Source organism: Pseudomonas sp. C321, from assembly GCF_055407105.1.
On the sequence record NZ_JBUZRB010000008.1, the window covers coordinates 57,672 to 156,936 of the forward strand.

The following is a 99,265-nucleotide window of genomic DNA, read 5'->3' on the forward strand; positions in this document are numbered from 1 at the left end:
ATCGTCGCGACCGAACCGCTACCGGTCAGCACCTGGGATGAAATTGGCCTGAACCGTGGCCAGGCCTTTGGCGAAAGCAGCCGCCAGGTGACCTACGGCCAGCGCACCGCCGACAACCGCCTGGTATTCGGCGCCCGCGGCGGTTATCAGTTTGCCGGCAAGTTGCGGCACAACTTCGACCTTACCGACAGTGAAGTGGAGCTGCGCCGCTACTTGTTCGGCGAACTCTTTCCCCAGCTCAAGAAGGTGCGCATCAGCCACGCCTGGGGCGGCAACCTGGGCATGTCGCGGCGTTTCAAGCCGCACATGCTCTGCGATCAGCAGACCGGCATCGCCTTGTCCGGCGGTTACGGCGGTGAAGGGGTAGGGGCCAGCAACCTCGGCGGCCGCACCCTGGCGGACCTGATCCTGGGCCACGATACGCCGCTGGTCCATCAGCCCTGGGTCCTCAAACAAGGCGGCCTCAATGCCCTCAAGGCCTGGGAGCCCGAACCCTGCCGCTGGCTGGGCTACAACGCGATCATTCGCAGCTTTGTCCACGAAGACCAGACCTTGGCCAACCGCAATACCGCGCCCTGGCGGCGCAAGCTGGCCAGCAGCGTCGCCGGGTTCATGGAAGGGTTCATGCACTAAGCCGTTTCAATCACCACAGGTATGACCATGAGCAAAACCTACGTGCTGATTCTGTAACCCTTTGATCTTTGATCTTTGATCGCCTGCCATAAAAACAGCCCTATAACCGCCAGGAAATCGAACCATGAGACCCATTGTCCTGTTGCCCTTGTTGTTGGTGGCCTCCCTCAGTCACGCCGCCGAGACAGTAAAGATCTACAACTGGTCCAGCTATATCGCGCCGGACACCACCAAGAACTTCCAGAAAGAAACCGGGATCGGCTTCAGTTACGACGTGTATGACAGCAACGAGACCCTCGATGGCAAGTTGATGACCGGTAACTCCGGCTACGACGTGGTGTTCCCGTCCAACCACTTCATGGCCCGTCAGATTCAGGGCAAGGCGTTGAAGAAACTCGACAAAAGCCTGTTGCCCAACTGGAAGAACCTCAACCCGGTGCTGCTCAAGGCCCTGGAAACCAACGATCCGGGCAACGAGTACGGCTTCCCGTACCTGTGGGGCAGCACCGGCATTGGCTACAACATCGACAAGGTCAAGGCGATCCTGGGGGACGACGCGCCAGTGAATTCCTGGGATCTGATTTTCAAGCCTCAATACATGGAAAAACTCAGCAAATGCGGGGTGGCGATCCTGGACAACGGTCCGGAACTGCTGCCCATTGCCCTCAACTACCTGGGCTTGCCCCATCACAGCAAGAACCCCGAGGACTACAAGAAAGCCGAAGCGCTGCTGATGAAAGTGCGGCCCTACATCGCCTACTTCCACTCCTCGAAATACACCGGCGACCTGGCCAACGGTGACATCTGCGTGGTGGTCGGTTTCTCCGGCGACGTCCTGCAGGCCGAAAGCCGCGCCAAGGAAGCCAAGAACGGCGTGAACATCGGCTACAACATTCCCAAGGAAGGCGCCGCCATCTGGTTCGACATGGTCGCCATGCCTGCCGACGCCCCGAACGAGAAGGCCGGCTACGCGTTCATGAACTATCTGCTGCGTCCGCCAGTGATGGCCGACATTACCAACTTCGTGCATTACGCCAACGGCAACGCGGCGTCCGACAGCCTGGTGGACCCGGCGATCAAGAGTGATACCAAGGTGTATCCGAGCGAGGAGATGATGGGCAAATTGTTTGCGCTGGAAGCGATGCCGCTGAACATCGACCGGATACGCACGCGCACCTGGAACAAGATTCGTACCGGGAGTTGATTGGCAATATTTCGTAGTTCATCGATGCCTCTGTTTAAGCGTCGAAACCTGTAGCTTCCTTGCCTCCCCGATTTTCAGCGATTGGCGATTGGGACGGCTGGTTGTCAGGCAAATCCGCCTGGCGCACGAAGATGGCTGGGCAAGCTCATTGGCCTATGTGGTCATGCCTGATCATCTTCACTGGCTGGTCCAGCTTCACGACCGGACATTGGCTGAACTGATGTGCCGAATAAAATCGCGCAGCAGTTTGACGGTCAATCGTGTTCTGGGCCGCAAAGGCGCGCTTTGGCAGAAGGGGTATCACGACCGCGGTATGCGTGGGGAGGAAGATCTAAAGGACTTTGCTCGCTATGTTGTTTGCAATCCGGTTCGGGCGGGGTTGGTGAGCCGTGTTCACGATTATCCGCTTTGGGATGTGTGGTGGCTTTGAGACTTTACGACCGCTGCGCGGCCGGACGTAGCCTCGCTTAAGCTCGACAACTGCTACGAGCGTGGAGGTCCGTCTACCGTAGCAGTTGTCGAGCCCCAGCGAGGCTACGTTTGTGGCAACACGGTCGTCGCAGTAACCCCGGCCAGTTCGGTGTTCGTCATCCGCGAGCATCCTTATCGCATGCCGCTGTGGCCGGTGCCGGCGATCCTGGCGCTATTGGGTGCCGGTTATCTATTGTTCAACCTGATCCTTGGGGCATCGACTCGGGACATCATGGTCATCATCGGCCTGCTGGCGGTGTCGGTGATTTTGTATTGTGTCAGTGGCCGGTCGAGTCCGGCTTTTCAGAAACTGTAAGGAGTGGTTATGCGCGCACGTCAATTGGGTATCAAGCTGGGGTTGGGCACGCCCGGTGAGTTGAATGCCATTACCGACGTTCCCGGTGTCCGGGTCGGCCACAGCACAGTCAAGACCCAGGCCAATGGCAAACAGGTCCGCACTGGCGTCACGGTGATCCAGCCCAGAGCCGGTGCGGCCCGGCAACAGCCATGCTTTGCCGGCTACCACGTGCTCAACGGCAATGGCGACGCCACCGGGCTGGAGTGGATTGGCGAGTCGGGATTGCTGACCACGCCGTTGGCGATCACCAATACCCATAGCATCGGCATTGTGCGGGATACGCTGATTGCCCTGGAGCGAGAGACACTTGCCGACCCCGCGGTGTACTGGTGCATGCCAGTGGTGATGGAAACCTACGACGGCCTGCTCAACGGTATCTGGGGCCAGCACATCGGCCCGCAGCACGTGCGCGAGGCCTTGGCCAATGCCGAGTCGGGCCCGGTACCGGAGGGCGCGGTAGGTGGTGGCACCGGGATGATTTGTCATGAGTTCAAGGGAGGGATCGGCACGGCATCGCGCAAGTTGTCGACGGAGCAGGGCGGCTGGACTGTCGGCGCGCTGGTGCAGGCCAACCATGGCAAACGCCAGGAATTACGCGTCGACGGCTACCCGGTGGGCCGGTATTTGCTGGAGATCCCGTCGCCGTTTGCCGACCGTGGAACACCGGGAATGGGGTCGATCGTGGTCATCCTGGCCACCGATGCGCCGTTGCTGCCGCACCAGTGCCAGCGCCTGGCACAGCGAGCGTCTATCGGCATCGCCCGTACCGGGGGCGGCACCGAGGATTCCAGTGGCGATCTGTTCCTGGCCTTTGCTACCGGCAACCAGGATTTACCGCCGGCGGATTATGGGCGCAAGGATTTGCCGTTAAGTACGCCGTTGGCCATGGTCAATAACGATCACATTTCGCCCTTGTTCAGCGCGGCGGCAGAGGCGGTAGAAGAGGCGATCATCAATGCGATGCTGGCCGGGGAAGACATGACCACCGAGGATGGTGTGCGGGTGCCGGGGCTGAATGCGCAAACGCTGCTTGAGGCGTTGCGCACTACCGGCTGGCATGCTCGGTAAAAAGGGTTTTGTGCTGTCCCTGTCATTGGGGACGCACTGTCAATATTGTTAAAGGTAGTGGCTCTTTAATGTTGCCAATGACACGGTGACACTTTCCTAGTGCACCCCTGGCAATATATTTGATCCATTAAAAATAGTCAGAAGTGTGAGCTACTCAACAAATAACGCTTTAGTAGTATTTAATATTTAAATATCGGGCTTGGCCTCTCACGGCCAATCAAAATAAATATTAAGACACCTTGACCATTGTTTGCAGGAGTTATTCGCCAATTGTACTTTTGTCACAAAAAAAGTGCTGGACGACCGATTTCCAATTGTGTCAGTTTTCTTTCGCCTTCATAAGAGGCGAGTGATAGGACAATCTCGCCAGAGAGGGTCCTGTCGGACAAAAACTGTTCCAGTTGCAAACAAGGAAGTACGTTTATGTCGAAAGTTAAAGACAAAGCTATTGTATCGGCGGCCCAAGCAAGTACTGCCTATACGCAAATCGATAGCTTCAGCCATTTGTATGACCGCGGCGGTAATCTCACGGTCAATGGCAAACCCTCCTACACCGTCGACCAGGCAGCCACCCAGCTGTTGCGAGACGGCGCCGCGTACCGGGATTTTGACGGTAACAGCAAGATTGACCTGACCTACACCTTCCTCACCTCGGCCTCTTCGAGCACCATGAACAAGCATGGTATTTCCGGGTTCAGCCAGTTCAGCACCCTGCAAAAAGGCCAGGCGGTATTGGCCATGCAGTCCTGGGCGGACGTGGCCAACGTCAACTTCACCGAGAAGGCCAGCGGCGGCGACGGGCACATGACCTTCGGCAATTACAGCGGCGGCCAGGACGGCGCGGCAGCCTTTGCCTATCTGCCGGGTACCGGCACCGGTTATGACGGTACCTCGTGGTACCTGATCAACAACAGCTACACGCCGAACAAGACCCCAGGCCTGAACAACTATGGCCGCCAGACGCTGACCCACGAGATCGGCCACACCCTGGGTCTGGCCCACCCTGGCGACTACAACGCCGGGAATGGCAACCCAACCTACAACGATGCCACCTACGGCCAGGACACTCGCGGCTACAGCCTCATGAGTTACTGGAGCGAGAGCAACACCAATCAGAACTTCAGCAAAGGCGGTGTGGAAGCCTACGCGTCCGGCCCGCTGATCGACGACATCGCCGCGATCCAGAAGCTCTACGGCGCCAACTTCAATACCCGCGCCAGCGACACCACCTACGGCTTCAACTCCAACACTGGGCGTGATTTCCTCAGTGCTTCCTCGAATGCCGACAAGCTGGTGTTCTCGGTGTGGGACGGTGGCGGCAACGACACGCTGGACTTCTCCGGCTTTACCCAGAACCAGAAAATCAACCTCAATGAGACCTCGTTCTCCGACGTTGGCGGCCTGGTGGGTAACGTGTCCATTGCCAAGGGCGTGACCGTGGAAAACGCCCTGGGCGGTTCCGGCAATGACCTGCTGATCGGCAACGCAGCGGCCAACACCCTCAAGGGTGGGGCCGGCAACGACCTGATCTACGGCGGCGCAGGTGCCGACAAGCTGTGGGGCGGCGCAGGTTCGGACACCTTTGTGTTCGGTGCCAGCTCTGATTCCAGGCCGGGCGCAGCCGATCAGATCCTCGACTTCACCTCGGGGTCGGACAAGATCGACTTGACCGGCATCACCAACGGCGCGGGCCTGCACTTTGTTAACGCGTTCACTGGTGCAGCCGGCGACGCGGTGCTCAGCTATACCTCGGGTACCAACCTGGGCACGCTGGCCGTGGACTTTTCCGGGCACGGTGTGGCGGACTTCCTCGTCACCACCGTAGGCCAGGCAGCGTTCAGCGACGTCGTGGCTTGATTCAGGCGTAAGGATACATGTGTAAAGGGGAGCGGCGCTCAGGCGCTGCTCTCTCCTTGCAACAGCCCCGCAAACGGGTAATGGTGATGAACATATATCGCAATGCAGTCGCCTGGTTCATACAGGCAGTGCTCGTGTCGGCAGGAGCCAACGCAATGGCAAGCAGTCTTGTTTTACCCACCACCGCGCAGTTGGCCGGCCACTGGGAGTTACACCAGCAGGAGCAGGTTTGCGCGCTGGACTTGATTGAAAACGCCAGCGCCCTGGGCGGGGACGTAGCCTGCGCCGAACAATGGCTGGGGGATAACCTGCGGAGTTGGTCGCCGACACCCGATGGCATTTGGCTGATGAATGCCGAGGGCACAGGTATTACCCATTTGAATCGCCAGAAAGAGGGCGAATATCAAGGCCGTTCCAAGTCAGGAGCCGTACTCGTATTGAAGCGGGCACCTTATTAGCGCAAGTTATCGGTTATATCCTTATAACTATAAGTCCATAGCCTGGGTTGATAAAGCGTTGTGATTTAACGCAAGTGCATTCGCTCGCCTGTCACTTTTAACGATGTTCATGTTTTTGAAATTTTGCCCGTCCGTTAGTTGGGCGCCCGGCAAACTATTGTGCGTATTTCAGCTCAGGGAAGATCAAGCAACATGGCGAAGACCACTCCCGTTGCACCACTGTTCAAAGCGCTTGGCGATTATAAAAGCATCCTGATCAGCGTCGGCTGCTTCACGGCACTGATCAATGTGCTGATGTTGGTGCCGTCTATCTACATGCTGCAAGTCTACGACCGTGTCCTGTCGTCGCAGAACGAAACCACCCTGGTGATGTTGACGCTGATGGTGGTGGGCTTCTTTGCCTTTATCGGCGTGCTGGAAGTGGTGCGCAGCTTTATCGTGATCCGCATCGGCAGCCAGTTGGAACGGCGCTTCAACTTGCAGGTGTACAAGGCCGCCTTCGAGCGCAACCTGCAGCGGGGCGAGGGCCATGCCGGGCAATCCCTGGGGGATTTGACCCACATTCGCCAGTTCATTACGGGGCCGGCGCTGTTCGCCTTTTTTGATGCGCCGTGGTTTCCGATCTACCTGCTGGTGATCTTCCTGTTCAACGTCTGGCTCGGCGTGCTGGCCAGTGCCGGCGCGGTGTTACTGATCGCCCTGGCGTGCCTTAACGAATACCTGACCAAAAAACCACTGAGTGAGGCCAGCGGCTACTCCCAGCAGTCCACCCAACTGGCCACCAGTCACCTGCACAACGCCGAAACCATACAGGCCATGGGCATGCTCAGCGCGCTGCGCAAGCGTTGGTTTCAGGTGCATTCGCGGTTTCTTGGCTTGCAGAACAAAGCCAGCGACACCGGTTCGGTGATCAGTTCCCTGAGCAAGTCTTTGCGCCTGTGCCTGCAATCGTTGGTGCTGGGTTTGGGCGCGCTGCTGGTGATCAAGGGCGATATGACGCCGGGGATGATGATTGCCGGCACCATCCTGATGGGCCGGGTGCTGAGCCCCATTGACCAGTTGATTGCGGTGTGGAAGCAGTGGAGCTCGGCCAAGCTGGCCTATCAGCGCCTGGACGGCCTGCTGCGAGAGTTTCCCCCGCAGGCCGAACACATGGCGCTGCCGGCACCCAAGGGCCAGGTGAGTTTCGAACAGGTCAGCGCAGGCCCGCCGGGGCGGCGGGTGGCGACCTTGCAACAGGTCAACTTCAGCCTGGCGGCTGGCGAAGTGCTCGGCGTGCTGGGCGCCTCCGGCTCCGGCAAATCCACTCTGGCGCGGGTGCTGGTCGGGGTGTGGCCAACCCTGGCCGGTACCGTGCGCCTGGACGGTGCCGATATCCATCGCTGGGACCGCGACGACCTCGGCCCGCACATCGGTTATCTGCCCCAGGACATCGAACTGTTCAGCGGCAGCATCGCCGACAACATCGCGCGCTTTCGTGAAGCCGATCCCGATCTGGTGGTGCGGGCCGCCCAACAAGCTGGCGTACACGAACTGATTCTGCGTTTGCCCCAAGGCTACGACACCGTACTGGGCGACGACGGCAGCGGCCTCTCTGGTGGCCAGAAACAACGGGTGGCCCTGGCTCGCGCGCTGTACGGCGGGCCGCGATTGATCGTCCTCGACGAGCCCAATTCCAACCTCGACACCGTCGGTGAAGCGGCGCTGGCCAGCGCCATCATGCAGATGAAAACCCAGGGCAGCAGCGTGATCCTGGTGACCCATCGCTCCTCGGCCCTGGCCCAGGCCGACAAGCTGCTGGTGCTTAACGAAGGTCGCTTGCAAGCCTTCGGCCCCAGCCAGGAAGTGCTCAGGGCGTTGTCAGGTCAGCAGGACCCGCCACGGGAAAAGGCCGGCATCAGTCTTAGCCGTCAATACCAAGCTGGAAGGAATCCAGGCGCATGAGCATCGATAACAGCACCCAAATCAACCATGACTACGAACAGACCCACCCCGAGCGCGGCGCAGGGTTCTTCTCCCGCCTGGGCTGGCTGTTGACAGTGGTCGGCGCCGGCGGATTTTTTCTCTGGGCCAGCCTTGCGCCCCTGGATCAGGGCATTCCAGTGCAGGGCACGGTGGTGGTCTCGGGTAAACGCAAGGCCGTACAAACCCTCAGCCCCGGCGTGGTCAGCCGGATACTGGTGCGCGAGGGCGAAGTGGTGAAACAAGGCCAACCGCTGTTTCGCCTCGACCAGACGCAAAACCAGGCCGACGTCCATTCCTTGCAAGCCCAGTACCGCATGGCCTGGGCCAGCGTCGCCCGTTGGCAGAGCGAGCGCGACAGCCTGCCTGGCATCAGCTTTCCGGCCGAGCTGAGCGCCAGTCCCGATCCGGCCCTGGCCCTGGTGCTTGAAGGCCAGCGCCAACTGTTCAGTAGCCGCCGCGAAGCCTTAGCCCGTGAGCAGGCCGGCATTCGCGCCAACATCGAAGGCGCCACCGCGCAATTGAATGGCATGCGCCGCGCGCGCAGTGACCTGAGCACCCAGGCGCAATCCCTGCGCGATCAACTGAGCAACTTGCAACCCTTGGCCGACAACGGCTACATCCCACGCAACCGGCTGATGGAATACCAGCGCCAACTGTCCCAGGTGCAACAGGACCTGGCGCAGAACACCGGGGAAAGCGGTCGCGTTGAACAAGGCATTCTTGAATCGCGCCTGAAATTGCAACAGCACAGCGAGGAATACCAAAAGGAAGTCCGCAGCCAACTGGCTGACGCACAGCTGCGCAGCCTGACCCTGGAGCAACAGCTGACCTCTGCCGGTTTTGACTTGCAGCACAGCGAAATCAACGCCCCGGCCGATGGCATCGCGGTCAACCTTGGCGTGCACACCGAAGGCGCGGTGGTGCGCGCCGGTGAAACCCTGTTGGAAATCGTGCCCCAGGGCACGCGTCTGGAAGTGGAGGGGCATCTGCCGGTCAATCTGGTGGACAAGGTCGGCATGCACCTGCCGGTGGACATTCTCTTCACCGCTTTCAACCAGAGTCGCACGCCCCGAGTGCCGGGAGAGGTGAGCCTGATTTCCGCCGACCAGATGCTCGATGAAAAAACCGGTGCGCCGTATTACGTACTGCGCACCACGGTCAGCGACGATGCCCTGGAAAAACTCCACGGCTTGGTGATCAAGCCGGGCATGCCAGCCGAGATGTTTGTGCGTACTGGTGAGCGCTCGTTGCTCAACTACCTGTTCAAGCCGCTGCTGGATCGCGCCGGCTCAGCGTTGACCGAGCAATGAGCATGAAACCAGTGTGCCTCGTCCTTTTGCTCGCGTGCAGCAGCGCCCAGGCGGCGATGGGGCCGTTTGATGTTTATGAACAGGCGCTGCGCAACGATCCAATATTCCTCGGCGCCCTCAAGGAGCGCGACGCGGGCCTGGAAAACCGCACCATCGGCCGCGCCGGGCTGTTGCCCAAGCTGTCCTACAACTACAACAAGGGCCGCAATAACTCCCAGGCCACCTTGCCCGATGGGCGTGGCGGCAATTATCACGACGATCGTAACTACAACAGCTTCGGCTCCACCTTCACCCTGCAACAACCGTTGTTCGACTACGAAGCCTATGCCAACTACCGCAAGGGCGTGGCCCAGGCGCTGTTTGCCGATGAGAGCTTTCGCGACAAGAGCCAGGCGTTGCTGGTACGGGTGCTCAGTTATTACACCCAGGCACTGTTTGCCCAGGACCAGATCGACATCGCCCGGGCGAAGAAGAAAGCGTTTGAGCAACAGTTCCAGCAAAACCAGCACCTGTTCAAGCAGGGCGAGGGCACTCGCACCGACATTCTGGAGGCCGAATCGCGTTACGAGCTGGCCACCGCCGAAGAGATCGAAGCCCTCGATGAGCAAGACGCTTCGCTGCGTGAGCTTGGTGCGCTGATCGGCGTGCAGAGCGTCAACATCACCGACCTTGCACCGCTGAGCGAAGGCTTTGCCGCGTTTACCCTGGCCCCGGCCAATTACGACACCTGGCATGAGCTGGCGATAACCAACAACCCGACCCTGGCCTCCCAGCGCCAATCCCTGGAAGTGGCCCGTTATGAAGTGGAGCGCAACCGCGCCGGGCACTTACCTCGCGTCACCGCCTATGCCAGTTCCCGGCAGCAGGAATCCGACAGCGGCAACACCTACAACCAGCGCTACGACACCAACACCATTGGCGTCGAAATCAGCATGCCGCTGTATGCCGGTGGCGGCGTTTCAGCGTCCACCCGCCAGGCCAGCCGTGCCATGGAGCAGGCCGAGTACGAACTGGAAGGCAAGACCCGGGAAACCCTGATCGAACTGCGCCGCCAGTTCAGCGCCTGCCTGTCGGGGGTGAGCAAGCTGCGTGCCTACCAGAAGGCGCTGGTATCGGCCGAGGCGTTGGTGGTCTCGACCAAGCAAAGCATCCTCGGCGGCGAGCGGGTCAATCTCGATGCCCTTAATGCCGAGCAACAGCTCTACAGCACCCGCCGCGACCTGGCCCAGGCCCGTTACGACTACCTGATGGCCTGGACCAAATTGCATTACTACGCCGGCAACCTGCGCGATACCGACCTGGCCAAGGTGGATGAGGCATTCGGCCGTTAGTTTTTTTGTAGGGGCGAATAACAATAAAAGGAAGTTTTGCATGAGCACTAATCCACGATTCACCACCGGTTCCTTGCTGCTGTTGACCGCGGTACTGCCGGCCACGGCCCACGCGCTGTACAGCGAAACCGGCCAACGTGGCGACCCCGCCAGCTGGCGCTCTGGCGAATACCAGAGCGACTGGGGCCTGGACCGCATGAAAGCCAATGAGGCCTACGCCACTGGCATCAGCGGCAGCGGCGTAAAGATCGGCGCGCTGGACTCGGGCTTCGATCCCAACCACCCCGAAGCGTCGAAGGATCGTTTTCACCCGGTCACCGCCAGTGGCGTCACTGGCGCGCTCAACCCCAACAACGACTCCCATGGCACCCACGTCACCGGCACCATGGGCGCTGCCCGTGATGGCGTGGGCATGCACGGCGTGGCATACAACGCGCAAATCTACGTCGGCAATACCAACGCCAACGACAGTTTCCTGTTTGGCCCGACCCCAGACCCGAAATACTTCAAGGCGGTCTACAGCGCGATGGTGGATGCCGGCGTGCGGGCGATCAACAACAGCTGGGGCAGCCAACCCAAGGACGTCAGTTACAAGACCCTTGGCGACCTGCATGCGGCCTACGCCCAGCACTACAACCAGAACACCTGGCTGGATGCCGCCGCCGATGTGGCCAAGGCTGGAGTGATCAACGTGTTCAGCGCCGGCAACAGCGGCTATGCCAACGCCAGCGTGCGTTCGGCCTTGCCGTACTTTCAGCCTGAACTGGAAGGTCACTGGCTGGCAGTGTCGGGCCTGGACAAGGCCAATAACCAGAAATACAACCAGTGCGGCATCGCCAAATACTGGTGTATTGCCACGCCGGGCGCGCTGATCAACAGCACCATTCCCGACGGCGGCTACGGGGTGAAGTCCGGCACGTCGATGTCGGCGCCCCATGCCACCGGCGCCCTGGCGTTGGTGATGGAGCGTTACCCGTACATGAACAACGAGCAGGCCTTGCAGGTGCTGCTGACCACCGCCACGCAACTGGATGGCTCGATCACCGATGCACCCACCAGCAAGGTTGGCTGGGGCGTGCCGGACCTGGGCAGGGCGATGCATGGGCCGGGGCAATTGCTCGGGCTGATGGACGTGAGCCTGGCCGCCGGGCAGGGCGATGTGTGGAGCAATGCCATCTCCGACAAGGCGCTGATCCAGCGCCAAACCGAAGACAGCGTCGAGCACGCGGCCTGGCAGCAAACCTTGCAGGACAAGGGCTGGGAAAACGGCCTAAGTGCCACGGCCAGCCAGCAGGACCAGACCGACTACGCCGTCGGCACGGCCCGTGATGCTGCGGCGGCCCAGCGCGTGTATGAAGGCAGCCTGATCAAGTCCGGTGCTGGCAGCCTGGTCTTGACGGGGGATAACACCTATCGCGGTGCGACCACCGTCAACGGCGGCTTGCTGGCGGTCAACGGTTCGCTGACGTCCGCCGTCACGGTCAATGACAGCGGTACCCTCGGTGGTTCTGGCCGTATTGCTGCGTTGCTGGTGAAAAACGGCGGCACCGTCGCACCGGGCAATTCGGTGGGCACCTTGCAGGTGGCGGGCGATGTTGTGCTGCAAGCCGGCTCCACCTATGCGGTGGAACTGACCCCCAACCACAGTGACCAGATTGTTGCGGGCGGCAAAGCTGTGTTGGGCGGCGGCACCGTCACCCTCGCCCTGGAAAACAGCCCGACGCTGCTTAGCCAGAGTGAGGCCCAAAGCCTGATTGGTCGGCAGTACAACATCCTCCAGGCTGCTGGCGGGATTGAGGGGCAGTTCGGGGCGGTCTTGCCCAACTACCTGTTCCTTGGAGGCACCCTCGACTACGCCGCCAATGCCGTGCAACTGGATATCGCCCGCAGCGACGCCAGCTTTGCCAGCGTCGGCGCCACCCGTAACCAGCGCTCTGTCGCGGCCGCTGCCGAACAACTGGGTGCGGGTAATCCCGTGTATGAAAGCGTACTGCGTTCGGACTCCCTGGCCTCGGCGCAACAGGCGTTCCAGCAGTTGTCCGGGGAAATCTACCCGGCGATTGGCGCGACGCTGATCAATGACAGCCGTCACCTGCGCGATGCTGTCGGCGAGCGCCTGCGCCATACCCCGGTCGCCGGCGAAAGCAACGTCTGGGTCAAGGCCCTCGGCGCGTGGGGCAAGGCTGACAGCCGCCGCGAAACCGCCGGCTACACCCGTTCCATCGGCGGGATGTTGGCGGGTGTGGACGGTGCGCTGGATGAGGAAACCCGCCTGGGGCTGGTGGCCGGCTACAGCGACAGCTCGCTGAGCATGGGCAGCGGCACTCACTCTTCGGCATCCATCGACAGTTACCACTTTGGTGCCTATGCCGGGCATGAACTGGGTGACTGGCGCCTGAGTGCCGGCGCGGCCTACAGCTGGCATCGCGGCGACGTCAAGCGTGACTTGCAATACGGCGAAGTCAGCGCCAAGCAAAAAGCCAAGGTCGATGCCCGTAGCGTTCAGGTCTTCACTGAGGCCGCGTACCGCTTGAACCTGCAAGCCCTGGCCTTGGAGCCTTTTGCCAATCTGGCCTATGTGCATCTGGACAGTGATCGCCTCCACGAAAAAGGCGATGCCGCGGCGCTGGAGCGTGGCAGTGATCGTCGTGATGCAGTGCTGAGCACCTTGGGTCTGCGTGCCTTGAAAACCATCAACCTTAATGACCAGCAGCAACTGGACCTTTCCGGCTCGTTGGGCTGGCAGCACAGCCTGAGCGCCATTGAATCCGAAGAGCATCTGGCGTTTGTCGCCGGTGGACCGTCGTTTGCGGTGCAGAGTTCGCCGCTGCTGCGCGATGCCGCACTGGTGGGCGTACAGGCCAGCCTGGCGTTGAGCAAAACCACGCGGATCAACCTGGACTACAACGGCCAATTGGGTGGCCGGGAGAAAATTCAGGGCGTTGGTTTAAGCCTGAACTGGCAGCTCTGAACTTGAGTACGCAGCCTCGCTACGGGGGACTCGAAACAGAAGTGATTCAACACGTGCAATAAAAACTAAGGAAGGTCACCGTGAAACTAAAAAACCGTGGGTTACACACCGCCATTCCAACAGGCCCGGGCTATCCGCTCAAGGCCCTGAGTTGCGTGCCATACGGCGCGCTGCTGTGTTGCCTGGCCAGCCTGGGTACCGCCCAGGCCGCACCCTACGTGGAAACCGGCAAACTGGGGGATGCTGCCAGTTGGCGCAGCAATGAGTTCAAGGCCGACTGGGGCCTGGGCGCCGTGCATGCCGATGCGGCCTACGCCGCTGGCTACACCGGCAAGGGCGTGAAGCTGGGGATCTTTGATCAGCCGGTCTACGCCCTGCATCCGGAGTTCGCCAGCCCCGGCAAGGTGGTGACGATTGTCACCGAGGGTATTCGCCAATACACCGACCCGTATATTCCGGTGAAGGCCGGCGATGCCTTTCGCTACGACGGCACGCCGTCCCTGGGCTCCAACGGCAAGCTGGGCAATCACGGCACCCACGTCGGCGGCATTGCAGCAGGTAACCGTGATGGCGGGCCAATGCACGGCGTGGCGTTTGACGCGCAAATCATTACCGCCGAAAACGGCGACCCCGGCCCCGAAGACGGCATTATCCTCGGCAACGACGGCGCGGTGTACAAGGCCGGCTGGGACGCCCTGGTGGCCAGTGGCGCGCGGATTATCAATAACAGCTGGGGCATCGGTATCGGTGACCAGTATGCCAAGGGCGGTCGCGATCCAGGGTTTCCCAATTTCACCGTCAACGAAGCCCAGGCGCAGTTCGATAACATCCGGCCGATCCTCGGAACTGTCGCTGGCGGCGCCTATCAAGGCGCCATCGACGCTGCCCGCAGCGGTGTGCTGACCATATTCGCCGCCGGCAACGACTACAACCGCAATAACCCGGATGCCATCTCGGGCCTGGCGTACTTCGTGCCAGAGATCGCCCCCAATTGGCTGTCGGTGGCGGCCTTGCAGCAGAACCCCAACACTGCCAGCCCTGATCCGTACGTGATCAGTACCTTTTCCTCACGGTGCGGTTACGCCGCCAGCTTCTGTGTCTCGGCGCCCGGCACCAAGATCTACAGCTCGGTGATCAACGGCACCACCCTGGAAAACCTGACCACCGACTACGCCAACTTCAACGGCACGTCCATGGCCGCGCCCCATGTGGCGGGCAGTGCGGCGGTGTTGATGGAGCGTTTCCCGTACATGAGCGGCGATCAGATCTCCACGCTGCTGAAAACCACCGCCACCGACCTGGGCGCCCCCGGCATCGACTCGCTGTACGGCTGGGGCATGATCAACCTGGGCAAGGCGGTGAACGGGCCAGGGATGTTTATCACCGCCGAGGATATCCCGGCTGAATTTCGTATCGATGGCGCTTATGGCAGCGGCCAGTTTGTCGCGGACTTGCCAGGGATTGGTGCCGTGGTGGACGCCGGCAAACCGACCCAACGGCTGTGCACGGATGTGCATTGCGGGCTGGATGTCTGGAGCAACAACATCTCGGGTCACGGCGGGTTGACCAAACAAGGCATCGGCGCGCTGGTGCTCACCGGCAGCAACACCTACAGCGGCCCGACCCTGGTCAATCAAAACCTGCTGGCGATCAATGGCTCGGTCACCTCCGATGTCACCGTCAGCAACAGCGGCGTGCTGGGTGGTTCCGGGCGCGTCGGCTCACTGACGGCGAAAAGCGGCGGCACCGTGGCACCGGGCAACTCCATCGGCACTTTAAACGTGGCGGGTGATGTCAGCTTCGACGCCGGTTCCACCTACGCGGTAGAACTGTCGAACACCAGCAGCGACCAGATCGTGGCAGGCGGCAAGGCCACCCTCAACGGCGGCACGGTGACCCTGGCCCTGGAAAACAGCCCGACCTTGCTCAGCCAGACCGAGGCCCAAAGCCTGATCGGTCGCCAGTACAACATCCTCCAGGCAGCGGGTGGCATCACCGGCAGCTTCGGTGCCGTGTTGCCGAACTACCTGTTTGTCGGCGGCAACTTGAACTACGCCGCCAATGGCGTGCAACTGGATGTCGCGCGCAACGCCAACAGCTTTGCCAGTGTTGCCGCCACCGACAACCAGCGCTCAGTGGCCGCAGCCGCCGAGCAATTGGGCGCAGGGAATGGTGTCTATGAAAGCCTGCTGTTGGCGCCCAATGCCGCGTCGGCCCAAGGGGCGCTCCAGCAGTTGTCCGGGGAAATCTACCCGGCGCTGCAAACCGCGCTGATCAATGACAGCCGCTACCTGCGCGAAGCGGTTGGCGAGCGTTTGCAGCAAGGGGAAATGGGCGCTGCCAGCCAGACCGTCGACAGCCGTGGCAACGTCTGGGTCAAGGCCCTCGGCGCCTGGGGCAAGACCGATAGCCGCAGCGACACGGCGGGCTACACCACCTCCATCGGCGGCATGCTCGCGGGTGTCGACGGTGCGCTGGATGAGGACACACGCCTGGGCCTGGTAGCCGGTTACAGCGACACGTCGCTGAACATGGGCAGCGACACCCACTCCCGGGCGTCGGTGGACAGCTACCACCTCGGTGCCTATGCCGGTAAGGAAATCGGCGCCTGGCGCCTGAGTGGCGGGGCGACCTACAGCTGGCATCGCGCCGATGTGAAACGTGAGCTGCAATACGGCGAAGTGGCTGGCAAACAGAAAGCCAAGGTCGATGCCCGCAGCACCCAGCTGTTTACCGAAGCGGCCTATCGCTTGAACCTGCAACCACTGGCTCTGGAGCCGTTCGCCAACCTGGCTTACGTGCACCTGGATACCGACGGTTTTACCGAGAAGGGTGACGCTGCGGCGCTGAAAAGTGGTGATGACAATCGCGACCTGGTGCTGAGCACCCTGGGTGTGCGGGCGTTGAAGACATTCAACGTGACCGATCACCAGCAACTGGACGTGTCCGGCACCTTGGGCTGGCAGCACAACCTCAGTGGCACCGAGTCCGAGCAACACCTGGCGTTTGCTTCAGGCAGCACGCCGTTCTCGGTGGAGAGTTCTCCGATGGTGCGGGATGCGGCGCTGGTGGGCGCGCGGGTCAGCCTGGCGCTGAGCAAGGATGCGCGGGTCAATCTTGACTACAACGGCCTGCTGGCCAGCAAGGAGAAAGTCCACGGGGTGGGGTTGAGCCTGGATTGGGCGTTCTGAATCGTTGACCGATCGTTCTCACGCCCTGCGTGGGAACGATCATCTGCGTGTGTTTCAGCTTTCTCGACAATTCCAACAAAAGAGAGGCAATACCATGGGTGTCTTTGACTATAAAAACCTCGAAACCGTGGACTCCAAGGCGCTGTTCGCTGATGCCATGGCGATCACGCTGTATTCCTACCACAACCTGGATAACGGCTTTGCCATGGGCTACCAGCACAATGGCTTGGGTCTGGGATTGCCGGCGACCCTGGTGGGTGCTTTGCTCGGCAGTACCAACTCCCAGGGTGTAATCCCCGGCATTCCCTGGAACCCTGATTCGGAAAAAGCCGCCCTGGACGCTGTACAAAAAGCCGGCTGGACGCCCATCAGCGCTAGTGCTCTGGGCTATGGCGGCAAGGTCGACGCCCGAGGCACGTTCTTTGGCGAAAAAGCTGGCTACACCACTGCCCAAGTGGAAGTGCTGGGCAAGTACGATGACGCCGGCAAATTGCTGGAAGTCGGCATTGCTTTTCGCGGCACTTCAGGGCCGCGGGAAAGCCTGGTCAGCGACTCTATCGGCGACCTGATCAGCGATTTGCTGGCGGCCCTGGGGCCCAAGGACTACGCAAAAAACTACGCCGGCGAAGCGTTCGGCACCTTGCTCAAGGACGTCGCCAGCTACGCCAGCACCCAAGGCCTGACGGGCAAGGACGTGCTGGTCAGCGGCCATAGCCTGGGCGGCCTGGCGGTCAACAGCATGGCTGACTTGAGCACTAATAAATGGGCGGGTTTCTACAAGGAGGCCAACTACCTGGCGTTTGCTTCACCGACCCAGGGTGGCGGCGATAAAGTACTGAACATCGGCTATGAAAACGACCCGGTGTTCCGCGCCCTCGACGGTTCATCGACCAACCTGTCATCCCTGGGTGTGCACGACAAACCCCATGACTCGACCACCGACAACATCGTCAGCTTCAACGATCATTACGCCTCGACGCTGTGGAATGTCTTGCCGTTTTCCATCGTCAACCTGCCGACCTGGATTTCTCATTTGCCAACCGGCTACGGCGACGGCATGACCCGTATCCTCGACTCGACGTTCTATGACCTGATGACCCGCGACTCGACGATTATTGTCGCCAATCTGTCGGACCCGGCCCGGGCCAATACCTGGGTGCAAGACCTCAACCGCAATGCCAACCCCCATAAGGGCGATACCTTTATCATCGGCAGCGACGGCGACGATCTAATTCGGGGCGGGGCTGGCAGAGACTTCCTGGAAGGTGGCGCGGGCAACGATACCCTGCGCGACAGCAGCGGCCACAACACTTTTGCTTTCAGCGGGCACTTTGGCCAGGATCGGATTATCGGTTATCAGGCGACTGACACGTTGGTGTTCAGCGGGGTGGAGGGGCCATCGGATTATCGTGAACATGCCAAGGTAGTGGGCAGCGATACGGTGCTCAGCTTTGGGGCGGATTCGGTGACGTTGGTGGGAGTGGGGCTCAATAGCTTGTCGGCGGACGGAATCGTCATCACCTGAGTAAAGGCAGTAATCGGCTCCCCTCGTAGCCTCGTTCTACTCGAACGCGGCTACGAAAGGGGGGAGGCACGCCACAACTGAATCAGTCTTCCTTGCGCACCGTCGCTACATCATCAGCCTTGACCCGCACATGTTTGCCGGAAATGTCGACGAACTCGTAGAAACCATCGGCGGTCTTGGTTTTTGGTATGTCCTTGGTCAAGTACTGGGTACCGTTCTGCAAGGTCACGACGGTCTGCGTCGAGCAACCGGCCAATACCAGAAAAGTGAGTACAACCAGCGGCAGACCCAAGTTTTTCATGTTCATAACCCTTACCTTCATCCTTCAAAAGTCCCGTGCCAAGGCGCTACGGGCAACAAATGTTACGCGCAACCACCCCCATCTGATCACTTTTGTGCAAAAAGTTGCGTGCGCCACTGATCTATTACTGATTGCAACGGCTGGCGGGGGACGGCACTCTGTATGCATAACCAGTGTTTGCTCAAGTGCCCGTGATGTCCAACCCCCTGGAAGACCCGTTCTACTACCTGCATAACTTCCGCCAAGTCCTCGACTGGCTTGGGCAGCGTTATGCCGATTTGCTGGACCACGACGAACAGCATTTCATTGCGCAATTCGACAGCTTGCCGCAAGCCTCCCAGGCGCTGCTGGTGCGCATGATCATGCGTAAAGGTGTGCACTTTCGGGCGAGCAAGCTCAACTATGCCGAGATCGGCCCGGTGCATGCGGCAGTCTTGCCCCTGATAGAGCGGGGTTGGGTAGATGAGCAATGTCTCTTGCCGTTTGAACAGGTGTTCGCGCTGTTGCAAAAAGGCGAGATCCTGGGGGCCTTCAAACCCTGGATCGATCAACCGAAGGGGAAAAAATCTGACTGGCTGCCGGTGTTGTCGGCGCAGTTTGCCGAAACCCGCAGCTTCCAGCACTGGTGCCCGGAAGTGGACGACCGGCTCTACAGCCTCACCGTCATGGACCTGTGCGACCGGCTGCGGCTGATGTTCTTCGGCAACCTGTACCAGGACTGGTCGGAGTTTGTGCTGGCGGACCTGGGAATCTACACCTACGAAAAAGTCCCGTTCTGCGCCGAATCCCGCGGGCTGCGCAGCCGGGACGATGTTCACGGGTTTGTGTTTCTGCACCAATGCCAGCAGGCCTTTGAAGCCGGCGAGGCCTTGGGGGCTGTGCTGGAACAGATCGCCACCTTGAGCACCGACAACCCCTGGCTGGAAAAACGTCGGGCCAAGCTGTTGTTTCAAGTGGGCCAGCACTGTGAGCGAGTCGCCGAGCTGGCGCTGGCCGAAACGATCTACCGCAGCTGTGCCTATTCCGGTGCGCGGGCACGGCTGATCCGGGTGCTGGAGCGGCAGGAAGATTTTGCCCAGGCCATGAGCCTGGCTCAGCTCGCACAGCAGTTACCGCAAAGCGCCGCCGAACAACAGCACCTGCTGCGAGTGTTGCCACGGCTGCGGCGCAAGCTCGGCGAGCCGGCCTTGCCCAAGCCAAGGCCACGGGAAGTCCTGCGCCTGGACCTTGAACTGCCTGCGGACCCGATGATGTCGGTGGAGTACTGCGTTCAGGCGCATTTGAGCGACGTCGCCGCACCGGTGCATTACGTCGAGAACAGCCTGATCAATTCACTGTTTGGCCTGCTGTGTTGGCCGGCGATTTTCGCGCCGCTGCCAGGGTCGTTTTTCCACCCGTTCCAGCGTGGCCCGGTGGATTTGCACAGCGAGGACTTTCACCAGCGCCGTGCCGAATTGTTTGCCGGGTGCCTGGATGAGCTGAGCGACGGGCGCTACAAAACTACCCTGCGCCAACGCTACACCGAAAAGTGGGGCATACAGTCACCGTTCGTGTTCTGGAACGTGCTCAGCGAAGAGTTGCTTGAACAGGCCCTCGACTGCCTGCCCGCCGAGCATCTGCGTCACTGGTTCGAGCGCCTGCTGCTGGACATCCGCGCCAACCGCGCCGGCATGCCGGACCTGATCCAGTTTTGGCCCGCACAGAAAACCTACCGCATGATCGAAGTCAAAGGCCCCGGCGACCGCTTGCAGGACAACCAATTGCGCTGGCTGGAGTTCTGCGGCGAGCATCAGATGCCGGTGACGGTCTGCTACGTGCGCTGGGCGGAGCAGGGCGCTTGAGCTACACGGTTGCCGTGCGGGCACTGTGCGAGTTCACCGCCAAGGTCGGTGACCTCGACCTGCGCTTTACCCCGTCCCCGAGTGCCCAGGAAGGCATCGTCGGCCACCGCACCGTCGCTTCGCGGCGCAGCGCCCACTACCAGAACGAGGTGGCGCTGGAAGGTGAGTACCAACAGTTGAAAGTCAGGGGCAGGGCAGACGGCTACGACCCGGACCACAACCGGTTGGAGGAAGTGAAGACCTACCGTGGCGACCTCGACGCCCAGCCGGCCAACCACCGGCAATTGCACTGGGCGCAGGTCAAGATTTACGGCTGGCTGATGTGCCAGAAGCTGGGGCTTGCGGAGATTATCCTGGCCCTGGTGTATTTCGATATTGTCGGTGAACAGGAAACGGTGTTGAGCCACAGTTTTCAGGCGGCTGACCTGGAACAGTTCTTCAATCAGCAGTGCGCGCTGTTTCTTGGCTGGGCCGAGCAGGAGATGCACCAGCGCGAAGCCCGTAACACTGCCGCCCAGTCCATGGCCTTTCCCCATGCCGACTTTCGTCCCGGCCAGCGCTCCCTGGCCGAATCGGTGTACAAGGCTGTCAGCACCGGCCGCTGCCTGATGGCCCAGGCACCGACCGGCATCGGCAAGACCGTTGGCACGATCTTCCCGATGCTCAAGGCCCTGGCGCCCCAGCAGTTGGACAAGGTGTTTTTCCTCACGGCGAAAACCCCCGGCCGCAAACTGGCCCTGGATGCAGCGCAGGTGCTGTATGACGCAAGCCCGAACCTGGTGCTGCGAGTGCTGGAGCTGGTGGCTAGGGACAAGGCCTGTGAACACCCGGACAAGGCCTGCCACGGCGATTCCTGTCCACTGGCCAAGGGTTTTTATGATCGCCTGCCTGGCGCCCGCAAAGCCGCCGCCAAGGTCCGTTTGCTGGACCAGCGCAACCTGCGGGATGTGGCCCTGGCCCATGAGGTATGCCCCTACTACTTGAGCCAGGAAATGGCCCGCTGGACCGATGTCGTGGTCGCCGACTACAACTACTATTTTGACTTTGGCGCGATGCTGTTCGGCCTGGCCCAACTCAACCAGTGGCGCGTCGCCGTGCTGGTGGACGAAGCCCATAACCTGGTGGAGCGGGGCCGCTCGATGTACAGCGCCGACCTTGATCAGTACGCCCTCAAGACCCTGCGCGATACAGCCCCCGAACCACTGAAGAAACCCTTGCAGCGCTTGAACCGCGAATGGAACGTCCTGCACAAGGAACAGATCGCCCCGTACCAGGCCTATGGGCAAAAGCCGGACAAACTCCTGCAAGCCTTATCCCTGTGCACCAGCGCCATGGGGCAGTATTTCAACGACCACCCGCAAGCGCTCAGTGGTGAACTGCAAACCTTCTACTTCGACGCCCTGCAATTTTCCAGGGTGGCGGAGCTATTCAACGAGCATTTTATCTTCGACATCAGCAAGCGCGAACTGGCTGGCAAGCGCAGTTCATCAAGGCTGTGCCTGCGCAACGTGGTGCCTGCCGAGTTTATCCGCCCACGGCTGACTGCCGCCCGCAGCAGCGTGCTGTTTTCCGCGACCCTGAGCCCTCGACATTACTACACCGACTTGCTTGGGTTGCCAGCCGATACGGCGTGGATCGACGTCGAGTCACCGTTCAAGGCCGAGCAGTTGCAGGTGCGCATTGTTGATCGGATCTCCACCCGTTTTGTCCATCGCCAGGCATCGCTGGAGCCGATCGTGGCGTTGCTCGCCGAGCAGTTCGCGCTGCAGCCTGGCAACTACCTGGCGTTTTTCAGTAGCTTTGATTACCTGCAACAGGTGGCGCAATTGCTGGCCGAGCGGCACCCGCATATCCCGTTGTGGCATCAATCGCGGGGCATGGCGGAGGCCGAGCGCCAGGCTTTTCTCGACCAGTTCACCCAGCACAGCCAAGGCATCGGGTTTGCCGTATTGGGGGGCGCCTTTGGTGAAGGTATCGACCTGCCGGGCACTCGCTTGATCGGGGCCTTTATCGCCACCCTTGGCCTGGCGCAATTGAACCCGGTCAACGAGCAAATGAAGCTGCGCATGGGGGCCATTTTTGGCTCTGGCTATGACTACACCTACCTGTACCCTGGTATCCAGAAGGTGGTGCAGGCGGCGGGCAGGGTGATCCGCAGCCAGCAGGACCAGGGCGTGGTGATGTTGATCGATGATCGCTTTGCCGAATCGCGGATCAGGCAGTTGTTGCCCCGTTGGTGGTCGGTGGCCTGAGCATCACTGCGGCGGGTAAACCGCATCGCGCAACTGCCGGGTAAACAGGCCGGACATGCCTTCATAGGCGGTGTTGGTCAGTGCTACGACAGTGAGTTTTTGCTGCGGGTCGACAAACCAGCTGTGGCCATAGGCGCCGCCCCATTGCAGCGTGCCTTTGGACTGGGGCGTACCGCTCAAGGCGGGGTCATCCAGTACCGCCCAGCCATAACCAAAACCCCAGCCAGGGCCCTGGGTTTGTGCGTGTGGGCCGACTGAGTCGGCCATCATCAACTGCACGCTACGGCTTGTCAGAATAGGCGCGCCGCCCTGGCGGATAACTTCCAGAAAATGCGCAATATCTCCGGCTGTCCCGGCCATGCCGGCACCACCGGACGGGTAGGCGCGGGGATCGAGGATACGCCGCACATCAAACAGCGCGGTGCTGTTGCCACTGGTGATGGTGGCTTGATCAACCATGCGCAGCGGCTGCGGCGAGCCGTCCTGATAGGCGGCGGACAGACGTGACAGATCAGTGACGGCAAATCCGGTATCGCGCAAGCCCAACGGATCGGTGACCGACACCTTGAGCAGGACCTGCAGGCTGCTGCCGGAAGCTTTTTCCAGCACGGCGCCCAGCACGTCAGTGGCCATCGAATACTGCCAGCCGGTGCCTGGCGTATAGCTCAAGGGCACGCTGGCGATGCGCGTAAGGTTCTCCGCCAGGCTCATCTGCGGCTCGTCCAGCCCATCTGAAACGCCAGCGGTGCGATACGGGCCGTGAGGGTTTTCCAGAAAACCGTAACTAAGGCCAGCCGTATGATTGAGTAGTTGGCTGACGGTGATCACCGGGGCGGTGCCATCTGCAAGCCTTGGGCTAAAGGTGGGAAGCCAGCGGGTGACCGGGTCGTCCAGACGCAACTTGCCTTGCTCTACCAGGCGCAACGCAGCGGCCGATACCAGCGGTTTGGTGACAGAGGCCAGGCGGAAAATGGTCTCTTCGGTCATTGGCCGACCGGCTTCTCGATCCGCCAACCCCGCTGCCCGGTGATACACCAACTGCCCGTCGCGTAGCACCAGCACCACCGTGCCCACCAGGCGTTTATCGGTGATAGCGCTGTCGATCACTGCGTCCATTCGCTGTGTCAACAGCGGGTCCGGGCTGTCGGCGTTGGCGAAGGTGGCACACAGGGAGGCGGTCAGGGCGACCAGGCTTTTGGCGCGTAGTTGCATGGTTCAGGCTCGCTCAATGGCAATGACTGTCAGCCAATATGACCGGCTCGGCGTTGCAAGACCACCACCCTGGGCATTGATGACGTCAATGATGCTGGTGCAAACCCGGTCGTTGCAGCAGTCTTCCTTGAGCCCTGTCCATACAAGGAACCCAGTGATGAGCGCCATTGAGCAGCAGACCGTCAAGGTCAACGGCATTGATTTGAGCCTGCACATCGCAGGCCCCGAGAGCGGTCCGCCAGTGTGGTTGCTCCATGGTTTTCCCGAGTGCTGGCACTCCTGGCGCCTGCAAATTGCGGTGCTGGCGGCGGCGGGGTTTCGAGTGTTTGTGCCCGAGATGCGCGGGTATGGAAAGAGCAGTGCACCCTCTGATATCGCTGACTATGACGTGCTGACGTTGTGCGCCGACATACAGGGCGCCATGGACCTGTTTGGTCACCAGCAGGTCTGCATGGTCGGCCACGACTGGGGGGCTGTGGTGGCCTGGCACCTGGCGTTGCTGGAGCCTGCGCGCGTTACCTCCCTGGTGACGATGTCGGTACCGTTCGCCGGGCGCGCGAGGCGACCGGTGATCGAGATCATGCGCGAGCTGTACGCCGACCGTTTCAACTACATCCTGTACTTCCAGGACCCCGGCTTGGCAGAGCGCGAGCTGGATGCCGATATCGAGCGCACCTTGCGGTTGTTCATGCAGGACCAGGATGTGTTTTTGCAGAAAAAACCGGCCACGGCCAAACTGCTGGAAGGTGTCGCGCTGCCTGGCGCGTTACCGGACTGGTGCAGCCAGCACGACCTGGATATTTACGTGCAGACCTTCGCCGATGGCTTTCGCGGCCCGTTGAACTGGTACCGCAACTTTGAGCGCAATTGGCAACGCAGTGAGTTTCTCGCCGGTAAACAGGTGCGGCAGCCGACGTTATTCCTGATTGGCGACCGCGACCCGGTGGGCGTATTTGAAGCCCATACCCTCAAGCGCATGCCCGAGGTGGTACCGAACCTGCAGCAGCATGTACTGCCCAATTGCGGGCACTGGATTCAGAACGAGCAGGGACAAAGGGTCAACGAACTGCTGCTCGATTTTCTAAGACAAACAAACTCTCTCGGCTGATCAGCCCTTGGCCTTGGCCAGATACGGCGCCAGGCGCCGTCCCATCTCGTCACCCAAGGCCTGCAAACCACTCAACGGGCGAATCATTACTTCAAATTCGATGATCTGCCCTTGTTCGTTGAAGCGAATCAGGTCGATGCCCTTGAGTTGTTTGTCGCCGACCCGGGCGCTGAACTCCAGGACTACGCTGTTGCCATCTGCTGTCGCCAGCTCGCGATGGTAGACAAAATCTTCAAAGACCTTGAATACAGTATTGAGAATCATCGACACCACCGGCGCGCCGGGGTAGGGCGTATGGGCCATGGGTGAGCGGAACACGGCGTCCGGGGCCAGCAGTTCGGGCAGGGCCTTCAAGTCGGCGGCAGCCAGCATGGCGTGCCAGCGTTGCAGCGTGTGGGCGGCCTCGGCGGACAATTTCAGATCGTCGGACATGTTCTGCACCTGTTCTTATGATTGGAAGGGCGTTGCACCCGACCAACCTTAAGAGCAGCACCGCGGCGGAATCAATGATCCAAATTGACAGTTATATGCCTTGAATAAACAGCGCTGTGTGACCATATCGGCTGAATAAAACCACTTGTTGGCCCGATTTCGGCTGCATCGGGCCAGTCTTGCCCAAGGCAGGTGTGGGTTTGTATCGCTGATGCGCCAAGACGGTGCATTGAACTCACTTGAACTTTGTACAACAGCGCCTCTTCTAAATGGATTAAGCCCCATGAGATTGCTGCTTGTGCCCAGAATAATTTTTCCGCAAACCCCTGAATCAACCCTTACCGAGCACACGGCCAAGATCTTTGGCTCGCCCAAGGACCGCCTGGATTTTTACCGACGAGAGATCCAGTACGAAACCACCATTCTCGCCAACCGCACTGACGCCTATCTAACGGCGCAGTCGTTCCTGGTGATCGCCTTTGTGTCTTGCATGAGCAACCTCAACCCGGAGTGGGGCAAGCTGTTCACTCTGGTGGTGCCGGCATTCCTGGCGTTGCTGGGGGTACTCAGTTCATTGAATGCCTGGCCCGGCATTCGTGCGGCCTACGACATCATTGACCACTGGCACTTCAAGCAAAGCGAGCTGCTGCGCAGCGAACCGGTGATGGGGCTGTCCTATGACGAATCGCCGCTGTTTTGCGAGACGGAGTCGTCCCACAAGGGCTATCGCAAGGCCTTGCTGTTTTCGGTGCGCACGCCCTGGCTGTTCATGGTGTTCTGGATGCTGCTGGGGGCTTTTGCGTTCTACATCCAGGTGGACAATCCCGGCTCCTGACCACTGATCAGTCGTGGTCAACTTGAATGAACTTCATTGCCCCTTGCGGACCCTTAACGTTAAGCACATGTGTTTGTGAGTGATCTGTAAGAGGTAGCGATGAACGATCAGTCCGAAACCCCGCTCTACGGTGAAGACCCGCAAGTGAGTGGCAGAAACGATCCTGCCATTGACGGTGGCTTGAACGAAGCGCCGGCTTCTGAATCGACGACCAAAGCGCCCAAGGACCCGCAACCCGCCAGTGATCCTGTGGCCAAGGACAATGAGTTCAGCCCGGACTTCAAGTCCGAGCAGGAGCCCAAGCCCGAGACCGACGGTGATATTGACACCCCGGGCGGCTAGAGGAGAAAACCATGTCATATGAAACCGAAGAACCCATCAACGACCCTGGCAACGAAGATCCAGGCTCCCTGATGGATGATGCCCAAGTACCCCTCATTGACCCGGCTGACCCGGCGGATGCAGGTAATGCCGAGCGTCAAGACTGACGATGGAGTCGCCTCACCACAACGACCTGTTTTAGCTGTAAACGACACCTGTGAAATTTACCGTTGAACGAGTGTTCAGTTTCAATTATGTTGGCTGCACCCCCCGGCTGGCGACAGCCGGGCTTGCGCTTTTTCTGATTGAACGAGAGGCACTGGCATGCGGTTTTCACCCTTTGTTGAGCGAATTGCAGGGCAGGGCGTGGCAGCCTGGGACATCCACCATGCAGCCTTCCAGGCAAGCAGCAAATGCGAAGACATCATTATCCTGAGCGTCGGCGACCCGGATTTTTCCACGCCGGCCTTTATCACCGACACCGCTATTAACGCCTTGCGCCAGGGTGATACCCACTACACCGAAATCCCCGGCCGCCCGGCACTGCGGGACGCCATAGCCGCCCGCTACAGCCAATCCCTCGCACGGCCTTTGAGCGCTGAAAACGTCATCACCGTTGCCGGGGCGCAAAACGCCTTGTTTGTTACCTCCCTGTGCCTGCTGCAGCCTGGTGATGAAGTGATCGTCCTTGACCCGATGTACGTCACCTACGAGGCCACCCTCAAGGCCAGCGGCGCGACACTGGTGCGGGTGCCATGCTCGGCCGAGTCAGGCTTTCGTCTCGATGCCCAATTGCTGGCCGCCGCAATAACCCCGCGTACTCGGGCGATCTTTTTCTCCAACCCCAATAACCCCACCGGCGTGGTCCTCAACCGCGACGAACTGCAATCCATTGCCGATCTGGCGATCAAACATGACCTGTGGGTGGTGGTGGACGAGGTTTACGAAAGCCTGGTGTTCGACGGCGAGTACCACAGCCTCGCCGCAGTAAAGGGCATGGCTGAGCGTTGCATTGTGATTGGCAGCCTGTCCAAGTCCCACGCCATGACCGGCTGGCGCATCGGCTGGATCATCGCCGAACCGACCATGGTCGCCCACGCCGAAACCCTGGTGTTGAGCATGTTCTACGGCTTGCCGGGCTTTGTCATGGAAGCGGCCACTGCGGCGGTGTTGGCCCACGACGAAGTGACCCGTGGCATGCGCGAAATCTACCTTAGTCGTCGTGACCTGGTGGTGGCCGGGCTCAGCGGTTGCCCAGGCATCAAGGTGCAGACACCACAGGCCGGGATGTTTGTGCTGGTAGATGTGCGTGACACCGGGCTCAGTTCCCTGGACTTTGCCTGGCGGCTGTTCCGTGAAGCGGGGGTATCGGTGCTGGATGCCGCCGCGTTCGGCGAACCGGCCCAGGGCTTTGTGCGGCTGTCGTTCACCCTGGGTGAAGTGCGCTTGGCCGAGGCCTGCGTGCGCATCTCTGGCTTTGTTGCCAAGCTTGTGCAAGAGCCGCGCGTGGTCCCGGTTGCCAGGATCATCACCGTGCAGCCCGCCGAAGCTAAAAAGATGATCGAGGTGCTCAACCTGCACAAACGCTTCGGCAATATCGAGGTGCTCAAGGGCATTTCCCTGACCGCCCACGAAGGCGAGGTGATCTCGCTGATCGGCGCCAGCGGTTCGGGTAAAAGCACCTTGCTGCGCTGCATCAACATGCTCGAAGTGCCGGACCAGGGCGGCATCCACGTCGATGGCGAAAGCATCAAGCTCAACTACGGGCGTCCCGGCGCGCCGCTGGTGGCCGACGCCAAGCAACTGGTGCGGATTCGCTCGACCCTGGGCATGGTGTTCCAGAACTTCAACCTGTGGCCCCATCGTACGGTGCTGGAAAACCTCATCGAAGCACCGACCCAGGTCCTGCGCGAAAGCCGCGCCGAGGCTATCGAACGCGCCGAAGCCTTGCTCGACCGCGTGGGCCTGGCGGCCAAACGCAATGAATACCCGGCCTTTCTCTCCGGCGGTCAGCAGCAGCGGGTAGCCATCGCCCGCGCCCTGGCCATGCGCCCCAAAGTCATGCTGTTCGATGAGCCCACCTCGGCCCTCGACCCGGAACTGGTGGGTGAAGTGCTGCGGGTGATTCGGTCGCTCGCAGAGGAGGGCCGCACCATGATCCTGGTCACCCATGAAATGGCCTTCGCCCGGGATGTTTCCAGCAAAGTCGCTTTTCTGCACCAAGGCTTGATCGAGGAAACCGGCACGCCGGACTCGGTGTTTATCGACCCACGCAGTGAGCGTTGCCGGCAGTTCGTCAACGCGCATCAAACTCGCTAACTCCATAATAAGACGGGGCAAGATCATGCAATCCAATCGACTGGCAAAGTGGTTGAGCAGTGCGGTGTTGATGCTGGCGGCAGGTACGCTGCTGGCGGCGGAAAAACCCATCGTGTTTGCAGTGGCAGCGGAACCCTATCCACCGTTCACCGTCAAGGGCGGCAACGGACAATGGTCAGGCTTTGAGGTGGACCTGATCCATAAACTCTGCGCAGGCATGAACGCGCAATGCCAGATCAAGGAAGTGGCCTGGGATGGCATTATTCCGTCGCTGCTGGCCAAGAAGATCGACGTGATTTTCTCCTCGATGTCCGTCACCGATGAGCGTGAAAAACAGATTGCTTTCAGTCGCGCCTATTACGACTCGCTGCTGGGCGTCGCCGGGCCGAAGGGCTCAGAAGTGGAAATCTCCCCGGCGGGCTTCAAGGGCAAGCTGATCGGTGTGCAGATATCCACGGTCAGCGCCAACTACCTGAAGAAGTACTACGAAAACATCGCCGAGCTTAAGTACTACGACACTCAGGAGTCCGCCAACGCCGACCTGATTGCCGGGCGCATCGACTACATGATGGCCGACGACACTGCCATCGCCATGATGGTTAAAACCCCTGAAGCCAAGGACCTGGCCCATATCGCCAGCGTGCCCTATGACCCGATTATCGGCCGTGGCGTTGGCGCCGGCCTGCGCAAGGAGGACACCGAACTCAAAGCCAGGCTGGACCTGGCCATCGGCGAATTGCTGGTGAGCAAGGACTACGCCGACCTGTCCCAACAGTATTTCGGCCTGTCCGTCAGCCCGTGCAAAAGGGCCGACACCGAGGCGTTCGAGAGCAAAGTCTGCGACAGCCCCTACGCCAAGTAAGGAGGCCTGAAATGCCGGCGACGTTCGATCTACTCGGCTTTAGCGAACAGGGTTGGGGCCATGCGCTGCTGAAAGGGTTATGGATGACCCTGCAGATCTCGGCCGGGTCCTTTGTGGTCGGGCTGCTGATCGGCCTGGTGGTGGCTTGCGCCAAGCTCAGTGCGCCTCGACCGATTGCCCTGCTGATGCGCGGCTACACCACCGTATTTCGCGCGGTGCCCGAGTTGTTGCTGATTCTGCTGCTGTATTACGCCGGCTCCATGGGCCTCAACGCGCTGATGCTGTGGATGGGCTTTGAGCAGGTCAATATCAGCGGGCCGCTGGTGGCGATCCTGGTGCTGGGGTTGGTGCAGGGCGCGTACGCCTCTGAGATCTTTCGGGCGGCGATCCTGGCCATTCCCCACGGCCAGATTGAAGCGGCGCGAGCCTTTGGCTTGAGCGGCTTTGGCCTGTTCCGCCGGGTGACGTTGCCGATCATGGCGCCTTACGCCTTGGCGGGCATGTCCAACCTGTGGATCAACCTGATCAAGGACAGCGCGCTGATCAGCGTGGTCGGCACCAACGAGTTGCTGTACACCGCCAAGCAGGCGGCGGGTTCGACCCGGCACTACCTGTTGTTCTACCTCACGGCCGCTGCCTTGTATTACCTGGTGACACTGGCCTCCAACTACCTGTGCGGGCGCCTGGAGCGACGTATTCGTCGCTGGATGCCTGTGGTCGAGTGAACAGCTTATGCCTGAGTGGATATTTTATTACGCAGGACTGATTGGCAAAGGCTTGCAAACGACCCTGTCGCTGCTGGCGATCTCGGCCGTGCTGGGATTTACCCTGGCGGTGCTGGTGGCGTTGGCGCGGTTGTCGCGGCGTAAGTGGCTGGCCCGTTGCGCCATGGCCTACACCAGTGTGCTGCGGGGCACGCCGCTACTGATCCAGATCTACATTTTCTACTACGGCCTGGGCAGCCTGTTTGCCCAGTTTCCGATGGTGCGCGGCAGTTTTCTGTGGCCGTTCCTGCGCGACGGTTACTGGTACATCGTCTTTGCCCTGGTGCTGTCGGTGGGTGCCTATGTCGGCGAAGTGATTCGTGGCGGTCTGCTGGCGGTGCCCAAGGGTGAAATGGAAGCGGCCTCGGCGTTTGGCATGACCCCACGCCAGGCGCTGCTACGGGTGCGTTTGCCACGGGCCATGCGCCTGCTGTTGCCGACCTTGGCGGGGGAGACGGTGATGTTGCTCAAGTCCACCGCCCTGGCCTCGACCATTGCCGTGGTCGACCTGCTGGGTGCGGCCAACGTGGTGCGTGCGCAGACCTTGCAGATCTACCAGCCGCTGCTGTTGGTGGCCGGTGTCTACCTGTGTCTGACCTTTTTGATCGAAGGGGTGTATGCCATTGCTGAGCGGCGTGGCACGCCGTTGCGCAGGTCCGTCGGATGAAAAACAATCGTTCTCTGCAAGGCATTGTCCTGTGCTCGTTGGCTTACGCTTTTCTGGCCTTGCAGGACGCGGTGATCAAATGGCTGGTGGCCGATTATTCGGTGTTCACCATTCTGTTCTGGCGCAGCCTGGTGGTGGTCGCCGCGTGCGTGATCGCCGGACGTCTGGGCCTGCTGCGCCGGGCCTGGCACTCGGTCAGCCGCAAGCTGCTGATCATTCGTGGGTTGCTGTCGTTGTTGGCCTGGTTGCTGTACTACACCGCCGCCAAGGACCTGACCCTGGCAGAAATGACCACCCTGTATTTTTCCGCGCCAATCATGGTTACGTTGCTGGCGGCGTTGATCCTCAAGGAGCGCGCGAGTCGCGGCCAGTGGATCGCACTGATCATCGGGTTTGTCGGCGTGGTAATCGCCTGTCGGCCCAGCAGCATGGTCGATCCGGTGCCGATTGCCCTGACCTTGGCGGCGGCGTTGTGTTGGGCCTTTACCTACATCCAGTTGCGGCAGGTAGACGACAGTACCTCGGTGTTGGAGCAGATGCTGATCACCAACGTGGTGTTTGTGATGTGCATGGCGGTGACTTTGCCCTGGACCCATACGCCCTCACCGACGCCAGCGTGGCTGGGCATGTTGGTGGCGGGCCTGGTGGGCGGCATCGGCCAGTTCCTGCTGTTTGCCAGCTTTCGCCGGGCCACGGCGACGTTGTTGGCGCCGTTCGAGTACACCGGGCTGATCTGGGCGTTCCTGTTGTCCAGCCTGATCTGGGGCACGTTGATGGACGTGTCGCTGATCATCGGCGCCGCACTTATCGCCGTCAGCGGCACGCTGGCCATGCTCAGCGCCCGGCCTCCGGTGTCACAGGATGTGGTCGGCGCCGAATGCTCCGTGACGCAGCCCCTGTACCCGGCAGAGACCGATGTGCAACCCGTTGGCGAGGAAGCCCAGAGATGACAACAGACCTTTCATGGCGCATACCCGGCGACTCAGGAAACACGCTGCACATCGGCGCCTGGCGCATTGAAGGCGACGGCAGCGGCCCCAGGGTGCACCTGCAAGCCGGCGTGCATGCCGATGAAATCGCCGGGATGCTGGTACTGCATCAACTGCTGCCCAGGTTGCAGGCGTGTGCGGATCAGGGCCGGCTCAAGGGCAGCGTTACCGTGGTGCCCCAGGCCAATCCGTTCGGCATCGGCCAGTTTCGCCAAGGGCGGCAGCTGGGGCGGTTTCATGAGGCCACCGGGCAGAATTTCAACCGTGGGTTCGATCACTCCCTGGCCCAGGATCGACCCGCCAGCAACCTGGCCCAATGGCAAAAAAGCCTGGTGCAACTGGCCGCCGAGGCTGAGTTGGTGCTAGACCTGCACACCGATGATGAGGCCGTGCCGTACCTCTACATCCACCGCAGTTTCTGGCCTCAAGGCCAGGTATTGGCGGCTGCGCTGAAAGTGGATCTGGCCATTCTCTGGGATGACGGCGGCGATGGTTCATTTGAAGAAACCATCATTGCCCATGCAGGCCCACGACTGGCAGCGACCATCGAGCTGCGAGGGCAGGCGGACGTTAGTGATCAACTGGCTCAACAGGATGGCGACGGGATTTGGGCCTGGCTCTGTGCAAGCGGCGTGATCGACGAGCCTGCGGTAATCGGCGATTGGCAGGGCCAGGCGGTAGATATGGGCTGCATGGAAACGATCCTTGCGCCGTGTCCCGGAGTATTGGTATTTGAAAAAGGCCTGGGCGATGAGGTCGAGGAAGGCCAGCGCTTTGCCAGGATTATCGGGCGACCGGGGCAGCCCGACTCCGAGGTGGTGCTGCGAGCCGCACAAACCGGGCGCATGGTGACCCGGCACCGGGAGCGGTTGGTGGCCCAGGGCTCGGTGGTGGCCAAGTTTACCGGCAGCAGGGTTTCAGAGAACTGGAGTGGCGGGGTGTTGGACCCCTAGGGCGACGCAGTGAAACCCCTGGGAACCGGCCAATTCATGCATCGGTAAATGGCTCATTGCGCGTGCGTTTAACTTGAAATAAACCTCAACTGTTTGATGCAAATCAAGTGCGCGCTCTTTTGAGCGCTCACCATCAAAGCCACAAAATTGCTTTCTTGTAAAAGCCGGACACAGCCCCGCCCTGGCTGATTGTGGAGGTTTGCCATGTCCCTTAATCAACGAGTGTTGCTGATAGCGCCATCAGCCATGACGCGTGGCCCAGCCTTCGAGCGTGCTGGCGCGTTGGCTGCCGCCCTGCAACTGCCGTTGCATATCGTCGCGTTCGATTATGTGGCAGCGCTTGCGGTGGCGGGCCTGTTTGCCCCCGATGAGGTGGACCACGCCCGTGAGGGGTATTTGCACAAACATCGGCAATGGCTGGGTGAGCAGGCTCGCCACCTGGCCAAGTGGGGCATCGTGGTAACCAGTGAGGTGGCTTGGGTAAAAGAGCCCTATGTCGAAATACTGCGCTACGTTTGCGAGATGGACGTGGCCTTGATTATCAAGAATGCCGAGGAAGAGCCCTACCTCAAGCGGCTGTTTTTCACCCCCCTGGATTGGCGGCTGCTACGTGATTGCCCGGCACCGGTGCATCTGGTCACTGACTCACGTCATCCGCAGCCCCAGAAAATCCTCGCGATTGTCGATGTGCTGCGCAGTGAAATAGAGGACCTGCGGCTCAACGATCAAATCGTCAGGGCCGCAGTGAAGCTGGCCGGGCAATGCGATGCCCAGGTACAACTGCTGCACGTCTTTGACTGGACGGCGATCTACGCATTGGACACGGGCCTTGGCGCGCTGCCCCTGGCGACCGGCATGGGGGAGCTATTGGGCCAGGCCCAGCGCGAGGCTTTTTCGGCCCTGGCCGAGCGCCATGGCGTTGCGCCGGACTGTCGACACTTCATTGAAGGCATCCCTCTGGAAACCATTTGTGGGTTTGCCAGTGAGTCGGGGACGGATGTCATTGTCATGGGCACCGTTCAACATGGCGGGCTAGACAAGTTAATGGGCTCGACCGCCGAACACCTGCTGCACCGTGCGCCCTGCAGTGTATTGGCGATCAAGCCCCCAATGAGAGAGTGACTACATCAAGCAGCACCTCGCCCGGGCAGCGTCATGGTGCCCGGGCTTTTGTCGTCGGCCTGGCAGGTCAGTCGATTGCTTCGGGTGAGACCACCCATACGCTGCAAGGCATCTTGTACAACAGCGCCTCAGCAGTGCTGCCCAGCAGACGGGATATGCCGCGGTGGCTGACACGGCCCATGACAATCACATCGACGTTATAGGCATCGGCATAGCTGGCCAGGACTTTGGCCGGGTTGCCCAGGATCATGTGACGTTGCTCGGGCGCGATGCCGTTGCGCTCTGCCAGGGCATTGAAGGCATCTGCCTGAGCATCGAACAGAGTCTTGGCCGTGGCGCTGGAGAAGAACCCCGACCCACTGTCGAACCCATACTCCTGTGCTCCCAAGGACGACAAATCATGGGCATAGAGTACTTCGACCTCCGCGTCACAGGCGCTCGCCAGCTTTACCGCTTCATGGAGGATGTGATCGTTCAACCCCAGGTATTGATCATCGCGGTGAAACGGATCTACCGCAGCGATCACCTTACGCGGCAAGGCATGGCGCACCTGGCTGACAAAATGCAAGGGCACTGGGCATTCGTGCAGCAAGTGCACATCCAGCGGGGTGAACATCAACCGCGAGAGCAGCGATTCGTGTTCCAGCGCCTTGATCAGCAGATCCATAGGCTGCTCCTTGAGGTGAATCAGTATTTCCTTGAGCGGGTGTTCGACCCAGGCCACCTCAGTGGTGACGGTCAGCCCGATCTTGCGCAAGGGCCTGGCCTGCTCCTCCAGCCACTGGTGATGGCGCTCGACGTAACCCAGGCGCATTTGCTCCAGTGCCTGTTCGTTGACCAGACCGGCAGTCGCCAGGCCTTCCAGGTAATCGAAGGCCACGATGTGCAACGCGGCACCTGCGGCCTTGGCCAATGCGGCGGCGCGGTCGAAGGCTGGGCTGTGCTCCATCAGGGGCGAAACCAGCAGCATGAAACGTGGTTGAGCGGTCATGAGTAATCTCCCGTGGATACGCATTTATTAGTGGCGAGTCCGCCGTGGCAGCGGTCCGTCGTCAGACTAAAAGCCTTGGACAGATCATCGCGCCGGCCGGAGGCGTCGGTTTGATCTGTATCAAGTCCCGCTCGCGGGCAGAAACCCCGTCCGACGCTCGGTCATCGACGGCGCTACTCAATCCTCCCATTGTTGACCATGATCAACCTGTCCCAGGCCCTCGGCGCGCACTCTGGGCCCGGTATCGGATTCAAATACGCGAATTGGAGTGCTCACCATGGCAAACATGAAAGCAGCAATCTTCGTTGAAAAGAACCGAATTGTGCTGGATGACAAACGAATTCCAGAGATCGGCCCGATGGACGCACTGGTGCGCATTACCACCACCACGATCTGCGGTACCGACGTGCATATTCTGCGGGGTGAATACCCGGTGGCCAAGGGCCTGACGGTGGGTCATGAGCCCGTGGGCATCATTGAGCGTCTGGGCTCCCAAGTGCGTGGTTTTGTCGAAGGCCAGCGAGTGATTGCCGGGGCCATTACCCCCAGCGGGCAGAGCTACGCCTGCCTGTGCGGCTGCGGCTCCCAGGACGGCCCCGATACACGCCATGGCTTTCGCGCCAGCGGCGGCTGGAAGTTCGGCAACACAATTGATGGCTGCCAGGCCGAATACGTGCTGGTGCCGGATGCACTGGCCAACCTGTGCCCGATCCCCGATGGCTTGAGTGACGAACAGGTGCTGATGTGCCCGGATATTATGTCTACCGGGTTCTCCGGGGCGGAGCGGGGCGAGGTCAGTATTGGCGACACCGTGGCGGTATTTGCCCTGGGGCCAATAGGGTTGTGTGCGGTGGCCGGAGCCCGGTTGAAAGGCGCGTCCGTGATCATCGGGGTCGATGCGGTGAGCGAGCGCATGAGCGTTGCCCGCCGACTGGGGGCCTCCCATGTGGTCAGTTTCAAGGACGGTGATGTGGTGGAGCAGATCATGGCCATCACAGACGGTCGCGGTGTGGACGTTGCTATTGAAGCACTGGGTACCCAGGGCACCTTTGAGTCGGCGTTGCGGGTGTTGCGTCCCGGTGGACGGTTGTCCAGCCTGGGGGTTTACTCCAGTGATTTGCGCATTCCCTATGATTCCTTTGCCGCCGGGCTTGGGGATTACAGCATCGTCTCGACCCTGTGTCCCGGCGGCAAGGAGCGGATGCGCCGACTGATGGCGGTGGTTGCTAGTGGCAGCGTGGATCTGGCGCCCCTTGTGACTCATCGATTCAAGCTCGATGACATTGAGGCCGCTTATGAGCTGTTTGCCCATCAGCGTGACGGTGTGATGAAAGTGGCAATTACACCGTAGCTCATTGCTCTGCACAGCGAGGCTGACGATGTTCATTACCATCATCGACGCTTCCCTCTGCGGGCCAACAGGCGCTGTACCATGCGGTGTGAAAAGAATGCTGGCCGCCACAATCGCTTAGGGGCGGGTATTTTCGCCTTGGCAGGTTTTAATGACAGACACTTTCGGTATCACCAATGCGGCGGCGGCCCTGGGGATCGGCATGCTGGTCGGGCTTGAGCGCGAGCGGCGCAAGGGGCGTGGCGACAGCCGTGCTTTTGCAGGCTTGCGTACGTTTGCGATCACCGCATTGCTGGGCTACGTTTCCCTGCAAGTCGGCGGCGCGAGCCTGCTGGGGCTGATGGCCGTGTGTCTGGCGCTGCTGATGGCAATCGCCTATTGGAAGAGCCAGGACAAGGACCCCGGCCTTACCAGTGAAGTGGCATTGCTCACGGTGCTGGTGCTGGGGGCTCTTTGTGGCAACGCGCCCGAACTGGCGATTGCCATTGGGGTGGTCATGGCGGGATTGCTGACCTACCGCCAAAAACTGCATGACTTCGCCCGTAGCCAATTGACTGACACGCAAATGCGCGATGGTCTGTTGCTGCTAATTGCGGCCCTGGTGTTCTTACCCTTGGCGCCAGATCGATTCATCGGACCCTACGGCGCCATCAACCTGCGCACCATTTGCACCTTGACGGTGTTGCTGATGGCGGTGGGCGCGGTGGGCCATATTGCGGTGCGTACCCTGGGTTCACGGTATGGCTATGCGATCGGCGCCATCGCTTCCGGGTTTGCCTCCAGTACCGTGACCATCGCGACCATGGGACATCTCGTTGCCAGGGAACCGACGAACATTCAAACGCTCAGTGCTGCGGCCATCCTGTCCAATCTGGCTACGATCGCCCAGGTTAGCCTGATCCTGGGCACGGTAGAGCCTGAACTGTTGTCTCGGATGGGATGGCTGCTTCTGGCCGGTTTTGTCACCACCTTGATATATGGCGCCTGTCTGATGCTTCCAAGGCCGAATGCGCGCGCCAGTGAGAGCATTGAGGTCGGCAGTGCCTTCAGCCTCAAACTGGCCCTGATCATGGTGCTGACCATGACCGGCATTACCTTTTTGTCAGCAGTGATGCTCAGCCATTTCGGTCAATTCGGTGTAATGCTGACAGCGACCTTCAGTGGGTTCGTCGACGCTCACGCCTCGACCGCGTCCATTGCCGCCCTGGCCAAGTCCGGCCAGTTGCCCTTGGGCGCGGTTGTCGTCCCTGTGTTGATCACCATCAGTTGCAACTCCCTGAGCAAATGTCTGGTGGCCTGGATCAGTGGCGGACGCCGTTTCGCCGCTTATGTCATTCCCGGGCAAATCCTGCTGACAGGTGCAATGTGGGCGGGCACCTTGTTGAGCTGAAGGATATCTGCGCGAAGCGAGAGATTCTTCGCCCACCGCGGATGCGATGCTGCGAACTGCGACTCTCAATCGGTGTTCATCAACGATTGACCTGCAGCGTTGCGCACAGTCCTCCCGCTGCTTGGTTTTCCAGGCGTACCTGGCCGCCGAAGCGGCGTGCAATGGTCTGTACGATGGTGAGCCCCAGGCCGGCGCCGTGGGCATTGCCGCGGCTGTAGAAACGCTCGAACAGCCGGTCACGCTCAGTCTCGCTGATACCTGGCCCCTGGTCCGTCACTGACAGCTCGAAGCAGTCGGGTTTTTTCTCCAGTTTTACGGTGATCACCCCGTGCTCCGGGGAGAAGTTCGCCGCATTGGTCACCAGATTATTCAGGGCGATATCGATGGACGCGGCGTCGACATTGGCGCGGTAGGGGATATCGTCTACCTCGAACGCCAGCTCAAGCCCTTTGCTCAGCAGCCAGGGCGTCAGTTGAACCAGGCTTTCGCGAACCGTTGCAGCCAGGTCGATGTCGTGAGCCGCTGGCAGCACTGAGGTGGGTTCCAGGCGAGCCATGGTCAGTAATTGGTTGACCAGCCGCGTGGTACGGTCCACTCCGGCGATCAAAAACTCCAGGGATTCACGACGCTGGGCCTGCGTACCGGCTTCCAGCAAATTTTGCGCATGCACTCGCAGCACGGCCAGGGGGGTGCGCATTTCGTGGGCGGCGTCGGCAATAAAACGCCGTTCACGGCCGAGTACTTCCTGGATCTGCGCGAGCATACGGTTCAGCGCGGCCTGCATCGGTTCCAGTTCGGTGGGCAGAGGCGTCAATTGCATCGGTTCCAGGGAGCCGGAGTTGCGGGCGCGCAGGGTCGCGGCCATATCGGCCAACGGTTTGAGACCCCAGCCGATGGCCAGCCAGACCATCGCCGCAAGTATCAGGCTGCCCAGAACATTGGGCCAAAGGGTATGGCGTACGATCCGGTCTACCAGGTCGGAGCGCACATCGTCACGTTCCCCGACCCAGATCCGCAGGCCGTTGTCTTTATCCAGCAGCACGAAGCCGCGCCATTGGCGGCCTTTGAGGTCCGTCACATCACTGAATCCCGGTAGGGCGGGTGACGTGGCAAAGGTGGGGGCGCTGGAGGTGAACACCACTACCTGGTCTTGATGGTTCCAGACCTGAAAAGCAATCTTGCTTTCATAGGGATGCCCATCGACCTTGGGCACCGCTTCCTTCAGGGCCTTGTTGAAGGCGCGATACAGATCCGCCTGGTCCTTGCTCGCCAGGGGCATGCTCATTACCCCCTGGAGCAGGCGGGCGTTCTGGGCCAGTTGCGCATCATAGACCTCGGCGATTTCATGATTGCTATCGTGAAGGTTCAATACGCTGATTACCAACAGCCCCGTGAGCATCAGGCCGATGATCAGCGTCAGCGTGCGACGCCGGATCGACGTCATCGGCGCTCCTCCACCAGGTAGCCAACACCGCGGATGGTACGGATAAGGTCGGTGGAAAATTTCTTGCGCAGGTGATGGATGTGTACTTCCAGCGTGTTGCTTTCGGCCTCTTCGTTCCAGCCATAGAGCAGTTGCATCAGGTGATCGCGGGTCATGACCCGGCCTGGCGGCGAGAGCAGTTCGTGAAGCAACTGGTATTCCTTGGGTGTCAGTGGCACCGAATCGCCGTGATAGGTGACTTGCTGAGTACCGGGGTCAAGGCAAATACCGGCATGCTCGATCAGCGACCGGGCGCGGCCGGCGCTGCGTCGCAGCAAGGCACGCAGGCGCGCCTTGAGTTCAGCCAGGTCGAAGGGCTTGATCAGGTAGTCGTCGCCACCAGCGTCCAGCCCAGCAATACGGTCTTCGGTGGCATCGCGCGCGGTGAGGATCAGTACCGGCAGGTTGGAGCCGCTGTCACGCAAACGACGCAACACCTCCAGGCCGCCCATACGCGGCAGACCTAGATCAAGCACCACCAGATCGAAGGTTTCGCTGAGCAGCGCATGCAAGGCGCTGCTGCCATCCTGCAACCAGTCGACGGTGTATCCCTCACGGTCCAGGGCCTGATAGATACCTTCGCCGAGGGCCACGTCATCCTCGATCAGTAATAGGCGCACACGGACTCCAGTCAGTTGAGTTGCTTGTTGACGTCTGCCAGTAAGGCTTCGATTTCTTGGCGGCGCCCGGCGTCGGCAGTTTCACGGCCTGGGCGGGGGGGGGCTTGCAAGGCTTTTTGCAAGACGCTCCTGGCGTCATCGTAGCGCTTTTGGCGGTAGAGGTGATCACCCCAGAAGTACAGACTATCCATGCCGGCCGGGTTGAGTTGCAAGGCTTGTTTAAGCAATTGTTCGGCCTTGTCGGCGTCACCGAAGCCGATGGGCCAGCCCGGTACACGGTCATACAGCGCGCCAAGGCTGGTGTAGGCCGAGCCTTGCAAGGCGTTGGGGTTCAGCGCCAGGGCTTTTTCCAGATCCATTTTTGCCGCTTTGACTTTACTCAGGGCGCCGAGACCGCCCTGGGCACCCGCCCAACTGCTGGTGATGATGCCCGACCAGATCCAGGCTTCGGCCGCCAAGGGCCGCTCTTGGGTGAACGCCGAGGCCTGGGTGGCGAGTTGCGCGAAGGCGTCGGTGCGTTGCTCGACGGGTAGGTTGTATTGGATGTGCGCCCAGCGCTTTTGAAGGGCGTCGAGGCGTTGTCCGTCAGCGAGGTCCAGTGCCCAGGCTCCCTGGCTCAGGGCCGCCAGCAGCAGGGCGATGATGATTTTGTTCATGGGTTGAGGTCCTCATTGTCGGATTTGTGACTCAGGCGCCGAATCAGCGGCAGTTGCTTGCGCAGCCCTCGGTCCACCAGATTGGGCAGCAGGCTGTTGAGGCGCATGAAGAAACGCTCCGGCCAGCCCAGGTAGAGATCGCGACGGTCGGCGGCAATCGCCCCAATGACTGCCGATGCGACGGTATGCGGGTCATCAACATTGGCGTTGAGTGCATCGTTCAAGGCTTGTGCCGCCTGGCTGTTCATCGAGGTGCGGGTAGCGCGTGGGGCGACGTACAGCACGCTGACCCGGGTATCCGCCAGCTCCCGGCGCAAGGCTTCGGAAAACCCCCTGAGGGCAAACTTGGTGGCGCAGTAGCTGGCGTATCCCGGATAGCCGATGGAGCCGTAGGTTGACCCGACATTCACCACCATTGCGCTTTCGGCTTGCTTGAGCAGGGGCAGCAGGGTTTTGGTCAGGCAGATTGGTGCACTGATGTTCAAGGCCAGCATGGAATTGATTTCACTGTCATCCAGCTGTTCGAGCATGGCGAAGTGATTCACCCCGGCGGCATTGATCAGCAGGTTGACCCCGCCAATGGCCACGGCGGCCGACAACACTTTACGTCGGTCGGCCAGAAAGGTCAGGTCGGCGCCCACCCAGTACAGGTGTTGCGGGTAACGCTCAATCAAGGCGGCCAAGGGTTCGCGGTTCCTGGCCACTGCCAGCACCCGCGCACCACTGGCGCACAGGGCGGTGGCGATGGCCAGGCCAATGCCGCCGCTGGCGCCGGTCAATACCACACGGGCTTCAGACAGGCGCATGCAGGTGCTCCCCGTCACGCGGCAAGCCACGGAACATGTCGGTGTACAGGCCGTACACGACCTTTGAGGCATGGATCACCGCAGCCTGGTCGGCCGGGTCATCCAGGGCGTTCATCAACTGGCGGTAGGTTTCCATGTGGCCGATGTCCAGCGAACCGTGGGAGCTGAGGTAGCTGAATGCAGTTTCCGGCAGCGCCAGACGTTCACGAATGCTGCCGGCGGCATGGGTGGCCAGAGCAATGCTGGTACCTTCCAGTACGTTGACCATGCCGAACAGGCCTACCGGGTTGTCCCGGGCAATCAGGTCATAGAGGAAGCTGATCATCAGCTCAATCGGCAGGGATGGGTGCCCGTTGCGTACCGCCTCCTTGTCGCCACCGCAGGCAGCGATGTCGTTGAGCACCCATTGTTCGTGACCGTATTCCTCCTCGATGTACTCGCATACCGCTTTGCGCAGCCATTCCAGGCGCGCCGGCAAACGCGCGCCGCACGCCATCATTAACGGCACGGTGTGACGTACGTGGTAATAGGCTTGGGCGAGAAAGGCCCGATAGCTTTCCAGGCTGACCTTGCCTTCCAGGGCATCGCGAATAATCGGCAGAGTGAACAGCGCCTGACGTTCCTGTTGAGTGGCTTCTTGCAAGGTGTCGAAAAAATTCATGAAGGTGTTTCCTCGGTAAACAGGGGTTGCCCCAGCTGTGAGCAATAGCGGCTGACGATAGCGTCGCGTCGCGGCCGACCATTGGCAGTGAGCAAGCCATTGGCGGCGGTAAAGGGTTGATTCAGTCGCGTCCAGTGATGAACCTGGGCGTAATCGGGCAGGGTGGCGTTGGCCTGCGCAACGGCAGTTGCCAATGCTTCGTCGGTGCAGTCGGGGCGGTGAGGCCAGAGCAGCGCGTGGTTGCTCGGCATGGCTTCGCCATAGACAAAGGCCTGGGCAATGTCGCCGCCCTGGGTCAGCTCTGTCTCGACCCATTCCGGGTTGACGTTGCGACCAAAGCTGGTGACGAATTGATGTTTCTTGCGCCCCTTGAGGTAGAGGAAACCCTCGGCATCGAACTCGCCAAGGTCTCCGCTGGGCCACCATTGAGCGGTGTCGCCGGCTTGCCCCAGATAGCCGAGCAGCATCGAGCCCTTGATCAGCACCTCGCCGTCTTCGGCCAGGCGAATCTCCACATGCGGCAACGGCTGGCCAACACTTCCTGGGCGTTGGGCGTCGGGCCGATTCAAGCACACCACCGAGGCACACTCCGACAGCCCGTAACCTTCATAAACCGGCATCCCGATCCGTTGGGCACGCTGTAACAACGTATCGGATACCCGTGCGCCGCCAACGGCTGCGAAACGCAGTGTTCGGGGGTTAAAGGCTTTCTGCTCGGCGGCGCTGACCAGCATCAACAGCAGTTGCGGTACCAGAATGAGGCTTTGCGGCTGGCGAGCCGCGAGGCAGCCAAGCAACTGTGGAACATTGACGCCGCTGGCGCCTTGGATGCCCAGGGTCTTCTGGCTTGGTACGCTCAGGGTTGCGCCGGCATATAGCGCGGCGTAACACCCCAGGTTTTCCAGCAGGATCGCCAAAGGCAGCAGCGCCAGGTGGTGGCGCGGATCAGTGGGACGACTGGCCTGATCCAGCTCGCGGGCAACCCGCAGGAGGCTGTCGGCACTCAGGCACACGCCTTTGGGCGTTCCGGTGGTGCCTGAGGTGAAGGTCAGCTTGGCGGTGCCCTCCGGCATCTGGTTGGGCCCGATGAAGGTGCGACACCAGAACTCACCGGATTTCTCGTAGCCTGCAGCCTGCAGTTCGGCTTCCAGGTACGGCTCGGCGATCACACGCTCGGCCTGGCTTTGTTCCAGGCAATGGGCGCGTTGGGCAGGGCTGAAGAACGGCGGCAGTGTCAGGCAGGTCAGGCCTTCAAACAGCACGGCCAAGTCCCAGAGCATTGCGTCGACGCCATTGTCCAGGGCCAATGCCACCACTTGCACCTGTTCGTCCCGCAGACGTTGTTGTCGATAGACCACCTCGGCATACAAGGTGGTGTAATCGAGTTTCAGTTGGTCGCCCCACAACGCGGGGGCAGGGGGCTTGCGCTCGGCATGGCCGCGTAATACCTCTTTGAAACGTAGTGTTTCAGGCGACATGACTGGCTTCCTCGACGGACGTTGGCAACCCCAGGCGTGAGAACAGGCCCATGTTGCGTAAGTGGACAAAACCGGCGCGGATATTGCCGACGTGTACCCAGGGCTGGCTTTCGTAGTAACTGCCCCAACTGTGTCGTTCGTCACCCAGGCGCTGCGGGTCGGCGGCACACAGCGTTACCGGTTTCAAACCGAGGCGATGAAAGCTGTTCACCAGGCCGATATTGCCGGTGAACGCCACCCACTCCAGGCCACCCATGGCCAGCAGGTAGGTGATGGCGATGATGCTCAGGCGGGCACTGCCGGTATCGCTGGCCGCGAGGTTGCCTACTTCGACGATGGAGTTGCGACTCACTGCTTGCTCGGCAGCGGCACTGATCAGCGGGTCGATCGGGTGGTCCAGGTAGCGCTCCAGAAACAGCGGCTCGGCGCTGGCCAGGCGTACGCCGGCCACCGCGCAGAGTTCCCCGCTGGTATTACGCATGCCGAACAGTTCTGGCATGAAGTGGCGGATATCAGCGCCGTGAGCCTGCCGAAAGCGCTGCTGGATAAACGTCTCGAAGAGCGGCCGCAGAGGATCGTCCAGCAGGGCACGATCCAGGCTCATTGGTGTGCCATCGGCGGGGCCGAATGGCAGCGGCAAGGGGATGTTCCAGTGGAGAGCGGGCATTGACAGGGTGCCTCCCAGATGGGTTCGGGAGGAGTATCAGGGGCGTTTCTTAACGGAGTCTGAAGGTGGAGAAAAAGGGCCACCTGCAAAATGACTAAACACCTTCTTCCCTGTCTGCCTGCTTACGTTACTCACCTAATGGCGGCAACCGCCGTTTCACCGGGGTTTTTTTGACGATGGCTGTGTTTGTCTCGGCATAGACATTGAGCCGGTCAAGGAGTGTGTCCAGTTGATCCATGGTGCGTACATGCAGCCGGGCGATAAAGCAGTCTTCACCGGTCACCTTGTCGCACTCGGTGAACTCCGCGATTGCCTGGATTTGCCGTTCCACTTCCTGCAAGCGTCCGGGCAGGGGGCGAATGCGCACGATGGCCTGTAGCAGATAGCCGAAGTGTTTGGGGTCGATGTCCACTGTGTAGCCTTTGAGTACGCCGCGTTCTTCCAGCCGTCGTAGCCGTTCGCCGACGCTGGGGGAGGACAGCCCAGTGATCCCGGCCAGAGCCTTGAGTGAGCGCCGAGAGTCCACCATCAAGGCGGCGATCAGTTGTTGGTCGATGAGGTCTATCACGGTTTTCTCCTGAACTGGTTTGTCGAGTTTGCCTAATAAGAATAGGTAGAAATGGTTTTTCGCCTTTTTTAGGTTCTGGAGCCGGTGACGTTCAGCTTGCCATAATTGAGCCTCACTTGAGGAGCAGAGTCATGGACAAATCCATACGTCGCGGGTCGTGGGAAATGGTTGGCGCCATGCTGATTTCCGGCACTATCGGCTGGTTCGTACTGGCGGCAGGCGTGCCGGTGATCGAGGTGGTGTTCTGGCGCTGTGTGATCGGCGCCTTGACCCTGGTGGCGGTCTGCGGGGTGCTGGGTTATCTGCGTCTTGACCTGCTGAGCTACTCGACACTCGCGTTGGCCATGCTCAGCGGGGTGGCCATCGTCGGCAATTGGTTGCTGCTGTTTGCCTCCTACGCCAAGGCTTCAATTGCCATCAGTACGGCGGTCTATAACGTCCAGCCCTTTATGCTAGTGATGCTTGCGGCGGTGTTCCTGGGTGAAAAAATCACCGTGCCGAAGCTGGTCTGGCTGGGCGTAGCGTTCCTGGGCATGTTGGCGATCGTCACCGCTCATGGGGATCAGCAGAACAATGGCGAGGACTACCTGGTCGGCGTGGCGCTGGCGATAGGCGCCGCGTTTCTGTATGCAGTTGCGGCGCTGATTATCAAACGCCTGAAGGATGTTCCGCCGCATCTGATGGCCTTGATTCAAGTGACCACCGGGGCTTTGCTGCTGGCGCCATTGATGCAGTGGCAGAGCGTGTCCGCTTCACTGGATTCCTGGGCGGCATTGCTGGCACTGGGCGTGGTGCATACTGGTTTGATGTACGTGTTGCTCTATGGTGCGATCCAGAAGTTACCCACCGCACTCACTGGTGCGCTGTCCTTTATCTACCCCATCGCCGCGATTTTTGTCGACTGGATCGCCTTTGGCCATCGTTTGGGATGGACGCAATGGCTTGGCGTGGCCGCGATTCTGTTGGCTGCGGCGGGGTTGCAGCGGGGCTGGTGGTGGCGGTCCAAAGTTGCGCTGCAACTGTGAAGATGGGCGAGCACGGCACCGTGGCGGCGTGCTCGCCTTCTTGCTCAGTGTGGAGCGCGAGGGATGGTCTTTAGCAGGTCGGCCGGGCTGATATGGCCGACGACCTGTTGCACGCTGCTGCCCGGTAGCGGCAGGCCAAGGATATGCCCCTTGATCTTGCCCATCACGTGCATTTCGCACGGCTTGCAGTCGAACTTCAGTGTCAGCACCTCATCACCATGCACCAACTGCATTGGCGCGACTTTGGTGCGCACGCCTGTAACGCCTTTGGCCTGCTTGGGGCAGAGGTTGAACGAGAAACGCAGGCAATGCTTGGTGATCATCACCGGCACCTCGCCGGTTTCCTCGTGGGCCTCGTAGGCTGCGTCGATCAGTTTGACGCCGTGACGGTGATAGAAATCGCGGGCCTTCTGGTTGTAGACATTGGCGAGGAACGACAGGTGCGCCTCCGGGTACACCGGTGGTGGTGTGGTCTCGGCTTTGCGCCCGCCCCGAGGGTGGGCGTTGATACGGGCAGCCGTCAGCGCTTCGATGACTTCACGGCGCAAGGCCTTGAGCTGCGAGTTGGGAATGAACCAGGCCTGCGGTGCATCCAGCTCGATGGCGGTGGCGTGGTACTGGGTGGTACCCAACTGGCCAAGCAGGTCGTGCAGTTGCTCCAGCGCCTGTTCCGGCTTGTTGGCAATACCAAATGGGCCGGGCAGGGTGACGCTGACGCTGATGCCTTCTTCGCTGGTGGCTATCAGTTCCAGGCGGTCTTCACGCAAGCGAGCGACCCAGCAAAGCCCGATCCGGCGCTCAGCAGACGTCTTGAGCAGGGCCTGCTGCCAGTTATGGTCCAGGTTGCGGTTCAACGGGTGGTTGGGTTTGAGGTTGTACAGCCCACCCGGCATCTCGTTGGGCTCGACGCGATAACGGTAGCGCTTGGCGCCGTCTTCTTCAAACTCACCCTTTGGCTCGGCGATGTTGGCGCGAAAGCCGACGACTTCACGCTTGACCAGCACATTGAGGCCATCGCCATTGGACAGCGGCTCGTGGGTAATTACCTGCAGGTCACGCTTGCCGACTTTTTCCACCACACCCACCGGCAGCCCGGTGAAGGTTGGGGTGTCGAAGGCGCCGATGTCGATCTTGCGATTGCTGACGAAGTAGTCGGTGCTGCCACGGTGGAAGGTCTTTTCCGGATCGGGCACGAAGAAGTGCGCGGTACGGCCGCTGGAAGCGCGGGCCAGGTCTGGGCGGTCTTCAAGGATTTCGTCCAGGCGCTGGCGGTAATAGGCGGTGATGTTCTTCACATAACCCATGTCCTTGTAGCGACCCTCGATCTTGAACGAGCGCACGCCGGCATCTACCAGGTCGCGCAGGTTGGCGCTCTGGTTGTTGTCTTTCATCGACAGCAGGTGTTTTTCAAAGGCAACCACGCGACCCTGGTCATCCTTGAGGGTGTAAGGCAGACGGCACGCCTGGGAGCAATCGCCACGGTTGGCACTGCGCCCGTTCTGCGCGTGGGAGATATTGCACTGGCCGGAGAACGCCACACACAGCGCGCCGTGGATGAAAAATTCGACCGCCGCATCAGTCTCGCTGGCGATGGCGCGGATCTCTTGAAGATTCAGCTCGCGAGCCAGTACCAGTTGGGAGAACCCAGCCTGGTCGAGAAACTTCGCCCGCGCCAGGGTACGGATGTCGGTCTGGGTACTGGCGTGCAGCTCGATGGGAGGGATGTCCAGCTCCATCACGCCCAGGTCCTGGACGATCAACGCGTCAACACCGGCATCGTACAACTGGTGGATCAGCTTGCGTGCTGGTTCCAGCTCGTTGTCGTGCAGGATCGTATTGAGGGTGGTGAATACCCGCGCGTGGTAACGACGGGCGAACTCCACCAACTGGGCGATATCGCTTACGTCGTTGCTGGCGTTATGGCGCGCGCCGAAACTTGGGCCACCGATGTACACGGCATCGGCGCCATGTAGGATGGCTTCGCGAGCAATGGCCACGTCGCGGGCAGGGCTGAGCAGCTCCAGGTGATGCTTGGGTAAGGACATATTTTTTTAGTCAGGCTTGTCACGGTCGAGGGACGCATTGTAGCCGTGAAATGCCTGACCGGCATCTCACATCAGGCCTTGGCCGCCATCGCGGTGACTTCCACACGCATGCCTTCGACTGCCAGCGCTGCAACGCCAACCGCGGCGCGGACCGGCCAGGGTTTGGCGAAGAAGCGTTTGTAGACTTCATTGAAGGCGGCGCGGTCGGCCATGTCAGTGAGGTAGATGGTCAGGTGCATAACCCGGTCGATGGAGCTGCCGGCGCGCTCAAGAGCAACCTTGAGGGCTTGCAGGGTGCATTCGCTTTGCAGGGTAATGTCGCCCAGTTCCAGGCTACCGTCGGCGCGGGTGGGGATCTGCGTGGAGACCAGAATGCCGTTGAAACCGATGACGTCGCTGGAAATGGAATCGGCGTCAGGGTCGGGGGTGAAGCTGAGATCGTGGTTTGCCATTGGGATCACTATGTGAGAAAGCGAGGGGGCAGAGTATCAACTGAGCGCAGGACTGACGGCAAGGCTGGGCGAAGGGCCCGAGACCCTGGGGCGGAGCCAAAGGTTGCGAACGTGGGCTTGGCGAAACAAATTACACCCTCCAAATTACCCAAAGGCCTTGACCTTCCTACATCGGGAAGCTTTAGGCTTTCTTCAACCGCAACATTCAAGGGGTAGTTCAATGGCTTCCGTTTCCCACCCACAAGGCTCCAATCCATCCAAGTCCCTGGACACTCGTCTGAGCCTGCCGGTGGAAGGCATGACCTGCGCATCGTGCGTCGGCCGTGTCGAGCGCGCGCTGAAAACAGTCCCTGGAGTGCAAACGGCTGCAGTCAATCTGGCCACCGAACGCGCCGACATCACCTTCACCGGCATGGCCGACCCGCAGGCAGCTGTCCGCGCCATTAAGAGCGCCGGCTACTCCGTGCACGAAGAGACCACTGAGCTTGCGATCGAAGACATGACCTGCGCGTCGTGTGTGGGTCGGGTTGAGAAGGCGCTCGCCAAAGTCCCCGGCGTGCTTGAAGCCAATGTCAACCTGGCGACCGAGCGCGCACAGGTGCGCCACCTTGCCGGAGTTGTTTCCACGGCCGACCTTGAAGCGGCGGTCAAACAAGCCGGTTACAAGGCCCGCCGCTTGTCCGCCGAAACGCCGAATGAAGGCGATCAGGACACCAAACGTCGTGACAGCGAGGCGCGGGCGCTGCAGCGCTCCATGTTGATTGCCGCCATCCTCACCTTGCCAGTCTTCATCCTTGAGATGGGCTCGCACCTTATCCCTGCCATGCATCATTGGGTGATGGCGGTCCTGGGTGAGCAGACGAACTGGCATGTACAGTTCGCGTTTACCACCCTTGTCCTGTTCGGTCCGGGTCTGCGGTTCTTCCGCAAGGGCGTGCCAGCGTTGCTGCGCGGTGCTCCCGATATGAACTCGCTGGTCTCGGTCGGCACGGCGGCGGCTTACGGCTACTCGATCGTCGCAACCTTCGTCCCCGAAGTGCTACCGCAAGGCACCGCCAACGTCTATTTCGAAGCCGCCGCGGTCATCGTTACCTTGATCCTGCTCGGGCGTACGCTGGAGGCGCGTGCCAAGGGGCGCACCTCGCAGGCGATCAAGCGGCTCGTTGGCCTTCAGGCCAAGACTGCGCGCGTTGAGCGCAAGGGCGAGGCTGTCGAGATTGCGCTTGATCAGGTGACAACCGGTGACATCGTGCAGGTTCGTCCTGGCGAGAAAGTTGCTGTCGACGGCGAGGTCGTCGAGGGCGCCTCTTATGTTGACGAAAGCATGATCAGCGGCGAGCCCGTGCCCGTGTCGAAAGGGGTGGGCGCCGAAGTCATCGGCGGCACGATCAACAAGACGGGCGCTTTCAGCTTTCGCGTCACCAAGATTGGCGCGAATACGGTGCTCGCGCAGATCATCCGCCTGGTCGAGCAAGCGCAGGGTTCCAAGCTGCCGATCCAGGCGCTGGTCGACAAGGTGACCATGTGGTTTGTGCCAGCGGTGATGGCGGCGGCCACGGCGACCTTCCTGGTCTGGCTGATCTTCGGTCCGGCCCCGGCGCTGACCTTTGCGCTGGTTAATGCGGTCGCAGTTCTTATTATTGCCTGCCCGTGCGCCATGGGGCTGGCCACGCCAACCTCGATCATGGTCGGTACGGGCCGGGCGGCCGAGCTCGGCGTGCTCTTTCGCAAGGGCGAAGCCCTGCAGGCGCTGCGCGATGTGAGCGTTATCGCGCTCGACAAGACCGGCACGCTGACCAAAGGGCGTCCCGAGTTGACCGATCTGGTTCCCGCCGAAGGTTTTGAATACAACGAAGTGCTGGCGCTCGTTGCGGCGGTCGAGACCCGCTCCGAGCACCCGATCGCCGAAGCCATCGTCATGGCCGCAAAGCAGCGGGACATCACCCTCGCACCCATCGAGAGCTTCGATGCAACACCGGGCTACGGCGTGTCGGCCAAGGTCGCTGGCCGGACCGTCGCCGTCGGCGCGGACCGCTTTATGACGCAGCTCGGTCTTGATGTGGCAAGCTTCCTGTCGACGGCCCAGCGTCTCGGCGAGCAAGGCAAAAGCCCGCTCTATGCCGCGATCGACGGCAGCTTGGCGGCGGTGATCGCAGTCGCTGACCCGATCAGGGAGACGACGCCCGAGGCGATCAGGGCGCTGCACGCGCTCGGACTCAAGGTCGTGATGATCACCGGCGACAATGCGGCTACAGCCACGGCGATCGCCAAGCAGCTCGGCATCGATGAAGTCGCAGCCGAGGTGTTGCCCGACGGCAAGGTCGCGGCGCTGAAGAAGTTCCGGATCAATGGCGCGAAGGTCGCCTTCGTGGGCGACGGCATCAACGACGCCCCGGCGCTCGCCGAAGCCGACGTTGGGCTCGCCATCGGCACGGGAACCGATGTGGCGATCGAGGCGGCTGACGTGGTGCTGATGTCGGGCGACCTGCGTGGCGTGCCGAATGCCATCGCGCTCAGCCATGCGACGATCCGCAACATCAAGCAGAACCTGTTCTGGGCCTTCGCCTACAACGCGGTGCTGATCCCGGTCGCGGCGGGCGCGCTCTACCCGGTGAACGGCACGTTGCTTTCGCCGATATTCGCCGCGGCCGCGATGGCGCTCTCCAGTATCTTCGTGCTCGGCAATGCGCTGCGGCTCAAGCGTTTTCGGGCACCTATGACGGTCGAAGCCCGTACCGACGACCTTCGGGTCACATGACGCCCTCGGGGCCGTTTCCACAAGTTCCCTGCGACCGGCCCGCGTTGCTCGACTCAGACCCTGAACTCAGCCCCGGCGTTTTTCAAGTTAGTTGTCGCGTCAGCGGTCTCGCTATGCCACTTTTTGCGCCAGCGAGCGCCCTTGACGTCCAGCAACCGAGCCGCTGGCCAGCAATCCCAGTTCGAACAGCACCCACATTGGCACCGCCAGCATGGTCTGCGAGAACACGTCAGGAGGAGTCAGTAGCATACCGACGACAAAGCAGCCGACGATCACGTACGGACGGCTCTTTCTCAGGGTCTGCACGTCTGTCACCTTGGCCCAGACCAAAAGGAAAGTGGCGACCGGGATCTGGAACGCCAGGCCGAACGCCAATAGCAGCGCAAGGATGAAGTCCAGGTACAGGCCGATGTCGGTCATCATTGCGACGCCGTCGGGTGTGACGCTGGTGAAGAAGCTGAACATCATCGGGAAGACCAGGAAAAACGCGAAGGCCATGCCGCCATAAAACAACATGACACTGGCGCTCAGCAGCCATGCGCCGATCCGCCGTTGCTGGCGATAAACCGCCGGCGCGATCATGCCCCAGACCTGATGCAGCAGCGCTGGCATGCTGATAAACAAGGCAATCATCAAGGTCAGCTTGAGCGGTGCGAGGAATGGGGAGGTCACGCCGGTAGCGATCATTGTCGCGCCTTCGGGGAGATAGTCGCGCAGCGGATCGGAGACGAAGGTGTAGAGCGTCTGGGAAAACGGAAACAGTGTGGCGAACACCAGGGCAATGGCGAGTACGCAGCGCAGCAGGCGCGAGCGCAATTGGGTAAGTAGGCCGATTACCGATTGAGGTCGGTCAGAGGAGGGCGTTTCGCTCATGGTGTGGAGTGTCCAGGGGCTGCAAGTGCAGGGGTGTCGGTGTTCGCCGCCACAGTGGGCTCAAGTTGGATGCCCTCACGCAGACACTGTTCGAGTTGACGCAGTGGTTGGCTGTCGAACTCTTGCCGCAGTTGTTCGGCATCCAGTTCCTGGACCATTTGTGTTTTGATCGAGTTCATTGCCCGTTTCGCCTGGCCTATCCACCGGCCAGCGTTGCGCGCGGCGACCGGCAGGCGTTCAGGGCCAAGCACCAGGAGTGCAACGAGACTGATCAGCAGCAGCTCACTGAAGCCGATATCGAACATCAGGATTTGTTTTGCGTGGGCTGGGTATGTGCCGTGTCAGGGGCCAGGCTATTTTGTGCCGCTTCTTTCGGGGTTGCAGGGTCGTTGCCCATTGAGGAGCGGAAGCCCTTGATTGCCTCGCCGACATCCGAGCCTAGCCCTTTCAGCCGTTTGGTTCCAAACAGCATCATCACGATCAATAGCACGATCACCAATTGCCAAATTCCGATACCGCCCATGTAAACGCTCCAAGCCATTGAGTCGACATATAAAGGCCCATCTTGCCCAGGATTTGTGACGCGGCGGTGACGGTTGGAGGGGATTTGTGTGGGCCTGCCACTTGCTTGAAACATCGCTGGTGTTGACTGTCGTCTGGCTTCGAGGGTATGGCGGATTACATGAATAAAAATCGGCAACAGGGGGCAGCACTGTTGATGGTGCTGATGGCTCTGGCGATGCTGGCGGGCGGCATGGCTTGGATGGTTCAGCAAGGACGCCAGCAGGTCGACAGCGTGCGGCTCGTGCAACAACGGGTGCAGGCGCGGGCGATAGAGCGTGCTGCGCTGGCCTTCACCGAACAGGCCCTCAAGGACCCGCTGTGGCGGCTCAGCCCGTTGTTCTGGCAAGCGATGCGTGGGCAGCCGCTGAATTACGACTTCAGAGGCGGCAAGGCAAGCATCCGCATTCGCGATCTACACACTTGTTTCAACGTTAACGCTTTGGTCGGAGCTGAAGCTGAACGTGCTCAACGCCAACTGGTGCATTTACTCGGTGCTGACATGGCGGCCGAACAATTGACGCAGACCCTGACTGACTGGCTCGACACTGATCAACAGACGCGTCAGCAAGGCGCGGAAAGCAACGAGTACCTGCGGCAAAAGCCGCCGCGCCTGGCGGCCAACCAGTTAATGCGCGACATCAGTGAAATGAATCTGCTGTTGCCTATCGATGCTGGCAGGGCCCAACGCAACCCGGCACTCTGCACCGTAGCGCAAACATCTGGCTGGCGCCTTAACGTCAATGTGCTTGGCCTGGAGGCACTGCCGCTGTTGGACGCGCTGTATGAAGGAGAGGTATCACGCTCGTTACTGACGCGTCTGGTCAGCGGCCGCCCGGCCAGCGGTTATCGAGATGCCAGTGATTTGCGCCAAGCCTTGGGCGCGGTGGATGACCAGACTTTCGAGCGGTTGAGTGAGCGATTACAGCTCAATGGCGATCATTTCCTGTTGCAACTGGAGATTGATCTGGATGGTCAGGTGTTTCGCAGCCAGTACCGGGTCGAGGCGCAAGGCGTGGTGAAGTGGCATAGCCAAGTTCCGGCCCAGGCGATGTTGGTGCGTTCCCGCGAGCCTTTGCCGTTGTAGTCAACTGAAAAGCCCCGAAAAGTTCGGGGCATCTGCTGCTTGAGCGTCAATCCTTAGACTGCCAGTTCACCACCATCATTACGCTGGATCACCACCGTCGAAGATCGTGGGCGCACGGTGCCAATTGTCACGTCGGTGGCCACGTCGTTCGACGGCCAGTTTTCCGGGTGTTGAATGTTGATGAACACCGTCTTGTTGTCTGGGGTGAAGGTCACTCCGGTCACTTCAGCACCATTGGGCCCAACGAAGAAACGGCGCAGATCGCTCTGGTTCTGAGCACTGATCGGTAGCTGTTTGCCCTGAGCGTCGAGCAGGTTAGTCGGAATCACCGCGAGCATTTGGTCGTTGGTGTAGTCGGTGATGGTTTTCTCGCCATTGTCGGTCTGAATCCACATGATGCCTCGGCTGTCGAATGTCATGCCGTCGGGGCTGGCGAACTGGTTCAGTTCGGTCAGGCCTGAACGGTTGAGATCTGGTGCGCCGGCGGCGTTGGCACCGAAGACGAAAATGTCCCAGGTGAACGACACATGATCATCGGCGTCATGCCAGCGGATGATGTGCCCATGCTTGTTTTTGACCCGCGGGTTGGCGGCGTTGGCGACGGTTCGGCTGGTGTTGTTGGTCAGTGTCAGGTAGACGTCACCGTTGAGCGGGTTGACCGAAGTCCATTCCGGGCGGTCCATCGGTGTCGCGCCGAGGGCGTCGGCGGCACCGCGGGTGTTGAGGATGATTCCCGGCAGGTCGGTGAATTTTGCACCCAACGTGCTGCCGTTGGTGGTGGCGGTGGCGACGTCGAGCAGCAACCAGTTACCGCTGCCATCGGCGTTGAAGCGGGCGACATAAAGCTTGCCGCTGTCCATGTACTTGGCGCCGGTGGCCAGACGATCGCTGGGGTTAGCATCGGCCGGATCCCACAGTGCAGTCGAGACGAACTTGTACAGGTATTCGTTTTGAGAGTCGTCGCCGCTGTAGAACACCACCGGTTTGCCGGCAGTGGTCAGGCCCGGCCAGCAGCCTTCGTGACGAAAACGGCCCAAGGCGGTACGTTTTACGGCGCGGGTACTGGCGTTGTAGGGGTCGATCTCGACGATATAGCCATAGGTGCTGGCTTCGTTGCGGTAGTCGTCAATTGCTGTGAGCGTGGGACCTGGAGTGATGTTGAAGCGGGAAAACTCATCATTCACCTCGCTTGAGTGGCCAGCGGCTGTCTCCCAGCTGTAGTTGCCTTTGGTGGTGGCGACACCGATCCGCACCTGGTCTGCTGGCAGCGCACCGCTTTTGTTGACGAAAATCCCTGGCCAGTTTTCCTCGCAGGTCAGGTAGGTGCCCCACGGGGTGTAGCCGTTGCCGCAATTGTTGTTGGTGCCGCGGGTCTGGGTGCCGGTTGTAGAGAACTTGGTCTTGACATGCTCGGTGCCTTTGAGCGGGCCGGACAGGTCCATGACTGTGGCACTGGTGAAGCGACGGTTCAGGGGATCGTTCTCGACCACCTGCCAGCGACCATTGATGACACTGACGCGCATCACGCCAGCGCCGTGGGCGTTGATTTCCTTGCGTACCTCTTCGGCTGGCCGAACGCCACCTGGGATGGTGGGGCCGGCGGGGTGTAGGGAACTCGGGTCGATGTATTCAAAGTTGATGGCGATCAGACCATCGGTGGAACTGCCGTTGATAGGAAAGAAGTGCATGCCGTCGTGGTGCATGCCCATCGAGTTGGCCTGGTCTTCGGAGGTGTTGGTGCCGTCGTTTTTCCAGGCGTTGGCGCTGTTGTTCAGTGGCGTACCCCATGGTGCCAGTACGTAGGCGCTGTAACCGGCCGCGACAGTACACGCGTCAGTGCGCGAACCCGGGATCGAATTGAAGCCCAGCTTCAGGGTAGGCGTCGGGTCGACAGGTTTGACTGGGTCGCTATTGCTGTCGTCATCGCTGTCGAAGCAGCCTGTCAGGCCGGTACCGGCAATCATGGCAATGGCCGCACCGAGACCTCCGCGGACGACACTGCGACGGCTCAGGAAAGTACTGAGTACCGACTCCATCGGCTCGTTGGCGCTCAGGTTGCGGTTCTGGTTATCGCCGGTGTCTCGACTCATCTCATCAGGTCCTTTTTATGTACGATTGGTTGTGAAAGGAACCGGGACTGTAAAAGCGAAGTGTGATGATTCTTTGGCGGTTTTGTTAAAAAAGGAATTTAAACCCTAATTAATATTTCTTTTTGTTACAGGCTGGCATATTTCAGTGCTGTTAAAAAAACGCCATCAAACTGTCATTAATTGCGCTCCACTATGCCGCCCCTGTGAAGAGTTAGTCTGAGGGGCAAGACCAAAATGGATTTAATGGCACGGCGCAACGTGTTGGGATGGATGACTGCAGGGGCATTGGCACCGTGGCTGTCAGGCTGCTCAAGCCTGTCGTCCACAGGCGCCCCGACGAATAGTCAGCCGCTCGACCTGTTGTATGTCGCCGATACCCTGGATGCGCGACTACCCGGTCGCCCGGTAGTCCCGGCGACACGCCTGGGGCCTGCTACGCGGATCGGCCAGGCGCCGTGGATTACCGGTGACAATGCCCGCTTTCGCCAAGTTGATGGCAGCAGCCTCGACGGTCTGCTCGATGCCCGTATGAATGACGGTATCGAGACCGGCGGTTATGCCGTGCTCGGCGCATTGCTGCAACGCTTGCGCGAGCAGGCGGGTCCAGACAATAGCCTCACCCTGGAAAACGGTCAGTGTTGGAACGGCAGCGGCCTGGCCTACCTGACCCGCGGACTCTCCGGCGTTCAGGGCAGCGAGCTATTGGGCACCGAAGTGCGGGTCAGCAGCGATGAGCGCTTGCTCTGGCCAGATCAATGCCAAGGGCTTTACCGCCAATTCGGTCACCCAGTACTGGGGGGTGGGCTGGCAGTAAAGACCGCGCAAGAGTTGATCACCCCCGCAGTGACGTTCTTTCGTCGCGGTAACATTCGCATCGCGGTGGTGGGGATTACCGACCCTTATGCCCGTGATCAACAGGCAAGCCTGAAGCTCTGGCGGCAAAGCCTGCAGCCGGCCTTGACCCAGGCAAGGAAGGATGCCGAGTTGGTGATCGCCCTGGCTGACGTCGGCACTGGCCCAGGCTTCTGGCTGGCCGAACGGTTGCCTGAAATCGACTTGATGCTCTGTGCTCGCGGCCAGGATCTGTGGCCACAGCCGGTAGAGGCCCTGCAAGCATCGGGCAAACGAGTTCCGGTGATTTTCCCCGGAACACGGGCGAGCGGAGCGTTTCAGATTCGCTGCCAGGCAGTGGCCGGACAGTGGCGCTTTAATGCGCGTTTTTATCCGGCGCTGAGCAGCGCCCTGGACACTTCCGGTCAAGTGCACGCTCAGCGTCTGCAGCAACGTCTGCAACAACAGCGTGCTGCTCATGCCGCCTGGCTGGACCAACCATTGGCGCAGGCACCGGAAAATCTCTGGCGGCGCGACGTGCGTGGTGGCAGTTGGGATCGCCTGTTGCACCAGGCCCTGGCCCAACAGCCCGACAGCGCGGTGCTGTTACCCGGCTTGCGTTATGACAGCCCGTTGTTGCGCGGCCAGACGATCACCCGTGAACACCTGATCAGCTTAACCGCCAGCTATCCGGCGCCGGTGGTCGACGTGCCGGCTAGTCAGGTCCGGCAGGTACTGGAGAACGGTGCCGAACAACTGTTCGGCGAGCCGTTGTTGCTCGACAACAGCCAGGATCTGCCGCGCTGGTTCGGGCAGCCCTGGAAAGTCATGTACAGCCCCAGCGGCAAGCGCATTAGCGAATTCAGTGACCCCGTCGGAACCTGCCGCACCTTCGGCCTGGGTTTTGCCGCCGACGCGGGGCAGCCACTCTGGCAACACCTCGAAGGCTGGTTGCGTGAGCGGCCGGCCGGATGGCAGTTGGCCCCCTTGCAACTGCCCGACGTGCGTTATGTGCAGGGGCATCCTGGTTGGCATCCGTTGAGTGTGGTCGGTTGAGCAGGAGTGGCGGGCTGATCACTCTCGCGTTGGTGACCCTGATGGCTTGGCTGGCGGCACGTTGTGTGTTGCTGATCTGGCACGGCGCTGCGCAAACGGTGCCCGATCCTGCGCCCCCGGCACCGGTCCCTGACCTATTGAGCAGTCATTGGACGGTGCGCAAGGCGCCCAGCGACGAACTTCCGTTGACCACACTGAAGATCGACTACCTCGGCGGGCTAAAAGCCCACCAGGTACGCGCCACAGTGGTGGTACTGCGCTACGAACAACAAGAGCAGACGTTGACCCTGGGTCAGCGTCTGGCCCCCGGCATCGTGTTGCAGGACATGGATAGGCACGGGCTGATTTTTGACAATCACGGACAGCGCGAGCGATTGCCGTGGCCGTCGCAACGGCCGGTGATCGGCCTCAAGCGCCAGGAATGAAGACACTATGCAATTGATCAGAAAATGCCTGGGACTGACGGCATTGTGCCTGACACTGAGCTTCACCTCGGCCAGCGCCGAAGACGAGCAGCCGTTGTATGAGGTGAACTTCATCGATACCGAGCTGACCGAGTTCATCGAGAGTGTCTCGCGTATTACTAGCACTACCTTCATCGTTGATCCGCGGGTCAAGGGCAAGGTCACCGTGCGCAGTATCGAAATGCTCGGTAGCGAAGAAATCTACGACATTTTTCTGGCCCAACTGCGTGCCCAAGGGTTCGCCGCGGTCGACCTGCCCAATGGCAGCGTGAAAATCGTTCCGGATCAAGTCGCGCGCCTTGAGCCGGTGCCTGTGGAATCCTCGCGTCAGGATGGTGCAGGCAACGATGGCATGGCCACGCGGGTCTTCAGTGTGCGTAATGCGGCCAGCGAGCAGATGCTCAACATTCTCAAACCACTGATCGATCCCCGGGTAGGAGTGATCACACCTTATCCCTCAGCGAATCTGCTGGTGATCACCGACTGGCGCAGCAATCTGGACCGCATCGACAGTCTGCTGTTGCAACTTGATCAGGTCAGCCAGGAGCCGCTGGAAGTGCTGGCGTTGAAAAACGCCAGTGCCAATGACACCGCACAGCTGATAACCCGCCTGCTGGCCCGCGAACAGGGGGCCGACAGCGCCCAGGTGATCGCCGACCCGCGCAGCAACGCGTTGCTGGTGCGTGGCAGTGCCGATAGCCGCGAACGGGTACGCACACTCCTCAAACAACTGGATCAGCCGCAGGATTCGCTGCGCAGCTCCAACACCGTGGTGATCTACCTGCGCCATGCCAATGCTGCGGAAGTGGTCAAGGTCCTGCGTGGCCTGAGCCAGAATACGCCAGCCGGTGCACCTGCCGGAGAGGGCGAAAGCAAGTCGCTGCCGGTCAACTCCTCGGGTATCCGCATGGAGTATGAGGAGGGCACTAACGCGGTGGTGATGATCGGACCCGACAGTGAAATCGCGGCTTATCGCGCGATTGTTGATCAACTGGATATCCGCCGCGCCCAAGTGGTGGTCGAGGCGATCATTGCGGAAATATCCGATACCCGCGCCCAGGAGCTGGGCGTGCAATGGATGTTCATGGGTGACAAGATCGGCGGTGGCGCCATCAACTTTCCGGGCAGCGGTGCCAGTGTCACTGGCGTCGCGGCGGCGGTAGCAAACAATGACATTGCCGGGCTCGGCAAGTTGCTGGCCGATGTACCCGGCATAACGGCGGGTATCGGCAACCTGAGCGGTGGTGGGCTGAACTTCATGGCGCTGCTCAACGCGCTGAAAAGCGAAAGCGGCTTCAATCTGCTGTCGACACCAACCTTGCTAACCCTGGACAACGCCGAGGCGTCGATCCTGGTCGGTCAGGAAGTGCCCTTTGTTACGGGCTCGGTGACCGTGGACAACGCCAACCCGTACCAGACCATCGAGCGCAAGGAGGTCGGGATCAAGTTGCGGATCAAGCCGCAGATCAATATTGATAACACCGTACGCCTGGACATCGTCCAGGAAGTGTCATCGATTGCCGACAACACCTCAGCCAGTGATGTGATCACCAACAAGCGTGAGATCAGGACCAAAGTCATGGTCGAAGACAACGGGCTGGTGATACTTGGCGGGCTGATCGGCGAAGAGTCCAGGTCCGGTGACCACCGTGTACCCTGGCTCGGCGATCTTCCAGTCATTGGACGGTTGTTCCGTTCTACCTCCGGTGAGCGCACCAAGCAGAACCTGATGGTGTTCATCCGCCCGCGCATCATGCGTGACGGCGAGACACTGGCGCAGCTGAGTAGCGAAAAGTACCGCAACTTAAAGGCTCATTCGAAGCTGGCATTACCGGCAATTTCCGACAGCAACACGCTGCTGCAGTTGTTCCCGCCCAGCCGCGAACGTCTGGACGGTGGCGCATGGTGAGTACGTTGTTACCCTATCGCCTGGCGCGGCAGGCCGGGCTCGCGCGGGTGCCTGGTGTTGAAGCATGGGTGTTGTTGCTGCGCGAGGATGTTGATACCGCAGCCTTGCAGGAGGTTCTGCGGGTTCACGGTGAGCCATCGGCGGTCGAACACCTCGACGCAGTTCAGTTCGAACTGCGTCTGGGTGGGCTGTACCAGGCCGGTGAGTCGGCTACTGCGGCCTTGATCGAGGGGATCGGCGAGCAAGTTGATCTCGACAGCCTGATCAGCGAATTGCCGCGCATCGAGGATTTGTTGGAGAGTGATAACGAAGCGCCGGTGATTCGTTTGATCAACGGCCTGTTTGGCGAGGCCTTACGTCTGCGGGCCTCGGACATTCACATCGAAACCTTCGAGCAAAGTCTGGTGGTGCGCTTGCGGGTCGACGGCCAGCTGCGTGAAGTTCTGCGGCCACCACGGGCGTTGTCGGCGATGCTGGTGTCGCGGATCAAAGTCATGGCACGCCTGGATATCGCCGAAAAGCGCCAGCCACAGGATGGTCGCATCACCCTGCGCTCGGGCGCACGCGAAGTGGATGTGCGGGTCTCAACCCTGCCGGGCATTTATGGTGAACGAGTGGTGATGCGGGTGCTGGACAAACAGGCGAACCTGCTGAATCTCGCCAACCTGGGCATGCCTGCCTCAGTCGAACAGGCGCTGCGTGCGTGCCTGTCGCGACCCAACGGTATCCTGCTGAGCACTGGGCCGACGGGGTCCGGCAAGACCACCACGCTCTACGCCAGCCTCAATACGCTCAATGATGGTTCGTGCAACATTCTCACCGTCGAAGATCCGGTGGAGTACGCGATCACCGGCATCGGCCAGACGGCGATAAATCCACGGGCCGGCATGACTTTCGCCAGTGGTTTGCGCGCCATCCTGCGCCAGGACCCGGACGTGATCATGCTCGGCGAAATCCGCGACCGCGAAACTGCACAGATCGCCGTGCAGGCGAGTTTGACCGGGCACCTGGTGCTCTCGACGTTGCACACCAACAGTGCGGTGGGCGCGGTCACGCGGCTGCGTGATATGGGTATCGAACCGTTCCTGATCGCTTCCAGCCTCAAGGGCGTCATGGCTCAGCGGCTGGTCCGACGCCTGTGTCATTGCGCACAGCCGCAACCCTTGCAGGCCGCCGAGCATCAACTGTGGCCGGAGCTGGCCACTCTCAGCCAGAGCTTTCATGCCCAGGGCTGCGAAGACTGTCAGGGCAGCGGCTACAACGGGCGCATCGGGCTCTATGAGTTCATCACCCTGGATGCCGGGCTGATCAGCTTGTTGTACGAAGGCGCAACGGAGGCGGCTATGCATGAGTACCTGGCGGACAAGCGTCAAAGTCTCAGTGCCATGGCCACCGAGTGCCTGCGCCGAGGCGAAACCAGCCTTGAGCAAGTGCTGCGGGCGGTACGTGACTGATGCCGACTTATCGCTACCAGGCACTGGACTTGGCCGGCCGTCGGCGCAATGCCAGCATTCAGGCAGAAAGTGAACGCCATGCCCGCCAGTTGCTGCGCGAGCAGGGCCTGTTCGCCCGCGACCTACAGGAGCAGTGCGGGACGTCGCCCAGCGGACGCGGCCAGCGTTTGAATCATGGGCAGCTGTGTGAGTTGACCCGCCAACTGGCCACATTGTTGAGTGCCGGCATTCCCTTGGTAGACGCCCTGGCAACCCTCGAACGGCAGCTTACGGAGCCGGCGATTCGCAACTTGTTAGTCGCCGTACGCGGTGCTCTGGGTGAGGGTCTCAGCCTGGCTCAAAGCCTGCGTCGCCAGGGCGGGCAGTTCAACACGCTGTACTGCGCACTGGTGGAGGCCGGGGAGCGCTCCGGCAAACTCGCCCCGGTGCTCGAACGCCTGGCCGAACACCTGGAACAAGTCCAGCGGCAACGCCACAAGGCCCGTACCGCGTTGATTTATCCCTGTGTGCTGATCCTAGTGTCGATGGCCGTGGTGATCGGCCTGATGACCTTTGTGGTGCCCAAGTTGACCGAGCAATTCAGCCATACCGGGCAGAGCTTGCCGTTAATCACTCGGCTATTGATCGGCACCAGCGAGGCCCTGGTGATGTTCGGTCCTTGGCTGTTGGGCCTGGGGCTGCTGCTCGGCACTGGCGCCGGCCTGTTGCTGCGCAAGCCGCTGTGGCGCTTGCGGCGGGACGGGCTGGCGTTGCGTCTACCGAAGATCGGCTTGCTGTTGTCGGTGCTGGAGAGCGCACGGGTGTCGCGCAGCCTGGCAATTTTGCTGGGCAGTGGTGTGCCGTTGCTCGAATCGCTGCAGGTCGCCACCGCCACGGTGGGCAATCGCCAGATCCACCAGGCCCTGGAATCTGTAAGCGAGCAGGTGGAGGGTGGCGTAACCCTGCACCGGGCTCTCAGCGCGACGGGGCACTTTCCACCCATGCTGTTGAATATGGTCGCCAGTGGCGAGGCCAGCGGCACCTTAGCGGACATGCTTGAACGGGTCGCGGACAACCAGGAGAGCGGCTTCGTACGCCAGGTTGACATGCTCATGGCATTGTTCGAACCCTTGATGATTCTAGTGATGGGCGCCGTGGTGCTGTTCATCGTGCTGGCAGTGCTGCTGCCGATCATGCAGCTCAACCAGGGACTTACTTTCTGAAATGGAGACCTATGCCATGCCCGATAACCCAATGCTCAAGCGTCGTCAGCGCGGTTTCACCCTGATGGAAATCATGGTGGTGATTTTCATCATCGGCCTGCTGATCGCTGTCGTCGCTCCCAGCGTACTGGGGAGCCAGGACAAGGCTATGCGCCAGAAAGTCCTGGCCGACCTGTCTTCCCTGGAGCAGGCCTTGGACATGTACCGTCTCGACAATCTGCGCTTCCCCAGTTCAGAACAAGGTTTGCCAGCGCTGACCAGCAAGCCGCAGGTCGACCCGCTGCCACGTAGCTGGCGGGCTGACGGTTACATTCGGCGCTTGCCGCAAGACCCTTGGGGCAATGACTACCGTTACCGTACGCCGGGCCAGAATGGGCGCGTCGACATCTATTCCCTGGGGGCCGACGGGCAGGAGGGTGGCGAAGGCACCGACGCCGACATCGGTAACTGGAATCTCTAGGCATGGTGCGTTCACAAGGTTTTTCGCTTCTGGAAATGCTGGTGGTGGTGTTGATCGTAGGTCTGTTCAGCACGCTGGTAGTAGCCCGGCTTGACGGTGGTCAAGCGCCATTACGCCAGGCCCTCGAGCAACTGGCCAGTGAGGTCCGGATTCAGGCCGCACAGGCCCGTCATGGCGGGCAGTTGCTGGGGCTGCGCTGGAATGGCCGAACGCCTGAACTCGTCCGTTTGCAAGTGATCAACGGTCAGTCGGTGTGGCAGGTTGAGCCATGGCGGTCTGTGCCATGGCCGCCACAGTTGCAGGCGGATTGGCCGGTGACCCGCGAACCACAGGTGGTGTTCACGCCCTCGGGGTTGGCCGGGCCGGTGTCGCTGACCTGGCACTGGTCGCAAGGTAGCCAGCGTTGGCAATGGCGTGCCGATAACTCCCTGGAAATCACGAGCCCGCCATGAAACGTCAACGTGGTTTCACCTTACTGGAAGTGACCGTCGCCCTGGGCATTGCGGCGCTGATGGCGGTTATGCTTAGCCAGATGTTGCGCCAACGTATCGCCGTGCATCAGGCGGTTCAGCACCACCAACTCGGCAATTTGTGCGCGCGAGAGCTGGAGGTCCGCTTTGGCGTTGAGCGTTACTGGCCAGCGATCAATCAGGTCCGCGGTGAACTGCGCCAGGGCCAGGCCACCTGTCACTGGCAGTTAGAGCTAGGCAACACCGGGGTCAATCGCTTGCGCCGAGGCGAACTGGCGTTGTTCGCTGACCCTGAGCGTCGCGAACCGTTGGGTAATTTTAGTCTGTTTCTGGTGCGGCCTTGAAGCGCGCGCAGCAGGGCCTGACCCTGATTGAGTTGCTGGTGGCGATGGCACTGACGGCGGTGCTGGGCGTGTTGTTGGCGTCGCTGGTCAATGGCTGGGCGACGGTCCGTGAGCGCTTGCAGGATTCGGGAAACGAATCGACTGTATTGGAGTTTTGCCTATTCCTGGAACGTCGTTTCGACGGTCTGGTTTTGCGTCAGTTGTATGAGCGGCGCTTGCCGCAGGACTTTGCCTGGTTCGATTGGCAACCCTCTCCCGGACAACTGCAATGGGTCGCGCTGGCAGCGTGGCCGTCCGCCGAATCGCCGTCGCGAGTGCAACGTCAGCGCCTGGCGTTCGATGCTCGGGATCGGCGCCTGGACCTGTGGGTCTCGGCTGATCTGTATGCCGCAGATGTCCCACGCTGGGAGCTGCGCGAGTCTCTGGACGGAGTCGAGCAGGCCCGTTTCAGCTTCTACCAGGGGACGCGCTGGCTAGCGTTTCCTTCCACCGTCGCCGCTCAGCCCAATCGAGGCGTGCGACTTGAGTTCGCGCGTCATGGAGCCCCTTATGTCTGTACCTTTTCCTTACCCGATACGCAGCCATGAGTCGGAGCCCAGGGATGTTTGAGCGCCTGATGTCGCGGTCACGCTTACCGTCGCGGGAGTGGTTGCTGGTGCGTCCGTCGACAATGCCCGAAGCGGCGTGGCAATGGCTGCATTACTCGGCGCAGCAGGTACGCCAGAGCGGCACATGGCCGCCACCGGCTGACTGCCTGCATCTGCCCACGGCATTGATCATTCCGGCGTTGCATTGCAGTCATTTCTGCTTGCCCGCACCGCCCGGGCTCAAGCGTCATGAATGGCCGCAATTGTTCGAAGAGTATGTACAGCAGCCCGTCGAGAGCTTGCTGGTGAGTTGCCTGTCCCGCGAAACCGGGCATCTCGAATTGCTGGTGATGCAACGCGAAAAGGTCGAGCGCTGGCTGGCTGAGTGTGCCGAATTGGGCTTGTTGATCACCCACGGCTGGGCCGAGATGCAGTTGTTGCCGCAGCCCGAAGCCGGACAGGCCGTGCGTTGGCAGCGTGAGCAGATGGTCTGTCTGAAAATGGGTGGTGGTGCCCAACCCCGCAAATGGCTCGTGTGGCCAGACGTCCTGGGTCAGATCTTACCCCCGGCCTGGCGCGAGGTTCCTGCCGAGCATATCGAAGGGGCCTGGCCTTCACGACTGGCCCCGCTGGGGCACTTACCCAGCGTGCTGGACTGCCCGCGACCCGCTCGGTCAGGGAGCCTGCGATACCCGTCGCTGACCCGCTTGCAACGCCGGTTACTCGGTGGGTGCGCATTGTTGGTGGTCAGTTGGGGCGGGGTGTATCTGTTGCAGACCTGGCAGCAACTTGAGGTTTGGAAGGCGCAAGTTGCGACGGTCGCGGGCCCCGGCAGAACCATCGAGCAGGCCCGCGGAGCCTTAGCACGACTGAAGAGCCGCGAGGACGACTGGCGTGTACGTCAGCAGCAGGTGGTCATGCTGGAACAGGCCGTTTCCGAGTGGTTGGCGCGCGAGCCCGGCTGGTCGGTGTCGAGTAATGATTTCGATGGTCGCTTGTGGACCCTGGGCCTCAGCGGTCCAGGGCCTCTGCCCGCGCAACATTGGCAAGCCATTGCCCTCAGTGTTGGCGCCGAGCTGCGGGTCGAGCCGCAGGGGGCGGTATTCGATCTGGGGGAGCAACCATGAAACAACAGTTACGTCAAAGTATTGCCAGCTTCGAAGAGCTGCCACCCATTCGTCGCTACTGTCTGCTGGCCGGTGGGGTGCTGGTTCTGATGCTGGCTCTGGTCTTGTTGTCGCGGCCGCTGCGGGCTGTCTGGCAGGATGCGCGCCAGTGGCAGACACTGGCCCGACAGGTACAAAACCTGACGCCAGCGGTGGTGTTTTCCAACGAGCAATGGCAGGCGCTGGCGGTGACGGGTCAATTGGTCCTGACGCAGGTCGAGCGTCAGGGCGATGTATGGCGGGTGCAAGGCGAACTGCCTCGACCACAGGCCCTGACACAGTTGATGCGTACGTTGCAGGAACAGGGTGGTCGACCGCTGCGCTGGAGCCTTAAGCGCGGCGCCCAAAGTTATGTTTTTAGCCTGGATGTCGCTGGTACGACGGGGTCGCCATGATTCGCACGATGGTCTGGGGCACGCTGGTATTTGTCCTTACCCTGCTGCTCAATCTGCCGGCGGCTTTTGTCGTCCGGCAATTCGCCTGGTCGCCAGACTGGCAACCAGGCGAAATCTCGGGAAGTCTGTGGGACGGCCAGATGACCCGGTTGGGGGCCGTGGGACCGTTGGCATGGAAGGTTGAGCCCTGGGCACGGGCAGTCCGGCTGAGCGTGGCGTTTCAACAGCGCAACTGGGATTTATCAATCCACGGTTGGCCGTGGGACTGGCAGGCACAGCTAGTGCCGGGAGCGGTCAGGGCAACGCCAACGGCTGCCTTTCTCCTGGCCGGGCAGTGGAACGGTGGATTGCAGCTCAGCGGTTCGGGTCGAATCTGTCGCAGCAGTGAAGGGGCATTGAACGGTTCGCACCTGACCTTGCTGACCCCCTGGATGATCAACCTGGGCGCCACCCGAATTCAGCTGGAATGCCGGGACGGATTGAAGTTGCGGGCTGACCTGCAACTGGACGGCATGCATCGGTTTGACGTCGAAGCCGATGTGGGCCGCCAGCGGCTGCAGATCGATGGCTGGGCAGAGCCCGGTGCCGCACTTACGCCATTGTTGGTTCAGAGTCGTTGGCTGTCGCCGGGAGAAAAGCGCTTCAGCAAGGTACTGGGCGTTCGCTGATGCGCAACGTCTTCTATTTGAATGTGTTTATTGGGTCGAAAATACTGCCATGCGCATCGAGCGCCGCGACGTTCAAGCAATAATGCCCTTCGCAGTCGCTTCCTTGATCCAGGATGGGAACTCTTCCATCAGCTTGTCGTAGAGTTCCTCTTCAGAGATATCGTTCAGGTCATCCAGTGCGAAGAAACCGCAGTTATCAATGGCCCTTCCGGACATATCGTCTAACCGCTCAAGGATCCCGTAGTTCCGCCCTCCGACACCCACGAACTGCCAGAAGCAGGGAAGTGCGGCCGCCTCAGTAATCAACTTCGTTATGGCGCGGTCTTCATGGATCCCACCATCGCTGATGAACAGGACGTAGACGGGAGTCTTGTCGCTAGATTTGGCGTAGAAGTCGATCACCTGGCGAATAACCTTGGGTTCGTCATTGATCCGCTGGCCGACCCCCCATTTTTTCCAGCCGCCATCCTCGCTGTTCACGTAGTCCGAGTAGTTGGCCATGCTCACTTCAGACAACTTGCAGGGCTTGGCCCCGAACGCCCAGCAGTCGAGCGCGCCATCGTCGTCGAATGCAACCGCCAGAGGCAGTAGTCGATTGATGACTTCTTGAACTTTCCCTCGGGAGTATTGGCCATTCATCGAGCCACTGGCGTCGAGCACCAGTGCCACGCGCGCTTTCAGCTCCGTGAGTTTGACCTTTTCCAGACTGATCTGCGCTTTCTTGGCCAGGCTCACCAGGAGAGGCGCACCTGCAGCAATTTTTTTCTCAAAAGAAATCCTGGAGGATGAGGGGAGCGGGGCTCCTGGTGCTGGCGCAGCAGTTTGCTCAGCCACCTCGCCGCCAAAGTGGCGAACCAGGGCATCCAGACCGTCATTGAAGCCTTGCAAGTTGGACTGGAGCCGCCACACACCGTCCTTTCGATAGATGTCGGCAACCATGATTGCTTTTTCCCCAGCGAAGTCTCCACCCGAGAAGTTGCACGTAGCGCGCTGATGACCATCAAGCTGGTGAATTGCGAAGAAGCTGGCCGTGATGTCCTTCATCGCGCCATTGCCATCGATCGATGCCGTGAAAACCAAACGGTCAATGGTTGCGGGCAGCGTCCCAAGGTTCAATTTGAAATCGCCACCGCTCAGCAGGGTCACGCTATTACAGGGCGTAGCAGGCTGATTAAAAAAGGTCATGTAACGGTCATCAGACAATTTTCCGCTGGCATCAAGGCCAAAGCATACGAAGTCGATGACATTGGGGGACTTGATCGCGATGGACAGCGTCAGTTGGTCACCTTGGATGATGCTCGACAGGGGCAATCGTTGCCCTTGGGTAATCTGCATGCCACGTCCTTTTGATCGTCAATGAAAGGGATTTATCTTACAAGCTTGCCAATAATTGATCATTGCCCGTGATCCCTGTTTTCAGGATGACGGGCAGATGTTCATAACCGCGGGGTAGGGCGTCGGATGTGCCCTTCAGCAACGCTCGCTCAAAGTCTATATAATGCGCGTCTGTTCGTGTCAGGGCCCTGGGGCTCTGATGCAGGACTTATCTTCCGGCCATTGCCGCCGGCCATTGCTGCAAGCACCGGTTCAACGTGCTAGCGCACGCTTTGCCTTAGACCTGGAACGCCCTTTGCGTTCCGTCTCTTGCCAGCCTTCACGATGACAACCCAGCGGACCGCTGTCCGATGCCACCTGCCTGTCAGGAACCCCGGGTTGTTTTGCGCCTGCCGATTTCGGTCTTTCATTACGTCTGTGATGACTGTGGCGCGCATAAAGGAGAAAGGAATGTTCCAACTTTCCACCCCCACCGTCTTGCTGCTTCTGTTCTGTTTCTATGGCTTGACCTTTTTAGTGTCGTTGCGCGTGGGTCGCAAGGATGAAAACGTCGACGGCTATATGGTTTCCAATAACTCTATTGGTTTTGGCATGGCGGCTGCCAGCATGACCGCTACCTGGATCTGGGCCGCTTCGTTCTACGCGGCAGCCACCGCCGGCTACAAGTTCGGCATCTCTGGCGCGCTGCATTACGGCTTTTGGGGGGCGTTGATGATTTTGTTTATCTACCCCTTTGGCCGGCGCTTTCGCGCACTGGCGCCCAAGGCCCACACCCTGGCAGAGATCATGCACGCCCGCCACGGGCGTTCCAGCCAGATGATTCTGGCAGGCTCGAATATCGTCGGCAGCATAATCAGTTTGATGGTCAACTTTACCGCTGCTGGTGCGTTGGTTGCCGTGTTGTCCCCGCTGAGCTTTATTCAGGGGGTATTGATCGCTGGTTTCGGGATTTTGAGTTACACCATCTGGTCAGGCTTTCGCTCTTCAGTCCTGACGGACTTCGGCCAACTGATAGCTATGATCTTCGCCGCCGTGGTGATTATCCCCATTATTTTCTTCCAGCTTGGCGGTCCGGAACTTTTCGCCCAAGGCATGCCGAACATTTCCGCGGAGCAAGCCAGTTTCTATTCGAAAACCGCCATTCTGGAGCAGGGCGCACCGTATTTTGTTGCGGTATTGGCTTACGCCATTGGTAACCAAACGATTGCCCAGCGATTGTTTGCGGTGCGTGAAGACTTGATGAAGTCGACCTTTATCACGGCCACCATTGGTTATGCATCGATTGTGATTGGCCTGGGCATGCTGGGTTTCCTGGCCTTGCTGGCCGGTGTGCAACCGGTGGCTGGCGACTTGAATAACCTGATCCCGCAAATGGCCTCGACGTACCTGCCGCCGTTTGCAATCGGGCTGTTTTTCATCATGGTAATCGGCTCGCTGTCGTCGACCGCCGATTCGGATTTATCGGCGCTGTCCGCACTGGTGATGACTGATGTATATGGCAAGAACCTGGCCAAAGGTAAGCCAAACCCCAAAACCATGTTGTTCGTCGGGCGCTTGACCATGGTCGTTGCGACGATGCTCGCCGTGGTATTCGCCAGCCTCAAGCTGGACATCCTGACCATGCTTATCTTCGTGGGCGCGTTATGGGGCGCTATCGTATTTCCGGTAATAGCCAGTCTGTACTGGGGGCGAATCACCAATGCCGCCTTTACCAGTGCGGCCGTCGCAGGTTTTCTGATGTTTATCGTCGCGCGCTTCGAACTGCTTGAGTTGCAAGGCGCCGTGGCACTGTTCTTCGAGTTGTTTGCATCAATCGGTGGTGGGGTGGTGATTGGCTTGATGGCCTTCGGCTTCTTCGGCCGCAAGGTCGGGTTTACGTTTGGCGGGCTCGCTTTTTTGATTCTGGCGCCGTTTGCGTTCGGCTTTTTGCGTGATTACACGGTATTGCTCAGCTCACTCACTGCCTACGGCGTCAGCACCGTGGTTTGTGTAGTGGTGAGCTTGATGTCCAACGAAGATTTCGACTTTGATTGCATCAACGAACGTGTCGTGGCCTTCCACTACGGCGCCAATGGCGCCACTGAAAACAAAGGAGCTTCCCCATGTCCGGTTTTGCGTTAACCCTGTATGTATTGATCTGGCCCGTCATTGCGGCGGCCGTGATGATCACCTTGTGCGTCAGCTTGTACCGCGACATGCGCAAGGCAAAACGTGAAGGCACTGACCTGGTGTAAACCGATCCGAGGTGCGGGCAAGCGATAGGTGTTTGTCCGTACCCATTTCAGCCTCACTCCAACCTTCACTTTGCATCCAATGCAGCAGCGATCCCACGTGCTGAGCTGACAATCATCAATCGGTATTTGAAGAATGAATCGTCCGCTGTTTATTTCTCTAGATGGGCCCAAGGGAACCGGCAAAACCACACTGTTGGAGGCCGTTACGAAAGTACTGAGGGCAGACAACAAAAAGGTGATCCGACTTTGCGAGAAAAAAAGCGATCCCTATAGGGGTGAAACAATGGCCCTCGTTAACAAGCTCGTCAGAAATCCCAGCCGGGATTTGGAGTTGGGGGTTTGTGAGCGCTTTGCTGATAGCCGTACCTGGATTTCCCAGCACGTGCTGGCTAAGCAGCCACCAGGCAGCATCATCTTGATCGATCGCTGGTACCCGTCGGATGCCGCGTTTCGCCGGATAATCCCGTTTGCAGAGATTCTACAGCTAAATATTGATCGAAACGTGCAAGTGCCAGACCTGCATGTCGGGGTTGTCACCGCCCCTGATATTTCATGGGCGAGGGCAGCGGCACGACAGCGTGGGCTGAGCAGTACTGTGATCCATAAGCTGGAAGAACATGTTGCTTGTACCCAGGCGTTCGAGCGAGCGATTGCAGATCACGGCTGGTTTTTATGCCGTAATGAAGGAACGATTGAAGACGCAACGATGCAGGTGATTTCTGAGATCTATAGAGTCCTTCGATGCCCGTAGGCGAAGTTCGCTGCGCCGGCCTTGATGCGGTTGAGATAGCCGTAGATATAGATCGTTAGCAGGATCGAAGGGGGGATTTGGGGTGAGTCTTACCACTGCAGAACGCGTGTCGAAAACTTCAACTATGCTCAGAATTCTCGCCACGGAAGGGTGGATACAGCAATGTTCAAGGTCTTCAGTTGCTACGTTCCTCTCTACGCTTCAGTCATCCTTTCCGGGTGCTCCACTGCCCCATCGCTAGATGATTCGCTGAAAAGAGACCGTGCGCTGATCAATGACAATGGCTATTACGTTCCCGCGCATTTAAGTCATCTGTTTCGCGCCGAACGAACGGCTGTCGCGAGGAGTAGACCCCCGAACGTAGGCCTCGCGTTGGCGGGTGGCGGGACAAAAGCGTCGAGTTTTGCCATGGGAGTCCTTCAAGGAATGCACACCTCGGAGTTCATGAAAAACATCGACATTCTCTCCACGGTTTCTGGGGGAGGCTACGCGGGTTACTGGTACTACTCGCGATTGATCGCGGATACAGGAGAAGAGTTTAGACGACCCGATAAGTTTGAGTCTGAACGCTTGAACCCTTTTTTTGCAGATTGTTTGCCTTCTCGATACATGAATTTGTTAGAAAAGGGGCTGCTGCCCAAGTTTCCTAAGCCATGTCCGATAAACAATTTCACTAACTATGATCCTTCTTTGCCGCCTTCGGCGTCGGGCGCAAAGGACCTCAACGATCCATATCGATATCAGAACTACATCCGCGCGTATCAAGATCTTTTCAGTACTGGACGCAATATGTTTGGCCTCCGCGCCTTCAATTATGACACCACCGAAGAAGATAGCAGCATTAATAATGAAATCGTTGAAAACTCGGTTCTGTTGGTGGCTTCGGCAGTCGCCAACATTGTGCCGAACATGCTTTTCGATTGGCAGTGGAATATGTCTTCAACTCAGCGCGCATATGCCAAGGGCATAGCTCGCACCTACGGGGCTAGTCCACCGCTTTGTGAGGAAGGGGGGTGTGTTAAGCCTCTGTTCAAAAAAGGTGAAATACGTCGCGAAGGCAATATTGGCGAGGCGCGGGAACTAAATTTCGCAGACGTTCGGAGAACGTACGAAGAGAAGGGGGCGCCGATGTGGATCATCAACGCCACAGCCGGGGAGGACCGGTCTGTGTTTGATTTCGCGGGACAATCAGACTTGCGCTTTACCTCCTATGAGTTCACCCCTTATGGGTATGGATCTGGCCTATACGGTTATCGGCTAGGTGAGCTCAAGGGAATTACGCCTACGGAGGCGGTCGTCTCGTCCGCGGCCTTCTTTGATGATCAACAGAAGGGGGAAATGAGTCCTCCGTGGCGCAATCTCGCCGCTGCGGGTATGAAGGTGTCAACGCTGAACTGGGGGAGCTCCTATCGCAACCCCAACGTGCAGGACTTCGCCTATTTTGGCCACATGGCATTGCCGTTCCCTCTTTACTACGTTGACCGTCTCAAGGAGCCGAAGGAGTCGACCTACATCCACCTCTCCGACGGCGGACAGTCCGAGAACCTGGGTGCTTACGCATTGATACGACGCGGGTTGCCTAACATCATTATTTCCGATCACGCAGAGGATCGCGGCGGCAACATGCATGACATCTGCCGTCTCAAAACCCAGATCCGTAAGCAAGGACTCTCGTTGCGGCTTCCTGGACTTGAGGGCTTGGATGAGCTTTGTGCTCAGGAGGGTAAGCCCACAGTAGGGTATGACATCTATAACTGGCGCCATCCTGTCCTGCTCGGATGCATTGTCGATAGCGCAACTGACGGTGACGCTTGTGTTGAGCCGAGCGCTGACGAGAAAGCGAAAGGGAAGTACTTCGCACGGCTGTTCGTTATTAAGCCAGCACTGGGTAGCGAGGCTGTTGCTCACTCTTTGAAAGCTATCGCGAAGGCTTGTACCAGCGTTGAGGGGAACTGCACAGAAGCCCTCACTTCTGCTTGCACCAAGACCTACCCAGATAGCAAAAGTCCGATGTGGAAAAATGCAGCGCCTGCGTCTTGCGAGATGTATGGATTCATTCGAAAAAATGGGCCGGGGACCTCAGGTATTGCCAAAGATGAATGCCCGCATTTCCCGCAGTATGGAACGGTAGCCATGACCGTGGATTCCTCACCCTGGATGTACGGGGCAATGCGGGATTTGGCTGCTTACTATACCGGGCGCGTGGCGGCGCTTTTCGACGGGCAGGGTAACGTTCACTCACGATTGTTCAATGATGAATTGAGCTACCAAGCCCAATCGAAGATCAAGTCGGTGCCGGCTGGTGATGCGTCGTTGCTTTTTACACCGAAGGCGGGGAGTGCAGGGCAGTGCTACGGATCAGGAGGCGACAAAACAGCATTCGACTGATCCAACGAAGCACTATATTGAGGTCACGGCTTTTGGCATAGGTATAGAAAGCCTGGATCGCGCGCACATGTGCCGCAGTAGTGTTGTAAGCGCGGTACCTTAGCTTGAGTTGAACGGGACAAGTATGGGCAACGGCGCCGCATATAGTTTCAATGCGCTGAAGCCCGACTTCGAGTAGCGGGTCACAGTTCAATTTCATGACGATGTTTGCGTGATATGAATGCGATTGTGCTGGTGGCAGCCAGCTGCGCTTTTCCATTTCCTAGGCCATAGGTTGATTGGAGTTGGCATTCACAAACGGAAAAGGTTCTCTAGCTAGACGACACGGAGCAAACGCCCGTATGCTCTCGATTCCTTATCTGCATGGACTCCTTCGTGGACCCCAGCCCCGCAACACACAGCCGCTGTCCAGATTCTGAATTTGGTCGTGCCGCCAAATGATCGAAACTATCCTTACCCTCATTCTTGGCATCCTGGTCATCCTGGCGATCATCGCAGTGAATGGCTATTTTGTTGCGCAAGAATTTGCCTACATGGCGGTTGACCGTACCAGGCTCTCAGCATTGGCTGCTGCCGGTGATACGTCGGCAAAGCGCGCATTAGCCGTCACGAACCGCACAAGCTTTATGCTGTCGGGTGCCCAGCTTGGCATTACCGTCACAGGCTTACTTGTTGGTTATGTCGCGGAGCCCTTGGTAGGTGAGTCTTTAGGTGTTCTGCTCGCAGGAACCGGTATTCCGGTTGAAGCTAGGGTGGCCGTCGGTACAGGTCTAGCCCTAGTTGCGGCTACGATTATCCAAATGATCGTGGGTGAGCTTTATCCGAAAAATCTTGCCATTGCGAACCCTGAGCCCCTGTCGCTTGGGCTTGCCCGCTCCACGCTCTTTTATATGTCGGCCTTCGGCTGGCTAATCAGTTTCTTCGACAAATCTGCCAACCTTCTCCTGAAATTACTGCGTATCGAGCCGATTCATGATCTCGACGTGAGCGCCTCGGCTACCGATCTGCCGCACATAATCGCTGACTCGCGCGACAGTGGCGACCTACCACGTGAGCTTTCACTCATGATGGATCGCATCCTCGACTTCCCGCAACGCAATGTCGAGCACGCTATGGTGCCCAGATCACAAGTTGACTGGGTTGAGCCAGATACGACGCTCGAAGAGCTGCGAGGGCTGATGGCGCGTGCCCACACCCGATACCCGGTGATTGATGACGATGATGCCCCTGTGGGCGTTGTACATCTCGCCGACGTGCTTGCACGTCTCTCCACGGGAAGCAGTAATGAGACCGTTGCATCGCTGATGAGACCTGCCAAGGTGCTGCCGACGCTGATGCTGCTGCCAGATGCTCTTGATCAGTTGGTTCAAACAACCGATCAGTTAGCTTGTGTTATCGACGAGTATGGTGGTTTCGCTGGGGTGCTCACGATTGAAGATCTCGCCATGGAAATCGTCGGTGACATTACCGATGAGCATGACGCAGAAGTCGGCGATGCCATCGTGTCTGAAGGGGAAAACATCTGGACAATGGAAGGCGACGTTCACCTCGACGAAGTCAGGCGCATTATTGGTCACGACCTGCCGCGCGTTGATGTTGAGACGGTGGCAGGTATGCTGATCGCTGAGCTTGGCGCACTGCCTGGAGAAGGCGACACAGTCACCGTTGATCTACCTATCGATGCTGCCGAGCTGGTCTCCGACGAGCCGGTGAGATATCGACTCGAAGTTGATGTCCTGCGTATTGAACGACATGTTCCGACTGAAGTTCGCGTACGGCTGGTCAAAGTGTCTATGGCGGAGGAAGGCCAATGAATGATCCGCTGATAGTCACGATAGCAACAGTCGCGCTCATCGCGCTGAGTGGCTTATTTGTTGTCATCGAGTTCGCGTTGCTCGGCGCTCGCCGGCACCGCCTTGAAGAGCTGGCCGTCAACAGTCCGTCTGCTCGTGCTGCGCTGCGCGGCATGAATGATTTGACGTTGATGCTTGCCGGTGCTCAGCTGGGTATCACGCTGTGTACTTTTGCCCTAGGTGCGGTGACAAAACCTGCGGTCGACTTATGGCTCGGCCCAGTGTTCATCGCGTGGGGCTTGCCTGAGTGGGCTGCTGGTGGCGCAGCTTTCGGCTTTGCGCTTTTCCTGGTGACGTTCTTGCACCTGGTTGTCGGTGAGATGGCGCCCAAGTCCTGGGCCATTGCACACCCGGAAAGATCCGCTCTGGCAATTGGCATCGTCTCGCGCATCTATACCTGGCCGCTACGTCCGCTGTTGCGCTGGGTGAATCGAATCGCCAACCGTCTCGTAAAAGCCTCAGGTGTTGAGCCAGTTGAAAGCGCCGCAGTTGGTGGTCAGGATATTGAGACCATAAGGCAACTCGTTGAGCATTCGGCGAAGGTCGGCACGCTACAGCCGCAGATGCAGCAGCAGATTTCAGGCCTGATCGACCTGGGCACGCTACCCGTCGAAGCTCTGCTAATCGAGCGGGAGGCGCTGGTTCACGTTACGCGGGATGCGACGGTGGCGGATGTCCGTACTGCGGCCATCCAGTCTGGGCACCTGCGCATTCTCGTTCTGGGAACCGAGGGCATACAACCCTCGGTGGTTCACGTACGCGACACCTTGCTTGAGCCAGAGACTCGGTTTGCGCATGAGCTTGCACGAGAAGCTTTTGTGCTTGACGCGAAAACTCCCGTCTATGAAGCGCTTGCGCGCATGCGTAAATCGAGCACTCAGCTTGCTTTAGTCGTGAGCGCGGATCGCTTGCTGGGCGTTGTAACACTGGCCGACATCCTCAAACGAGTACTCCCTGCTGCCTCTAATGCCTAGCGTCCGCACATATAAATGCTGAGAGTTTCCCCGTAGCTATTTGGCAGTTACACCTTGCTTGGGAAAGACAGTTTTCAGCTGAGCTTCGTTTGCTGATCAAGCTCACAACTCTATGCGGCTGACCACGAATTGAAGCTGCTCACTAGTTTCATAGGGTCTAGGGTGAGTAACCTGAGCGGCTTCTTCGGGTCGATTGCGGCCTGTCGCGACAGGCAGAAAACGACCCATAGCTGCCAGTCATTTGTGTCTAAAAAATCAGGGGCAATTCAGGGCGATGCGGGCCTCAAGAAAGAAATCGAATTCGAAACGAAGCTGCGCGATTTGCTCGCAAAATATAGCTATAGCCTTAAGGACGTGATCAACCTGCTAGATCCACAAGCAGGTCGTCGCGCTCCAGCCGTCGAGTCCAAAGCAGGCAGCCGCAAGCCACGCCAGTTGAAGGTTTATAAAAATCCACATACCGGCGAAGTCTTAGAAACCAAAGGCGGCAACCACAAGACTCTGAAAGAGTGGAAAACAGAGCATGGCTCCGCTACCGTTGAGTCTTGGTTAACCAAGTGATTTTGGTTTGAGCACAAAAGGGCCCTATTAGGCCCTTTTTGCTTGGAGGCTGTTATTCAGAAACTGTTGTTACCTGGTCACTTATAAGCTGAGCCAAAATTCGCACAGGCTCCGTAAAACTCTGCCGAGACCGATGTACCAGCCCGATATCACGGTGAAAGGTGTGTTGTCCCAAATCGAGCGCTCGTACACCAGCGGGCCATTGCTGATGGGTTTCCGTCTGTGGCACCAGCGCTATGCCTAAACCATTTTCAACCAGCTTGATGATGGCCTCCAGTTCATCCAGTTCGCAAACCTCCCGCAATGTGAAATGCATCTGTCGCAGGAAACGATCGACCTGCCTGCCGCCGAAGGATGATCGGTCATATCGAATGAATGGCTGGCTGGACAGCAGTTCCGACCAGTCTTCTCCTTCCAGCTCGCGTGGCACGATCAGTCGGTAGGGCTCTAGCGCCAACGTCGTCCAGCGCAGGTCACTTTGAAGGGAGAAGGGCGGGCGAATGATGACGGCCATGTCGATTTCGCCCGCGTCTACGAGGTTCACCATCTCCATTGAAAGCCCGGGGATGACACGTGTGCGGCACTGCGGACACTGTTGGTGAAACTTCGCCAGCGCATCGGGCAAATAGGAACGCTGCACGGATGCGATCGCACCGATGTTGACCAGCACGCTGGGAGGTTCGCCCAGCGTAGTGGAGCCAAGATTGTCGTAAAGCCTGAGCAGCTCCTGCGCCTGCAGAAGTATCTGATGACCCATTTTGTTGAGATGGGCTGAGCGTCCTTTCCTGTCGAAAATTTCAAAACCGAGCTCGGTTTCCAGGCGCTGGATTTGCGCGCTCACGGCGGCCTGAGTCAGGCCGATCTTGTTGCCGGCAGCGGCGAATGTGCCTTCCCGCGCCACAGCAATGAGTGTCTTCAGTTCTTTGATCATTCACAAATATTAATTGTGTTTCTAAGAAATATATATTGATTTTTATGTTCGGTTTTCCGTCCTACGATGTTTCCCATCCTCGGCAACGGCTGAATCCAGAGAGCCAATGACGGTGGAAATGTTTGCCAACCAACAAAAAATATTTGGAGTTCTGATGAGCCTCTCGCCATTCCACCTTGCGATCCCTGTTTACAACCTGGCTGCGGCGCGCACCTTTTACGGTGAGGTCTTGGGTCTTGAAGAAGGGCGCTCCAGCACGCAATGGGTCGATTTCGATTTTTATGGTCACCAACTGGTGATTCACGGACATCCAAAAACCGCTTCGCAGGAAAGCTTCCATAGCAACCCGGTCGACGGACACGATGTTCCTGTTCCGCACTTCGGCATCATTTTAGGTTGGGAACAGTGGGAGGCACTGGCCGAGCGTCTGAAGTCGTTTGGTACCGAATTCGTGATTGAACCGTACATTCGATTCAAAGGCCAAGTGGGCGAGCAAGCCACCATGTTTCTCTTTGATCCGTGCGGCAACGCTCTTGAGTTCAAGGCTTTCAAGGATATGAGCCAGCTCTTCGCCAAGTAACAACACCCATGGCACAACCGCGTTGTGCCATTTGATCTCAAGTGAGCTGGAAGCTCATGACTCTAGCAGCTGCGAATAGACGCAGACCTTTCATTCCAACAAGAAGGCTAGACATGAAACGTATTCCCTTGGTGTGGCAAATCGTTGCCGGGCTGTTGCTTGGCGTGCTTGTAGGTTGGTACTTCAATACGCATCCGCACTATCAGACATGGGTGAGTGCGGAGATCCTCAAACCGCTCGGTGACATCTTTATCAAGATGATGAAGATGGTGGTTGTACCTATCGTGTTCTGTTGCATGATCCTGGGCATTGCAGGCGGTGGCGATAACAAGTCGTTTGGCCGTATGGGGATAAAGTCGCTGGGCTACTTTTTTGCGATTACGGCCTTGGCCATTGTCATCGGCTTGTGTTTCGCCAACGTTTTCGAGCCGGGTACGGGCACCGACATTTCCGGTATTTCGCACGGTACTGCAGCGATCACTCTGGAGCCGTCCAAAGGCGCATTGGTCATCTTGCAGAACATCGTCCCTGACAATGTGTTGGTTGCTATGTCAGAAGCGAAGTTGCTGTCCGTGCTGTTTTTCGCCGTGCTGTTAGGCATGGCATTGAACGCTCTGCCGAAGGACAAAAGCGCACCTTTCATCGCGCTGGTTCAGAGCCTTTCCGATGCGATGTTCAAGGTCGTCTCAATCGTCATGGCTTACGCGCCGATCGGTGTGTTTGGGATGATCGGCGCGACCGTGGCGACGTTTGGTTTCGCCTCGTTGCTGCCGTTGCTCAAGTTGATCGGGGTGGTTTATCTGGCGCTGATTGTTTTCGCGTTGGTGATACTCGGCGGTATTTGCTACTTGATTGGCGAAAACATTTTCAAGTTGATCCGCTACTTTCGCAATGAGTTGATTCTGGCATTTTCGAGTGCCGCGTCAGCCGCCGTCATGCCGCAGTTGATGACGCGATTGGAGAGCTACGGTGTACCGCGTAGGATCGTCAGTTTTGTGGTGCCGGTGGGGTATGCGTTCAATCTGGATGGTGCATCGATTTTCCTGGGCGTTGCGACGATTTTTGTCGCTCAGCTTTATGGAATTGATCTGTCGTTGTCTCAGCAGATCTTGCTGGTGGTCACGATGGTGCTGACTTCCAAAGGTGCTGCAGGGGTGCCTGGATTCGCCATCATTATCTTGTCTGCGACGTTGGCTTCTGCCGGCCTTCCATTGGAAGGGGTGGCGCTTATCGCGGGGATCTTCAGGATTATCGATAGCGGAACCACCACGCTGAACGTGCTGGGTAATGCCATCGCCCCCTTGGTAATCGCCAAGTGGGAGAGGGCGGCCCTTGAGCCTTCACGAGTCAATCAGGTAGTGCAAAAAGCATAGCAATCCGCGGGAAGGCGTCCGACAGGAAACGCTAACGGCTGAGTCGGTTCATCAGATGCAGGCAGGGGTTTATAGACGACCGGTCTAGTTTTGTGTAGGCTGCCTTCCCTATGAAGAAACCTATCCAAGACATGCGACAGCACATCATCGATGTGGCCAAGTCGCTGATGACCAACAAGGGGTACACCGCCGTGGGGCTGTCGGAAGTGCTGACAACCGCTGGCGTACCCAAAGGGTCGTTCTATCACTACTTCCGCTCGAAAGAAGAATTCGGCCAAGCACTGCTCGAAGAATATTTTCAGGAGTACATCGGGCGCGTCGATATAGTCATGGCCGCAGAAGGAACCGGAGCGGAGCGGTTGCTCGGCTATCTGCACTACTGGGCAAAAACGCAAGCGTTCGATCATCCAGAGGAGAAATGCCTAGTGGTGAAACTGGGCGCTGAAGTCTGCGACTTGTCAGAAGATATGCGCACGGTGCTGGAAGAAGGTACCGCGCTGATCATTCAGCGGATCATGCGTTGCGTCGAGCAGGGCATGGCCGATGGTTCCGTATCGCAGACTCAGGACGCGGCGATATTAGCCGAATCGCTTTATCAGCTATGGCTTGGCGCCTCGCTGTTGGTCAAGGTCAAGAAGACCACGGCTCCCTTTGAAACCGCACTGATCACAAGTAAACGCCTGCTGGTCTAGGGGCGTTTTTTTAACCAAATTACTAGACGACCGGTCTAATAATTGAGGTATTCAACATGATTTATAACAGTCATAACACCGACCTTTTTTCGCCCATGCAGATGGGCGCCTTGCAGCTGGCCAACCGTATTGTCATGGCTCCCGTGACACGCAGCCGGATGTCGGAGGACGGCGTGCCGAATGAAATGCACGCCACTTACTACGCCCAGCGTGCAGGCGCAGGCCTGATCATCGCCGAGGCCACGAACATTTCTGCTCAGGGGCGTGGCTATGCCATGACGCCTGGTATCTGGTCGGAAGAGCAGGTGGCAGGCTGGAAAAAAGTCACTGACGCGGTACACGCTGCAGGCGGCAAGATCGTCAGTCAACTATGGCACGTAGGTCGCTTCTCCAGCGTCGAGTTGCAGCCAAACGGCGAAGCGCCGGTGGCGCCCTCGGCAATCAAGGCCGAAGGTACCACCTATACCAACAATGGCATGGTCGAAGTGTCCATGCCTCGGGCGCTTGAGACTTCAGAGATCCCGGGGATCATCGAGCAGTACAGGCATGCGGCAGAAAATGCCAAGCGAGCCGGTTTTGACGGTGTGGAAGTCCATTCTGCCAACAGCTATCTGCTCGACCAGTTCCTGCGTGATTCCACCAATCAGCGAACTGACCAGTACGGCGGCTCCATCGAGAACCGGACACGACTGACACTTGAAGTCACCGAAGCAGTGGTAGCGATTTGGGGCAGTGACCGGGTCGGTATCCGCCTTTCACCAGTAACCCCTGATGCAGGTAACACGCCTCCAGACAGCAACGTCATGGCGACCTACGGTCACCTCATTCAGCAACTGAACAGATTCAACTTGGCCTACCTGCATTTCGTTGAAGGCGCCACCGCCACCTCTCGTACCGTTCCCGAGGGGGTGGATCTGGACGCGCTGAGTGCGCAGTTCGAAGGGCCGTACATTGGCAACAACAACTATGACCTGGAAATGGCGCTGGAGCGCAGGGCGCAAGGGCGGATTGATGCCGTGGCGTTTGGTCGTTTGTTCATTGCTAACCCCGACCTGGTAGAGCGCCTGCGTCGCGGTGTCGAGCTGACCATCGCTCCGCGCGAGAGTTACTACGGCGGAGGCGCCAAGGGCTACATCGATTGGCCAACGGCCAACTCCAACTAATGAACAGTTCCCCTCGCGTCAGCTCGGCGCGGGGAGACTCCGGCGCGAAAGCATTTCGCCGCAAAAGAGGCACTCAAGTATGAATTATCTGCAAAACAAGGTTGCCATCGTCACTGGCGCATCTTCCGGCATTGGTGCTGCCACCACCCGCGCATTGGCCGCACAGGGCGTCCGCGTCGTGGCAGCAGCACTCGATCAGAACGGGTTGGAAGCGTTTGTTGCGGAGCTGCGTGAGGCCGGGAGCGACGTGGTCGCCTTCACCACAGACGTTACCCATCTGGATCAAACCAAAGCTCTCGCAAAGTTTGCACAAGACACCTACGGCGCTGTGGACATCCTGGTCAACAACGCCGGTCTCATGCTCTTTTCCAACTGGGTCGATTTGGCCGTGCAGGATTGGGAAAAGATGATCGATGTAAACATCAAGGGCTATCTCAACGCTACTGCTGCGGTACTGCCGTTCATGTTGGAACAGAAGTCCGGGCAGATTCTCAACATGGACTCTGTCGCAGGTCACCAGGTTGGGCCGGCGGCGGGTGTTTACAGCGCTACCAAGTTTTTCGTCCAGGCCATGACCGAGTCCATGCGCAAGGAGTTGGGCGTACAGCACGGCATCCGCGTCAACACCGTCAGTCCCGGCGTCATCAACACCGGCTGGGCGGACAAGGTCAGCGATCCTGAAGGGCGCAAGGCTGCTCAGGAGCTGAACCGGATTGCCATTGCGCCTGACGATATCGCCCGTGCTGTGATTTACGCGCTCAACCAACCGGAAAACGTCACCGTCAACGATCTAATCATCTCGCCGACACGCCAGGATTGGTGATCGTTGGTGGGCCATGCCCGCGCCCATCCAGACCTGATGGGCAATCGGAAATTTTTCAATCAGGAGTCCATCATGAGCAATCCAACTTACGTCCAGGAATACAACGCGATCGTCGACGTGCTTAGCCAATACAACGACGGTGGTGCCAAGGCTGACAGCGCTTTGATGAAGCCCGCTTTCAACGAGCAAGCGACCATGTTTGGGGTCGATGGCGACAAGCTCGTCGGCGGCGCGATCCAGAATCTGTACGACGTCATCGACAACGTGTTTCGTCCATCTCCCGAAGCCAAAGCCGCGATCGTTCGCATCGACATCGTGGGCACTGCCGCCAGTGCACGGGTCGATACCGACAACGTTTCGGGATTTTGCTTCACCGACTTCTTCAACCTGCTGAAGGTAGAAGGCAAGTGGACGATCGTCAGCAAGATTTACCACACCCATTCGAGCGTTTGAGCACTCAAGCGCCTCTGGCGAGGTGTGTTGTACCTCGCCCTTTTTGAAAGGAGAGAACCATGTCAAAGAACATCAAGGCAGTACCGACTTCCGAGTACAACGCTGTCATCGCTACCGCCAATCAGTACGTTGAAGGTCTGCGTGTGGGCAGTGCAGAAGGGGTTGCTCAAGCTTTCCATAAAGACGCCGTGATGTACGGTTTCACAAATGGTGAACTGCTTGGCGGCCCGATCAAGAATCTGTTTGATTTCGTTCAGAAGAACGGCAGCGCCCCAGAAATTTCGACTCGGCTCGACATACTGGCGATCACACCCACAACAGCCGTGGTGCGTGTCGATATGGAAAAGGATGCGATCGGTGCCAACTACAACGACTACCTGACCCTGATCAATATCGGCGGCACCTGGAAGGTCATCGCCAAGGTTTATCACCAGTTCGAAGGTTGAGCGTTCACCGATCCCGATTGAATCAATGCCGGGATCGGAGCTCGTTTATCGTCAAATGGAGAAGCGATCATGAGTAAGGTTTTCATCATCGGCGCCGCTGGCAAAGTGGGGCGGCGATTGGTTAAGCAACTCGTCGGGCGAGGTCACGAAGCGATCGCACTGCATCGGAACCCGGAGCAGGGGAGTGAGCTTGCGGATTTGGGAGCGACGCCCATCGAAGGCAATTTGTTGGAGCTTAAGTCAGGGCAAATGGCGCAGCTTATGTCGAGCAGTGATGCCGTTGTCTTCACTGCAGGTGCAGGCGGCGCAGGTATGGATCTGACCAATGCGATTGATGGACGAGGATTGGAGTTGGCAGTGGCCGCAACCATTCAAGCAGGTGTCCGGCGTTTCATTCTGGTCTCGGCCTTCCCCGATGCGCTGCGTGGTACCCCGGTATCCGAAAGTTTCGAAAATTACATTGCCGTGAAAAAACGAGCTGATGCTCACTTGGTGGGGACGGGTTTGGATTGGGTGATTGTGCGCCCAGGAACACTTCTGGATGACACCGGCACTGGGAAAATCCGTGCTGACGTCGCTATTCCTTACGGTGAAGTTTCAAGAGATGACGTGGCAGCGACACTTGCCGAGTTGATCGATCAGCCCAAGGTGAGCCGGGTCATTATCGAACTCACTCAGGGTGATACGCCAGTCTCCGACGCGGTTCGCAGGCTTGGTCGTGGGCGTTGCTCGCAATGAAGTTGGTATTGGTTGGCGCTACCGGTCTTGATGGGCGCGAGGTACTGAAACAGGCGCTCGATGATCCACGAATCAGTCAGGTGGTTGCACCGACTCGCTGTGCGCTTGCTGCACATCCCAAGTTACATGCGCCTCTAACAGACTTCGACAATCTACCGGAAACAGTCGACTGGTGGCGGGCGGATGCCGTGATTTGCACATTGGGTACGACGATGCGGCGCGCTGGATCGAAAGACAGTTTTCGACTTGTTGATTACGAGTACCCGTTGGGTGTGGCGCGCTTGGCCAGGATGAATGGCACCTCAGCATACGTTCTCAATTCGGCCACCGGAGCGAACCCAAGCTCGAGCTTTTTCTACAACCGGGTAAAGGGCGAGTTGGAGACATCTCTTACAGGGCTTGGTTTTGAATCACTCACCTATGTGAGGCCCGGCGTCATCAGTGGGGCGCGCGACGAACTGCGGTTGGGTGAGCGAGCACTGGTAGTGGTACTGGGCCTGGTGGGGAGATTGTTACCCGTTCGCTGGCAACTTAACCCCGCGCCGCGAATCGCCCAGGTGTTGCTCGAATCAGCCCTTGAGCGCAGACAGGGTGTTCACATCATCACCTCCGAGCGCTGCATTTGAGCCGGAGTTAGCTGTTTTCACAAATAGATCATTTGAAGGGAGATACACGATGCCGATGGTTGAGTTTTCCGCTGTCTTGGACAGCGATACAGGACACGCCTGGAGCGTGTTGAAAAAATTTGGAGAGATTCATAAATGGCATCCCTCTATAGTCGAAAGCAGTATTGAGGATAACCAGCCTGACGGATTGGTTGGTTGTGTTCGCAAGCTCACACTGGCCGATGGTGCGGTTGTCAGGGAGCGTTTGTTAACGGTGGATGATCGCAATCTAACGTTGTGCTATCGCTTCGAGGAGTCCCCGTTACCATTAGATAACTATCTCGCCGCTGTGAAATTGGTCTCACTTACGGGACAGTCCAAGACGTTCATCAATTGGTCTGCAAGCTTTGACCTGCAAGATTTAAATACAGCAGACCACTACCAGGAACTCATACGAGGGCTGATCGTGGATGGCCACAATAGTCTTCAGTTGTTTCTAATCCGGCATTAAAGATTTAAACGAATTGACACGTCCAGTCCTGGCTAGGCAAGCATTCTAAACTTGAATGCAAAAGGGCCCTTGGAAGCTGATGACATTCAGCTAAGTTGACTTAATGCGGCCATCGCTGAATATCCGAGTTTCGATCAGGGTGTTTTATTTAACCAAGTGCATTGCTGGAACTCTGGCGGGCCGTAGCCTGCGTAACGTCAGTACGAGGATTAAAAACTCAGGCCAGTCGTTCGGCTGGCAGGGATGCACGCCGGGCTGGGGCGTTAGGGTCACATAAAGCAACGCCTGGTATGTAGGGCGCCGGGTTAAGCCGCCATCGCTTGGGCAGCAGAGGCCCTTCGACCAGCAATCGCTTGGCGAGACGGAACTCGTTGCGATGGTCGCCGATCACGCCAGGGCGTATCAAGGCTAAGGCTGCGCTAAGGCCCGACGCTCGCGCGAGATCAACTGCTGGAACAGGAGGCGACCGAGCTTATCGGCACCGCAGAGCGCCTGAGTTCCAAAATTTTACGCTCATGCACAGCTCCCCATTCCCGCATGGCACTCACCAAAGGCGCGAGAGAGCTACCTAATTCTGTCAGCGAATACTCCACCTTTGGCGGCACCTCGCGATAGATTTCGCGATGAATAATCCCATCAACCTCCAGCTCTCTCAGTTGGAGTGTCAGCATCCTCTGAGTGATATCTGGTATTAGGCGTCGCAGTTCGTTGAAGCGCTTCGTTCCTGACATCAGGTGAAAGAGTATGAGCGATTTCCATTTTCCACCAATGACATCGACAGTAAACGCCACGGGACAAGCGAAGGCCTCAACTTCATCCTGAGGGCTACATTTTTTCACTATTATCACCATGGTATAAAAAGTGTGCCTACAGCACATAATTGTGCGTACTTACACGTAAGTGCTGCGTAAGTTAGCATGATTCCATATTAACCACTATGGAATCCGCTTGATGAGCTTGCTGCTTTCGCCCCATGAAATTAAAGGCCTTAAACTGAAAAATCGCGTTGTTATGTCCCCTATGTGCATGCACATGGCAGCGGATGATGGCTTTGTCACTGAATGGCACCGCGTTCATTATGGAGCTCGTGCTCTGGGTCAGGCGGCGCTGATTTTTCCCGAAACGTTGGCTATTCAGGCTGACGGTCGTATCGGAGCCGGTGACCTCGGTATTTGGAGCGATGAACACGTTGTCGGCTTGAAAGCGCTAACTGAACTGCTTCACAGTTTTGGTGCAAAAGCCGGCGCTCAGATCGGCCATGCGGGGCGCAATGCTGACCTGCCCAATCTCATTCACATCGCGCCATCGGCGATTCCGTTCACGGAAACCAGCCCTGTTCCTCGCGAACTCGCGGCGGATGAAATTCCGGGTTTGGTTAAGCTTTACGGCGATGCCGCACGGCGTGCCAGCGACGCTGGATTCGATGTACTCGAGATCCATGCCGCGCACGGTTACTTGTTGAGTGAATTTCTCTCGCCGCTGGCTAACACCCGCGACGATGAATACGGCGGTGATGCCAAGCGTCGCTATCGCTTCCTGCGCGAGGTGTTGGAGGAGGTAAAAAATCATTGGGGTGATCGTCCTCTGTTCGTACGGATATCCAGCTCTGATTACGCCGATGGCGGAAACACGCCTGAGTCGTTCCTTGAATATGGTCGCTGGATGAAAGAGCAGGGTGTTGACCTGATCGACTGCAGCTCCGGCGGAATCAAGATGGTCAAGGTGCAGACCTACCCGGGTTACCAAGTACCTGCCGCCGAATTACTGCGTAAGGAGCTGCATATTGCTACTGGTGCTGTGGGTGTGATTCAGAGTGGGCGTCAGGCTGAAGAAATTTTGCAAAACGGCCGAGCTGATCTAGTGTTCGTGGGTCGCCAAATGCTGCGAGATCCATTCTGGGTGCGCACCGCAGCAGATGATCTGAGGGAGGTCATAGAGATTCCTGAGGCCTACACACGTTATGGATCTGTCTGGCTTGATACCAAAGCCTGAAGCTTTTCTGCATTAATCAAATCAGTAATCAATGCAATCCAACGAGGCAGGAGTAAAACCATGAGCAAACCTACTTACGTACAAGAGTACCAAGCTATTACCGAGGTACTGAACAAGTACATTGAGGGATGCAAGCAGGCCAAAAGTAGCGTCATGAAGCCAGCTTTCAGTGAGCAAGCAACGATGTTTAGCGTTGATGGCGAAGGCAAGCTGTCAGGCGGCGCGATTCCAATTCTGTTCGAAGGGATTGACAAGGGTTTCCGCCCATCTCCTGACGCTCCGGCAGCCATCGTCCGCATCGAGATCGTCGGTACAGCGGCTAGCGCTCGCATCGACGCTAACGACATGTCAGGTATCTCCTTCACCGACTTCTTCCATTTGCTGAAAGTCGAAGGTCAGTGGACGGTAATCAGCAAGATCTTCCACACCCACGTCGCCCCTTGAACCTCTGCCATCCTTGAGAAGGGGCAGATGAGGCTTCGCAGCACGCCTAATTTAATAATGCACACACCCAAGCAATACAAAGGAAAGATCATGAAAACCATCACCTCCGCTTTCGCCCTTTCCGTCGTGACTCTGTCGCATGGTGATGCACTTGCAGCCGACCAGCGGAGCGTTGAACACAACACGGCAGAATTCTTAAAATCCCTCGAAGGCGGCAAGACACTGGATTCCATGACGCCGGTCGATGCCCGCGCTGCGCTGGTGGCTGCCCAGGCTGCCCCGCAAGTGGCCTTGCCGGCAGCTGTCGTCAGCGAGAAGATAATCAGTGTCAATGGCAGCGACCTGAAGCTGACCATCGTTCGCCCGGTCGGCAGCGAACAGAAGACGCTACCTGCGTTCATGTACTTCCACGGAGGCGGCTGGGTCTTGGGAGACTTCCCGACCCACGAACGGCTGGTGCGTGACCTGGTGGTAGGCTCGGGTGCGGTGGCGGTCTTCGTCAACTACACCCTCTCGCCTGAGGCGGGATACGGCGTCGCCATCCAGCAAGCCTATGCAGCGACAAAATGGGTGGCCGAGCATGGCAAAGAGATCAAGGTAGACGGCAAGCGCCTCGCCGTAGCTGGCAACAGCGCAGGCGGGAACATCGCGGCCGTGGTTGCCTTGATGGCGAACGAGAAGGGTGAACCAGCACTGCGCTCGCAAGTGTTGCTTTGTCCGGTGACGGATGCGAACTTCGACACGCCGTCCTACAAAGAGTTTGCCAACGGTTACTTCCTGACGAAGAACTTGATGGTGTGGTTCTGGGACAATTACACGCCCGACGCCGAAGCACGTAAGCAGATTTACGCTTCACCGCTGCAGGCGACGGTTGAGCAGTTGAAGGGCTTGCCGCCGACCCTGATCCAGACCGCCGAATTCGATGTACTGCGCGATGAAGCTGAAGCCTACGGCCGAAAGCTCGACGCTGCAGGTGTACATGTGAAGTCGGTGCGCTACAACGGAATGATTCACGATTTTGGGCTGTCGAACGCGTTCAGCCATCTGCCGGCGCCCCGCAGCGCGATCGCGCAGGCATCTCAAGAACTCAAGACCAACCTGAACAAGTAATTTCAAGAACAAAGAACCCGCAGGTCACGGTGAAACTGCGGGATTGATTATTGAAAACACAGCGTTCATTTCATTGCGCTGCTACAGCAGCACCGAAGTTTTCGGAACGTCTGCTGTGCTTTTTGCAGTTGAGTATAAATCAGTAATTTCCAAACTTATTAAGAGCGACTAAATGAAAATTACTTTTATCAAAAATTTGTTTTTTGTTGCAGTAATTTCGAGCTTGGGCACGATTGCTCAAGCAGAGAACTTACCGAGCGCCCAACAAGTAATCAGTAGTAAAACAGTGAGCAAACCTACGTACGTAGAAGAATACCAAGCTATCACCGAGGTGCTTAACAAGTATATTGAGGGTTGCAAGCAGGCCAAGAGCAGTATCATGAAACCCGCTTTCAACGAACATGCGACGATGTACAGCGTCGGCGCCGATGGCAAGCTGGCAGGCGGTGCGATTCCAATCCTGTTCGATGGGATCGACAAGGATTTCCGCCCATCTCCTGGCGCACAGGCGGCTATCGTTCGTATCGAGATCGTCGGTACTGCGGCTAGCGCTCGCATCGACGCTAACGACATGTCAGGTATCTTCTTCACCGACTTCTTCCATTTGCTGAAAGTCGAAGGGAAGTGGACTGTAGTAAGCAAGATCTTCCACACGCATGTAGCGTCTTAATTATCCATCCGAACAGTACAGGCCGCATCGGCCTCTGCCCTTACCTTGAATACCCCGTGCTTGTTAGCTGAGCCGCGTGCTTAAAGCCCATGAGCATTACCAGCAATTGAGTCGAGGATTGTGGAGGATTAGAAACTAGGGCAGGGCGATGATGTTCCAGACCGGCGTCATCCTGAACTCCATCCTCTGACTACCAGCACCGGGGCATGATCAGCCAAGCGGAGAGCGCAGGCGTGAAGATGGAAGCCGGCAGGGTCAAAACCACCACCTTGCGAGCATCGTCCTCAGATGCACATTGGCAGGTAACCCGGAGTTAACGCTGGCTCCCCATCCGCTGGGAGCTAGCATTAGGACTGGGTGACGCAAATAGACATTGGGCTGCTCCAGGCCGTACTAGAATGTATGTGAGGAGTTATGGCCTAGCTAGTAGTCCGCTTTTAAAGTCTGAATAACGGAAGCTTCGAACGGGTACATCCTGAGGGAGCAACGAAATTTCACCTCGCAACACGTTGATTTATCACGTAACGGTTTTTAAATCTGAATCTCTGGTTTTTAGGTACCGCATAACATATGCGCGACCATAGAGTAATACTTGATTTAACAGGGGGGCGATGTCATATGTTCATAAGCCGCTCACAAGCCCACTTCACTTGGCTCAATAGCTCAAAATGAATGCGCTTGTTCATCGATTTAGGTTCATGGGCGCTATTTTCCTGCTCGTCTTGGTTGGCCCGATCTATGGCGGTTACTCCTCCAGTGATGACTAGGGTGAGTCCCTGGGGTTGAGGAGCAGGGAGATCCTTTCGTGCGTGTGCGGATATTGGCGATAAAAAGATTTTTGTGCGTGGTAACTCAGAATCTGACGCCATTCAGAAATGGTGCAAGGTGGCCATCTTCATTGCGATAGATGAGCGTAGACGGATGCTTTTGCTTTATAAGTTTTAGTAATAATTTAGAATATGGAGCGGATTTCAGGATTTATTTTTAATACGTGTGAACACTGCAGGCTCTAACTAACAGAGCACTGCATGGGATTCTGCGCTATCAGGTACTGACAAGTCCAAAAAAAAGTCCGCCCAGCCTGGTCCCCTCCATGAGTCCCCCATTTTTAAATCGTTAGGCTGGGCGGGCGGGATAATCGTAAGCATTTTATACCGGAAGAGCTTTAGGATGCGTCTCAAAAATGGCCCTCAAGACGGCCATTTTTACTAATCTACCATCGGCCTGCCTATCTATAAGTTCATAAATAATTCATCGTGAAGGTAAGGGCAGTATTGGCCGTGCCTACGCTAAGCTCTTTATCCTGAAGCCTTACATAGGTAGCACTTAGCGGGATCTTGAAATTTCCGCCGTTCGTGTCATAGGAATCAACCGGATAAAATTTATCCAGCGTTAACGGTGTTCCGTTACCGTCCATAATACGCAAACCAACACCTTTAGCGGTGGAGGTTCCGTCTAAAGAGACCAGGCCGGCCGTCGGGTCGATAACCGGTGTGTTAGCGAGCAACGAATAAGTGACTTTGGAGATGCCTTCCTGGCACTCATTCAGCTCAATATTGAAGTTGACCGGGTTCGTTTCACCAAGGGTGCCCGTGATTTCACTTGCGACATAATCCCCCATATTCACCGAGACATCAGGTGTTTTACAGGACGCCGCTGAAATCGTCAGATTACCGGAAAGCGTGAAGTTGTGAGTGATCAGTTTCCCGAATTTATAGCTTCCAATTTTAAACGGGCCAACGGTAGTGCCGTGCTTGATTTTTCCTATTTTAACAAATCTTATAATGAACGGGCCCGTACTCGAACCCAAGACATTTCCTTTGCCTACCGTTTCTTCTCCATACAATTTCAGGGGTCTTGAAGTTCCATTGATGGTATCGAGAATTTCGATTGCAACCCCGGTGTCTTTTATCGGAAATGTGTAACTGTTCACCATTGGGGCGCCCAGATGGGGCTCAGGGACTAAACCCGCAAGATTTTTTTCCTCGCACGTAATATTATTGTTTGGTCGTGCTGTTGCGCTGGATTGATAAATCAGACTGTCGTTTTCCAAATCGGCTGGCATGCTGGTAACGCCAGGCCCTCGAAGCAGAACGTCGGTAGGGCCGTTAGGGAAATTTCCCTGGTTGAAGTAACACGCAGCAAATGAATGGGTGCTGTTTAAAGCGAGCAGCAGGACGGATAAAGTTATTAGTTTTTTGGCTCTCGAGTTAGAGTGCGACATAAAGTACCCTTGGCTTGCGAAGGAGTTCTGGATCAGACTTCGATTGCCGAAGTCTCACGAAATATTACTTGGAATCATCAAGATGTTATGAGCCCGCGAGCGTCGCTTTAGTCATCGTTTTCGTCTGGAAGGCACATCAGTTTGTAACGCTCATAGTTCAACTTTTTTTCATTTTCCGGAAGCGAGTAATTTGCCTGGCACTGCTTGCCTTGCCATTTGATAGTTAACTTGCCGGTGTCATTTTCCACCATGGCCAAGGCGTTGCCGGAAGGGTCTGAAATCGACAGTTGTTTACCATTATTATCTTCCAGCGAGGCACCAAACGGGATCGACTGGTTCTGGGCATCGGTCAATTCGAACTGTACACGACGGCCTTTTCGACCCTCGAATCGTGCCACCACGACGGCACCGCGTCGCGGTACGAACTGTTGAGTGGCACTGTCGAGTTCAACGTCACCGCCAAGGTTGCGGGTATCCAGACCCAGCCAATTGACGCGATACGGTTGAGCGTTTGGGATGACAGCGTACCCGTTGGAGCCGGTAGTGATTCCTGCGTAGTTGTTGACCTCTACTTTTGAAATCCCCGGGACCTCCACCAGCGCAAAGGTTTCGCCTACCGTTTGCCCAAAATTCACCCCGCCGGCATGGGCCACTATGGCACCGGAAGCGTTCAGATTTTGGGAGTCATAACCCTGTCCTTTGCTGTAGCCCATGCCGATATCTGCCACCGATGTACGGGTGTTCACGCTGAGTGAACCTGAACGATCGCCGTTGCTGCTGTCACCCGTCTGCACAGAGTAGAAAGTGTCACCGTTGTCAGACAGATAGCCGTTTATCCCCATTTGTGTGGTAGTGCCGCTGTTGTCGCGGCTGGTCGAAACAAAGGCTCGCGGTGACCGTGGACGGGGGCCTAACGGGAAGGACATCGAAAGGCTGATCTGGGTATCTGCGCTTGTTGTGCCACGCGCGCTGAGTTCCTCGCTTTTAGTCAGGCTCACGTTGTAATTGAGGTCCCTCCAGTTGTTGCTGTAACCACCGGATACGCTGCGCGATCCACCGCGATCCCAGTAGCGCTGATCACTGGCGTTCAAGTAGAGCGAGCCATATTGGCGGGCGCCACCGAGTGTCTGATTGATGGTGAGGTCGGTACGGGTTTTCGAGTGGCCACTGCGCTGCCGAACATCATCGCTGAGGTCTTGAACATGATCATTGAAGCTGCGATAGCCCTCGGTCGAGTAACGGTAGGCAGCCAAGGTGAAGTTGGTATCGGTACCCGTAAATGTTTTTGCATACAGCGCCCTCACGCTAGTGCCCTTGGTGCTTTTGCCTTGGGTAGCGCTTGAGGATTGCGTGACGTCCACCGACACCGCACCCATCGCGGTATTTTTAGCCGCACCGACAGAGAGTGCCTGAAAGTTTTCGCTGGTTTGCACTCCCGCGATACCCGTCAAAGTACTGCTCAAGCCATAAGCGACTGTCATGCTGGCGAAGGCGGGCGAGGCGAGCGTTTGGTTGTTGCTGGCGTACTTGCCCGCCGACGCGCTGTATTTCAACTGGCCTTCTCGAACCATGGTGGGCAAGGCGGAGAAAGATTGCCTGCTGACTTTGCGGCGACCGTCAGCTTCGATAATGATTATGTCCAGATCACCGTTGGACCCGGTTGGGTAGATGTCGTTGATCTCGAACGGGCCTGGTGGAACCGTAGTGGTGTAAAGAATGTAATCGTCCTGGCGAATTTCGACCGTGGCATTCGATTCGGCTACGCCACGAATGATGGGGGCGTATCCGCGCTCGCTGTCTGCTTGCATGCCTTCGTCGGAGGCCAGTTTTACACCCTGGTAGCGCACGCTGTTGAACAGCTCGGGGTCAGACTGGATTTCACCTACGCTGAATTGCCCCTTGAGCGCAGTAACGTCATGTTGCACATAGGTTCGATTACTGGCGAACTTGTTCGGGCTCCCGGTCCTGCTACTGAAGTTCGATTCATTACGCAGCCGCCACGCGCCCAGGTTGATACCACCGCGCAGGCCAAGGTTGTTGGCTACCTGGGTGCCGTTATCAGTAATGTTGCGGTTGGTGCTGAACTGATAGTTGATAAATCCGACTGCAACGCCTTCGTCCCACAGTGCCGGGTCGACGTAGCCGCGGATGGCGCGAGTCATTGCGACTTGCGGCACGTTGACGTATAGCCGCATGCGGCTGGAGTCATAGCGCAACGTGGCCTGATCGATCATGGCCGGAAGGTCATAAAAGACCTCTGGCGATTCGGGACTGACTAAACCCTGGTCCTGCAGCTTTTGTAAGTCGACGCCGAGTTGTTGGATCAGGTCCAGCGTCAGGCAGGGCTCGACCTTGTTAGTTAGCGTGTTGTGTTTGAATTCGATATCCCTGCGACCCACCAATGTTTCGTTACTGTAGAGGTCCACACGGTAATTACCCGGTAGTACCCGGTTCGCACTTAACAGCATCTGGACATCCACCGAGGACCCTCCCTGTAGAAAGGCGGTGTTGAATTCTTCTGAATCCTGAGTGTTTTTTTCGGCTCCGAGAACTGAGCTCGACACTGTTAAATTTATCGCCAGGCACAGGGGGTGCAGAAGTAGTGCCTGTTTTTTTTTACGTACGCGCGGCTGAGCGAGTTTGTCTACGCAAATATCATTTATATGGATATTGGAGAAAAACATGCAGATAGCCTATGCCGTCATAGTCATTGAAACTATTAAAGTAGGGTCGAATAGAAAGGATCGAAATGGTCTGCCTGGAAATAGGCAGTTAGTTTTCGGAAACTTCTTTTGCTCGTGCCGGAATCGGCGTGCGTTCGGAGAGCGTGGTTTCAAATTTTTGCAATGCGCCGTAATCGTTGATGCTTGAAAACCATAGTGATACTGGCTGGGTGGTGTTCTTGGCTTTAAGCTTGAATATCCGCTCTTCACCGGGTGCAATCATGGTGGAGTCGACGACAAGTTCGAAATTCTGCGAATTACCCATTTTCAGATCAGCCATCGACACGTGATAAGCGCTAGGGTTCTTGACCTTCAATACACTTTGCTCTGCAACACTTTCCAGCTGCCAGATCAAGTGTTCCGGCGCTTGCGCTGCTTCGCCTGGTAAACCGACGGGTCGAAAAAATACTTTGATCCTCTGACGTACGGCCAACTGTAAGGTGTTGGCATCGGCAGCACTTGCCTGCGGTATTTCCTGAACATTCAGCCAAAGTACAGATTCTTTGTCGGAGGGCATACCGCCGCCTTCGTAAAGAATGCGTAACAGTTGTCGCTCATTGGCTTCTACACGGACCAACGGCGGCGTAACTGCAAAAGGAAGTGATTTTTTTACCGTGTCGTCACCGTCAATCCATGATTGAACCAGTACTTTCTGCGCTCCGTTTCGCACGGTAACGTTTGCTTCTTTGCGAGCGCCGTCAAATATAACGCGAGTTGAACTTAATGAAATACTGGCGAACACCTGAAAGGATGCAAGAAGACCCAGTACGCTCAGTGGAAAAAGAATAGCGTGCCGCAACATGTAATTAATCCCATGTATCTTGAATCAAAAAAGGTGAAACTCGAGAGCTTCACCTGTATGGCGGGTTACTCGTATTGAAGTACGAATGGAAGCGTCGCATTACCCGAACCGGCAGTGGCGGATTTCGGATCGCCAGTGGTGACATAAGCGGCCGCAAACGAAAGAGTACCGTCGCCACCGGCGATTTGGTCGCCGCTCAGGCCTGTTTCAATTTTTGCCGTGGTGTCCGAGGTCAAGTCAATCAGCGCACCGTTATCATCAAGCAGAGCAATACCTACACCTTTGGCGGAGTCTGTACCTTGCAATCTTAGAACTTTCGTTCCTTCTACCAGGCCTGAGCCACCGTTAAGGCTTGGCTTGAAGACCATTGAAACCTTGGTGCCTTCGTTGCAATTCACTGTGAGGTTGAAGTTGTTCGCACCCAAGCGCCCGCTATTAGGGGATGCTTCGCTGCCCATGTCCTTGATCGCAACGTTACCCATGTCGATCGAGATCACTTTGTCTTTACCGGTGCTGCCATCAACTGTGCATGCGTCGTTGTTGATAATTCCGGTAAAGTTGATTTGGCCACTCCCGCCCTTGACGGGTGCGGCGAGGATAGTTGCTGAGGCGCTCAGCAGCGAAAGGGTGAGCAGCGTGATGGAAAACTTTTTCATATTGATACCTAAGAGTTTGTGGGCGTATTGACTAAACTTCGGAGGCAATGGTAGGGCTGAGATTAAGCCCGGTCTTTAAGACTTGTCTCAAACGGTTTTACTGTTGAGTACGGTTTTTCGATCACTAGCATGCGCGCTGAGAAGGCTTCAGGTTGTTCTCGGGCGTTCGGGCGTCGTTGAGGTTCGCCGATTGTCAATGGACGGTTGTAGGCGTTTTTTAACCATTTTCTTTTTTTTGAGACAAGTCTTGGGGTTCCGCGCGCACGCAGTCGCTATCTTATTGAGTGCCGCACACAGGCAATAAAGTATGTAATGCGCATACAAATAGAACTTTTTGGAAGTCAGGCTTTGGGCCGGTTCAATTCGTATTAATTGGTTTTTCCAGCATCTGTTCATGCCCTTGAAGTGGGCGTTTCGGTCGACAAGAGATGGGGCGTTACCATGTTTAACCCTATTCGGGTGGGTGTGCTGGACAGGCACGAAATCATACGTTATGGCTTGATCATACATCTGTTCAAGCAGCCGGATATCACCGTGTCAGGTTCCTATGGTAGTGCCGCCAAAGCCTTGCGTGATGCGCGCATGAACAGTTGGGATGTGCTGTTGATAGGGCATCTTCCAGGGGGTAATGACTGCGTGAAATTAATCAGAAGCCTGGGTATCCAGCACCCGCGCCTAAAGTTCCTGGTGGTGTTGGAGCGGCCTCATTTGGCAGCAGCAGTGATGTTTCTGGCGGCAGGAGCTCACGGAGTGTTGCATAAGTCCCAGCCGCTCGCCGATTATGTAGACGCGATTCGTACTCTGGCAGTTGGAGAGTTGTATTTTTGCTCCAACTCCAAGTTGACCTCAAAACACGTCTTCGACTCTCAAAAACGTGTTCCCTCGCAGGGGGATACAGTGTTGATGCATTCTTTGATCGACAGTGCAATGCTGTCGATTCGAGAGCGAGAAGTCCTGCGCTTATGTGCCAGCGGTTTGACGGTGACACAAATTGCAATCGGCTCTGCACGCAGCGTTAAAACAATCAGTGCGCAGAAACAGTCGGCGTATCGAAAGCTGGGGTTGAAGACTGACCTCGATTTCTTCAAATGTTTTTCCTCGCGAGGCATTTGAATCTCCTGAGGACTGGATAACGGTCCTTGCATCTCCTCTCTACTCTTAAATTTCCTGCAATCTGTCGAGACAGTTGCGGCTGACTTTCGTCCTTTGGACTAAGTGATTGGGACATGTCTCATATCACTTAGCGTCTGGTTTAAATAATACTCCTTTATCCCAAGAACTCTGTTGGCGAACAGGGGGTTCTGGTTGGTTTAAAGGCATGTCGCAATCGCGTCATAAAGAACAACCGACGAAATGAAGGTAAAGCACGTGACTTCTAGTGCAGTCAGCATTGCAGTGGTAGATGGCAAGACAATTATTAAGGCGCAGGAGCTTCGAGCCTCAAAGAACGGCGAGCCGCTGCGAATCAAAGCTATTGAGGGTGGCAAGTACATTCTCGCCGAAGGCGAAAAAGGCTTCGCTCCGGAAAACGTTACAGTCAAGCGCGTTGGCAAAGATCTGCACATCAGTCTGGAGGGCACTAATCTGGATCAGCCCCAACTGATTATCGAAGGCTTCTACGACACGCCTGGTCAGGTTGTAGGTATGGCTGAGGATGGCAGCTATTACCCTTACGTAGCCTCTGATGCAGAACACGATCACGAAGTCGCCTTCTTGATGGATGATGTGTCTTCGCCTCAGGTGCTGGGCGTAGAGGCGGTCAACGGCTTCGGTCATGACCTGGTGGCGTTGGCGGGCTCGGGTATCTTGTGGCCGAGTGTGCTGGGTTTGGGGGCGCTGGCCCTGGCAGGTTTGGGTGTTGCAGCTGTTCGTGAAGACAACGGCTCCAGTAAACCTGCCCCTGCACCTGAAGTCATTCCCGCGCCTCATAAGCAACCTGAAATTGGTGCGGTGACCGATAACGTCGGCGATAAACAGGGCATCCTCTTGCCTGGCGATGTTACCGATGACACTACGCCCACGTTTACCGGCACCGGCACTCCGGGCTCCGAGCTGAAAGTCACTGATAACGGGGAAGAAATCGGCAAGATCGTTGTAGACGAGAAAGGCAATTGGGAGTTCACGCCTGAGCCGCCGCTCGGAGAAGGCCAGCACGTGATTGTGATCGTCCCGGAAAAGGGCGGCGAGCCTTCGGACGGTTTTGAGCTGGTAGTGGATACCAAAGCGCCCGCACAAGTGCAGATCGACAGCATCACTGACGACGCCGGTGAGCAAGTAGGCGTGATTGCCCACGATGGCGAAACGGACGACACGACGCCGACCCTCAATGGTCGCGCCGAAGCTGGCAGCCTGGTGTCGATCTACAACCACGGCCAGTTGCTGGGTACTGCCGTGGCTGACGCAAAGGGGAACTGGCAGTTCACACCAACAGCCCTGGCTGACGGTGAGTACGTATTTACTGCCCGTGCTACAGATGCCGCGGGCAATATCGGTCTTATGTCCCCGCCTTATGCCATAACAATCGATACTGTAGCCCCCCAAAAGCCAGACCTTGGCGGTGAAGGGCACGGTATTGGCGATGTAGTGGACAACGAAGGCTCGATTCAGGGTTCGATCATCAACGGTGGCGTGACCGATGACACCACCCCGACGCTGATTGGCAAAGGCGAGCCGGGTGACACCGTCAGCCTCATCGACAACGGCAACCTGATTGGCAAGGTTGTAGTAGACGAAAAAGGCGAGTGGACGTTTACTCCGGGTACCGAACTGACTGAAGGCAAGCATGACCTGACTGTGGTCATCACTGACCCTGCGGGCAACAGTTCCCTGCCGTCTGACCCGTGGGTCATCAACGTTGATACCACCGCACCGGTCAATCCAGGTGTGGAAAGTGCCATCGACGATATCGGACTGATTGTGGGCCCGATTAAAAACGGCGAAACCACTGACGACAACAAGCCTACCCTGGGCGGTTCCAGTGAGCCGGGCGCGACGGTGATCATCAAGGATAACGGTCAGGTCATCGGTGAAGTGGTTGTCGACGACAAGGGACAGTGGACTTTCACACCTGAAGCAGCGCTGGTAGACGGTGAGCACGGTTTCACCGTGGTGATTACCGACCCGGCCGGGAACAGTTCTGAAGAGTCTGATCCTTTTGTCGTTGTTGTCGATACCGTTGTGCCAACCAAGCCAAGCATCGAATCGGTCTTCGACGATGTGGGCGATGTGCAGGGCAACCTGAAACCTGGCGCTACCACCGACGACAGCAAGCCAACCCTCAGCGGTCAAGCGGAAGCCAACAGCACCGTCGTCATCTATGACAAAGGTGTTGAAATCGGCAGTGCG

The 99,265-nt window shown here is 58.4% G+C and carries 89 protein-coding genes and 2 pseudogenes (1 of these 91 running past the window's edge); 66 read left to right on the forward strand and 25 right to left on the reverse strand.

Annotated elements, in window-relative coordinates; all coding sequences use genetic code 11:
- The 13 genes and pseudogenes from ACZRJ6_RS21690 to ACZRJ6_RS21750 form a co-directional block, all read left to right on the forward strand.
- A protein-coding gene (locus ACZRJ6_RS21690; protein WP_463970028.1) for an NAD(P)/FAD-dependent oxidoreductase crosses the window boundary here: on the forward strand, window positions 1-633 show its 3' portion. It extends 774 nt beyond the left edge of the window; the window shows 633 of its 1,407 coding nt (coding positions 775-1,407); its start codon lies off the left edge, out of view; its stop codon occupies window positions 631-633.
- A gap of 124 nt (window positions 634-757) precedes the next feature.
- A complete protein-coding gene (locus ACZRJ6_RS21695; protein ID WP_463970029.1) occupies window positions 758-1,837 on the forward strand; it encodes a polyamine ABC transporter substrate-binding protein in 1,080 nt (359 codons plus the stop codon).
- A 67-nt stretch (window positions 1,838-1,904) separates the two neighbouring features.
- A pseudogene (locus ACZRJ6_RS21700) lies at window positions 1,905-2,267 on the forward strand (REP-associated tyrosine transposase); the annotation flags it as partial.
- Between the two features lie 162 nt (window positions 2,268-2,429).
- Window positions 2,430-2,624 (forward strand): annotated as a pseudogene (locus tag ACZRJ6_RS21705) (APC family permease); the annotation flags it as partial.
- A 9-nt stretch (window positions 2,625-2,633) separates the two neighbouring features.
- The gene (locus tag ACZRJ6_RS21710) at window positions 2,634-3,734 is read left to right on the forward strand and encodes a DmpA family aminopeptidase (protein WP_463970030.1); all 1,101 of its coding nucleotides are present in this window, start codon (window positions 2,634-2,636) and stop codon (window positions 3,732-3,734) included.
- 423 nt (window positions 3,735-4,157) lie between these two features.
- Window positions 4,158-5,591, forward strand: a complete 1,434-nt coding sequence (locus tag ACZRJ6_RS21715) for a serralysin family metalloprotease (RefSeq protein WP_463970031.1) — start codon at window positions 4,158-4,160, stop codon at window positions 5,589-5,591.
- A gap of 86 nt (window positions 5,592-5,677) precedes the next feature.
- Window positions 5,678-6,049: an AprI/Inh family metalloprotease inhibitor gene (locus tag ACZRJ6_RS21720; protein ID WP_463970107.1), complete on the forward strand. Its 372-nt coding sequence runs from the start codon at window positions 5,678-5,680 to the stop codon at window positions 6,047-6,049.
- Between the two features lie 192 nt (window positions 6,050-6,241).
- Window positions 6,242-7,993, forward strand: coding sequence for a type I secretion system permease/ATPase (locus ACZRJ6_RS21725; RefSeq protein ID WP_463970032.1), 1,752 nt, complete (start codon window positions 6,242-6,244; stop codon window positions 7,991-7,993).
- Complete coding sequence (locus ACZRJ6_RS21730) at window positions 7,990-9,324, forward strand: HlyD family type I secretion periplasmic adaptor subunit (protein ID WP_463970033.1); 1,335 nt, start codon at window positions 7,990-7,992, stop codon at window positions 9,322-9,324. Before ACZRJ6_RS21725 ends, ACZRJ6_RS21730 begins: the two co-directional genes overlap by 4 nt.
- Before the next feature lie 2 nt (window positions 9,325-9,326).
- Window positions 9,327-10,655, forward strand: a complete 1,329-nt coding sequence (locus ACZRJ6_RS21735; RefSeq protein WP_463970034.1) for a TolC family outer membrane protein — start codon at window positions 9,327-9,329, stop codon at window positions 10,653-10,655.
- A gap of 40 nt (window positions 10,656-10,695) precedes the next feature.
- Window positions 10,696-13,626: an autotransporter serine peptidase EprS gene (gene eprS, locus ACZRJ6_RS21740; RefSeq protein ID WP_463970035.1), complete on the forward strand. Its 2,931-nt coding sequence runs from the start codon at window positions 10,696-10,698 to the stop codon at window positions 13,624-13,626.
- Window positions 13,627-13,772: 146 nt separating this feature from the next.
- Complete coding sequence (locus ACZRJ6_RS21745; protein ID WP_463970108.1) at window positions 13,773-16,817, forward strand: autotransporter domain-containing protein; 3,045 nt, start codon at window positions 13,773-13,775, stop codon at window positions 16,815-16,817.
- A gap of 94 nt (window positions 16,818-16,911) precedes the next feature.
- Window positions 16,912-18,342 (forward strand): polyurethane esterase, encoded by a 1,431-nt coding sequence (locus ACZRJ6_RS21750; protein ID WP_463970036.1) that lies wholly within the window; start codon window positions 16,912-16,914, stop codon window positions 18,340-18,342.
- A gap of 82 nt (window positions 18,343-18,424) precedes the next feature.
- Here the strand turns inward: ACZRJ6_RS21750 and ACZRJ6_RS21755 are convergent, their stop codons facing one another.
- Window positions 18,425-18,649 (reverse strand): YgdI/YgdR family lipoprotein, encoded by a 225-nt coding sequence (locus ACZRJ6_RS21755; protein ID WP_463970037.1) that lies wholly within the window; start codon window positions 18,647-18,649, stop codon window positions 18,425-18,427.
- A gap of 188 nt (window positions 18,650-18,837) precedes the next feature.
- On the opposite strand from ACZRJ6_RS21755, the gene ACZRJ6_RS21760 reads away from it, so the two are divergent.
- Window positions 18,838-20,484, forward strand: coding sequence for a VRR-NUC domain-containing protein (locus ACZRJ6_RS21760; protein WP_463970038.1), 1,647 nt, complete (start codon window positions 18,838-18,840; stop codon window positions 20,482-20,484).
- Entirely contained in the window at window positions 20,481-22,736 is a 2,256-nt protein-coding gene (locus ACZRJ6_RS21765) for an ATP-dependent DNA helicase (protein ID WP_463970039.1), read from the forward strand. The genes ACZRJ6_RS21760 and ACZRJ6_RS21765 overlap by 4 nt, the downstream gene beginning before the upstream one ends.
- Window positions 22,737-22,739: 3 nt before the next feature.
- On the opposite strand, the gene ACZRJ6_RS21770 is transcribed toward ACZRJ6_RS21765, so the two are convergent.
- Window positions 22,740-23,948, reverse strand: coding sequence for a serine hydrolase domain-containing protein (locus ACZRJ6_RS21770; RefSeq protein WP_463970040.1), 1,209 nt, complete (start codon window positions 23,946-23,948; stop codon window positions 22,740-22,742).
- A gap of 157 nt (window positions 23,949-24,105) precedes the next feature.
- On the opposite strand from ACZRJ6_RS21770, the gene ACZRJ6_RS21775 reads away from it, so the two are divergent.
- The gene (locus tag ACZRJ6_RS21775; RefSeq protein WP_463970041.1) at window positions 24,106-25,056 is read left to right on the forward strand and encodes an alpha/beta fold hydrolase; all 951 of its coding nucleotides are present in this window, start codon (window positions 24,106-24,108) and stop codon (window positions 25,054-25,056) included.
- Here ACZRJ6_RS21775 and ACZRJ6_RS21780 read toward each other — a convergent pair whose 3' ends face one another.
- Window positions 25,057-25,488, reverse strand: coding sequence for a nuclear transport factor 2 family protein (locus tag ACZRJ6_RS21780; RefSeq protein ID WP_149414194.1), 432 nt, complete (start codon window positions 25,486-25,488; stop codon window positions 25,057-25,059). It abuts the gene before it with no gap.
- A 283-nt stretch (window positions 25,489-25,771) separates the two neighbouring features.
- On the opposite strand from ACZRJ6_RS21780, the gene ACZRJ6_RS21785 reads away from it, so the two are divergent.
- The 10 genes from ACZRJ6_RS21785 to ACZRJ6_RS21830 all read left to right on the forward strand — a co-directional run bounded on the left by ACZRJ6_RS21785 (window position 25,772) and on the right by ACZRJ6_RS21830 (window position 34,320).
- A complete protein-coding gene (locus ACZRJ6_RS21785; protein ID WP_463970042.1) occupies window positions 25,772-26,323 on the forward strand; it encodes a hypothetical protein in 552 nt (183 codons plus the stop codon).
- A gap of 99 nt (window positions 26,324-26,422) precedes the next feature.
- Entirely contained in the window at window positions 26,423-26,665 is a 243-nt protein-coding gene (locus ACZRJ6_RS21790) for a hypothetical protein (RefSeq protein WP_463970043.1), read from the forward strand.
- Window positions 26,666-26,676: 11 nt separating this feature from the next.
- Complete coding sequence (locus tag ACZRJ6_RS21795; RefSeq protein ID WP_463970044.1) at window positions 26,677-26,811, forward strand: hypothetical protein; 135 nt, start codon at window positions 26,677-26,679, stop codon at window positions 26,809-26,811.
- A gap of 157 nt (window positions 26,812-26,968) precedes the next feature.
- The gene (locus tag ACZRJ6_RS21800; RefSeq protein ID WP_463970045.1) at window positions 26,969-28,963 is read left to right on the forward strand and encodes an aminotransferase class I/II-fold pyridoxal phosphate-dependent enzyme; all 1,995 of its coding nucleotides are present in this window, start codon (window positions 26,969-26,971) and stop codon (window positions 28,961-28,963) included.
- Window positions 28,964-28,988: 25 nt separating this feature from the next.
- Complete coding sequence (locus ACZRJ6_RS21805) at window positions 28,989-29,825, forward strand: transporter substrate-binding domain-containing protein (protein ID WP_463970046.1); 837 nt, start codon at window positions 28,989-28,991, stop codon at window positions 29,823-29,825.
- An 11-nt stretch (window positions 29,826-29,836) separates the two neighbouring features.
- Complete coding sequence (locus ACZRJ6_RS21810; protein ID WP_463970047.1) at window positions 29,837-30,550, forward strand: ABC transporter permease; 714 nt, start codon at window positions 29,837-29,839, stop codon at window positions 30,548-30,550.
- A gap of 7 nt (window positions 30,551-30,557) precedes the next feature.
- Window positions 30,558-31,256, forward strand: a complete 699-nt coding sequence (locus ACZRJ6_RS21815; RefSeq protein WP_149414188.1) for an ABC transporter permease — start codon at window positions 30,558-30,560, stop codon at window positions 31,254-31,256.
- On the forward strand, window positions 31,253-32,206 hold the full coding sequence (locus tag ACZRJ6_RS21820; protein ID WP_463970048.1) for a DMT family transporter: 954 nt from the start codon (window positions 31,253-31,255) through the stop codon (window positions 32,204-32,206). The genes ACZRJ6_RS21815 and ACZRJ6_RS21820 overlap by 4 nt, the downstream gene beginning before the upstream one ends.
- The gene (locus tag ACZRJ6_RS21825; RefSeq protein ID WP_463970049.1) at window positions 32,203-33,198 is read left to right on the forward strand and encodes a M14 family metallopeptidase; all 996 of its coding nucleotides are present in this window, start codon (window positions 32,203-32,205) and stop codon (window positions 33,196-33,198) included. Before ACZRJ6_RS21820 ends, ACZRJ6_RS21825 begins: the two co-directional genes overlap by 4 nt.
- A 204-nt stretch (window positions 33,199-33,402) precedes the next feature.
- Window positions 33,403-34,320 (forward strand): universal stress protein, encoded by a 918-nt coding sequence (locus ACZRJ6_RS21830; protein ID WP_463970050.1) that lies wholly within the window; start codon window positions 33,403-33,405, stop codon window positions 34,318-34,320.
- A 67-nt stretch (window positions 34,321-34,387) separates the two neighbouring features.
- On the opposite strand, the gene ACZRJ6_RS21835 is transcribed toward ACZRJ6_RS21830, so the two are convergent.
- Window positions 34,388-35,311 (reverse strand): universal stress protein, encoded by a 924-nt coding sequence (locus ACZRJ6_RS21835; RefSeq protein ID WP_463970051.1) that lies wholly within the window; start codon window positions 35,309-35,311, stop codon window positions 34,388-34,390.
- A 277-nt stretch (window positions 35,312-35,588) separates the two neighbouring features.
- Here ACZRJ6_RS21835 and ACZRJ6_RS21840 point away from each other — a divergent pair, with 277 nt between their 5' ends.
- Window positions 35,589-36,662, forward strand: coding sequence for an NAD(P)-dependent alcohol dehydrogenase (locus ACZRJ6_RS21840; RefSeq protein WP_463970052.1), 1,074 nt, complete (start codon window positions 35,589-35,591; stop codon window positions 36,660-36,662).
- A 151-nt stretch (window positions 36,663-36,813) separates the two neighbouring features.
- Window positions 36,814-38,052: an MgtC/SapB family protein gene (locus ACZRJ6_RS21845; protein ID WP_463970053.1), complete on the forward strand. Its 1,239-nt coding sequence runs from the start codon at window positions 36,814-36,816 to the stop codon at window positions 38,050-38,052.
- Window positions 38,053-38,131: 79 nt separating this feature from the next.
- Here the strand turns inward: ACZRJ6_RS21845 and ACZRJ6_RS21850 are convergent, their stop codons facing one another.
- From ACZRJ6_RS21850 to ACZRJ6_RS21885, 8 genes are all read right to left on the reverse strand, one after another.
- Window positions 38,132-39,496: an ATP-binding protein gene (locus tag ACZRJ6_RS21850; protein ID WP_463970054.1), complete on the reverse strand. Its 1,365-nt coding sequence runs from the start codon at window positions 39,494-39,496 to the stop codon at window positions 38,132-38,134.
- The gene (locus tag ACZRJ6_RS21855; protein ID WP_463970055.1) at window positions 39,493-40,155 is read right to left on the reverse strand and encodes a response regulator; all 663 of its coding nucleotides are present in this window, start codon (window positions 40,153-40,155) and stop codon (window positions 39,493-39,495) included. The genes ACZRJ6_RS21850 and ACZRJ6_RS21855 overlap by 4 nt, the downstream gene beginning before the upstream one ends.
- An 11-nt stretch (window positions 40,156-40,166) precedes the next feature.
- Window positions 40,167-40,811 (reverse strand): tetratricopeptide repeat protein, encoded by a 645-nt coding sequence (locus ACZRJ6_RS21860; RefSeq protein ID WP_463970056.1) that lies wholly within the window; start codon window positions 40,809-40,811, stop codon window positions 40,167-40,169.
- The gene (locus tag ACZRJ6_RS21865) at window positions 40,808-41,617 is read right to left on the reverse strand and encodes an SDR family oxidoreductase (protein ID WP_463970057.1); all 810 of its coding nucleotides are present in this window, start codon (window positions 41,615-41,617) and stop codon (window positions 40,808-40,810) included. Before ACZRJ6_RS21865 ends, ACZRJ6_RS21860 begins: the two co-directional genes overlap by 4 nt.
- The gene (locus ACZRJ6_RS21870; protein WP_463970058.1) at window positions 41,604-42,278 is read right to left on the reverse strand and encodes a TenA family transcriptional regulator; all 675 of its coding nucleotides are present in this window, start codon (window positions 42,276-42,278) and stop codon (window positions 41,604-41,606) included. Before ACZRJ6_RS21870 ends, ACZRJ6_RS21865 begins: the two co-directional genes overlap by 14 nt.
- On the reverse strand, window positions 42,275-43,756 hold the full coding sequence (locus ACZRJ6_RS21875; RefSeq protein ID WP_463970059.1) for an AMP-binding protein: 1,482 nt from the start codon (window positions 43,754-43,756) through the stop codon (window positions 42,275-42,277). Before ACZRJ6_RS21875 ends, ACZRJ6_RS21870 begins: the two co-directional genes overlap by 4 nt.
- On the reverse strand, window positions 43,746-44,423 hold the full coding sequence (locus tag ACZRJ6_RS21880) for a thermostable hemolysin (RefSeq protein ID WP_463970060.1): 678 nt from the start codon (window positions 44,421-44,423) through the stop codon (window positions 43,746-43,748). Before ACZRJ6_RS21880 ends, ACZRJ6_RS21875 begins: the two co-directional genes overlap by 11 nt.
- A 127-nt stretch (window positions 44,424-44,550) precedes the next feature.
- Window positions 44,551-44,991, reverse strand: coding sequence for an Lrp/AsnC family transcriptional regulator (locus ACZRJ6_RS21885; RefSeq protein ID WP_463970061.1), 441 nt, complete (start codon window positions 44,989-44,991; stop codon window positions 44,551-44,553).
- A 131-nt stretch (window positions 44,992-45,122) separates the two neighbouring features.
- Here ACZRJ6_RS21885 and ACZRJ6_RS21890 point away from each other — a divergent pair, with 131 nt between their 5' ends.
- Complete coding sequence (locus ACZRJ6_RS21890) at window positions 45,123-46,016, forward strand: DMT family transporter (RefSeq protein ID WP_463970062.1); 894 nt, start codon at window positions 45,123-45,125, stop codon at window positions 46,014-46,016.
- Between the two features lie 44 nt (window positions 46,017-46,060).
- Here ACZRJ6_RS21890 and ACZRJ6_RS21895 read toward each other — a convergent pair whose 3' ends face one another.
- A complete protein-coding gene (locus ACZRJ6_RS21895) occupies window positions 46,061-48,061 on the reverse strand; it encodes a peptidase U32 family protein (RefSeq protein WP_463970063.1) in 2,001 nt (666 codons plus the stop codon).
- A gap of 71 nt (window positions 48,062-48,132) precedes the next feature.
- Complete coding sequence (locus ACZRJ6_RS21900; RefSeq protein WP_133103329.1) at window positions 48,133-48,513, reverse strand: Rid family hydrolase; 381 nt, start codon at window positions 48,511-48,513, stop codon at window positions 48,133-48,135.
- Between the two features lie 220 nt (window positions 48,514-48,733).
- On the opposite strand from ACZRJ6_RS21900, the gene ACZRJ6_RS21905 reads away from it, so the two are divergent.
- Complete coding sequence (locus ACZRJ6_RS21905; protein ID WP_463970064.1) at window positions 48,734-51,271, forward strand: heavy metal translocating P-type ATPase; 2,538 nt, start codon at window positions 48,734-48,736, stop codon at window positions 51,269-51,271.
- A gap of 111 nt (window positions 51,272-51,382) precedes the next feature.
- Here ACZRJ6_RS21905 and tatC read toward each other — a convergent pair whose 3' ends face one another.
- Genes tatC through tatA form a run of 3 tightly spaced genes read right to left on the reverse strand, consistent with a single transcriptional unit; the run spans window position 51,383 to window position 52,667 of the window.
- Window positions 51,383-52,144 (reverse strand): twin-arginine translocase subunit TatC, encoded by a 762-nt coding sequence (tatC, locus tag ACZRJ6_RS21910; RefSeq protein ID WP_463970065.1) that lies wholly within the window; start codon window positions 52,142-52,144, stop codon window positions 51,383-51,385.
- A complete protein-coding gene (tatB, locus tag ACZRJ6_RS21915; RefSeq protein ID WP_463970066.1) occupies window positions 52,141-52,449 on the reverse strand; it encodes a Sec-independent protein translocase protein TatB in 309 nt (102 codons plus the stop codon). The genes tatC and tatB overlap by 4 nt, the downstream gene beginning before the upstream one ends.
- Window positions 52,449-52,667 carry a twin-arginine translocase TatA/TatE family subunit gene (gene tatA / locus ACZRJ6_RS21920; protein ID WP_463970067.1) on the reverse strand — a complete coding sequence of 73 codons (219 nt, stop codon included), beginning with the start codon at window positions 52,665-52,667 and terminating at the stop codon, window positions 52,449-52,451. The genes tatB and tatA overlap by 1 nt, the downstream gene beginning before the upstream one ends.
- A 159-nt stretch (window positions 52,668-52,826) precedes the next feature.
- On the opposite strand from tatA, the gene gspK reads away from it, so the two are divergent.
- Window positions 52,827-53,792: a type II secretion system minor pseudopilin GspK gene (gene gspK, locus ACZRJ6_RS21925; RefSeq protein ID WP_463970068.1), complete on the forward strand. Its 966-nt coding sequence runs from the start codon at window positions 52,827-52,829 to the stop codon at window positions 53,790-53,792.
- A gap of 53 nt (window positions 53,793-53,845) precedes the next feature.
- On the opposite strand, the gene ACZRJ6_RS21930 is transcribed toward gspK, so the two are convergent.
- A complete protein-coding gene (locus tag ACZRJ6_RS21930; RefSeq protein ID WP_463970069.1) occupies window positions 53,846-55,882 on the reverse strand; it encodes a PhoX family protein in 2,037 nt (678 codons plus the stop codon).
- Window positions 55,883-56,116: 234 nt separating this feature from the next.
- Between ACZRJ6_RS21930 and ACZRJ6_RS21935 the strand changes: the two genes are divergently transcribed.
- From ACZRJ6_RS21935 to ACZRJ6_RS21990, 12 genes are read left to right on the forward strand one after another with little or no spacing between them, the layout of a single operon-like run.
- Window positions 56,117-57,769, forward strand: a complete 1,653-nt coding sequence (locus ACZRJ6_RS21935) for a bifunctional UDP-sugar hydrolase/5'-nucleotidase (protein ID WP_463970070.1) — start codon at window positions 56,117-56,119, stop codon at window positions 57,767-57,769.
- Between the two features lie 41 nt (window positions 57,770-57,810).
- Window positions 57,811-58,194 carry a pilus assembly protein PilZ gene (locus ACZRJ6_RS21940; RefSeq protein WP_463970071.1) on the forward strand — a complete coding sequence of 128 codons (384 nt, stop codon included), beginning with the start codon at window positions 57,811-57,813 and terminating at the stop codon, window positions 58,192-58,194.
- 7 nt (window positions 58,195-58,201) lie between these two features.
- The gene (gene gspD, locus ACZRJ6_RS21945) at window positions 58,202-60,142 is read left to right on the forward strand and encodes a type II secretion system secretin GspD (protein WP_463970072.1); all 1,941 of its coding nucleotides are present in this window, start codon (window positions 58,202-58,204) and stop codon (window positions 60,140-60,142) included.
- A 5-nt stretch (window positions 60,143-60,147) separates the two neighbouring features.
- Window positions 60,148-61,596: a GspE/PulE family protein gene (locus tag ACZRJ6_RS21950; protein ID WP_463970109.1), complete on the forward strand. Its 1,449-nt coding sequence runs from the start codon at window positions 60,148-60,150 to the stop codon at window positions 61,594-61,596.
- The gene (gene gspF, locus ACZRJ6_RS21955; RefSeq protein WP_463970073.1) at window positions 61,596-62,798 is read left to right on the forward strand and encodes a type II secretion system inner membrane protein GspF; all 1,203 of its coding nucleotides are present in this window, start codon (window positions 61,596-61,598) and stop codon (window positions 62,796-62,798) included. The genes ACZRJ6_RS21950 and gspF overlap by 1 nt, the downstream gene beginning before the upstream one ends.
- 16 nt (window positions 62,799-62,814) lie before the next feature.
- On the forward strand, window positions 62,815-63,258 hold the full coding sequence (gspG, locus tag ACZRJ6_RS21960) for a type II secretion system major pseudopilin GspG (protein ID WP_463970074.1): 444 nt from the start codon (window positions 62,815-62,817) through the stop codon (window positions 63,256-63,258).
- A 2-nt stretch (window positions 63,259-63,260) separates the two neighbouring features.
- Complete coding sequence (gene gspH, locus ACZRJ6_RS21965) at window positions 63,261-63,710, forward strand: type II secretion system minor pseudopilin GspH (RefSeq protein ID WP_463970075.1); 450 nt, start codon at window positions 63,261-63,263, stop codon at window positions 63,708-63,710.
- A complete protein-coding gene (locus ACZRJ6_RS21970) occupies window positions 63,707-64,072 on the forward strand; it encodes a type II secretion system protein (protein ID WP_463970076.1) in 366 nt (121 codons plus the stop codon). The genes gspH and ACZRJ6_RS21970 overlap by 4 nt, the downstream gene beginning before the upstream one ends.
- Complete coding sequence (locus tag ACZRJ6_RS21975) at window positions 64,069-64,659, forward strand: PulJ/GspJ family protein (RefSeq protein WP_463970077.1); 591 nt, start codon at window positions 64,069-64,071, stop codon at window positions 64,657-64,659. Before ACZRJ6_RS21970 ends, ACZRJ6_RS21975 begins: the two co-directional genes overlap by 4 nt.
- 14 nt (window positions 64,660-64,673) lie before the next feature.
- Window positions 64,674-65,786: a type II secretion system protein GspL gene (locus tag ACZRJ6_RS21980; RefSeq protein WP_463970078.1), complete on the forward strand. Its 1,113-nt coding sequence runs from the start codon at window positions 64,674-64,676 to the stop codon at window positions 65,784-65,786.
- Window positions 65,783-66,220 (forward strand): type II secretion system protein GspM, encoded by a 438-nt coding sequence (gene gspM / locus ACZRJ6_RS21985; RefSeq protein WP_463970079.1) that lies wholly within the window; start codon window positions 65,783-65,785, stop codon window positions 66,218-66,220. The genes ACZRJ6_RS21980 and gspM overlap by 4 nt, the downstream gene beginning before the upstream one ends.
- Window positions 66,217-66,888: a hypothetical protein gene (locus ACZRJ6_RS21990; RefSeq protein WP_463970080.1), complete on the forward strand. Its 672-nt coding sequence runs from the start codon at window positions 66,217-66,219 to the stop codon at window positions 66,886-66,888. The genes gspM and ACZRJ6_RS21990 overlap by 4 nt, the downstream gene beginning before the upstream one ends.
- 72 nt (window positions 66,889-66,960) lie before the next feature.
- Here the strand turns inward: ACZRJ6_RS21990 and ACZRJ6_RS21995 are convergent, their stop codons facing one another.
- The gene (locus ACZRJ6_RS21995; protein ID WP_463970081.1) at window positions 66,961-68,223 is read right to left on the reverse strand and encodes a VWA domain-containing protein; all 1,263 of its coding nucleotides are present in this window, start codon (window positions 68,221-68,223) and stop codon (window positions 66,961-66,963) included.
- A gap of 450 nt (window positions 68,224-68,673) precedes the next feature.
- On the opposite strand from ACZRJ6_RS21995, the gene ACZRJ6_RS22000 reads away from it, so the two are divergent.
- From ACZRJ6_RS22000 to ACZRJ6_RS22030, 7 genes are all read left to right on the forward strand, one after another.
- A complete protein-coding gene (locus tag ACZRJ6_RS22000; RefSeq protein ID WP_463970082.1) occupies window positions 68,674-70,344 on the forward strand; it encodes a sodium:solute symporter family protein in 1,671 nt (556 codons plus the stop codon).
- A complete protein-coding gene (locus ACZRJ6_RS22005) occupies window positions 70,326-70,457 on the forward strand; it encodes a putative transporter small subunit (protein ID WP_218575104.1) in 132 nt (43 codons plus the stop codon). Before ACZRJ6_RS22000 ends, ACZRJ6_RS22005 begins: the two co-directional genes overlap by 19 nt.
- Window positions 70,458-70,590: 133 nt before the next feature.
- Window positions 70,591-71,208 carry a dTMP kinase gene (locus ACZRJ6_RS22010; RefSeq protein ID WP_463970083.1) on the forward strand — a complete coding sequence of 206 codons (618 nt, stop codon included), beginning with the start codon at window positions 70,591-70,593 and terminating at the stop codon, window positions 71,206-71,208.
- 162 nt (window positions 71,209-71,370) lie between these two features.
- A complete protein-coding gene (locus tag ACZRJ6_RS22015) occupies window positions 71,371-73,596 on the forward strand; it encodes a patatin-like phospholipase family protein (RefSeq protein WP_463970084.1) in 2,226 nt (741 codons plus the stop codon).
- A 437-nt stretch (window positions 73,597-74,033) separates the two neighbouring features.
- Window positions 74,034-75,410, forward strand: a complete 1,377-nt coding sequence (locus ACZRJ6_RS22020; RefSeq protein ID WP_463970085.1) for a hemolysin family protein — start codon at window positions 74,034-74,036, stop codon at window positions 75,408-75,410.
- Complete coding sequence (locus ACZRJ6_RS22025) at window positions 75,407-76,423, forward strand: CNNM domain-containing protein (protein WP_463970086.1); 1,017 nt, start codon at window positions 75,407-75,409, stop codon at window positions 76,421-76,423. Before ACZRJ6_RS22020 ends, ACZRJ6_RS22025 begins: the two co-directional genes overlap by 4 nt.
- A 243-nt stretch (window positions 76,424-76,666) precedes the next feature.
- On the forward strand, window positions 76,667-76,984 hold the full coding sequence (locus tag ACZRJ6_RS22030) for a histone-like nucleoid-structuring protein, MvaT/MvaU family (RefSeq protein ID WP_463970110.1): 318 nt from the start codon (window positions 76,667-76,669) through the stop codon (window positions 76,982-76,984).
- 52 nt (window positions 76,985-77,036) lie between these two features.
- Here ACZRJ6_RS22030 and ACZRJ6_RS22035 read toward each other — a convergent pair whose 3' ends face one another.
- Complete coding sequence (locus tag ACZRJ6_RS22035; protein ID WP_463970087.1) at window positions 77,037-77,915, reverse strand: LysR family transcriptional regulator; 879 nt, start codon at window positions 77,913-77,915, stop codon at window positions 77,037-77,039.
- A gap of 154 nt (window positions 77,916-78,069) precedes the next feature.
- On the opposite strand from ACZRJ6_RS22035, the gene ACZRJ6_RS22040 reads away from it, so the two are divergent.
- From ACZRJ6_RS22040 to ACZRJ6_RS22085, 10 genes are all read left to right on the forward strand, one after another.
- Window positions 78,070-78,495: a VOC family protein gene (locus tag ACZRJ6_RS22040; RefSeq protein ID WP_463970111.1), complete on the forward strand. Its 426-nt coding sequence runs from the start codon at window positions 78,070-78,072 to the stop codon at window positions 78,493-78,495.
- A gap of 113 nt (window positions 78,496-78,608) precedes the next feature.
- Window positions 78,609-79,868: a cation:dicarboxylate symporter family transporter gene (locus ACZRJ6_RS22045; RefSeq protein ID WP_463970088.1), complete on the forward strand. Its 1,260-nt coding sequence runs from the start codon at window positions 78,609-78,611 to the stop codon at window positions 79,866-79,868.
- Between the two features lie 110 nt (window positions 79,869-79,978).
- Window positions 79,979-80,560 carry a TetR/AcrR family transcriptional regulator gene (locus ACZRJ6_RS22050; protein WP_463970089.1) on the forward strand — a complete coding sequence of 194 codons (582 nt, stop codon included), beginning with the start codon at window positions 79,979-79,981 and terminating at the stop codon, window positions 80,558-80,560.
- A gap of 56 nt (window positions 80,561-80,616) precedes the next feature.
- On the forward strand, window positions 80,617-81,723 hold the full coding sequence (locus tag ACZRJ6_RS22055; RefSeq protein WP_463970090.1) for an alkene reductase: 1,107 nt from the start codon (window positions 80,617-80,619) through the stop codon (window positions 81,721-81,723).
- Between the two features lie 79 nt (window positions 81,724-81,802).
- Complete coding sequence (locus ACZRJ6_RS22060) at window positions 81,803-82,546, forward strand: SDR family oxidoreductase (RefSeq protein ID WP_463970091.1); 744 nt, start codon at window positions 81,803-81,805, stop codon at window positions 82,544-82,546.
- 72 nt (window positions 82,547-82,618) lie between these two features.
- A complete protein-coding gene (locus ACZRJ6_RS22065; protein ID WP_463970092.1) occupies window positions 82,619-82,999 on the forward strand; it encodes a nuclear transport factor 2 family protein in 381 nt (126 codons plus the stop codon).
- Between the two features lie 59 nt (window positions 83,000-83,058).
- Window positions 83,059-83,445 carry a nuclear transport factor 2 family protein gene (locus tag ACZRJ6_RS22070; protein WP_463970093.1) on the forward strand — a complete coding sequence of 129 codons (387 nt, stop codon included), beginning with the start codon at window positions 83,059-83,061 and terminating at the stop codon, window positions 83,443-83,445.
- A gap of 69 nt (window positions 83,446-83,514) precedes the next feature.
- Window positions 83,515-84,183 (forward strand): NAD(P)-binding oxidoreductase, encoded by a 669-nt coding sequence (locus ACZRJ6_RS22075; RefSeq protein ID WP_463970094.1) that lies wholly within the window; start codon window positions 83,515-83,517, stop codon window positions 84,181-84,183.
- Complete coding sequence (locus ACZRJ6_RS22080; protein ID WP_463970095.1) at window positions 84,180-84,809, forward strand: Rossmann-fold NAD(P)-binding domain-containing protein; 630 nt, start codon at window positions 84,180-84,182, stop codon at window positions 84,807-84,809. The genes ACZRJ6_RS22075 and ACZRJ6_RS22080 overlap by 4 nt, the downstream gene beginning before the upstream one ends.
- A 49-nt stretch (window positions 84,810-84,858) precedes the next feature.
- Window positions 84,859-85,299, forward strand: a complete 441-nt coding sequence (locus ACZRJ6_RS22085; RefSeq protein WP_463970096.1) for an SRPBCC family protein — start codon at window positions 84,859-84,861, stop codon at window positions 85,297-85,299.
- A 443-nt stretch (window positions 85,300-85,742) separates the two neighbouring features.
- Here the strand turns inward: ACZRJ6_RS22085 and ACZRJ6_RS22090 are convergent, their stop codons facing one another.
- Window positions 85,743-86,138 carry a winged helix-turn-helix transcriptional regulator gene (locus ACZRJ6_RS22090; protein ID WP_463970097.1) on the reverse strand — a complete coding sequence of 132 codons (396 nt, stop codon included), beginning with the start codon at window positions 86,136-86,138 and terminating at the stop codon, window positions 85,743-85,745.
- A gap of 112 nt (window positions 86,139-86,250) precedes the next feature.
- Here ACZRJ6_RS22090 and namA point away from each other — a divergent pair, with 112 nt between their 5' ends.
- The 4 genes from namA to ACZRJ6_RS22110 all read left to right on the forward strand — a co-directional run bounded on the left by namA (window position 86,251) and on the right by ACZRJ6_RS22110 (window position 89,515).
- Window positions 86,251-87,291, forward strand: coding sequence for an NADPH dehydrogenase NamA (gene namA, locus ACZRJ6_RS22095; protein WP_463970098.1), 1,041 nt, complete (start codon window positions 86,251-86,253; stop codon window positions 87,289-87,291).
- Between the two features lie 60 nt (window positions 87,292-87,351).
- A complete protein-coding gene (locus tag ACZRJ6_RS22100; protein ID WP_463970099.1) occupies window positions 87,352-87,735 on the forward strand; it encodes a nuclear transport factor 2 family protein in 384 nt (127 codons plus the stop codon).
- A gap of 90 nt (window positions 87,736-87,825) precedes the next feature.
- Window positions 87,826-88,845 carry an alpha/beta hydrolase gene (locus ACZRJ6_RS22105; RefSeq protein ID WP_463970100.1) on the forward strand — a complete coding sequence of 340 codons (1,020 nt, stop codon included), beginning with the start codon at window positions 87,826-87,828 and terminating at the stop codon, window positions 88,843-88,845.
- Between the two features lie 286 nt (window positions 88,846-89,131).
- Window positions 89,132-89,515: a nuclear transport factor 2 family protein gene (locus ACZRJ6_RS22110; protein ID WP_463970112.1), complete on the forward strand. Its 384-nt coding sequence runs from the start codon at window positions 89,132-89,134 to the stop codon at window positions 89,513-89,515.
- A 1,240-nt stretch (window positions 89,516-90,755) separates the two neighbouring features.
- Here ACZRJ6_RS22110 and ACZRJ6_RS22115 read toward each other — a convergent pair.
- The 4 genes from ACZRJ6_RS22115 to ACZRJ6_RS22130 all read right to left on the reverse strand — a co-directional run bounded on the left by ACZRJ6_RS22115 (window position 90,756) and on the right by ACZRJ6_RS22130 (window position 95,920).
- Complete coding sequence (locus ACZRJ6_RS22115) at window positions 90,756-91,580, reverse strand: fimbrial protein (protein ID WP_463970101.1); 825 nt, start codon at window positions 91,578-91,580, stop codon at window positions 90,756-90,758.
- A gap of 266 nt (window positions 91,581-91,846) precedes the next feature.
- Window positions 91,847-94,423, reverse strand: coding sequence for a fimbria/pilus outer membrane usher protein (locus tag ACZRJ6_RS22120; protein ID WP_463970102.1), 2,577 nt, complete (start codon window positions 94,421-94,423; stop codon window positions 91,847-91,849).
- Between the two features lie 88 nt (window positions 94,424-94,511).
- The gene (locus ACZRJ6_RS22125) at window positions 94,512-95,264 is read right to left on the reverse strand and encodes a fimbrial biogenesis chaperone (RefSeq protein WP_463970103.1); all 753 of its coding nucleotides are present in this window, start codon (window positions 95,262-95,264) and stop codon (window positions 94,512-94,514) included.
- Between the two features lie 65 nt (window positions 95,265-95,329).
- The gene (locus tag ACZRJ6_RS22130; protein ID WP_463970104.1) at window positions 95,330-95,920 is read right to left on the reverse strand and encodes a fimbrial protein; all 591 of its coding nucleotides are present in this window, start codon (window positions 95,918-95,920) and stop codon (window positions 95,330-95,332) included.
- A 441-nt stretch (window positions 95,921-96,361) separates the two neighbouring features.
- Between ACZRJ6_RS22130 and ACZRJ6_RS22135 the strand changes: the two genes are divergently transcribed.
- The gene (locus ACZRJ6_RS22135) at window positions 96,362-97,033 is read left to right on the forward strand and encodes a LuxR C-terminal-related transcriptional regulator (RefSeq protein ID WP_463970105.1); all 672 of its coding nucleotides are present in this window, start codon (window positions 96,362-96,364) and stop codon (window positions 97,031-97,033) included.
- A 255-nt stretch (window positions 97,034-97,288) separates the two neighbouring features.
- Window positions 97,289-99,265, forward strand: a 1,977-nt coding sequence (locus tag ACZRJ6_RS22140) for an Ig-like domain-containing protein (RefSeq protein ID WP_463970106.1), incomplete at its 3' end; no start/stop codon positions are given.

Excerpts from the sequence above, each read along its gene's own strand:
- ACZRJ6_RS21695 (WP_463970029.1), top strand. The coding sequence starts at position 758 with ATGAGACCCATTGTCCTGTTGCCCTTGTTGTTGGTGGCCTCCCTCAGT.
- ACZRJ6_RS21710 (WP_463970030.1), top strand. The coding sequence starts at position 2,634 with ATGCGCGCACGTCAATTGGGTATCAAGCTGGGGTTGGGCACGCCCGGT.
- ACZRJ6_RS21715 (WP_463970031.1), top strand. The coding sequence starts at position 4,158 with ATGTCGAAAGTTAAAGACAAAGCTATTGTATCGGCGGCCCAAGCAAGT.
- ACZRJ6_RS21720 (WP_463970107.1), top strand. The coding sequence starts at position 5,678 with ATGAACATATATCGCAATGCAGTCGCCTGGTTCATACAGGCAGTGCTC.
- ACZRJ6_RS21725 (WP_463970032.1), top strand. The coding sequence starts at position 6,242 with ATGGCGAAGACCACTCCCGTTGCACCACTGTTCAAAGCGCTTGGCGAT.
- ACZRJ6_RS21730 (WP_463970033.1), top strand. The coding sequence starts at position 7,990 with ATGAGCATCGATAACAGCACCCAAATCAACCATGACTACGAACAGACC.
- ACZRJ6_RS21735 (WP_463970034.1), top strand. The coding sequence starts at position 9,327 with ATGAAACCAGTGTGCCTCGTCCTTTTGCTCGCGTGCAGCAGCGCCCAG.
- eprS (WP_463970035.1), top strand. The coding sequence starts at position 10,696 with ATGAGCACTAATCCACGATTCACCACCGGTTCCTTGCTGCTGTTGACC.
- ACZRJ6_RS21750 (WP_463970036.1), top strand. The coding sequence starts at position 16,912 with ATGGGTGTCTTTGACTATAAAAACCTCGAAACCGTGGACTCCAAGGCG.
- ACZRJ6_RS21755 (WP_463970037.1), bottom strand. The coding sequence starts at position 18,649 with ATGAACATGAAAAACTTGGGTCTGCCGCTGGTTGTACTCACTTTTCTG.
- ACZRJ6_RS21760 (WP_463970038.1), top strand. The coding sequence starts at position 18,838 with ATGTCCAACCCCCTGGAAGACCCGTTCTACTACCTGCATAACTTCCGC.
- ACZRJ6_RS21770 (WP_463970040.1), bottom strand. The coding sequence starts at position 23,948 with ATGCAACTACGCGCCAAAAGCCTGGTCGCCCTGACCGCCTCCCTGTGT.
- ACZRJ6_RS21775 (WP_463970041.1), top strand. The coding sequence starts at position 24,106 with ATGAGCGCCATTGAGCAGCAGACCGTCAAGGTCAACGGCATTGATTTG.
- ACZRJ6_RS21780 (WP_149414194.1), bottom strand. The coding sequence starts at position 25,488 with ATGTCCGACGATCTGAAATTGTCCGCCGAGGCCGCCCACACGCTGCAA.
- ACZRJ6_RS21785 (WP_463970042.1), top strand. The coding sequence starts at position 25,772 with ATGAGATTGCTGCTTGTGCCCAGAATAATTTTTCCGCAAACCCCTGAA.
- ACZRJ6_RS21790 (WP_463970043.1), top strand. The coding sequence starts at position 26,423 with ATGAACGATCAGTCCGAAACCCCGCTCTACGGTGAAGACCCGCAAGTG.
- ACZRJ6_RS21795 (WP_463970044.1), top strand. The coding sequence starts at position 26,677 with ATGTCATATGAAACCGAAGAACCCATCAACGACCCTGGCAACGAAGAT.
- ACZRJ6_RS21800 (WP_463970045.1), top strand. The coding sequence starts at position 26,969 with ATGCGGTTTTCACCCTTTGTTGAGCGAATTGCAGGGCAGGGCGTGGCA.
- ACZRJ6_RS21805 (WP_463970046.1), top strand. The coding sequence starts at position 28,989 with ATGCAATCCAATCGACTGGCAAAGTGGTTGAGCAGTGCGGTGTTGATG.
- ACZRJ6_RS21810 (WP_463970047.1), top strand. The coding sequence starts at position 29,837 with ATGCCGGCGACGTTCGATCTACTCGGCTTTAGCGAACAGGGTTGGGGC.
- ACZRJ6_RS21815 (WP_149414188.1), top strand. The coding sequence starts at position 30,558 with ATGCCTGAGTGGATATTTTATTACGCAGGACTGATTGGCAAAGGCTTG.
- ACZRJ6_RS21820 (WP_463970048.1), top strand. The coding sequence starts at position 31,253 with ATGAAAAACAATCGTTCTCTGCAAGGCATTGTCCTGTGCTCGTTGGCT.
- ACZRJ6_RS21825 (WP_463970049.1), top strand. The coding sequence starts at position 32,203 with ATGACAACAGACCTTTCATGGCGCATACCCGGCGACTCAGGAAACACG.
- ACZRJ6_RS21830 (WP_463970050.1), top strand. The coding sequence starts at position 33,403 with ATGTCCCTTAATCAACGAGTGTTGCTGATAGCGCCATCAGCCATGACG.
- ACZRJ6_RS21835 (WP_463970051.1), bottom strand. The coding sequence starts at position 35,311 with ATGACCGCTCAACCACGTTTCATGCTGCTGGTTTCGCCCCTGATGGAG.
- ACZRJ6_RS21840 (WP_463970052.1), top strand. The coding sequence starts at position 35,589 with ATGGCAAACATGAAAGCAGCAATCTTCGTTGAAAAGAACCGAATTGTG.
- ACZRJ6_RS21845 (WP_463970053.1), top strand. The coding sequence starts at position 36,814 with ATGACAGACACTTTCGGTATCACCAATGCGGCGGCGGCCCTGGGGATC.
- ACZRJ6_RS21850 (WP_463970054.1), bottom strand. The coding sequence starts at position 39,496 with ATGACGTCGATCCGGCGTCGCACGCTGACGCTGATCATCGGCCTGATG.
- ACZRJ6_RS21860 (WP_463970056.1), bottom strand. The coding sequence starts at position 40,811 with ATGAACAAAATCATCATCGCCCTGCTGCTGGCGGCCCTGAGCCAGGGA.
- ACZRJ6_RS21865 (WP_463970057.1), bottom strand. The coding sequence starts at position 41,617 with ATGCGCCTGTCTGAAGCCCGTGTGGTATTGACCGGCGCCAGCGGCGGC.
- ACZRJ6_RS21870 (WP_463970058.1), bottom strand. The coding sequence starts at position 42,278 with ATGAATTTTTTCGACACCTTGCAAGAAGCCACTCAACAGGAACGTCAG.
- ACZRJ6_RS21875 (WP_463970059.1), bottom strand. The coding sequence starts at position 43,756 with ATGTCGCCTGAAACACTACGTTTCAAAGAGGTATTACGCGGCCATGCC.
- ACZRJ6_RS21880 (WP_463970060.1), bottom strand. The coding sequence starts at position 44,423 with ATGCCCGCTCTCCACTGGAACATCCCCTTGCCGCTGCCATTCGGCCCC.
- ACZRJ6_RS21890 (WP_463970062.1), top strand. The coding sequence starts at position 45,123 with ATGGACAAATCCATACGTCGCGGGTCGTGGGAAATGGTTGGCGCCATG.
- ACZRJ6_RS21895 (WP_463970063.1), bottom strand. The coding sequence starts at position 48,061 with ATGTCCTTACCCAAGCATCACCTGGAGCTGCTCAGCCCTGCCCGCGAC.
- ACZRJ6_RS21900 (WP_133103329.1), bottom strand. The coding sequence starts at position 48,513 with ATGGCAAACCACGATCTCAGCTTCACCCCCGACCCTGACGCCGATTCC.
- ACZRJ6_RS21905 (WP_463970064.1), top strand. The coding sequence starts at position 48,734 with ATGGCTTCCGTTTCCCACCCACAAGGCTCCAATCCATCCAAGTCCCTG.
- tatC (WP_463970065.1), bottom strand. The coding sequence starts at position 52,144 with ATGAGCGAAACGCCCTCCTCTGACCGACCTCAATCGGTAATCGGCCTA.
- tatB (WP_463970066.1), bottom strand. The coding sequence starts at position 52,449 with ATGTTCGATATCGGCTTCAGTGAGCTGCTGCTGATCAGTCTCGTTGCA.
- tatA (WP_463970067.1), bottom strand. The coding sequence starts at position 52,667 with ATGGGCGGTATCGGAATTTGGCAATTGGTGATCGTGCTATTGATCGTG.
- gspK (WP_463970068.1), top strand. The coding sequence starts at position 52,827 with ATGAATAAAAATCGGCAACAGGGGGCAGCACTGTTGATGGTGCTGATG.
- ACZRJ6_RS21930 (WP_463970069.1), bottom strand. The coding sequence starts at position 55,882 with ATGAGTCGAGACACCGGCGATAACCAGAACCGCAACCTGAGCGCCAAC.
- ACZRJ6_RS21935 (WP_463970070.1), top strand. The coding sequence starts at position 56,117 with ATGGATTTAATGGCACGGCGCAACGTGTTGGGATGGATGACTGCAGGG.
- ACZRJ6_RS21940 (WP_463970071.1), top strand. The coding sequence starts at position 57,811 with ATGGCTTGGCTGGCGGCACGTTGTGTGTTGCTGATCTGGCACGGCGCT.
- gspD (WP_463970072.1), top strand. The coding sequence starts at position 58,202 with ATGCAATTGATCAGAAAATGCCTGGGACTGACGGCATTGTGCCTGACA.
- gspF (WP_463970073.1), top strand. The coding sequence starts at position 61,596 with ATGCCGACTTATCGCTACCAGGCACTGGACTTGGCCGGCCGTCGGCGC.
- gspG (WP_463970074.1), top strand. The coding sequence starts at position 62,815 with ATGCCCGATAACCCAATGCTCAAGCGTCGTCAGCGCGGTTTCACCCTG.
- gspH (WP_463970075.1), top strand. The coding sequence starts at position 63,261 with ATGGTGCGTTCACAAGGTTTTTCGCTTCTGGAAATGCTGGTGGTGGTG.
- ACZRJ6_RS21970 (WP_463970076.1), top strand. The coding sequence starts at position 63,707 with ATGAAACGTCAACGTGGTTTCACCTTACTGGAAGTGACCGTCGCCCTG.
- ACZRJ6_RS21980 (WP_463970078.1), top strand. The coding sequence starts at position 64,674 with ATGTTTGAGCGCCTGATGTCGCGGTCACGCTTACCGTCGCGGGAGTGG.
- gspM (WP_463970079.1), top strand. The coding sequence starts at position 65,783 with ATGAAACAACAGTTACGTCAAAGTATTGCCAGCTTCGAAGAGCTGCCA.
- ACZRJ6_RS21990 (WP_463970080.1), top strand. The coding sequence starts at position 66,217 with ATGATTCGCACGATGGTCTGGGGCACGCTGGTATTTGTCCTTACCCTG.
- ACZRJ6_RS21995 (WP_463970081.1), bottom strand. The coding sequence starts at position 68,223 with ATGCAGATTACCCAAGGGCAACGATTGCCCCTGTCGAGCATCATCCAA.
- ACZRJ6_RS22000 (WP_463970082.1), top strand. The coding sequence starts at position 68,674 with ATGTTCCAACTTTCCACCCCCACCGTCTTGCTGCTTCTGTTCTGTTTC.
- ACZRJ6_RS22005 (WP_218575104.1), top strand. The coding sequence starts at position 70,326 with ATGTCCGGTTTTGCGTTAACCCTGTATGTATTGATCTGGCCCGTCATT.
- ACZRJ6_RS22010 (WP_463970083.1), top strand. The coding sequence starts at position 70,591 with ATGAATCGTCCGCTGTTTATTTCTCTAGATGGGCCCAAGGGAACCGGC.
- ACZRJ6_RS22015 (WP_463970084.1), top strand. The coding sequence starts at position 71,371 with ATGTTCAAGGTCTTCAGTTGCTACGTTCCTCTCTACGCTTCAGTCATC.
- ACZRJ6_RS22020 (WP_463970085.1), top strand. The coding sequence starts at position 74,034 with ATGATCGAAACTATCCTTACCCTCATTCTTGGCATCCTGGTCATCCTG.
- ACZRJ6_RS22025 (WP_463970086.1), top strand. The coding sequence starts at position 75,407 with ATGAATGATCCGCTGATAGTCACGATAGCAACAGTCGCGCTCATCGCG.
- ACZRJ6_RS22035 (WP_463970087.1), bottom strand. The coding sequence starts at position 77,915 with ATGATCAAAGAACTGAAGACACTCATTGCTGTGGCGCGGGAAGGCACA.
- ACZRJ6_RS22040 (WP_463970111.1), top strand. The coding sequence starts at position 78,070 with ATGAGCCTCTCGCCATTCCACCTTGCGATCCCTGTTTACAACCTGGCT.
- ACZRJ6_RS22045 (WP_463970088.1), top strand. The coding sequence starts at position 78,609 with ATGAAACGTATTCCCTTGGTGTGGCAAATCGTTGCCGGGCTGTTGCTT.
- ACZRJ6_RS22050 (WP_463970089.1), top strand. The coding sequence starts at position 79,979 with ATGAAGAAACCTATCCAAGACATGCGACAGCACATCATCGATGTGGCC.
- ACZRJ6_RS22055 (WP_463970090.1), top strand. The coding sequence starts at position 80,617 with ATGATTTATAACAGTCATAACACCGACCTTTTTTCGCCCATGCAGATG.
- ACZRJ6_RS22060 (WP_463970091.1), top strand. The coding sequence starts at position 81,803 with ATGAATTATCTGCAAAACAAGGTTGCCATCGTCACTGGCGCATCTTCC.
- ACZRJ6_RS22065 (WP_463970092.1), top strand. The coding sequence starts at position 82,619 with ATGAGCAATCCAACTTACGTCCAGGAATACAACGCGATCGTCGACGTG.
- ACZRJ6_RS22070 (WP_463970093.1), top strand. The coding sequence starts at position 83,059 with ATGTCAAAGAACATCAAGGCAGTACCGACTTCCGAGTACAACGCTGTC.
- ACZRJ6_RS22075 (WP_463970094.1), top strand. The coding sequence starts at position 83,515 with ATGAGTAAGGTTTTCATCATCGGCGCCGCTGGCAAAGTGGGGCGGCGA.
- ACZRJ6_RS22080 (WP_463970095.1), top strand. The coding sequence starts at position 84,180 with ATGAAGTTGGTATTGGTTGGCGCTACCGGTCTTGATGGGCGCGAGGTA.
- ACZRJ6_RS22085 (WP_463970096.1), top strand. The coding sequence starts at position 84,859 with ATGCCGATGGTTGAGTTTTCCGCTGTCTTGGACAGCGATACAGGACAC.
- namA (WP_463970098.1), top strand. The coding sequence starts at position 86,251 with ATGAGCTTGCTGCTTTCGCCCCATGAAATTAAAGGCCTTAAACTGAAA.
- ACZRJ6_RS22100 (WP_463970099.1), top strand. The coding sequence starts at position 87,352 with ATGAGCAAACCTACTTACGTACAAGAGTACCAAGCTATTACCGAGGTA.
- ACZRJ6_RS22105 (WP_463970100.1), top strand. The coding sequence starts at position 87,826 with ATGAAAACCATCACCTCCGCTTTCGCCCTTTCCGTCGTGACTCTGTCG.
- ACZRJ6_RS22115 (WP_463970101.1), bottom strand. The coding sequence starts at position 91,580 with ATGCCAGCCGATTTGGAAAACGACAGTCTGATTTATCAATCCAGCGCA.
- ACZRJ6_RS22120 (WP_463970102.1), bottom strand. The coding sequence starts at position 94,423 with ATGTTTTTCTCCAATATCCATATAAATGATATTTGCGTAGACAAACTC.
- ACZRJ6_RS22125 (WP_463970103.1), bottom strand. The coding sequence starts at position 95,264 with ATGTTGCGGCACGCTATTCTTTTTCCACTGAGCGTACTGGGTCTTCTT.
- ACZRJ6_RS22130 (WP_463970104.1), bottom strand. The coding sequence starts at position 95,920 with ATGAAAAAGTTTTCCATCACGCTGCTCACCCTTTCGCTGCTGAGCGCC.
- ACZRJ6_RS22135 (WP_463970105.1), top strand. The coding sequence starts at position 96,362 with ATGTTTAACCCTATTCGGGTGGGTGTGCTGGACAGGCACGAAATCATA.